The organism is Kitasatospora sp. GAS204B, assembly GCF_029892155.1.
In the GTDB taxonomy this organism is placed as follows: Bacteria; Actinomycetota; Actinomycetes; order Streptomycetales; family Streptomycetaceae; genus Kitasatospora.
On sequence record NZ_JARZAG010000018.1, the window covers coordinates 1 to 115,343 of the forward strand.

The following is a 115,343-nucleotide window of genomic DNA, read 5'->3' on the forward strand; positions in this document are numbered from 1 at the left end:
TCGTCCTCGTACTGGACGTACTTGGGCGATTCGGGCGTGCGTCCAGCCGGGATGCCCGGCGTCGCGGGCCCGGAAAGATCCGCCGTACAGGCCCTCGGGCCCACGGTGAGCCAAGCGCTCGCCGCGCGGGTCAGGCCGCCATCGCCAGGTGCCCGCGGCCGCGGCGCCGGTTGACCGCGGTCGGCTCGGCCTCGGCCGGGACGGCGATGACGGTGCAGTGGGCCCGGGCCAGGCAGTACCGGCTGACCCTGGCGAACAGCGGGCGCAGCAGGCCGCGGCGGCCGGTGCCGACCACCAGCAGGTCGTCGGCGCGGTCGGCGACCTGGAGCAGCGAGGGGCCGGCCTCGCCCTGGATCACCACGGGGGTGATGCGCAGATTCTCCGGGTAGCCGCCGAAGGCCTCGGCGAAGACCTGGTCCAGGCGGGTACGGGCGGCCTGCTCCCAGGCGGCGGCCAGCGGCGGGCAGGGGTGGGTGCGGTAGGCCGTCTCGCCGCCGACCGGGGTCCAGGCGATCACCGGCACGAGCTCGGCACCACGCCGGGCCGCCTCTGCCGCCGCACGCTGCAGGACCGCCGTGCTGCGCCGCGAGCCGCTGACGCCGACGATGACCCGGGTGGACTCGGCCATGATGAGCTGCACTTCCCTCAGTAGTGGACCGCGGTCGCCGCTGGTCCTTCGTTTATCAGGTGCACCGATCATATCGCCTTGAATTTGTAGGTCAAGTAGCGGGATCGTCGCAGATCCATAAGACATCACCAGGCGCCCGCCTTCGGTTCCTCTTGACGCTTCCCTGACGCCGCGCGCCCGCTCGCTGACACCGCTCTAACGCCCGGCCCGCCAGCGCGCACGGCACGTCACGATCGGTAAGGATCCGTCAGAGCGGTCGCCCCGGCCGACAGGGATTCGTCAGGGACGGATTCCGGTCGGCTCGGGCCGGATTCACTGGGCGGATGTCCAACCGCCCGCTGTCGAGTCCGCCGCTCAGGAGCACCACGACCCGCACCGCCGTCCCGCCGTCGGGCGCACCGCTGCCCGGCATCGGCCGTCTTCGCCGCCTGGCTCCCTGGTTCGTGCCGGAGCGGCCCGGCCCCGGCACGCTGGCCGCGCACGTGCTGCTCACCGGACACGGCTCGCTCTGGACCGACCACCCCGCCGCACCCCGGGTGGCCGTGGCCCGCTGCGGCTCCTTCCGGGTACTGCGGGGCGATCCGCGACTGCTGTCACCTGAGCTCCTCGCGCCGCTGCAGCGCGGGCAGTTCAGTGCCCCGGACGAGTTCCTGCCGCTGCTCGGCCGCACCTTCGGCACCGTCACCCCGTGGGTGCGGCTGATCTGCACCCAACAGCACCGCCCGCGCCGCCGCCCGGTCCCGGCGGGGGTGCGGCTGCGTCCGCTGACCCCGGCGGACGCGGCCCGGCTCGACGCGGCCGGCCCCGAGCTGCGCTGGGTCACCGAGACCTGGGGGTCGAGCCGGGCCGTCGTCGCGACCGGCGGGGCCTGGGGCGCCTTCGTCGAGGGGCGACTGGTCTCGCTCGCGGTCTGCCATCTGCGCGGGCTCGCGCACGAGGACCTGGCGGTGGCGACCGCCCCGGAGTTCCGCCGGGGCGGCCTGGGCCTGGCCTGCGTCCTGGCGACCGCGACGGCGGCCCGCCACCGCGGCAAACTGCCGACCTGGACCGCGCCCCGGTCCAACGGGCCCAGTCGAGCGCTGGCCGAGGCGGCCGGCTTCCGACCGGTGCGCGAGGAACTCGCCTACTGGGTCGGCGCAGCCCGCCTGACCGGTGCGGCGCTCAGACGGTCGAGCGGTCAAGCGGAGCAGAGCCCCCGGGTGTAGTCGACGGTCGCCGCGGCCTGCGAGTACTGCCACTCGGGGGTGAGCAGTTGGGCGTCCAGCTGGGCGGCGGCCGTCCGGTCCTCGGTCAGGTAGCCGAAGTCCTGGAGCCAGGCCGGGTAGAGGTTCTTCGAACCGAGGTAGAACGCGGCGCCGTCCACCGAGACCAGCTTGTGGTGCAGCGCGTACGGGTGGCCGTCCGCCCAGGTGTCGCCGGGGGCGGCGCGGAAGGCGGCGAGCTGGAGGTTCTGGCACATGGTCGCCTTCGCGCCGGCCCGGTCCTGGCCGGTGGCGGCGCTGATCCGGTCCAGCAGCACGTCACTGACCTCGGACAGCGACTTGATCTGCGAGTAGCCGCCGCTGCCGACCGCGCCCCGGTTGGCCGGGTCGCTGACCACGATCCGCACCTTCACGCCGGCGACCAGCTTGGCCGCGAGCGCGTCGTAGAGCCGGGCGTCGTAGCGGGGCAGCGGCGGGCAGGTGCCGTTGAGGTCCTGCTGGGATATCTCGAGGTGGCTGGTGGCACTGGCGACCAAGGCGCGCAGCGCGCTCTCCTCGGGGTTCACCGTGGCGTAGTCGCGGTCGGCGTTGGTGTGGTCGGGCAGCGGGAGCGGGCCGCAGGCGGTGGCGGGATTTCCGCTCACGTCGACCGGGCTCGGCACGAAGCTCGAGGTCGGGTCGACGCTCTGGACGCCGATGCCCAGCCCGCCGACCGCGATGACCGGCACGTCGCCGGCGGGAGCCGGGTCGGCCGGGGCAGCCGAGTCCTGTTCGAGGGTGGCCAGGCAGCCGGCGCCGTTCGAGGCGGCGAACCAGGCGGCCGAGAACGGGCCGCTGTTGCGACAGGTCCAGCCCCACAGGGTGTCCAGGTAGCGCCCCGCCGTCGCGGCCGCCGGGCCGGTCAGCGCGAGGTCGGCGTCGGTGACCGGGTGGCCGGTCTCCAGGTAGTCGGCCTTCCAGTCGTTGATCCCCCCGGTGATCACGCGCCGGCCGTCGACCACCAGCAGCTTGGTGTGGTTCCAGGAGAAGGCGGTCTTGGCGGTGGTCATCGAGGCCACGTTGAACGTGATGGAGCCGGCCGCGTCGCCCAGCCTGCCCACCAGTTCGTCCCGGTAGGAGGTGGGCAGCGCGGTGATGTTGTACAGCGGGGCGGCACCGACCAGGATCCGCACCTGGAGCCGGTGCCCTGACGCCACCGCGGACTTGAGCCCCGCCACGATCGCGTCCTCGAAGGCGCCGTTCGGCAGCGGGGCGAGCGAGGAGATGTCCACCGTGCGGGTCGCCCCGGCGATGTCGGCGGTCATCTTCGCCAGCAGCGCCCGACTGCCCGGACGGTCGGCACAGGACGGGTCGCCCCAGCACCCGGGGGTCTGCAGCAGCCAGCCACCCGGGTCATCGGCCGGCGCGTCCAGCGCGTTGCCGTCCGTACGCTGCCAGACCGTCCCCTCCAGCCCGGGCGAGACCTGGCGCAGCACCTGCTCGACGGCGTCCAGGTGCGGGGTGGGGGCGCTCGGGTTCGCGGCGGCCAGCGCCGGCACCGCCGGCACGGCCGGCGCGGCGGCCAGCGCGATGGCGAGCGTCAGTACGGATCGCGCGAGGCGACGACGCGAACGGTGGGAGGCCCTGAGCAGCGACATCTTGACGGTCCTTCACGAGATCTGAACAGATCTTCACCTGTTCACTGGCATGACATCACAAAGCTACTGGCCGGTCACCTGATGTTTCGACAAGTCCCGGACGGATCCAGTCGATCGGCGGGGCCACTCCCGCCGATCGACGGGTGTCGTCGTGGGAGACCTCCCGGCATGGCAGGCTCGAGGCCAGCACCGCCCCACCCCCGCACCGCACCGCACCGCACCGCACCGCACCGCACCAGGAGCCGACCTCAGATGGACCGCCCGCACGCCACGTTCCGCTTCGACGCCCCCGCCTCCGCGCACCCGGCAGGGATCCTGGCCGCCGCCGAACTGGCCGAACAGCGCGGCATGGACCGGCTGCTGGTCGCCGAGACCGCGTACGACCCGTTCCTCCAGTTGGCCCGCGCCGCCGACCGGACCAGCTCGATCGAGCTGGCCACCGGCGTCGCGATCGCCTTCGCCCGCACCCCGATGACCCTGGCCTACCAGGCCTGGGGTCTGCACGCGGCCAGCGGCGGACGGGCCGTCATCGGCCTGGGCTCGCAGGTCAAGACGCACATCGAGAAGCGCTTCGGCATGCCGTGGGACCGCCCGGCCGCGCGGATGCGCGAGTACGTCCACGCGGTGCGGGCGATCTGGCACAGCTGGCAGACCGGCGAGCGGCTGCGGTTCCGCGGCGACTTCTACACGCACACCGTGATGACCCCGGTCTTCGCGCCCGACCCGATCCCGGCCGGGATGCCCAGGATCCTGCTGGCCGGCGTCGGGCCGCTGATGACCAGGACGGCCGGCGCGGTCGCCGACGGCCTCGTCAGCCACCCCTTCACCTCGGTCGCCTACCTGACCGAGCAGGTGCTCCCCGGCGTCGCCGCCGCCCGCGCCCAGGCCGAGGCCGAGGGCGCCCCCTGGACCTCCCGGCCCTTCGAGATCGCGGGCAGCGTGCTCAGCGCGACCGGCCGCACCGAGGAGGAACTGCGCGCCAACCTGGCCGGCGTGCGCGAGCGCCTGGCCTTCTACGCCTCCACGCCCGCCTACCTCCCGGTGCTCGCCCAGCACGGCTGGGCGGACCTGCACGAGGAACTGCACCGCCTGTCGCTGCGCGGGCGCTGGCAGCAGATGGCCGACCTGATCGACGACGAGGTCCTCACCACCTTCGCCGTCACGGGAACGGTCGAGGAGGTCGCCCGGGAGATCCACCACCGCTACGCCGGCCTGGTCACCCGCCTGTCCGTCAGCCAGCCCGAGCAGGCCGACCCGGAGCTCGGCCTGGAGGTCCTGGCGGCGGTGCGGGCCCTGGGCTGAGCCACCCGGCGCTCGCCGGGCACCACGCCTACGGTCCGCCGGTGGTCCCGCCGGCCGAGGGGATCGCCCGGCCGGCGGAGACCATCATCAGTCTCTGACGGAGCATCAGAGACGTTGTCCACTACCCTGCTTCGACGTCCTGGACCAGGGCCGGGCCCGCCAGCGCCGGCTGGAGGGCGGCCACCACCGCCCGTACCGAGGCGAGCAGCGAGGCCGCCGAGCGCCAGCCGCCGGAGCGCCAGAGCAGCAGCGCGCTGCCCTCGACCCGCCAACTGCACGGCTCGGGGGCGGTGCGCAGCACGTCGACTCCCGCGGAGGTGAGGACGGCGAGGGCGAGCCGCGGGTCGGTGGCGTAGGCCTCGAACCGGCTGTCGAACCACCCGTCGCCGCTCTTCAGCCGGCCACCGGGACTCGGCTCGACGACCCGCACCGAGTGGAAGGCCGGCTCGTGCCGCACCTCGACCCGCGACTCGACGGCGGTGGGCAGCTTGACCAGCACCGCACCGTAGAAGTGAGTTGAACCGTTCTCCCGGCAGCGGTAGCCGACCGAGGTCAGCGGCAGGCCGTCGAGGCCGCCGGTCACTTCGGCGTCCAGCCGCCGCGCGCTGCCGAAGTGGAACGGCGGCCCGGCCAGGTCGGGGCCGTCCCCGCTGCTCGGCCGGAACCCGTGACGCGCGGTCAGCTCCGCGGCGATCGCCGCGGTCCGGCGCCGGTCGCGGAGCGGGCCGAACCTGGGCGCGGTCAGCACCAGCGTGACCAGCGCGACGAAGAGCACGATCGGGACGATGACGCCCATGGCGCCTCCCCTGATTGAGGGCCTGTCGGCAATGCCGCCGGGCACTCGCCGGGGCATGCTCGACCTTCACGCCGACCAGACTTCCCGGCACACCGCTACCGACAGTACCGGTCAGTGGACGAAGCGCAAGGGTGCCCGGGGTACCTGAACCACTCGGCATGGACAGTGCAAAGATCGCGTCAACAGCAGCGTGTGCCGCTTGCGCGGCGTGGCCGGCCTGCATACACCAGAGAGCAGGAGGTGCGCGATGCGCCGCAGTCCCAGTCTCCACAGTCCCGGTCCCCGCGGTCCCAGTTGGCTCTCCCGCTGGAAGCTCGACCGCCAGGTCAGCCAGAGCCGGCTCGCCCTGTTCGCCGCCGTGGTGGCCCCGATAGCGCTCTGCGCGATCCTGCTCCCGCTCCGGGGCCACCTGGCCAACACCAACGTGGCGCTGCTGCTGGTCGTGGTGGTGGTCGCGGTGGCCGCGCTCGGCCGGCGGGTGGCCGGGGCGCTCGCCGCGGTGGTGGCGGCGCTCGGCTTCGACTTCTTCTTCACCCGTCCCTACGAGCAGTTCGCGATCAGCAAGTCGGCCGACCTGACCACCGCCGTCCTGCTCCTGGCGGTCGGTCTGACGGTCTCCCAACTCGCAGCCCGGGCACGCCGGTTCCGGGTGCTGGCGATCACCGACGCCGGCTACCTGGCCCAGATCCGGGACACCGCGGTGCTGGCGCGCAGCGCGAACTCGGCACTGACCGTCGTCGACCAGGTCCGCGACCAGCTGGTCGGGCTGCTCCAACTGCGGGGCTGCCGCTTCGAGTACGGCTCGCTGCTCGGCCACCCGCCGCGCCTGGAGCACGACGGCTCGGTGCTGATCGGGCACCGGCTCTGGGACGCGGACCGGCTCGGGCTGCCGGCCGAGGACGTGGAGCTGCGGATGTTCGGCAACGGCAAGTACATCGGCCGCTTCATGCTCGAACCCACCCCGGGCACGGTGCCCTCCCTCCAGGCCCGGTTGGTCGCCGTCACCCTGGCCGACCAGGCGGGGGCCGCGCTGGACTCGCTGCACCGGCCGGTGAAGGCGGCCTGAGCCGACGTCAGGCCCGCCTACCGCAGTGGGCCTGACGTCCTGTCACCTGGAGCGCTCTGCCAAGCTTTGCTCGTGACCGAGATAGCCGAGCAACCACAGCAGCCACACCAGCGGGACGACCTGCCGCCGAAAGCGCGGCGGCAGGTCGTCCCGCTGGTGGTCAGCACCGCCGCGCTCGGCATCGCACTGGTCCACGTGCTGCGGCCCGACCTGAAGATCGACACCATCACCGTGGTGCTGCTGGTGGTCGCGCTGCTGCCCTGGCTGGGCACGCTGATCGAGAGCATCGAGTTCCCCGGCGGCGGCAAGGTGCAGTACCGCCAGCTGCGGGCGGAGACCGCCGAGGCGCGGCAGGAGGCGGACGAGGCCCGGCAGGAGGCCGGCGAGGCCGTACGGACCGCGCTGGCAGCGGTCAGCGCACAGGCCGCGATCGAGCAGGCGACGCCGGCGGACGTCGAGCGGCTGGCCGCCCGCTACACCGAGTTGCGGCAGTCGATGTCGAGCGGCGCGGCCCGCACGCGCCAGGTCGACCGGCTCGTCGGCACAATGATGGTGGTCACCCCGAGGGTGCCCGACTTCGACGTGCTGGCCGCGCTGCGCTCCGCCGACCCCGGTCTGCGCCTGGCCGGCTACGCCCGCGTGTTCGGCGAGCCCGAGACCGCCGTGGCCCAGGCCCCCGAGGTGCTGGCCGAGCTGCTCACCGCCGTGGCCGGGCGTGAGCCGCTGGGCAGCAGCCGGTACTGGGCGATTCGCGCGCTGGACGCGGGCACCGATGTGGTCGACCCCGGCTCGCTGCCGGGCGACCTGATCCGCCAACTCGCCACCGTGCTGACCGAGGTCCCCACGGGCAGTGCCCGCGCCGGGGCGCTGCGGCAGATCATCGCGAAGCTGGCCGGCTGACGGGCTGACGGGCTGACGGGCTGACGGGCTGACGAGTTCGCGGGCCGACCCACCGCTGGTGTGTCGGGGGCGCGCGACCCGTTTCCCCCGGACGCGCGCCCCCACCCCATCACCTGGCCGCCGATGGTGGTCACCGAAACCGGTGCAGCTTCATCGGCGTGGCCCCGCCTCGGTCCCCCACGGACGGGGCGGCGCCTTACCTCTCGACAAACGCTAGGCGCCCCTTGATCAGTTCCCGGACTTCCTGATGCGCCCTTGGCGCCGGGCAAGCCGATCTTGACGGTTCGCTAGCACTCCGCCGCTCGTCGGACGGCCGTGCGGGCTCATCGGGCCAGGTCACGGCGTTCCAGCAGCGCGAGCGCGTCGACCCCAGGCCGGGTCAGTGCGCCATCCGCCGGTGTCGCCCGCCCCCTTCGTGCTGCACGAACCAGCGGGCCACCCACCCCAGCATCGCCAGCACGGTCACGCCCCAGACGATCGAGAACAGCACCAGCACCCAGAGGGTCCCCACCTGCGCCCCCACCAGGCCGAGCCCCATCGACACCCCCACCAGCCACAGCACCGCCCAGGTGGGCGCCTGGGCGATCGACTGCAGCACGTCCCGTGCCGGATGCACCTTCGCCGAGCCCTGTTCGAGACGCTCCTCCATCACCGCCACCTCCGCTTCCACTGCCTTCGGCGGTCTCCGGCAGCTGCCGGGAGCGCCGTCTTCCATCGTCCCCCCGCCCACCGCGGCCCGCCGCCGGGAGCCTCAGCGGCTGCGAGCCGGAGATTGAAGGACAAGCTCATCCTCAACTCACGTGCTTCAAGCCGATCGCTCGCATCATGGAGGGAGGCAGAACTCGCTTCGTCTGGTGGGGCCGACATGAGCGGAAATCAGGGACCAGCAGAACCGACCGAACCTGGTGGCGGGGACGGTGCCGACCACGGTGCCCCGCCCCCTGGTGGCTGGGGTCCGCCGCCCGTACCCGGGACGGCGCGGCCAGGGCCGCCCCCGGCTCAGCCGCCGGCGCCATCTCACCCGTTCGGGCCAGCGCCGCCACCGCCGCCGTATCCACCCGGCCCGATGCCGCCGCCGTACGGCTCCTACCCGCCGCCACCACGGCGGCGGCACCGGGGGCGCACCTCGCTGGTGCTGCTGGCGGGCGTGGCCGTGGCCGTAGGGACCGGGATCGGCCTGGACCAGGCGTTCTGGCAGCAGTCAGCGTCACCCGGACCCACGCCGGCCAACCCGACGGCGCCGTACGTTCCACCGAATTCCGGCGGCGGGAACGGCGGAGCGAGCGGCGGGAACGGTTCCACCGGGGCGACCGGCATCGCGGCGCAGGTGGATCCGACGCTGGTGAACATCAACATCACGATCGGTTACCAGGGTGTGCAGGCGGCCGGCACCGGCATCGTGCTCAGCTCCACCGGCGAGGTGCTCACCAACAACCATGTGATCAACGGCGCCACCTCGATATCCGCGACCGACGTGGGCAACGGCCGCAGCTACACGGCGACGGTGGTCGGCTACGACCGCACCGGCGACCTGGCGGTGATCCAGCTGAAGGATGCCTCCGGGCTGGCGACCGCGAAGCTCGGCGACTCCTCGAAGGTGGCCGTGGGTGACACGGTGACGGCGATCGGCAACGCCGGTGGGACCGGCCAGACGCCGACGCCGGCGGCGGGCAGCGTGACCGCGCTCGACCAGGCGATAACGGCGAGTGACCAGGCGAGCGGGACGGCCGAGCAGCTCAGCGGGCTGATCCAGGTGGACGCGAATGTCCAGCCCGGTGACTCGGGCGGTTCGCTGGTCGACTCCTCCGGCGCGGTGATCGGCATCGACACCGCCGGTTCCGACACCTCCGACCCGCAGGCCGTCACCCAGGGCTTCGCGATCCCGATCAACACCGCGCTGCCGCTGGCCCAGCAGATCATGGCGGGCAAGCCGAGCACGGACGTGCACGTGGGGCCGACCGCTTTCCTCGGCGTGGAGGTCGCGACGGATTCGGGCTCGGGCAACAGCAGTTCGGGCAACAGCGGCTCCGGCAACGGCGGCTCGGGCAACGGCGTGCTGGTCGCCGGGGTGGTCGCGGGTTCCCCGGCCGCGAAGGCCGGTCTCGCCCAGGGAGACCAGATCACCGCGGTCGACGGGCAGACCGTCGCCGGCCCCGACGCGCTGACCAGCCTGATGGTGAACCAGAGCCCCGGCAGCCGGGTGACCGTCCAGTGGACCGACGCCGCCGGCGCGTCCCACAGCGGCACGGTCACCCTGGTCAGCGGCCCGGCCGACTGAGGACCGGCCGGCCCGGCGCGGGCGGCTACGCGGTCCGCGACCTCAGGTCGCCGACCGCGCCGCCAGGCTCGCCGCTTCGGCGAGCAGCCGGTAGGAGTCGAGCAGCGCCGTCCGGTCGTGGGCACTCGTGGTGACCAGGAACTCGTCGGCGCCGGTGAGCGCCAGGAGGGCGCGGAGTTCGGCGACGGCCTGATCCGGCGTCCCGACGATATGGCCGCCGAGCGCCTTGTCGTAGGCGGCGCGCTCGCGCGGGGTCATCGAGCGGGCCAGGATCTCCGAGACCGGGGCGAGCGGCGGGAACTCGCCGTGGGTGCGGGAGTAGGCGGCGGCCCAGGCTTCGGAGACCAGCAACTCCCGTGCCGCCTCGGTCGTCTCGGCGACCGCCACGGTGCCGGAGAGCACGACGTACGGCTGCGCGGCCTGCGCGGAGGGGCGGAACCGGGCGCGGTAGCGGTCGACGGCGGCCACCATCGCGTCCGCCCCGTGCGGTCCACCAATGACCAGCGGCAGGCCCGCCTCGGCGGCGATGTCGGCCCCCGCGCCCGTGGCCAGCACGAAGGCGGGCACCCGCAGGCCCTCGGCGGGCCGCACGTGCACCTCGGGGTGCACGCTGCGGGCGGTGTCGAAGTAGCCGAGCAGCTCGGCCAGTTGCTCGGCGAAGTGGTCGGCGGCGTCCTTGTCCCGGCCGAGCGCGCGCCGGATGCCGTCGGTGAACGCCACCGAGCGGCCGAGCCCCATGTCGATCCGGTCGGGGAAGAGCGCGGCGAGCACCCCGAACTGCTCGGCCACGATCATCGGCTGGTGGTTGGGCAGCATCACGCCACCGGTGCCGACCCGGATCCGGCTGGTCGCCGCCGCCACGGCCGCCGCCAGCACGGTGGGCGCCGAGCCCGCCACCCCCGGCACGCCGTGGTGCTCCGACACCCAGAACCGGTGGTAGCCGAGCCGCTCCGCCTGCCGCGCGAAGGCCACCGTGTCACGCAGCGCCTGCGGCGGGCCGTCGCCCTGCCGGATCCGGGAGCGGTCCAGGACGGAGAGGCGAAGGGGTGCCGTTGCGCTGATCACGTCGGCGGCAACGCCTTTCGGCGCGGGCGGCATTCCCGGACGGGCGCTGGTCGGTCCGGCTCGTCGGTCCAGGATCGTGAGCCCGCCTCGTCAGTCCTTCGCCGCCCGCGAGTCCGGCGAGTCCGGCGAGTCCTGCGAGTCGAGATCCGACCAGGCGAGCAGTTCGGCCGCCGAGGCGTGGTTGCCCGTGCGGGCGGCGGCGGCCAGGGCGGCGGCCGCGATCCGCGGTTCGGTGCAGGGCGGCACCACCAGGAGCAGCACATGGTCCTCGGCGTCGGTGGTCAGGCTGATCGTGTCGTCGCTGGTGGTGAGCCAACCGACCTTGACCAGCCGGCCGTTCGCCGCCACCTCGCGGGGGACGGCGCCCCAGGTGACGGTGTCCAGGCCGACCCGCAGGATCGGGCCCAGGTGCACGCTGAGCGCCGTGATCAGGTCGGGCAGTTCGGCACGCAGATTGGTCGAGCGGGGCCACCAGGCGCCGTCGAACATCCCGCCGTGCGACCGGGTCGGCTCCAGCGCCAGTCGTGGCAGCGAGGGCACGCCGAGCCCCGGCCAGGGGCCGTGGGAGTAGGGAGGAGGAAGGGGCACCTGTGTCATCGGGAGCCGCCTGCCCGGTCCGTGCAGGGGACCGATCATGACCCAGGGCGACACCGGTGCGATTACCGGTGTGCGACATGTCCTCGGTTACTGCAACGGTACTGCTCAGCGGCGGTCCGCGGGGTCGACGTGGCCCCGGGATCGACGCCGGCGAGGAGTAGCCTGGAGGTGTCCAGAGCATCTCGTATCCCGGTCACCGTTCCGGCCTCGTTCTGGGTGAACGCACGTTCCGGGCAGCGCGCAGCTCGCCCGGAGGCAGGCACCGGTGACACCGTGACCATTCACCAGACTCCACCGACCGCGCGCGCCCTCACGGTCGCCGACGCGATGGAACCGCTCGAGTACCAGATATCCGACGACAGCACGGTCGACCGGGCCAGCGACATCCTGGGTAGTGCCCATGTGGGCTACCTGCTGGTGCGCGACCACAACGGCCGCTGCGAGGGCGTGCTGACCTCGCGCGGCCTGCACGCCTTCCGCAGCCGCTCCTGGTACACCGAACTCACCCCGGTCAGCGCCACCACCCACCAGCGCGGCCCGTTCGCCTGGCCCGGCATGGGCTTGGCGCTGGCCCGACTCGCCATGCAGATCAAGGAGTTGACGGTCTGGCCGGTGGTCGACGAGGACGGCTACACGCTCGGCCTGCTCACCGCGGACCGTGTCACCGGCCTGCTGGCGGTGCCCACGGCGTGACCAGCGGCTCGACCGGCACGATACCGTCACGGCATGGCTGACACCCGGCTGACCACGCCCTCCTTCCTGGTCCTCGGCATCATCGACAAGCTCGGCGAGGCCAGCCCGTACGACGTGAAGGTCGAGGCCGCCCGCACGGTGGCGCTGTTCTGGTCGATGCCGCACGCGCAGGTGTACGCGCAGTGCGACCGTTTGGCGGCGGCCGGCCTGCTGTCGGAGGTCCGGCAGGAGGGCGGGCGCAACCGGCGGCAGATGAAGCTGACCGACGCGGGCCGGGCGGCGCTGGCCCAGTGGCTCGCCGACCCCACCTTCGTGCCGGTCGAGGCACGCGAGCGCGGCATCCTCAAGCTCTGGTTCGGGGCCCGGGCCGAGGTCCAGGCTCCCGAGCAACTCACCGAGCACGAGCGCACGTTGACCAGCTACGAGGAGGTCGCCGAGAGCGTCGGCGGGCTGCTGACCCGGGGGCAGCGCGAGGCGCTGGAGTTCGGGATCCGCTACGAGCGGATGATGGTCGACTTCTGGCAGTGGGCGGCCCAGCGCGGCGAGTCGTGACCCGTGGCGGCGGAGCACCGGGGCACCCCGCCGTCCGGCAACTAGCCCAGCAGCGCCTTGAGTTCGGCGGCCCCGATCAGGCCGACACCGTGCCCGTCGTGCACCACCACCGCGGTGTCGCAGCCGGCCGCGGTCAGTTCGGCGAGCGCCGCGTCCGCGCGCTCGCCGGTGCCGAATCGCGGCAGCGGCGCGGTGAGGTGGTCGGCGATCGGGTCGGTCGGTGCGGCCTTGCCCTGCGCGAGGGCGGCGGCCAGCTGCTCCAACGAGGCCGCGCCGAGCAGTTCGAGCGCGGTCGGCTGGCGGCCGGGCGCGACGGGGGCCGGTCCGGCCGGCAGGACGGGGTCGGCGCCGGCGGCCGCGCGAGCCCGCAGCGCGTCCAGCGCCTGGCCCACCGTGCTGCGGTGGTGCAGGTAGGGCAGCGGGCGCTCGCGCAGCTCGGCGGGGACGGCGTCGCCGACCAGCGGGTGGGCCGCATCGCCGTCCAGGAAGCCGTTGCGCAGCATCCAGTCGTCGTTGAAGTACTTGGACAGGTACTGCCGCCCCGAGTCCGGCAGCATCACCACCACCAGCTGCTCCGGGCCGAGTTCGGCGGCCACCCGCAGGGCCGCCGTGACCGCCGTGCCGGACGAGCCGCCGACCAGCAGGCCCTCCTGGCGGGCGAGTCGACGGATCGTCAGCAGCGCGTCCCGGTCGGCGATCGGCAGGAGCTCGTCCACCACCTCGCGGTGGAAGGAGACCGGCCAGCTGTCGTCGATCGTCTCGGGGTGGCGGAACCGGCCGGCGGCCTCGACGAAGTAGGGGCGTCCGTCGCCGCCGGAGTAGACCGAGGAGGCGGGGTCGGCGCCGATCACCCGGACCGCGCCGTCGCTGGCCTCCTTGAGGAAGCGCCCTGTACCGCTGATCGTGCCGCCGGTGCCCACGCAGGAGACCAGGTGGGTGACCCGGCCCTCGGTCTGCCGCCAGATCTCCGGCCCGGTGGTCCGGTAGTACGCGTCAGGGTTGGCCGGATTGTCGTACTGCTGGGCGAACCAACCGCCCGGGGTCTGCTCGGCGATCCGGCGGGCGAGGTTCACGATGTGCTCCGGGTCCTCCAGCGGCAGCCCGCCCGGGCGGACCACCACCTCGGCACCGTAGGCGCGCAGCGTGGCGATCTTCTCCGCACTGCTCTTGTCCGGCAGCACCACGACGGTCCGGTAGCCCTTGGCCGCCGCCACCATGGCGAGCCCGGCCCCGGTGTTGCCCGAGGTGGCCTCGACCACCGTGCCGCCGGGCCGCAGCGCCCCGGACCGCTCGGCCTCCTCGATCATGCGCAGGCCCGGCCGGTCCTTGACGCTGCCGCCCGCGCTCAGGTATTCGAGCTTGGCGTAGACGGGAGCGGTGCGGCCCGCACCGGGCGTGCGCAGGCGCACCAGCGGTGTGTTGCCGATGAGTTCGAGCAGCGATTCGTGAACGTCCATCCCGGCAGACTATCCGCAGCGCTTCGGGCCGCTCCGCGGATCCGGCCGGGGCCGGGAGGTGGCGAACGGACCGTCAGACCGGCTCCGGGGCCCCCGTCCCGAGGCCCTGGGCCAGCCGGCGCAGGTGCGGGCCGTAGGCGGGGTCGGCGAGCGCGGCGGCGAACTGCGCGGTCAGGTAGGCCAGCGGGTTGCCGGTGTCGTACCAGCTGCCCTGGATCACCTGCCCGTAGACGGCGCGGCTGCCCGCGTAGGCGTTGATCGCGTCGGTCAGGTAGACCTCGCCGGTGCGGTGCTCGTACCAGCGGTTGGTCTGCTCGCGCAGCTCGTCGACGATGCCCGGGGTGATCACGTAACCGCCGATCGCGGCGTAGTCGGAGGGCGCCTCCTCGGGCGTCGGCTTCTCGACCAGGCCGGTGATCCGCAGCAGGCCGCCGTCCAGGTCCTCCTTGACCACCGGGACGCCGTAGCGCGGTGCGTCCGCGCGGTCCATCGGCATCAGCGCGAGCACCGGGCAGTTGGTCGCCTCGTACGCGCGGACCAGCTGCTGGGCGCGCGGGACCTCCGCGACGAAGACGTCGTCGGGCCAGAGCACCAGGATCGGCTCGTCGCCGAAGTTGCGGGCCGCGTTGAGCACGGGGGTGCCGTTGCCGTACGGGCCGTGCTGGTCGAGGTAGGTGAGGTGGCCGGCCCGGGAGAGTTCGCCGACCTCCTCCACCGCGTCCGCGTACCCCGTCTTGCCGGCCTCGCGCAGCTGGGCGACCAGGGCGGGGTTGGGTCGGAAGTGGTCCTGGATCAGCCCCTTGCCACCGGAGACCACGATGGTGATGTCGGTGATCCCGGAGGCGATCAGCTCGCGGACCGTGTGCTCGATCACCGGCCGGTCGCCGACCGGCAGCATCTCCTTCGGCGTGGCCTTGGTCAGCGGCAGCAGGCGGGACCCGAGGCCGGCGGCGGGGATCACCGCGCGGCGGATGGTCTGGGGCATCGGACATCTCCCGTGATCTGGGTACGGGCGCACCGGAGGGCGCAACGACGTTCGACGCTACCAAGGTTGACGGGTGGTCAGGCACTGCCCCCGGGGCGGGCCCGGGTGCGGCCCGGGCCCGCGGGGGTGTGGTCCGACGGCGGGGAGTTGACCCGCGTGGCGCTGCACGCCGGCTGTCAGGCGAGCACCTTGCGCTTGGCGTTCTGGTACTCCTCCTCGGTGAGGTCACCGCTCTTCCTGAGCTCGGCCAGCCGGGCCAGGGCGTCGACGTGGTCGGCCGATCCGCCGCCCGTACTGCCGGCCGCCTCCTGGATGTACGTGCGCATCTCCTGTTCGGCATCCAGCGAGCGCTGGATCTCACGGGCGCCCATGCCCTTGCCGCGCACGATCAGGTAGACGAACACACCGACGAACGGCAGGCAGATCAGGAACACCGACCAGCCGGCCTTCCCCCAGCCACCGACCGAGTCGTCCCGGAACAGGTCCCCGAACACCCGGAAGAGCAGGAAGAACCAGAGGATCCAGAGGAAGATCCACATGGTGGTGAAGAAGACGTTGAGCAGCGGATAGGAATTCACGGGGATCCTCCCGGAGTCGCCTGGCGCCCGCCGCAGGTCGTTCGCAGCGGGCGGGCGCGGGTCGACGGCCGAGCAGCGGGTGCGCTGGCGAGCCGCCAGGAAGTGCTGAAGTCGCCGGTCGCGTCCAGGGCGCGTCTTCAAAGTCCCGCCGGGTCCGCGACGCCGGGCATCCCGCGCCGCGGACCGATCCGACGCGACTTTGAAGACGCGCCCTAGTTCGATACTCCTCTCCTGCGGTCGGTCGGCAAGACGGCGGACCGGGGACGGCCCGGCCGGACAAGCACGCTGTGCATCCGTCAGATCACCGACTGCTACGGTGCTGCTGTCGTCGGCACGAGCTGTGGAGGTGCGGTGTACCGCTGGAGAGCGCTGATCGTCCTGGGGACGGCCCAGTTCCTGATGGTGCTGGACGCCGCGGTGATGAACGTGTCGATCAGCCAGCTGGTCGAGGACTTCCACACCGAGGTGACGGCGATCCAGGCGGTGATCACGCTCTACACGCTGGTGATGGCCGCCTTCATGATCACCGGCGGCAAGCTCGGCGACATGTTCGGCCGCCGGCGGATGTTCATCACCGGACTGGTGATCTACGGCGTCGGCTCCGCGCTGACCGCCGTCGCGCCCACGCTCTGGGTGCTGACGCTCGGCTGGTCGGTGATCGAGGGGCTCGGCGCGGCTCTGGTGCTGCCGGCCCTCGCGGCCCTGGTGGCCGGCGCCTACCACGGCCGCGAGCGCGCGGTCGCGTACGGGGTGATCGGCGGGCTGGCCGGCGCCGGAATCGCGGTGGGACCGCTGCTCGGCGGCTGGCTGACCACCTACCTGACCTGGCGGCTGGTCTTCGCCGGCGAGGTGGTGCTGGTGGTGGCCATCGTGGCGCTGATGCGGTGGATCGCGCCGGAACCGGCGCCGGAGCGGCACGCGCCACTGGACCTGGTCGGCACCGTGCTGTCCGTGGTCGGGCTGGCACTCATGGTGCTGGCCGTCCTGCAGAGCGGCACCTGGGGCTGGCTGCAGCCGCGCAATCCGCCGTTCACCGTGCTCGGCTACTCCCCCACGCTGTTCGCCCTCGCGCTGGGTGCCGTGATCATGTGGGTGTTCTGCTGGTGGGAGCAGCGGCAGGAGTATCCGCTGGTGCGGCTCAGCCTGTTCGGCATCCCGGTGCTGCGCTCCGGGCTGCTGATGCTCTTCAGCCAGAACCTGGTCCTGCTGGGTCTGTTCTTCGTGATTCCGCTCTATCTGCAGGTGGTCCAGAGCCTCGACGCCTTCCAGACCGGGCTGCGCCTGCTGCCGGTCTCGATCACCATGCTGGTCGCCTCGCTCGGCGGCTCGCGCCTGGGCCGGTTCGCCGCACCGCGGACGGTGGTGCGGATCGGGCTGCTGGTGCTGCTGATCGCCACCGTCTGGCTGATCGGCACGATCAAGCCGTCGCTGGACGACGTGTCGTTCGCGCTGGCCATGGCGCTGCTGGGGCTCGGCATGGGCCTGCTCGCCTCGCAGCTGGGCAACGTGGTGCAGTCGAGCGTGGGCGGGGCGGATCGCAGCGAGGTGGGCGGGCTGCAGTACACCGCGCAGAACCTGGGCTCCTCGGTGGGAACCGCGCTGAGCGGGGCGATCCTGATCGGCGCGCTGGCCACCGCGTTCACCAACGACATCGCCGACAACCCGCAGATCTCGGCGGACGTGCGTCAGGAGGCCGGGATCCGGATGGAGGCGGGGATCAAGTTCATCCCCGCCGACCAGGTCGCCGCCGCGCTGGCGACCAGCACGGTCCCACCCGACCAGGCGGCCGCGTTGGTCGACTCCTACCGCAGGGCCCAACTGGACGGGCTGAAGGCGGCGCTGCTGGCCGTCGCCGTGATCACCGTGGCCGCCGCCGCGTTCACCGGCAAGCTGCCGGCGGAGCGGACGACGGAGCAGACCGCGGCCTGAGCGGACGGACCAGCGCGACAGCGGGCCCCGGCCGGACCTGCGGGTCTACAGTGGGCAGAAGATCACGCGGCCAGGCGGGGGTGACGGATGACCTCGGCACTCAACTTGACCAACGGCTCCTCACTGCTCGCCGCCTACGGCGCGCTCGCGGTGCTGCTGGTGACCTTCGTCGAGGCCGGATTCCTGGTGGTGGGGTTCTTCGTTCCAGGCGACACCCTGCTCTTCCCTGCCGGGGTGCTCTGTGCCTCCGCGCCCACGGCCGCCGAGCACCACGGCCCGTACCTCACGCTCTGGCAGGTGCTGCTCTGCGCGGCGGTCGGGGCGATCGCCGGGGCGCAGCTGGGCTTCATGATCGGGCGGCACGGCGGTCAGGCGCTGCTCTCCCGCAGCCGCAGCACCCGGCTGAAGCGCACGGCCGTGCGGTCGGAGGAACTGCTGGAACGTTACGGCCAGCGCAAGGCGATCGTGCTCGGCCGGTTCATCCCGCTGGTGCGCTCGGTGCTCGCACCGCTGGCCGGCGCCCTGCGCGTGCCGGTGCGGACCTTCACGCTCTGGCAGGTGGTCGGCGGGCTGCTCTGGACACAGACCACGATCCTGGCGGGTTACGCCCTGGGCAGTTCGGTGCCGGGGATCGACAACTACCTGCTGCCGGTGGTGCTGGGGCTGGTGGTGCTGTCGGCACTGCCACTGCTCTTCACCCGGCGCAAGAACGACGCGAGCACGCGCCCCGACCGGTGAGGAGGGGACGCGTGCTCGCGGGTGCTGCGGGGCGCTACCGGCTGATCAGCAGGTGATCAGAGCCTGATCAGTAGTTGTGGTGGATCTGCCAGTAGTCCCAGGCCTGGTTCGGGCTGCCGTAGCGGGCGTTCATGTAGTCGTACGCCCACTTGATCTGGGTGGTGGGGTTGGTCTGCCAGTCCGCGCCGGCCGAGGCCATCTTGTTGCCCGGCAGCGCCTGGGCCAGCCCGTAGGCGCCCGAGGACGGGTTGGTGGCGGTCACGTTCCAACCGCTCTCGTGGGTGATGATCTGGTCGAACGAGGCGAGCTGGTTGGCGGGCACGATGCTGGCGGCGATCGACTGCGGGGTCTCGGCGAACGCGGCGCTGGGGGCCACGGCCGCGCCGAGCACGGCGATACCGGCGGCGGAGACGAGCAGGGCGGCGGACTTGCGCATGCGGGTGGTGATCACGGGCATGGGGGAGTTCGACCTCAATCAGGTGGGGGCGCCACCATCCCCCGTAACGACCGCGGGCACGCCACAGCGTGGCCCGACGATCAGGGAATGCGGCACCAGGCGACCCCGCACAGTGCGGGGGCCGGACGGAATCCGCGTCACCCGGAGGACCCGGGCACCGCGGCTGGCGACTTAGCCATTGTTAGCGCGGCCCAAGACCCCCGCCAAGAGCCCTTGTTACGACGCCGCGTCGTAGCAAACCGGCCTCACTTGACCGTCCGAGCGCCACCGCTACCCCCCGCAAATCACCCCAAACCATCCTTTTTCAGACGTCCGCTCCCCCGCTTGACCAGGACAAACACCCACACCCCCGACAGCCGCCCCACCGACACCCCCACCCACCCCGCCAAACCTCGAAAACAGGCAACGATCGGGCGTAGTAGACGCGAAAGGCACGTGAGCACCGTCACCGAGCACCCGGGCGAAATGTCCCTTTTGAAGTGATCTGGGGCACTAGAAATGGCCTGCCCGGCCGCGCTCAGCCGGGCTCAGCCGGGCTCAGCCGCGCCGTCGGCCGGCCCGAACCGCAGCTCCACCCCGATGCCGAAGTGGTCCGAGAGGTACTCCTCCCGTCCGTCCGCCAGCCGCACCGCCTCCCGCAGCACCACCGCCGCCCGCGACCGCACCGCCTGCGCGGGCGGCACGGAGAGCAGTACCTGGTCGATGGCCGGGGGATCCGGCCAGCGCGCCGTCGGCCGGTAGGTCGGCTCGCGATGTCCCGCCAGCAGGTCGCGCAGCCCCGTGGCACGGACGAAGTCGCGGTACGTCGCGCAGTCGCGCGGGACGTTGAAGTCCCCGGCGACCACCAGCGGCCCGGCGGGCCCGGTGAGCTCCGCCGCCCGCACGACGCCGCCGAGCTGCCGCAGCTCCGCCGCCTCGACCCGGGTGTAGCGGTTCGCGGCGGACCAGTCGTCGTCGCGGTTGGCGCTCAGATGGGTGTTCACCACCGTCAGCGGCAGGTCGCCGACCCGATGGCGGGTCACCAGCACCCCCTTGAGCATCAGCCACTCGCGCCGGACCGGCCGGGCCGGCCGGAACAGGGTGAACTCCTGCCCGGTGAGCGGCAGTCGGGAGAGCGTGACCAGGCCGCCCCGGACGATCGGGAAGGCGGGCGCGTAGCCGACCTGGTGGTACGAGCGGGCCACCCGGCGCAGCGCGGCCAGGTTGCGCGCCGACGTCACCTCCTGCAGGCAGACGATGTCGTACTCCGAGCGCTCCAGCACCTCGCCGAGCGCGCGGAGTCTGGCCCGGGCGCTGCCGCGGAAGAGCGTGTTGAACGTCAACAGGCGTACCGTGCCGGTCACTCTGCCCTCGCCCCCAGACTGCGCCCCGATCGCGGCGACCTGGGCCGAGCGTAGGCCCTCCCGGCCCTCCCGGCGCTCCCGCCCCACCGCCGGGCGAAGTTCACCCAGTGGCCGTTCAACGCTCACCCGAGTCGGTAGGCGGCCACGGTCGCGGCCTCCTACCGTACGGGCACAAGGCGCGAGCGGACGGCCGGGATCGGCACCGCTCGGACGCCGCGCTCGGCCGTGCCCAGGCCGAGTCCCCTCGTCGAGCGGAAGATCGATCCAATGCGGGTACTTGAGCAGGCCTCCTCGCTGGGCAGCACTCCGGCCGCCCCGTCCGCAGGTGTCGGGGCCGGTCCGCTGCGCGCGCTGGTGATCACCGGCAGTGTCGGCGCCGGCCACAACGGCGCGGCGTTCGAGTTGGTCCGGCGGCTGGCCGCGCAGGGTGTCGAGGCCGACTGCCGCGACTACCTCGACGCGCTGCCCCGGCGCTACCAGCGCCTGCTGCGCGACGGCTACGAGTTCAGCGCCAGCCGGACGCCGTGGGCCTTCGAGTGGCTGTTCCGCAGCGAGGAGCGCGAGTCGCTGGTGCGCTCCCTCACGATGCACCTCTGCCGGCTGGCCGCACGGGAGTCGGCGCGCTGGGTCGCCGGGGACTACGACGTGGTGGTGACCACCTTCCCGTTCGCCGCGCAGACACTCGGCATGCTGAAGGAGGACGGCACGCTGACCGCGCCCACGGTCTGCTACCTCACCGACCCCGCGCCGCACCGGCTCTGGGTGCACCCCCGGCTCGACGCGCACCTGACGGTCACCCGGGCCACCGCCACCGAGGGCAGCCTGCGGTACGGCGTGCCGATGGCGGCGGCCGGGCCGCTCGCCCCCGCCGCCTTCGGTGAGCGCCCCGACCCGGCGGCCAGCGCGGCGCTGCGGGCCGAACTCGGCGTGCCGCCGCAGCGGCGGATGGCGCTGCTGGTGACCGGCTCGCTGGGGCTCGGTGACGTGATGTCCGCCGTCCAGGCGCTGCGCGCCGCCGAGGACACCGTGCCCGTGGTGCTGTGCGGGCGCAACGAGCGGCTGCGGCAGCGGATCGCGGCGCTGCCCGGTGTGGTGGCGCTGGGCTGGCGCACCGATGTGCCCGCGCTGATGGCGGCCGCCGATGTGCTGGTGCACAACGCGGGCGGGCTCTCGCTGACCGAGGCGCTGGTCGCGGGCCTGCCCGCGGTCAGTTACGAGGTGCTGTCCGGGCACGGTCGGGCGAACGCGGCCACCCTGGCCAAGGCCGGGCTGGCGCCCTGGCCGCGCGACCCCGCGCAGCTGTCCCAGGCGCTGGCCCGGCAGGCCGCCCGCGGCCGGGTCCACCTGCCGCCGCTGCCCGAGCGGCAGCAGGCCGCCGCCGTGGTGGCCGAGTTGGGCCGGGCGTGGCGCGAGCAGGGTCAGCGCCACCCCGAGCAGGCGCCGGAGGCACGCGAGGGGTCGCGCGAACGGAGCGTGCTGCGACTGCGCCGCAGGCGGTCGGCCGCCCGCGCGACGGTGGGCGCCGAGGCGCTCGCCGAGCCGGCCGCGAGTTCGGGCCGGATCTCCTGACCTTGTGTCAGGAGTGCGAGCCGGGACGCCGGACACGGTCTCAGGGTTCATGGAGCGTTAATCTGTGAAGGGCTGAACACGCGTACTATTCTCGCGACCATGTCAGCCATGGAACTCAGGGGACTCCGGCTCCGCCGGACGACGAATCGCCTCCGCCCGCGCCTCGCGGCCTCACTGGCCGCCGGGGCCCTGGCCGTCACCGGACTGGCCAGCGGCACCGGTGTGGGCACGGCGGCGGCCGATTCGCACGGCTTCAAGCCGCCGAAGATCAAGCACGTCTGGGTCATCATGCTGGAGAACAAGTCGTACGAGGCTTCGTTCACCGGCCTGAACCAGAACAGCTACCTGTGGAAGACGCTGCCGCAGTACGGCGAGCTGCTGCGGCAGTACTACGGCACCGGGCACTACAGCCTGGACAACTACGTCAGCGCGGTCAGCGGCCAGGCCCCGAACGCGCAGACCCAGAACGACTGCCCGCAGTACACCAACGTCGCCCCCGGCACCCCGGCGGCCGACGGCCAGGTGCACGCCACTTCCGGGTGCGTCTACCCCTCCTCGGTGTACACGCTCTTCAACCAGCTGGACGACAAGAACCTCAGCTGGAAGGCCTACATGCAGGAGATGGGCAACACGCCCGGCCGCGAGGACCCGTACAAGTGCGGCGTCCCCGGTGACCCGTCCGGCGGCGGCGTGGTGGACCCGGGCGGCGCCACCGCTCAGGACCAGTACGTGCCCAAGCACAACCCGACCGCCTGGTTCCACTCGCTGATCGACGACCCGCAGGAGTGCGCCCAGGTCGTGCCGCTGGACGGCCGCCCCGCCCAGACCGGGCACCCGGCGCTCAGCGGCCTCGCCCAGGACCTGCAGAGCGAGGACAGCACCCCGGCGTTCTCCTGGATCACCCCGGACAACTGCTCGGACGCGCACGACTCGACCTGCAAGGGCGACAACGGCTCCGGTGACCCGAACAACCACCAGGGCGGCCTGTACGCCTCGGACCTCTTCCTGCAGAAGTGGATCCCGCAGATCATGGCCTCGCCGGCCTTCCAGGACGGCGGCATGATCGACATCACCTTCGACGAGGCGTTCCCGCCCTACAAGCTCTACGGGAACTCCACCGCGGACTACACCGGCAACTCGGACCCCACGCTCAACACCCCGACCGACACCGCGCAGTCGGTGGTGGCGTGCTGCAACGAGCTGCCGGGCCCGAACGTCACCCAGCCCGGCGACCAGGCCTTCGGCCAGGACACCACCCCCGGTGGCGGCATCACCGGTTCGCTGCTGATCTCCCGCTACATCAAGCCGGGCACCATCAGCGACCAGCCGTACAACCACTACTCCTGGCTGCGCAGCATGGAGGACCTGTTCCGGGTCAACAAGGGCGGCACCGACGGCCACGGCCACCTCGGCTACGCCGCCATGCCGGGCCTGCGTCCGTTCGGCCCCGACGTGTACAACAACCCGAGCGGCAAGGCGATGCAGCCCGCCGCCATGGGCAGCAACGGCGTCTGGTCGGCCACCGGCCAGCAGCCGCAGGACCAGCCCCTCGTGCTGACGCCCGACTTCACCGGCGCCACCGCCACCGAGGACAGCCTGAAGCCGGGAGCCGGCAAGTGACCCACCGCTCCACCAGTCGAAGCCGCGCCCACCTCGGGCGCGGCTTCGGCCGCATCCTCGGCGCCGCGTCCGCCGGCCTGCTCGCGCTCACCCTGACCGCCGGCTGCGGCGGACCGCAGGACACCGTCAAGACACTCGGCAAGGTGCCGATCCCGACCCCGCCCGCGAGTCCGATCGTGCCCACCGCGGCCCCCGGTCACGCGCAGCTGGTCGCGATGGGCGATCCCGTCCAACTCGCCCTCGACGGCTGGCAGGGCCGGATCACCGCCACCGGCCCCGACCTCGTGAACGCCGCCCCCTCGCAGGGCGCCGCACCGAACTCCAGCTCGCCGGGCACGATCACCGTGGCGCTGAGCGTGCCGACGGGCAGTCAGCAGCTGAGCGCGGACTCGCTGGTCGCCACCGACGAGCTGAGCCACCCGATCGCCCTCACCCCCGACGCCGCGGCGGCGACGGCCACCCCGGGGCATGACGCGGTGCTGCACTTCTCGGGCACCTTCGCCGCCGGGCACGCGACGCTGACCTGGCGCCAGGCGGGAAAGCCGATCGCCACCTGGGACTTCGAGGTCGAGCTGGACTGAGGTCGACTCTGGATGAAGGACATTTGGCGAAGCCATGGGCGCCCTTTGGTGCACTCTTGGTATACCGGAGACCATCCCCGTGGCTTCCCGACTTACGGTCGGTGCAGACGGGTCGTGGACGCGACCCGACTGACATGGGAGGTCTCAGGCATGCGACGTACCATCACCAAGATCGGTAGTCTCGCGGCGGTCTCGATGTTCGCCCTGGCGCTGGCGCAGCCCGCCCAGGCGGCGCAGAGCAGCGGCGCGGGTGTGCGTCCGGCGGCCGATGCGGCGGCCTACTTCGAGTTCACCGACGGCACGGACACCTTCGTCTTCCAGCTCACCGACCCGGCCAGGATCCAGCAGGCCCGGGACATGCTGAGCGGCGTGGACACGGCGGACACCGGTGTGATGGGTACCGTCGTCAGCACCCCCGCCCCGTACAACCAGCCCTGGAAGTACCAGCTCGACCCGAGCTCGGTGAAGTTCTTCGGCATGGCCACCGAGGTGTGCGACGCGAGCGTCTCCTACGTCAACGACCATCTGAGCGAGGTGGGTGGCGCGTTCCTGCCCCGCGCCACCTGGTGCCCCTGGCACTCGAAGCTGACCCGCGAGGTCACCGCGCCGTAAGGCGCCCCGGCCCGGGTTCGCCGAACGGCTTGCGGACCAGGAGGGTGACGCTCGCCCGCTTCACCCCTTCGCCGGGCTGCTGGACCAGCTGTGCGGTGCGGACGAAACCCGCCTGGTCCAGCAGCTCCGCGATCCGCGGTGCCGGCAGCAGGTACCACGCGTAGGACACCGGGTGATCGCCGTAGGCCCGGGTCGGACTCAGCTGCTCGCCGTCCCCCACGTGACCGGCGAGCATCAGGTGACCGCCCGGCGCCAGCACGCGATAGCACTCCGCGAAGACCGCCGGCAGGGCTTCGGGCGGCGTGTGGTGGGTGGAGAAGTGAGCCAGGATGCCGCCGAGTTCGTCGTCCCCGAGCTCCAGCGCGGTCATCGAGCCCAGCTCGAAGCGCAGCTCCGGATAGGCCTGGCGAGCCAGCTCGATCATCCGCGGTGACAGGTCGACCCCGAACGCGGACAGTCCCGCCCTCGCCAGATGCGCCGTCAGATGGCCGGGCCCGCACCCCAGGTCCGCGACCGGCCCCGCGCCGGCGGCCAGCACCAACTCCGCGAACGCGGCCAGCATCGCGCGCGACAAGGGGGCGAACTCGGCGGGCTTCATGACGCCCCGTGCGTAGTCGACGGCGACCTCGTCGTACGAGTCCCGGACGGCGGCGAGGTAAGCAGGTTCGGTCATGCGCCTGAATCCAGCCAAAGCCGCCAGTCGTTGCTGCGCATCAGGGTGCCGCTGCCCGCCGGGTACTCGAAGTCGCACGGGCCGGCGAGGCTGAAGCCGAGACGGTTGCAGAGGGCGTTCGAGGAGGCGTTCTCGACCGACGGGAAAGCATACAGGTACCCGGGGGTGCCGGGCTGTCGCGCGGCCTCGCGCACGACGGCGATCAGCGCCGTGCCGGCCGCCGCCGCGATGCCGCGCCCCTGGTGGGGCGGCAGGACGTTCCAGCCGGTCTCGTAGATCTGCTCGCCCTGCCAGTCGCGCTGGTGATAGGCGATGCTGCCGACCATCTCCTCGCCGAGCAGGACGGCGAACATGCAGCCGCGGCCGGTCTGCGGCATGGCGAGGTAGCGGCGGTGCCGGGCGAGCAACTCCTCCTCCGGTTCGGGGCCGCCGACGTGGTGGCGCATCTGCGGGGTGTTGATCCGCCGCAGCAGGGCGAGCGCGGACTCCGACCAGGGTTCGAGATGGATCTCCATGCGGGGCAGCCTGCCATGCTCCGGGGTGCTCGGGCACCCCATTTCCGCGCCCGCTCGACCGCTCTGACCTGCGCGGCAGGCTCGCGGGCGACGGTGGCGCGCGCGAACTCCGTTGGTACCTCGATCATTCCGGCACTCCAGCCGCCTGACGATCCGTCAGCCGTACAGCCCCACACCTTCGCCGGCCGCTGCCCGGACCAGGATGGCGGCCAGCTCGACCGGGGCGGAGAGCATCGGGAAGTGGCCGGTGGCCAGCTCGAAGAAGGTGACCCCGGGCTCGGTCAGCTTGGCGAACCGGGGGTCCCCACTGCCGTGCAGGGCACGGGCCACCTCCAGGCTGAGGCCGTTGTCCAGGCAGAACACGCCGGTGGTGGGCAGCTTGCGCCAGGCGCCGGTCAGCTCGATCGGGTCGGTGAGGGTCGCGGCGGGATGCGGGGTGGCCAGGCGGTGGTACCGCTCCAACTCGGCGGCGGGGATGCCGGCCGGCTCGCTCGGCACCGGCAGCACACCGTCCTCGATCGGGCCCGAGATCCCGTTCCCCGCGAAGCTCGTCAGCACGGACTCGCCGTTCTCCGGCATCCCGGTGTCCACGAACACCACCCGCTCGACCTGGCCCGCCCGCTGGTCGGCAGCAGCCAGCGCGGGGAAGGCCGCGTAACTGTGGGCCACCAGCGCCACCCCCGGCCCCTCCGCATCGAGCAGTTCCCGCACGTGCGCGGTGTGCTCGGCGAGCCCGATGCTCCCGACCCCCTCCCCCGCGCGCTCGCCCAGACCGGGCAGCGTCACCGGCACCGCCCGGTGCCCGCCCGCCGTCAGTTCGGCGGCCACCGCCTCCCAGGCCCAACCACCCATGAAGAGACCGGGGACCAGCAGAAACGTCGTCATGGCTGACCTCTTTCGTAGCGTTGCCGTGCTGCTGGACGGACCCTAGGACCTCCCCCAGGGGGAGATTCCCAGCCAGCTCGTGGCGCGCCTGGATAAGGTCATCGGATGATCACCGATGACCTTGCCCGAGGCAGCCGCGTCGCCATCCGATCCCTGCGGCAGGAGGACCGCGCCGAGTTCACCCGGCTCGCCCGTGCGAACGCGGAACTCCACCGCCCCTGGCTCGCCCCGCCGACCACGGACGCCGAGTTCGATGCCTACCTCGCGCGGTTCGAGGACCCGGCCGCCCGTGCGTGCTTCGTCATCTGCCTGGCGGAGACCGGCGAGCTCGCCGGATACGTGGCCGTCAACAACATCGTGCACGGCGCCTTCCGCTGCGGCGCGCTGGGCTACGGTGCGTTCGTGGCGGGGCGCGGACTGGTGGCCGAGGGTGTCGACCTCGTCATCCGGCACGCGTTCACCGAGCTCGGGCTGCACCGCCTCGAAGTCAACGTCCAGCCGGAGAACCTCCGATCCATCGCGCTGGCCAAGCGGCTCGGGTTCCGACTCGAAGGCTTCTCGCCGGACTTCCTGTTCATCGACGGGGCCTGGCGAGGACATGAGCGCTGGGCGATCACGGCGGACATGGTCGACGGCCTCGCGCAAGGCCCGCTCCGGAGGGCGGCCACTGGCTGACACTCCGTCAGCTGTCCATCGCTTGCGCCATCGTGATCAGCGATCATGCTGCCAGCGGACGACCGGCGGCGGCTACCTGCCGAGTGCTTTTTTGGCGATGAGCGCGGTGGCGGTGTCGGTGATCGTCTGTTCGGTGGGGCGGGGCTGCCAGCCGAGTTGGGTGCGTGCTTTGCCGCTGTCGACGAGCCTGGTGCGGCCGAGCTCGGAACGCACCATCGCCATCTGCGGGTTGCGCCGCGCGAGCAGTTTGACGACGAGGTCGGGCATGGTGCGCGTGGGTACCTTGGCGGTTTCGTTCGGGAGCTTCTCGCGCAGGATGCGGGCGATGTCCCGGTACCACAGGAAGGTGCCCGAGCCGAGGTAGCGCTGGCCTGCGGCGGCCGGGCTGGTCATGGCGAGGATGTGGAGTTCGGCGATGTCGCGCACGTCGACGATGTTCCAGCCGATGTTCGGCAGGGCGGGAATCTCGCGGGCGAGCAGGCGGCGGATGATCTCGACCGTTCCTGGCCCGTTCGGTGTGCCCAGTGTGGGGCCCTGCATGAACGTCGGGAGGACGGCGGTCAGTTCGAGCCCGGTGGCGGCGGCGAGATCCCACGCGTCGCGCTCGGCGAGGATCTTGGAGTCGGGATAGGCGCGAAGTGGGGTGCCGGACGGCGCGGTCCAGGTCGTCTCGGTCGCGGGTGTGTCCGGGTCGCCGGTGTCGGCCGTGACGCCGGAGGAGGTGAACACGGCACGCCTGACCCCGGCGCGGGCGGCGGCGCCCAGGACGCGGCGGGTGCCCTCACGTGCGGTGGTGATGAGATCCACGCCCGAGCCGAAGGGCATCGGCGAGGCGGTGTGCAGCACGTGGTCGGCACCCGCGATCGCCTCGTCCCAGCCGTCGTCGCCGAGGAGGTCGGCGGCCGCGAACTCGATGGTCGCGGCTGCCTGCTCGCCTGCCTGCCCACTCACGGCGTCGCGTACCTGCTGCGCTCTGTCGAGGCTGCGCACGGTGGTGCGCACCCGGTAGCCGCGCTGGAGCAGGCCCGTGATCACCCAGCCGGCCAGGTAGCCGGTTCCGCCGGTGACGAGCACCGTCTCATTGACGTTACTGTCGGTCATCTAGCCCTCCAATGTCATTGAGTTTCTCATTGATATTTGGAAGGTACCATAGGTCCATGACCGCAAGCCATGACGCGAAGGCACCGACGACTCGTCCTGCGGACGTCGAGCGGAAAGCCGAGATCGTCCGTGTTCTCCTGGAGGTGGGAAACTCCGCGGACGCGGTCGTGGCCCAGGTGCTCGGCGAGTTCGGGGTCCCGACTTCCGTCGCCGGCACGCTGAGGGCACTCGCCCCGGGAACCGAACCGCCGACGATGCGGGAGGTGGCAGCCCGCCTGCGCTGCGACCCTTCCACGGTGAGTCTGGCCGCCGACAAACTCCAGAGCATGGGACTCGTCGCCCGTCAGCCCCATCCCGCCGACGGCCGCAAGCGCACCCTGGCCCTCACCGAACAGGGACACGAACTGTGGGAGGCGCTCAGGACACGACTGCACGCCTCCGGGCTGTTCGCCGGTCTCGACGCGCAGGAACAGGACACCCTGCTCGCGCTGCTGACGAAAATGCGAAACCCGCAACGTCCATAGCCGATGCTGCGTCAGCCCTCCGCGCCCCACGGTGGACCCGGAATGATGCAGGGCATGGACATGGGTGTGCACAGGGTGCTGTTCTTCCCGCGAGAGGCGGTGGCCCTCGATGTCGCTCGGGAGCTGTCGGACCTGGGATGCCGGTTCGTCGCGGTTCGTGCGGGCCAGGGCGAGAGGCTGTGGAGCGTCTCCTCCCTCGCCGTCTATCCGGTACCCGAGGACGGGCCGGAGCAGCTAGGGCCTTTCCTCCAGGACGAGAAGCGCAGGTTCGCAGCGTTGGCCCGCAGCCGGGGCGGCGCCCTGCTCACGCACGTCCACAGTTCGTCGGGCGGTGTACCCGCCTTCTCCCGCGACGGACTCGTACACGAGGACGCCACGGCCCGCATCGCGCTCCCCGCCCCGCTGCCGGGCCCGCGGTCGCTGCCGCCGGGCGCACCGCGGTGGGAAGGCCTGGACTTCGGGGACCCGGGGACCGAGATCCGTGAGGCGGTTGCCGTGGCGAAGCGGATGCACGGATCACCCGGGGCGGTGCCGCACCTTCTCGAGTTCCTCATGGACGACGCCATCCTCGACGAGATCGACGAACCCGGCGAGGGCACCCGGGAGTTCCTGGCGGACCTGGTGCGGATGGCACACCACATGCCCACCCGGGACGCCGGCGCGGTGTTGATCATCCCCTACCTGGCCGAACTCGCCCGCTCGCAGGCCATGTCGCCAGGTGCCCGGACGAGCCTGCTCCACGTGCTGCTCGGATACGCCTCAGAACTCGACGCCACGGCCGCCGCCTTCGCCGACTGGAGTGCGATGGGCGGCCGGGTCGACGTTCGGCACTTCACGCGTCTGCGCGACGCAGTCGTGACAGAGATTCCGAGTCTCGTCCCGGCCTGGGACCGGGAGACCGACGCCGCCCGCTTCGTACTCGTATCACTTGCCACCTTCTGCCCGGCGCAGACCGCATCCCTCGTGCGTCCCCGCCTGGCCGACATCCCGGCACCCCAGGGCACCGACCGCGCCGATGCACTCGCCCTGGCGACTGCCCTGCTCGGAGAGGACACCAACGCCCTGGACATGGCGTTGCATCAGATAGCCGCCTGGGACAGCACCCTCGCCGAACAACTCGACAGCCCGCATACCCCTCGCCCCCAAGCCGCCCGCGCGGCCCTGGCGGCCTGCGTCAGACGAGACGTGCCCGATGCATTGAGCTGATGACGTCCTGAAGACAGCGTCCGACGCCGTCCGGGAGCGTCCGGGACGGTGCTCGGCCAGTTGTTTTCCGTTCCACCGGGCGGTGAGCTTCGGGTGTGCCCCGGGCCGACTCCGGGGCGGAACCGACTCACTGGAGGAGCTCCATGCGATTCACCAAGACCAGGAAGCGCGCCACGGCTGCCGTGCTCGCCGCGGTGGCGATGGGCGTGATCGGGGTGGGCAGCGCGACCTCGGCCCAGGCCGCCGAGGGCACCTGGACGGTCCGCAGCGGCGGCTGCGTCGCGCTGGAGAAGATCGAACTCCAGGGCGGCCACGACCACATGGCGATCGATCCGATCGCCGACCCCAGCGGCTGCGAGTTCGGCATCTGGGACCGGAACGCCAACCAGTGGACTTACGGCCCGACCACCAGCGGCTCCGAGTCGCCGTGGTACTACGACGGCCCGAACATGAGCCTGGAGGCGTGTCTGTGGGGGCCGCGCAGCGCAGAGTCGTGCGGCCCGATCAACTGAGCACGGTGCGGTGAGCGAGGCAGGAGCGGGCCCTCGCGGGTCCGCTCCCGCCACTCGACTGCCGCGAGGGCATGACCCGAGGGCATGACGCGAACCCAACCATCCGGCTGCGCCCGGACGATGACGCCCTCGAAGGACGCCCGAGATTCGTTCCCCACCCCGGCGCCGAGTCCGGCTCCGGACCTCGTCACTGGAGGAGTTCCATGCGATTCACCACAACTGCCGGACGCGCAGCGGCCGTTGCGCTAGCGGCGGCCACGCTCGGCCTGGGCGCCACAGCCTCGGCCCAGGCCGTAACGATAGGCGGCGGCACGACCATCACCAACGGCGGCTGCTCCGTGCTGGTGGAAGTCATGAACGGCTCAGTGGTCGTCGAAGGGTCCGCCCACAACGGCGGTTGCTCCTTCAGCATCTTCGACTCAACCAGCGGGAGATGGCTCGTAGAAGGACCGGCTCCCCTCGCGGGGGCCTGGGTCTACACGGGCCCTTTCGGGAAGCTGACAGGCTGCCTGTCATCGACCCTGACCGGTACCAGGGTGTGCGACCCTCTCAACTGAGCATGGACCCGAACGCTCCGGGACGGCGTACGGCAGCAGTCGAGGCACCACGCGTTCGACCGGCTCCATACCCGGCTGCGGCTCCTGCTGGCCGCGTACCGCGGCCAGCAGGCGGTCGCGGTCGGCCGGGTCCAGGCCCAGGGCCATGGCCAGCCGCGTCACCGACGACAGGCGAGGCCGCCGCCGCCCCGACTCCAGCACGCTGATCGCATGCGTCGAGACACCTGACTGTTCCGCGAGCCCCTCCTGCGTCAACCCGGCCGACAACCGGTACTGTCGCAGCAGCGTTCCGAAATCCCCCGGCATGATCGCCTCCGAACAGTGGTCACTCCGCGGGAGTGACGACGCTCTGCGCGAGTGACGACGGCAGGAACGGCCCGGCGCCCCGGACGCGTACCCCCGTGGGCGACTCCCGGCCTGCAACCCTGGCGGTCCCTGACAACAAAGCATCATAGAACGCCAAGCAAACGCCATGGAACGCTCAGTCGGTGTTGGCCAGGATGGTCCCCAGCACACGCCGGATCGGCCGAGCGGGCCGATCCCTCAAGGGGGGACGTATGGCCGGGCAACACATTGGCGGGGTTCCGGACCGGTTATCGCAGCAGATTTCAGCCACGATGCCCGATACGGGCGAAGCGACCACACCACAGGAGTTCGTTCGCCGACTTCAGACGTTCAAAATTTGGTCGGGCAACCCATCGCTGCGCGAACTCGAGCGCCGCACCGGCCTTCCACGCAGCACCCTTTCGGGAGACCTGAGCCACCAGCGGAGCCGTCTCCCGCCCCTGGAACGGGTGTTGGCGCTGGTCACCGCCTTCGGCGCGTCCGCCGAGGAACTCGCGCGCTGGCAACTGTCCTGGCAGCGCATCCAGTTGCGGCAGCAGTCGGCCCAACCGCCGGTGCCCGCTTCGCGCTCCGCCGTCGAGCCGCCGGGCAACGCTCAGGACTCGTGGATCGGTGCGGGGAGGGACGCGGCGGGCGCACCTTCCCGAGTGATCCGTGACGGTCTGCGAGCAGGCCTGCGTTGCAGCACGGGTCGGGACGGTACGCCCGTGCTCAGCGTCGTCACCGATGACCGCTCCATCCGGTCCGGTGCCCCGATCGACGAGATCGTCCGCGAGGGCGCCCGCCGGCTGCTGGCTGCCGCGCTGGAGGCGGAAGTCAACCAGTACATAGCAGAGTTGGCGGCCGAGACCGACGAGCACGGACGGCGTCCGGTGGTCCGCAACGGTCAGCACCGGTCCCGCACGGTGGTCACCACCGCCGGCCCGGTCGAGGTCACCGCGCCCCGCGTGAACGACCGCCGCATCGACGACAGGACCGGCGAGCGCAAACGGTTCTCCTCGAAGATCCTCGCGCCGTGGTGCCGCAAGTCGCCGAAGATCTCGGAGGTCCTGCCGCTGCTCCACCTGCACGGACTGTCGTCAGGGGACTTCGGTCCCGCACTGGAACAGTTCCTCGGCGGCACGGCCGGCCTGTCCCCCGCGACCGTCACCCGGCTGACGAAGCAGTGGAGCGACGACCTCGCCGGCTTCCAGGAACGGGATCTGTCCGACCGCGACTTCGTCTACGTGTGGGCCGACGGGGTCCACCCGAAGGTCCGGCTCGGTCAGGCGCACTCGTGCGTCCTGGTCCTGCTCGGCGTCCGCCTGGACGGCACCAAGGAGCTGATCGCGCTGGCCGAGGGGCTGCGGGAGTCCACCGAGTCCTGGGCCGAGCTGCTGCACGACTGCCGCCGACGCGGCATGCGAGACCCCGAACTCGTCGTCGGCGACGGCGCGATGGGCCTGCGGAAGGCACTCGCCGAGGTCTTCCCGGCCGCCCGCCATCAGCACTGCTGGGTGCACGAGGCCCGGAATGTCACCACCTGCCTGCCGAAGTCCGCACAACCGGGCGCGGCGAAGGCGATGCAGGAGATCTACCACGCGGCGGACCGCGCGCACGCCGAGAAGGCGATCGAGGCGTTCGCCCGCAGTTACGGTGCCAAGTGGCCCGAGGCCGTCGCTAGGATCACCGACGACCAGGAGGAACTGCTGGCGTTCTACGACTTCCCGGCCGAGCACTGGGTTCACCTGCGGACCACGCATCCGATCGAGTCGACGTTCGCCACGGTCAAGCTCCGCACCAAGGTCACGGGCGGGGCCGGCGGCCCGGCCGCGGCCCTCACGATGGTGTTCAAGCTCGTCGAATCCGCCCAGGCACGATGGCGTGCGATCACCGGCGCCCACCTGGTGCCTCTCGTCCGTGCGGGAGCCCGGTTCGAGAACGGCATCCTGGTCGAGCGCACCAAGGCGGCCGCGTGACGGACATGTTCGCCGCGCCGGAAGCCCTGACCGACCGCGATCCGCTCACACCTCGGCACCGACGCTCGAGTGACCTTCGAAACATGTGACGATCCGTTGTCGAGAACCAGAAAGAGCGTCAGTGGGCCCGGGGGCCCAAGGGTCTGACATCGGGTCATTGACACTCAATCCAGCCCGGATGAGGGTGGCACCACAGGCGCACAAGTGTGCATCCCAAAAGGAATCCCGCATCCGTGCGCAGCGCTACTCCACGACCGTTACCGGCAGCACCCTCGGCCCATCACGGTCACGTCCAGGACATCTACCGCAGCCGAGCCCCCACTCGCTCAGCCGATTGCGACACCAGAGGACCGCCGCACATGACCGAGCTTCCCACCTATCTTGGCCGCCATCTCGGCCGCCCGCTGGCCGCGGATGAGATGGCCGCTTCCTCCGAGGCGACCATTCCCGCTGCCACGCATCTCCGGGAGGTCGTCTTCACCTCCACGGAACTGTCAGCGAACTGCCCGGTCACCGGACAGCCCGACCTGTACAGCACCACCATCTCCTACCGTCCGACCGGCGGGCTGTGCCTGGAGTCGAAGGCACTGAAGCACTACCTGTGGGGCTTCCGCGACAGAGGGATCTTCGCTGAGGACCTGGCGTCCCAAATTGCGGAGGACCTGCACACGACCCTGAACGCCGCGGTCGACGTCGAACTGATCCAGCAGGTCCGCGGCGGACTCACGCTGACGGTCCGTGCCACCGCGCCGACGGCTGGGGCGGTCGCGTGAACGTGCGAAAGAAGCTCGCCGTTCTGGCCTTCTCCGGCGGTATGGACTCCAGCACCCTGGCTGGACATTACCATCAGAGCGGCTACGAACTGATACTCCTGTCATTCGACTACGGCCAGCGGCACACGCGGGAACTCGCCTCCGCCCGGGCCGTCGCCGCGCACTACGCCGCCGAGCACCATGTCGTGGATCTCACGACCGTCGGGGCCCTCATGCCCGGGTCGGCTCTCACCGACCCCGACGTCGAAGTCCCGGACGGGCACTACGAGGACGAGACGATGCGCATCACGGTGGTGCCGAACCGTAACGCCATCATGGCGAACATCGCCGCGGGCATCGCCGCAGCCAGGGCCGCCGAGCTGGTCGCCCTCGGTATCCACGCCGGTGACCACACCGTCTACCCCGACTGCCGGTCGTCCTTCGTCGACGCGCTGCGGGTATCGGTGGACAGCGCACTGGAGGGATTGCACGTTCCCAGGGTCGAGGCCCCGTTCCTGCACCTTCGCAAGGTCGACATCGCCCTCCGGGCAGCCGAGCTCGGGGTTCCGCTCCAGTTGTCCTGGTCGTGCTATCGCGGTGGCGAACTGCACTGCGGCCGGTGCGGAACGTGCACCGAGCGGCGCGAGGCATTCGAGCTGGCGGGCCTCAGCGACCCCACTGAGTACGAGACACTGGCGGTCCGCTGATGGCACACGCCGTCGCGATCAGCCACAACTTCGAGTCCGCGCACCGTCTGCCCAGCCTTGCCGGCAAGTGCGTCTCCCTGCACGGGCATTCCTGGTGGGTCGAGATCACCGTGGAGGCGCCCGCCACCGAGGCAGGCATCGTGGTGGAGCTCGGAGCTCTCAAGAAGGCCCTGCGCCAATGGATCGACGAGCATCTCGACCACGGCACGCTACTGGGGCCGGACGACCCGCTGGTCCCGATCCTGCGGTCGCACCAGTCCAAGGTGTACGTCGTTCCCGGGGAGCCGACGGTGGAGAACGTCGCGGCGCTGCTCGCCGACGTCGCCGCCAAGGCACTCGTGGGGCTCGACAGCGCCCCCGGTGCCCGCGTCAGCAGGGTCCGGGTGGATGAGACCCGCGCCAACTCAGCCATCTGGCAGGCCGACTGATGGTGGAACTTCGCTCCTCCACCGCTGTGGGGACGGCGGGAGGTGAGGCCCGGCTCGACCCCTCCGCAACCCTGATCGTCGCGGAGGTTTTCGGGCCGACTTGACCGTGCAGGGCGAGGGACCGTCGCTCGGCCGCCGAGCCGGCTTCGTGCGGCTGGGCGGCTGCAACCTCCACTGCACCTGGTGCGACACTCCCTACACCTGGAACGCCGCACGCCACAACCTGCGGGCCGAGCTGACACGTACCGCCGTCGCGGAGATCGTCCCACGGGTCCTGCGCGGCAACCCGGAGCTGGTCGTCATCACCGGCGGCGAACCGCTGCTGCACCAACGGCAGCCGGGATGGACGAGCCTGCTGTCCGCACTCACAGCCGCAGGAGTGGAGGTCGAAGTGGAGACCAACGGCACGCTCGCCCCCACGCCCGGGACCACGGCGGCGGTCACCCGGTTCAACGTCTCACCGAAGCTCGCGCACGCGGGCGACCCGGAAGCGGCCCGCATCCGTCCGGCAGCCCTTCAGTCCCTGCTCAGCACGGGAAAAGCCGGGTTCAAGTTCGTCTGCGCCACCGCGGACGACGTCGCCGAGGTCTCCCGGATCGCCGGTCGACTGGGCATACCGCCCACCGCAGTGTGGGTGATGCCGGAGGGCACCACGGCCGGGCGGGTGACGGCCCGGCTGCCCGTGCTCGCGGAGGCGGCCATCGCCGCGGGCTTCAACCTGACCACCCGACTTCACGTACACGTGTGGGGTGACGAGCGGGCCCGCTGAAGGCCCCCGTCCGCTCGACTCAGGAGCTCGACCCGATGAGGAGGCTCGACTGAGGAGGCTCGACCGTGCTCACCGCTCACTGGGCCTCATCGGCCGCGCTCGCCGCGGTGCCGTTGGCGGCCGCGCTGTCGCTCTACGGCTCTGCCCGCTACTGCGTGGCCATCTGGCGCGGTGAGGCGAGCCCCAACAGCGTGACGTGGTTCCTGTGGGCACTCGCCCCCCTGATCGCCTCGCTCGTCGGCCTCGCCCACGGCGTAGGGCTCGCCGAGGTGACGACGCTGAGCGCGGCACTGGGCGCATTGCTGGTGTGCGTCAGCACAGTCGCGACGAGCCCTCGCAGCTCCATCGGACGGCTGTCCGCCGGGGACCTGGCCTGCGGCGCGCTGTCGCTGGCAGCACTGCTGGCCTGGTGGCGCACCAGTGACCCGCGCACTGCGATCGCGCTGAGCCTGGCCGCCGATCTGCTGGCGGGGCTGCCGACTCTCGCGAAGGCGTACCGCGATCCGCGCAGCGAGTCTGTTGACGCCTACGCGACGATGACGGTCGGGGCAGCGCTGACCTTTGTCACGCTGCGGCACTGGTCCTTCGTCGGCGCGGGCTTCCCCGTGTATCTCCTCCTGCTCAACCTGACGCTCACCTACCTGACCCGCGGCGGACGAGCGGCGCCGACGAACGTCCGCGTCCATCTCCATGACGCCACTACTGAACCAGAGGTCCAAGCATGACTCACCCGGTGGCTACCGAGAGCCGGAGCGGCGCCGTCCGCGGGTTCGACCACAAGAGGGTCGAGGACGCCGTGCGCGAACTCCTCATCGCCGTCGGAGAGAATCCGGACAGGGAGGGGCTGCGCGATACCCCGAGCCGGGTCGCCCGTTCCTACCAGGAGATATTCGCGGGTCTCCAGCAGGAGCCGGAGGATGTCCTGACCACCACGTTCGACCTGGCCCACGACGAGATGGTGCTGGTCAAGGACATCAGTCTGGTCTCCTGCTGCGAACACCACCTCCTGCCCTTCCACGGTGTCGCCCACGTCGGCTACATCCCCGCCCTGAACGGCAAGGTCACCGGATTGTCCAAGCTGGCCCGTCTGGTGGACGTCTACGCCCGGCGTCCGCAGGTGCAGGAGCGGCTCACCACGCAGGTGGCGGACTCGCTGATGCGGATTCTGGGAGCCCGCGGTGTGATCGTCGTCATCGAGGCTGAGCACATGTGCATGTCCGTACGCGGCATTCGCAAGCTCGGCTCCAGGACGCTGACATCCGCGGTGCGCGGGCAGCTGCGTGACGCGGTCACCCGTGCCGAGGCCATGAGTCTCATCATCGGGCGCTGAGCTCGTGCGGGGCGGGCTCGTCTGAGGCCGCCGCCGGCTGGCACCCCGTCAGCCGCCCATTGAATGTGGCGGCCTGATCGGCGATCATGCTGCTCAACGGACGATCCCGGCGCCACCCCTGCCGCGGTAGCCGCGACCTGGGGAGAGTGCAATGCCGGAGCAGCAGCAGGCCACCGCCGACTGGCAGCCCGCCAGTTTCGAGACTCCGGCGCCGAACATCGCCCGGGTGTACGACTACCTGTTGGGCGGCAAGGACAACTACGCCCCCGATCGTCAGCTCGCCCAGCGGATCGAGCAGACGCTGCCCGAGGTGCACCTGGGCGTGAAGGCGCAGCGGGCGGTGCTGCGGCGGGTGGTGCGGTACCTGGTCGGGGAGGCGGGGCTTCGGCAACTGCTGGACATCGGCTCGGGGTTGCCGACCGCCGACAACGTGCACCAGATCGCGCAGGCGCTCGACCCGGCCACCAAGGTGGTGTACGTCGACCACGACCCGGTGGTGCTGGCCCACGCCCGCGCGCTGCTGGCCGACAACCGGGAGACGGTGGTGGTCGCCGGGGACCTGCGGCGGCCCGCCGAGCTGCTGGCCGATCAGCGGCTGCGGGCGCACCTGGACTTCGGGCAGCCGGTCGGGCTGCTGCTCTGCGGGATCCTGCACTACGTGCTGGACGAGGAGGAGCCGGCCCGGATCGTGCGCGAGCTGGTCGACGCGCTGCCGTCCGGCAGTTACGTCTTCGTCCACCACCTGCTGGCCGCCGGTGACGACGCCGAGGCGGCCGCCACCGAGGCCATCCTGCGCCAGGGGGTGGGCCGCGCCCAGTTCCGCACCATGGCGCAGGTGACCGAGTTCTTCGACGGCCTGGCGCTGGTCGACCCCGGGGTGGTGACCGTCTCCGAGTGGCACCCGGAGGCCGATGCCCCGAAGCTCGGCGAGAACCCGGTGCTGCGGCTGGCAGCGGTCGGCGTGGCGCGCAAGCCCTGAGCGCACCTGTCAGGTGTCGCACAGGCTCGCCTATCGTGTCGTCGTGCCCACAGTCCAGGTCGGCGAGCTCGACGTCTACTACGAGGTCCACGGCAGCGGCCCGCCGCTGCTGCTGATCGGCGGGCTCGGGGCGGACCTGACGCTCTTCGCTCCGCTGACCGAGCGGCTCGTTCAGCGCTACCAGGTGATCGTCTTCGACAATCGGGGTGCCGGGCGCTCCGGGAAGCCCGATCAGCCGTACTCGATCCCGCTGATGGCCGACGACGCGATCGGGCTGCTGGACGCGCTCGGCATCGCGCGCGCCCACCTGCTGGGCGTGTCGATGGGTGGGCGGATCGCCCTGGAGATCGCGATCGGCCGTCCCGAGCGGGTCGACCGGCTGGTGCTGGTCGCCAGCTCGGCCGCCGGGCGCGGCCGGCTCACGGTGTCCTGGCCGATGCGGCTGCTGGGGATGGCCAAGCGGCTCGGGCTGGTCCGGCGTGAGCACGCGCAGCCCGATTACGCGTTCCGGCGCCAACTCGCCGCGAGCGTCGGGTACTCGGCCCTCGACCGGCTGGGCGGCGTGCGGGCGCCGACGCTGATCCTGCACGGTCGCCAGGACCGCTCGATGCCGCTCGATGCCGCCCGGGCGACCGGGGCCGGCATCGCCGGCGCGCGCCTCGAACTCTTCGACGGCGGGCACCTGTTCTTCCTGCTGGCGCAGCGCGCTGCGGTGCTGGACCGGGTGGAGCGCTTCCTGAGCGAGGCGCGGTAGTGCGGAAGGGCTCCAACGGCGCTCAGGGGTGGGCGAGTTCCAGCACCACGATCCCCGCCAGCACCGTGGCGCTCGCGCCGATCCGCCGGCGGCCGAGCGGCTCGTGGAAGACCAGGGCGCCGATCGCGGCGGCGATGACGATGCTGGTCTCGCGCAGCGCCGCGATGGTGGCCAGGTCGCCGCGGGCCTGTGCCCAGACCACCAGGCCGTAGGCGAGCAGCGAGAGCACCCCGCCGCCCAGCCCGCGCAGCAGGAACGGCCTGAGCTGGCCGAACAGGGCCGGGCCACGCAGCACGCAGGCGGCCACCGGCAGGACCACCCCCTGGCAGAGGTAGAGCCAGGCGAGATAGCCGGACACCGTGCCGGAGTGCCGGACCCCGACGCCGTCGGTGATCGTGTAGCCGGCGATCATCACCCCGGTGCCCACGGCGGCGGCCAGCGAGGGGAGTTGCTCGCGACGCGGCAGGCCGTCGGCGACCGCGAGGCCGGCCAGGCCCAGGCAGATCACCGCGACGCCGAGCACTCCCCCGCCGGTCAGCGGCTGACCCAGCGCGAGAGTGGCGACCACCGCGACCAGCAGCGGTGAGGTGCCGCGGGCTATCGGGTAGAGCTGGCCGAAGTCGCCGAGCCGGTAGGTCTGCAACAGCAGGACCTGGTAGACGACCTGCAGCGTGGCGGACCCGGCGATGAACGGCCAGGCCGCCGGCTGCGGCAGCGGGGTGAGGCAGACCGCGACGGCGGCGACGCCGGTGAACGCCAGGCCGATCAGCACGAAGCCGACCAGCTTGTCCTTGATCGCGTGGGCCAGCGCGTTCCAGGTCGCGTGCAGCACGGCGGCGGCCAGCACCACGTACGGCACGGCCCCGGCGCCGGGCAGCGCCGACGGGCCCGCCATCGAGAGAGCGGCCACGGACATGAGCACACCTTCCGGTCGTGGAACTTATTTCCGCGCTATCGTAGACCCATGGAATCCAGTTCCGTGAACGACGGTCAGCTCGCCGCCCACATCCGCGCCCATCTACCGGAGCTGCGCGACGCGGAGGCACGCGTCGCGCAGGTCGTCCTCGACCAAGGCGCCGAGCTGGCGAGCCTGACCATCGGTGATGTCGCCGCACTGGCCGGCACCGCACCGTCCTCGGTGGTCCGCGCCTGCCAGCGGCTCGGCTTCCGCGGCTTCCAGCAGCTGAAGCTCGCGGCCGCCCGTCAGGCGCCCCGCCCGGCCGCCGGCCAGCACCCCGCCTCCCAGGACCCGGCCGCCCGGGCGCTGGCCGACACGCTGCGCGCGGCCCGCGAGGCGCTGGACGGGCTGACCGCGACCCTGGACCCGACGGGCCTGCGCGCGGCCGCCGAACTGCTCGACGCGGCGAGCCGGGTGCTGGTGATCGGCGCCGGGCTCTCCGGCGCGGTGGCACTGGACGCGGCGTACCGCCTGCGCGCCCTGGGCTGCGCCGTCGACGCGCCGGCCGACCCCAGCACCGCCCAACTGGCCGCCGGGCTGCTGCCGCCCAGCGCCGTCTGCCTGGCCATCAGCCACACCGGCGCCACCCGCACCACGGTCGACGCCGCCCGCCTGGCCCGGGACGCGGGCGCCGACGTGATCGCCCTGACCAGCACCGCCCACTCCCCGCTGGGCGAGCTGAGCAGCCGCACCCTGGTGGCCGGCGGCCAGGACCTGATCCTCGGCCTGGAGACCGTCGCCAGCCGGCTGGCCCACCTCGCGGTGATCGACGCCCTCGCGCTGACCCTGCTGACGCTGCGCGGCGCGAGCGCGGAGCAGGCGCTCTTCCTGTCCGCCGGCATCACCGCGGACCACCTCTACTGACCTTCCGGGAGCAGCGAGGCCGGCCAGCAGGGCCGGTCGCCGGGGCCGGTCATCGGGGCCGGTCAGCACCCAGCCGGTGCCCGCCGAAGCCGTTGCCGCCGCCCGCGTTCTGCCACCACTCCTCGATCGCGCGCTGGTCCATCGCCGCCCAGTCGGGGGTCTCGGTGACCTGGGCCCGGCCCAGGCTGCGGCCGAGTTCGACGGTGGCCCGGCCGAGCGGGGCACGCTCGGCGCTGTAGGCGGCCAGCGCCTCGTCCAGGGTGGCCGCCGAGCCGAGCGCGTGCTCCAGGGCGGCGGCGTCCTGCAAGGCCTTGATCGCGCCGCTGCCGGTGTTGGGGCGGGCGATCGCGGCGGCGTCGCCGAGCAGCGCGAGGCGGCCGTCGGCGAAGCGCGGGGTGGCCATGTCGTACATGGGCTGGACGAACCGCTCGTCCGGCGGGGTCCGCGCGATCACCTCCTGCCAGTACGGCGGGAAGTGCTCGTCCACCAGCTCCTGCTGATGGCGCGCCAGGTCGGCGGGCACGGCGCGCGGGTGGGTGCTGGTCGGGTCGGCGAAGCGGGCCGCGGCGGCGGGCGGCGGGACCGCGTAGAAGACCCAGTTGACGGCGGTGCCGGTGCCCTCCCGCCCGGGGATCCGGTAGACGATCATGTGGCCGCCGGGCCAGACGACGGTCGCCGCGTCCGCCTCGCGGAAGGCCTCGGGCGGGTCGGGCAGCCGGTCGGCGGGCAGGGTGCCGCGCCAGGCCAGGTAGCCGCCGTAGCCTGCCACGGCGTCCGGGTCGATCGCCGCGCGCACCAGGGAGCGGTAGCCGTCCGCGCCGACGACCAGGTCGAACCGCTCCTCAGCGCCGTCCGCCAGGCGCAGCCGCACGCCGTCGGCCTGGGGCTCGACGCCGGCGACGGCGGTGCCCGTCCGGTACCGCACGCTCGCCGGGATCCGGCCGCGCAGCTCGCGCCAGAGCGAGCCCCAGCTGTACGAGCGGAACGGCATCGGCAGCGCGGCGATCTCCCGCCCGGCGTGCTCGGCCCCGTCGCGTACCACCCAGGGCCGCCGGGCCAGTTGGACCCACGGCATGGCGGCGTCGAGGTAGCCGGCCGCCGCCAGCTCGGCGTACCGGTCGTTGTGCAGCGCGAGGCCGACGCCCAGGTCCTGGAGCCGCCCGGTGGACCGTTCGAACACCACTACCTCGGCCGCACCCGCCCGCGTCGCGGCGAGCGCGCCGGCGCACCCCGCGATACTCCCGCCCACCACGGCCACCCGTGCCCCGCGTACCGCTGCCACCTGGTTCCCCCCTGCGTTCGCCCGTTGCCGACGGCGTACGGGACACGCTACCGACTCCCGACGATCAGGTCACCATGGTCCGGCCGCGGCCGGCCGGCGGCGGCGCGGTGATACCCGGATGCCCTCAGCCCACCTCCGCAAATTATGACATTCCGTCATTTACAGTACTTTCCGGCACAGCTGACGTGCCGTCCGGCCGGTCCGGGCCGGATCAGCAGAGCCCAAGGGAGCAGCCAGATCGTGCAGCGCCTCACCCGTCTCGCCGTCGCCGCGGCGACCGCACTCGCCGCGGCGGCCGTGTCCGCCCCCACCGCCTCCGCCACCCTGCCGGCGGCCGACTCGCAGCCGCACCCGCACGGCGGCCACCACGCCGTCTTCGTGCAGAACAACAGCCTGGCCGGCAACCAGATCTTCGCCTACCACCGCTCCGACGACGGCCAGTTGACGCCGGCCGGCAGTCACGACACCGGCGGCCTCGGCGGCATGCTGAACGGCTCGGCGGCCGACCACCTCGCCTCGCAGGGCTCGCTCACCTACGACGAGCAGCACGCGCTGCTCTACGCCGTGAACGCGGGCAGCGACACCGTCACCGTCTTCGCGGTCGACGGCGACCACCTGGAGCGGCGTCAGGTCGTCTCCTCCGGCGGCCGGTTCCCGGTCAGCGTCGCCGTGCACGGCGACGTGGTCTACGTCCTGAACGCGCTGGACGGCGGCTCGATCCAGGGCTACCGGGTGCACGACGGCCACCTCGACAAGAAGGACGACTGGCACCGCTGCCTGGGCCTGGACCCCAACGCCACGCCGCAGTTCACCAACACTCCGGGGCAGGTCGGCTTCACCGCCAACGGCAGCCAGCTGATCGTCACCACCAAGGCCAACGGCAACAACCTCGACGTCTTCAAGATCGACCGCGACGGCGCGCCCGCCGCCGACCCGGTGGTCACCAATGTCCCCGGCGCGGTGCCCTTCGGCTTCGTCCAGAACGGCCACGGCGGCATCTTCCTGACCCTGACCGGGCCGAACGCGCTGTCCACCTTCCAGATCCACGGCGACGGCAAGGCGACCCAGCAGGCCTTCGCCGCCACCGGGCAGTCGGCCACCTGCTGGGTGGTCAAGGTGGACGACCTGCTCTACACCTCCAACGCGGGCAGCGCGACGCTCAGCGGTTTCCGGGCCTCCGACCACGGCGGGACGCTCACCCCGCTCGGCAACACGCCGACCGACCCGGGCACCGTCGACGCCGCCGCCTCGATCACCCCGGCCGGGCGGTACCTGTACGTGCAGACCGGCGGCAACGGCATCGTCGACGAGTTCGCGGTCAACACCGACGGCTCGCTGACGCAGATCGGCGCGCAGACCGTGCCCGACGCGGTCGGCGGCGAGGGCATCGTCGCGTTCTGACGCGCCCGCACCGGCACGGCTCGGCCCCGGCCGCCATCCCGGCGGCCGGGGCCGTGGCCCGCGGTGCTACGGCCGGGTGAAGGTCAGGTGGGTGACGCCGCTGGGGGTGGTCACCGACTCGATCCGGAAGCGCTCCTCGAGCCCTTCGAGGCCGTCCCACAGCCGCTCGCCGCGGCCCAGCAGGATCGGCACCACCACGACGTGCAAGTGGTCGATCAGATCCGCCGCCAGGAAGTCGCGGACCGTGGCCGGCCCGCCGCCGATCCGCACGTCCAGGCCGCCCGCGGCCTCGCGCGCCTGGCGCAGCGCCTCCTCGGGCGTGGCGTCGATGAAGTGGAACGTGGTGCCCCCGGCCATCTCCACGGACGGGCGCGGGTGGTGGGTCAGCACGAACACCGGCGTGTGGAACGGCGGGTTGGGGCCCCACCAGCCGGTCCACTCGTGGTCCTCCCACGGGCCGCGCTGCGGACCGAACTTGTTGCGGCCCATGATCTCCGCGCCGATGCCCTCGGCCCAGGTGCGGGCCATGGCCTCGTCCACTCCGCTGCCGCCGCCGCTCTTCCCCTGCATCTCCTGGAAGGTCCGGGTCGGGAAGAACCAGTCGTGCAGCCGGTGGCCGGCGTGGCCGAACGGCATTTCGAGGGTCTGCCCCTCGCCGGTGCCGAAGCCGTCCAGCGAGACCGAGAAGTTGTGGACTCTCACACGGGACATGGCATGTCATCCTTCCTCTGGCGATGTGCTTTCACTTGCGCTTGCGCTTGCCGAGCACTCTGCCAGGCGACAGTGTCAGACCGGGTGATCTCAGCGGGTGGCATGTGACGTGATGTCGGCGGGTCGCGCCGATGAGCGGACACGCCGTTCTGCCGGCCCACCGAGAAAACCCATTGCGAGTGACCCGCATCGCATGTCTGACTGATCGGCCACCGATCAGTGAGGGAACATGACGACGTCGCTGCCCACCCCCTCGTTGCACACCGCTCGCCTTCGACTGCGTGCGTTCGAAGACGCGGATGCGAACAACCTCTTCGCACTGCACAGCAGCGCCTACGTGCTGCGCTACTGGGACTCGCCACCGTGGAGCGAACGCGGGCGCGCCGAGAAGTTCATCACCGCTTGCCGGCAGATGGCACAGGAGGGCACCGGGGCGCGGCTGGCCGTGGATCGTGTCTCCGACGGGGCGTTCATCGGCTGGTGCAGCCTGAACGCGTGGAATCCGGACTACCGCAGCGCGTCGCTCGGCTACTGCTTCGACGATGCGGCGTGGGGCCACGGCTACGCGACCGAGGCCGCGCGCGCCTTGCTGCGGTGGGCGTTCGACACGCTGGAGCTGAATCGCGTCCAAGCTGAGGCCGATACGCGCAACGTGGCCTCTGCCCGCGTGCTGGAGAAGCTCGGCTTCGTGCGTGAAGGGACGTTGCGGGAGGACTGCGTCGTCAACGGCGAGGTCTCCGACTCGTGGGTCTACGGGCTGATCAGGCGGGAGTGGCGCCCGTCGTCGGAGCCGGTTCCCGCCCGCTGAGTCACCTCGCTCGGCACCCGGTCTCGGTCCGGCTCCGAACCACTGATCACCGCGCCTCATCCACGCACGACGGCGAACCGGACGGCTCCCGCGTGTCGTGCACCGCCCGGCCGCCCAGCAGGGTGAGCTCGGGGAGCAGGGCGGCCAGTTGCTCGGCGGGGCAGTTGAGCGGGTCGGCCGGCCAGAGGGTGAGGTCGGCGAGGTGGCCGGGGGCGAGGGTGCCGCGCAGGTCGGTCTCGCCGAGCAGGCGGGCGGCGTTGGTGGTGTGCAGGGCGATCGCCTCGGGGCGGCTGATGGCGTGCCGGGCGCCTTGGACGCCGGCCAGGGTCTGCCGGGTGGTCATGCCCCAGACCGAGGTCATCGCGCCGAACGGGCCGACCGGGAAGTCGGAGCCGGCCGTGAGCAGCGCCCCCTCGTCCAGCCACTCGCGCAGCGGGAACAGGTCGGCGACCCGGTCGGCGCCCCACTCGCGGATCTGGGCACCGGCGGCGTCGTGCAGCAGCGGGTGCTGGACGGTGACCGGGATGCCCAGCTCGATCGCCCGCTCGCGCTGCTCGGGGCGGGCCAGGCCGCCGTGTTCGATCACCAGGGTGCCGGCGGGCAGGCCCGGGTGGCGGCGCAGCACCTCCTCGTAGACGTCGAGCAGGACCCGCAGGCCGCGGTCGCCCCAGGCGTGGCTGCCGACCCGCCAGCCACGCCGCACGACCGCGTCCACCGCGTCGGCCAGCGGCTCGGGCTCCCAGTGCAGGCTGCCGCAGTAGCAGTCGCGGCCGGCGTAGGGCTGCTCCAGGGCGCCGGCTTCGATGCCGCCGTCGATGCCGAACTTGACGCCCCAGACGCTGAGCCAGTCGTCCTCGTTCGCCCCGCTCTCCTGCCAGTCGGCCATCCCGTCCAGCAGGTGCTCGACCTGGGCGAGGCTGTTCAGGCCGATGGCCGAGACCAGGGCGCGGACCCGGACGCCGAGCGCGCCGGCCTGCCGGGCGGCGCGCAGCACCGGGAGGTCGGCGAGCGGGACCATGCAGTCGCGGACCGTGCCGATGCCGGTGGCGGCGTAGGCGTGCGAGGCGGCCCGCAGGCCCTCGATCCGGGCGGCCAGGTCGGGGCGCGGCAGCAGGCGCTCGGCCTGCGCGGCGGCGGCGCCGATCAGCCGGCCGGTGAGCCGGCCTTCGGCGTCGCGCTCCAGCTGGCCGCCGGCCGGGTCGGGGCTCTCGGGTCCGAAGCCGGTCAGGCGCAGCGCGGGCGAGTTGAGCACCACGTTGTAGGCGCCGCGCTTGACCAGCACGGGGTGCTCGGTGGTGACGGCGTCCAGCTCGGCGATGCTCGGGAAGCGCCGCTCCGCGAGGTTGAACTCCTGCCAGTTGATGGTGGTGCGGATCCACTCCCCCGGCGCCGTGGTGGCGGCGCGCCGCCGGATCAGGTCGAGGAACTCCGGGAGGTCGCGGGCCTGGTGGACCGGGACGTCGTGGACGCTGCTCGCGGCGAGGATCAGGTGGGTGTGGGTGTCGTCGAAGGCCGGCAGCACGGTGGCGTCCGGGCGATCCAGCACGAGGGTGGCGGGCGTGATCCAGTCGTCCAGCCCGTTCGGGTCGGGCGACAGGGCGGTGATCCGCTCACCCTGGACCGCCAGCGCCCGTTGCGGGGCCTGGCCGGGGACGAGGGTGTGGACGGCACCCGCGCGGAGCACCAGGTCGGCATCGGGCATGGTGGGCGGGCTCCCTGATCTCACGGGTGGGTGACGGATGCGGTCAGCAGGCCGGTGACCCGCTCGACGTGACGCAGGCTCGGTTCGGCGAGCAGCGCGTGCAGCTCGGCGAAGACCCGGCGGGCCGCGGCGGCGTTCCAGTCGGCGGGCAGCAGTTCGGGCGGCAGCCCCGGGTCCAGGTAGGGCAGCCGGCGCCACTGGGTCAGCATCGGCAGGTAGGCGCGGAAGGCGGCCGCCGGGTCCGGCACGGGCCCCAGCCGCGCGGCGAGCGGCCGGTGGGCCTCGTCGAACTCGGCGTACTGGGCCTCGATCGCCGGGAAGTCCCACCAGCCGCTGACCGCCTCACGCAGTTCGGCGAAGGCCGCGTACCCGCCGGTGAACAGGTGGACGTAGGCGCTCAGGCCGGTCCGGCGCAGCATCAGTTCGGCGTCCGGCAGCAGCCGGGCGGGCGCCAGCCAGACGCCCGGGGCGGCGTTGCCGAAGCCCAGCCAGCTGAGCCGGGAGCGCAGTTGGTGGCGGTGCGCCCGCTCGGACTCCGGCACCGAGAAGAGCGCGATCACCCAGCCGTCGGCCAGCCGGGCGGGCTCCAGGCTGCCGAAGATCCGGCGGTCGCCCTCGTCGAAGACCGGGCCCATCGCCGGGCTCAGCCGGTAGCCGGTGCCGGCCTCGCGGCGCTCCTGGACCAGCGTTCCGGCCTTCTTCAGCCGGGAGATCGCCGAGCGCACCGCCTGGCTGCCCACGTCCAGTTCGGCCATCAGCGCGATCAGGTCGGAGACCGGGATCCAGCCGCCCAGCCGCCGCACGAACGCACCGTAGACGGTGCTGATCAGGGCGCTGGGTCTGGTCTCCGACATGCTCGCCTCTCCTTGGGCCGTCCTGGTGATCATACGCAGTGCCAGTTGCTCAGCCGGACTCGGCGAAGGCTCCGGAGAGCAGGTGCCCGGCACCGGGGGCGACGGCGGGCAGGCCGAGCGCGCGCAGCAGTTGGTGGGCGGTGCAGATCGAGGCGGAGACCACCGGCTTGCCGAGCAGCTGTTCGGCGTCCGCCACGGCGGCCAGCGAGGGCAGTTGGACGCAGGCGGAGAGCACCACGGCGTCGGCGTCCGCGTGCGCCAGGGCGCTCGCGATGCCCGGCAGCGCGGCCGGGTCGTGGGCGGCGACCGCCAGGTTGTCGGGGATCTCCAGCGAGGTGTGGTCGAGCACCTCGATGCCCTCGGCGCCGAGGTACTCCACCACCAGCCGGGTCAGCGGGCGCAGGTAGGGGGCGACCAGGGCGATCTTCTTGGCGCCCAGCACCTGGAGCCCGTGCACCAGGGCGCCCGCGCTGGTGACCACGGGAGCCGGCGCGCCGTTCTCCACGGTGCGCCGGTGCAGCCGCTCCTCGGACACCCGGTGGTAGCCCTGACCCATGCTCATGATGGCCACCAGGCAGGCGTAGCCGAGCACGTCCACCCGCGCGTCGGAGAGCTCCAGCGCGCAGCGGTCGGAGTCGGCGTCCATCGCCCTGAGCTGCTCGGGGGTGACCTGGGTCATCCGCATCCGGCTGGAGTGGAAGGTGAAGCGCTCGGGAGCGATGGTCTCGCGGGCCCGCAGGATCGCCGGGACCTCGGTCTCCATGGTGACGTTGGAGCTGGGGACGATCTGGCCGATGCGGTAGCTGCGGGCGCTCATCGGGCGTCCACCACCGGGTTGGCCAGGGTGCCGATCAGCTGCACGGTGGCCTCCACCAGGTCGCCGGGGCACAGGAACTGAGGCGGCGTCATACCGGCGCCGACGCCCGAGGGCGAGCCGGTGGAGATGACGTCGCCGGGCTCCAGGGTCATGCCCGAGGAGATGTCGGCGATCAGGCGCGGGATGGCGAAGAGCATGTGGCGGGTGTTGGACTTCTGCTTGGTCTCGCCGTTGACCCGCAGCGAGAGGTCGAGCTGCTGCGGGTCGGGGATCTCGTCGGCGGTCACCACCGCCGGGCCGAAGGGGGCGTAGGAGTCCATGCCCTTGGAGAAGAACCACTGGCCCGCGCGGCGCTGGTCGCGGGCGCTGATGTCGTTCATGATGCTGTAGCCGAACACGTGGGCCCAGGCGTCCTGTTCGGCGACCCGGAAGGCCGGGCGGCCGATCACCACGGCCAGTTCGCACTCCCAGTCGAGCTGCCGGGTCAGGTCACCGTTGTGCAGGATCGGCTGTCCGGGTCCGGTGACGGCGGTGGCGGGCTTGCCGAAGAGCACCGGGCGGTCCGGCAGTTCGCTGGCGGTGTCCAGGCTGCGGCTGGACTCCTCGACGTGTTCGACGTAGTTGAGGCCGACACCGATGATCTTGCCGGGTCGCAGCGGGGCTTGCAGCGTCACCTCGGCCAGCGGCAGCGCGGTTTCGGCTTGGGCGGCCAACTCGCGGGCCAGCGCCATGGCTTGGCCACCGGAGCGGATCAACGAGATCAGGTCGGCCGGCAGTTCGACGCCGGCTGCGGCGGCCGCGGCGGCCAGGTCCACCACGCCCTCGCCGTGCTGGGCGCCGAGGCGGGGAGTCGAGCCCTGGTGGGTGTAGGTGATCAGGCGCATGGCGGTCCTAACGCTCCTCGGGCTGCGAGACGGGGTGTGCGACGGACTGTGCGACGGACTGTGCGACGGGCTGGTGCCCGTCGTGGTCGGGGTAGGCCTCTTCGCGGTGGAAGGCGAGCGAGCGCATCACCGGGAAGTCGTTGAAGGAGAAGAGGCAGGCGTCCTCGCCCTCGTCCAGGTTCGCGTGCTCGTGCCAGGCCCAGGACGGCACGCAGAAGATGTCGCCCTGCTGCCAGTCGAACCGTTGCCCCGCGATCACCGAACTGCCGCGCCCCTTGGCCACGGTGTAGACGACCGAGCCGGTGTGCCGGTGCGCCGCGGTGGCCTGCCCCGGGCGCAGCAGCTGGATGTGCGCACCCATGGTGGGCATCACCGAGCCGCCCGTGACGGGGTTGGTGTACTCCATGATCACGCCGTCGTACGGCGAGCCCTCGGCGGCCCTGGCCAGGTCGAGCAGCGCCTGGTAGGTGGGCTCCCAGGGCCAGGCGAGCAGCGGGGAGTACGGGCGGGTCCACTTCTCCGCTCCGTACGGCAGCAGGTTGCCGCCGTAGCTGAGCACCGAGGAGTTGACCACCTTCCCGGGCCGCTGGTAGAGCTCGGGGTGCACCTCGTAGAAGCCCGCGTCGAGCGCGTTGACCAGCGGGATGTCCAGGCCGTCCTGCCAGATCACCGGCGCCTCGGTGGACTCGTTGCCGTGCTCGTGCCAGCTGCCGTTGGGCGTGATGGCGAAGTCGCGCGGGCCGACCTCGAGCTTCTGGCCGTCCACGATGGTCCAGGCGCCGGTGCCCTCCTGGACGAAGCGCAGGGCGGCGGCCTGGTGGCGGTGCGCGGTCATCGACTCGCCGGGGCCCATGATCTGCAGGCCGGTGTAGAGCAGGCCGACGGCGGCGCTGAGCTCCCTGCGCTGCGGGTTGACCAGCATCACCACCCGGCGGCCCGCGTCGTCGGCCTGGACCAGCGGCAGCGCCTTGTGCACCAGCGGGCGCAGCTCCTGGTAGCGCCAGAGCACCGGGACCGACCTGGGCTGCGGGTACCAGGGCTCGATCTCGTTCGCCACGGTCCACAGGGCGCCGGCCTCATGGGCACCCAACTCCTGGTAGTAGGACTTGAGTTCGGGCGTGTCGTTGACCCGGGCGCGGCCCAGCCGGGTGTCGTCGTAGTCGGCGGTCACGAGTCCTCCTGGTCGGCCTGTGCGGCCCGGTCGGTGCTGAAGGTGATCGGCTGCTGCGGACGGTCGTCCACCAGCAGCCGGAAGACGTCGAAGCGGTTGTAGTGGCCGATGATGTCGTGCATCTGCTTGGGCTGGATGCACCTGGCCAGGTCGATCTCGGCGTAGACGATGCCCTCGTCGTCGATCAGCGGGTCGGTGACCGGGCGGCCGTCGGGGCCGAAGATCCCGGAGAGCGCGCTGCGCTTGCGGGACAGCTGCTTGCGCACCGCCTCGTCCTCGCCGGCCACGGCGTCGACGATCTCGGGCGAGATGGTGGAGCAGGCGACCACCGAGAAGAGCTTGCCCTCGAAGCAGTGGGCGGCGGTGCGCACCGCGATGGCGTCCGCCATGTCGTAGTCCTCGGGCGCCACCGGCAGCGCGATGTAGCTTGCGGCGTGCACGAGTTCGCCCTGCGCGAGCAGGGTGAAGCGGGCCAGCGTGTTGGTGTTCTCGCCGCAGGCCAGCGCGCCGAGCGGGCCGATCGCGGTGCGGTGCACGCGCAGGGTGCTGCCGTCGCCGCCGGTCCAGGTGAGCTTCTCGGCCCAGGTGGGGACGAGTTTGCGGTGCGCGGCGAGCAGTTCGCCGTCGGCGCCGATGATCAGCAGGGTGTTGTACAGCACGCCGAGGCTGTGGGCGCCGCGCTCGTTGACGCCGACCACCACGACCGTGCCGCACTCCCGGGCCACCGCGCGCAGCGCGTCCACCTGCGGGCCCGGCACGTCGACGGCGGCGCGGTAGAGCCGTTCGAACCAGGGCGAGCCCTGGACCGGGTTCATCGTCCAGTTCCAGTACGGGTAGCCGGGCACGAAGGCCTCGGGCAGCACCACCAGCGAGGCGCCGTGCCCGGCGGCCTCGCGGACCAGCGCGACGGCCTTGTCGGTGGTGGCGTCCGGGTCCAGGTAGACGGGTGCGGCCTGGACGGCGGCGGCGGTGAAGCGGGGCAGCGGAAAGTCCATCAGGTGCTCCGGTCGACGTCGGGCCGCGGGTCGCTCTTGGGCAGCCAGCGGCGGTGGACGGGGTCGGCGGGCGCGCGCAGCAGGTGCAGCCGGGGTGGCACCCGCTCGGCGCGCGGGCCCGGCGGTCGGCGGCTGCCGGCCTGCCAGGGCTGCGGCCAGGGCGCGCCCGGGCCGCGGTAGTCCTGCTCGGCGGCGGCGTGCAGGGTCCAGAGCGGGTCGTGCAACTGGGCCCGGCCGATCGCGACCAGGTCGGCCCGCCCGGCCAGCAGGATCGAGTTGGCGTCGTCGTGGCTGGAGATGGCACCGACCGCGATGGTCGGGATCCCGGTCGCGTTGCGCACCAGATCGGCGTACGGGGTCTGGTAGCTGCGCCCGTAGGCGGGCCGCTGGTGGGCGACCACCTCGCCGGTGGAGACGTCCACCGCGTCCGCGCCGCCGTCGGCCAGCGCACGGCAGATCCGCACCGCCTCGTGCGCGCTGGTGCCGCCCTCGGCCCAGTCGGTGGCGGAGATCCGCACCAGCAGCGGCTTGCCGGCCGGCCAGGCCGCCCGGACCGCCGCCAGCACCTGGAGCGGGAAGCGCAGCCGGCAGCCGAGGGTGCCGCCGTACTCGTCCTGGCGGTGGTTGGTCAGCGGGGAGAGGAACCCGGAGAGCAGGTGTCCGTGGCCCATCTGGAGCTCCAGCACGTCGAAGCCGGCCCGCGCGGCGCGTTCGGCGGCGGCGGCGAAGTCCCGGACGACGGCGTCCATTTCGACCCGGTTGAGCTGGCTCGGGCGCGGGCTGTCGGCGTCCCAGGGCAGCGCGGAGGCGGCCAGCGTCGGCCAGCCGCCCTCCCCCGGCGCCAGCGGCCGGCCGATGCCGTCCGGGCCCGGCCTGGCGGTCGAGGCCCGGCGGCCCGCGTGGGTGAGTTGGATGCCCAGGCGGGTGCCGGGCAGCAGGCGCGCGGCCTCGACGATCCGGCGCCAGGCCCGCTCCTGCTCGTCGTTCCAGAGCCCCGGGCAGTGCGGGGTGGCCCTCCCGCGCGCGCTGACGGCGGTCATGCCGGCCAGGACCAGCGCGGCCCCGCCGAGCGCGTGCGCGCTGAACTGGGCCGCCTCGAAGGCGCTCGGCACTCCGTCAATCGCCGTGTAGGCGGCCAGTGGTGGCACCACGATCCGGTTGCGCAGCGGCACCCGGCCGAGCTGGAAGGGCTGGAACATCGGCGGGACGCCCGGCTCGGCACCGAACCAGGAGTCGACGCCCGCCACGAAGTCCGGATCCCGCTCCCGCAGGTTCTGGTAGCCGACCCGGCGGCTGCGGGTGAGCAGGTTGAAGGCGAACTGCGGTGTCTGCTGGCCGGTGTAGCCGCCGATGCCCTCGAACCACTCCAGGCTGGCCTGGGCGGCGCGTTGGGTGGACTCCACCACCGGCTTGCGCTCGGCCTCGTAGGCGCTCAACGCCTCCGGCACGGTGGGGTGTTCGTGCAGGCAGGCGGCGAGCGTCAGGGCGTCCTCCATGGCCAGCTTGGTGCCCGAGCCGATCGAGAAGTGCGCGGTGTGCGCGGCGTCGCCGAGCAGCACCACGTTGCCGTGCCGCCAACTCGCGTTGCGCACCGTGGTGAAGGTGATCCACCGGGGGGCGGCGGGCGCGATCAGCCGGTGCCCGTCCAGGTGTTCGGCCAGCAGCCGCTCGACGCGCCGCACGCTCCGCTCGTCGTCGCCGAAGCCGGCCCGCTGCCAGGCCTGCTCCGCCAGCTCGACGATGAAGGTGCTGCGCCCCTCGTCGTAGGGGTAGGCGTGCACCTGGAGGACGCCGAAGTCGGTCTGCTCGACGATGAAGGTGAAGGCCTCGAAGACCCGGTCGGTGGCCAGCCACATGTAGCGGCAGCCGCGCTCGTCCAGGCTCGGGCGAAAGCTCGCGGCATGGGCCTGCCGAGTGGCCGAGCGGACCCCGTCGGCCGCCACCACCAGGTCGTACCCGGTGGCGAGTTCGGCCGCGGCGGGCGCCTGGGTGCGGTACCGCAGGTCGACCCCGAGCGCCTCGCAGCGCTGCCGCAGGATGGCCAGCAGCCGGCGGCGCTCCAGGGCCGCGAAGCCGTGGCCGCCGGAGGTCAGCCGCTGCCCCGCGTAGCGGATGTCGATGTCGCGCCAGCGGGCGAACTCCGCCGACATCGCCCGGAACACCTCCGGGTCGGCCTGGGCGATCCCGTCGAGCGTCTCGTCGGAGAAGACCACGCCGAAGCCGAAGGTGTCGTCGGGGGCGTTGCGCTCCCACAGGGTGATCTCCCGCTCCGGGGCCAACTGCTTGGCCAGGGCCGCGAAGTAGAGGCCACCGGGGCCGCCACCGATCACGGCCGTACGCATCGCGGCTGCGGGCATCACGGACGCGTCTCCTGTCGTCACCACTCCTCCCGCTGGTAGCGCTCGGCGTCCTGCGGACCGGACCGGGTGAGCGCGGCGCGCACCTCGTCCGGCCATGGCGCCGAGCCCTTGGCCCGGGCGGCGGCGTGCACCACGGTCATCCGCCCGACTGCGGCGGGGCCGCTGGGACCGCGTACCTCGAAGCCGTAGGTCAGCGAGGCACGGCCGACCCGCTCCACCCGCAGTTCGGTGTGCACCGGCTCGCCGAACCAGAGGCGCTCGCGGTAGTCCGCCTCGAAGTGGACCCGCGGGATGCTGCCGAACAGCCCGTCCAGCCCCAGCCGGCGCAGCAACACCGCCTCGGCCGCCTCCACCCAGCGCTGCACCGCGGAGAAGTGGTAGTGCCCGGCCGCGTCGGTGTCCGACCACTCGACCCGGCGCTCCACCAGCACGCTGGGCAGCCGGGTCGCCGCCCAGCGGTGCAGCTCGGCCCGGTGCAGCTTGCCGGTGGAGGTGCGCGGCAGGGCGGGCACGAACTCGATGACGCGCGGGTACTTGTAGGGCGCGATGGCCTGTTTCACGTGCTGCTGCAGCGCCGCCACCTCGGCCGGCGAGGCGTCGACTCCCTCGCGCAGCACGACGAACGCTTTGACGACCGTGCCGCGCCGCTCGTCCGGCGTGCCCGCCACCGCGCAGTCCAGCACGTCGGGGTGGGTGACCAGGGCCTGTTCGACCTCCGGGGCGGCGATGTTGTAGCCGGCCGAGACGATCATGTCGTCGCTGCGGGCCTGGTACCAGAAGTAGCCGTCCTGGTCCCGGAGATAGACGTCGCCGGTGAAGTTCCAACCGCCGCGCACGTAGTCGGCCTGCCGCTCGTCGTCCAGGTAGCGGCAGCCGGTCGGGCCCTTGACGGCGAGCAGGCCCGGCTGCCCGTCCGGCACCGGCTGCCCGTGCTCGTCCAGGATCGCCGCCCGGTAGCCGGGCACCGGCCGGCCGGTGGCGCCGGGGCGGATGTCCTGGTCAGCGGCGGAGATGAAGACGTGCAGCAGTTCGGTGGCGCCGATGCCGTCGATCAGGCGCAGCCCGGTGGCCCGCTGGAACTCGTGCCAGACGCCGGCCGGCAGCGCCTCGCCGGCCGAGATGCCGCGCCGCAGTCCGGCCAGCTTCCCCGCCAACCCGGCGGCCAGGATGGCCCGGTAGGCGGTCGGGGCGGTGAACAGCACGGTGGCGCGGTGCTCGGCGACCAGCTCGGCGAGCTCCTCCGGGGTGGCCCGCTCCAGCAGCAGGGTGGCCGCGCCGACCCGCAGCGGGAAGACCACCAGGCCGCCGAGCCCGAAGGTGAAGCCGAGCGGGGGCGTGCCGGTGAACAGGTCGTCCGGCTCGGGGCGCACGATGTGCCGGGAGAAGGTGTCGGCGTTGGCCAGCACGTCGCGGTGGAAGTGCAGGGTCGCCTTGGGGCGTCCGGTGGTGCCGGAGGTGAAGGCGATCAGCGCGACGTCGTCGGCGGCGGTGTCGACGGCGGCGAAGACGCCCGCCTTGCGGGCGCAGCGGGCGGCGAGGTCGGCGAGTTCCGTCGGCCCGAGCTCGGGCTCGGGTGCGCCGTAGGTCAGCACGGCCAGGCCGGGGATCTGCCGGGCGGCCAGGGTCAGTTCGGCGGTGTAGCGGTGGTCGCAGAGGGCGACCGCAGGTCGGCTGATCCCGGCCAGCTCGACCAGCTCACCGGCCCGCAGCAGCGGCATGGTGGTCACGGCGACCCCGCCGGCCTTCAGCACGCCGAGCCAACTGGCCACCAGCCACGGATTGTTGGGACCACGCAGCAGCACCCGGTTGCCGGGCAGCAGCCCCAGGTCCTCGGTCAGCACCTGGGCCACCTGGTTGGCGCGCAGCTGCAGCTCGCCGTAACTCCAGGACGCCTCGGGGGTGAGCAGGCAGCGCCGGTCCGGACCCCAGCGCGCAATGGCCTCGTCGAGCAGCTCACGGGCGCAGTTGAGCCGTTCCGGATAGCTCAACTCCGGCAGTTCGTTGATCAGTTCCGGCCACTGGTCGGCAGCCGGCAGGCGGTCACGACAGAACGTGTCGACGTGTCCTGAGGGGGAGAGCTCCATGGGCGGGCACCTCGGCGGGCTTGGCGAAGGCGGAGCGGGCGTGGGGGTGGGCGGAGCGGCGGAAGCGGTGGAGCGGCGGCGCAGGTATCGCGCTTTCCTGACGACAGTCAGTATCACGCGATATCTTGATCGCTAAACCACGCCTCCCGTCACCGCGTGCCTTCCAGGTGCTCCGGCGTGCCCCGCACCGGCTCCTTGCGCACGAAGGCGGCCCGCAGCGCGTGGTACGGCGCTCCAGGGTCCAGGAAGGTGCGGCGCATCAACGCCAACTCCTCGGTGCGGTAGGCCGCCAGCGGCTTGACCGCCTCGTCGCGCTCGCGCGCGGCCTTCTTCGCCGCGATCCGCTCCGCCAGCGCCGGCCGGTCGGCGAGCAGGCCGGCCAGCCGCGCGACCTCGGCGCCGAACTCCTGCGGCGCGGCCGCGACCGTGCGGTCCACCAGGCCCAGTCGCTGCGCGCTCTGCGCCGTCACCGGCAGCGCCTGCCCGGTGAGACGCTCCGCCGCCGCCCGGCCCACCCGGCGGGGCAGGGTGTACGTCCAGTACTCCGAGCCGTACAGCCCCATCAGGCGGTAGTGCGGGTTGAGCAGTACGCCTTCGCGGCACCAGACCTCGTCGGCGGCCAGCGCCAGCATCGCGCCGCCGGCCGCCGCGTTGCCGCCCAGCGCGGCGACCACCAACCGGTCGGTGCTGGTGAGGATCTCGGCGACCAGGTCGTCCATCGCGTTGATGTTCGCCCAGGACTCCAGCGCCGGATCGGCCGCGGCCTCGATCACGTTGAGGTGGATGCCGTTGGAGAAGAAGTCCCGGCCGCCGCCCAACACCAGCACCGAGGTCGGGCGGGAGCAGGCGAAGCGGTAGGCGTCCAGCAGTCGCCGGCAGTGCGTGGTGCTCATCGCCCCGCCAGCGAAGGAGAAGCGCAGCAGGCCGACCGGGCCCAGCTCCCGGTAGTCGAGGTCGGTCCAGGTGCGGCGGCCCTCGGGCAGCTGGAGCGGAGCGGGCACCTCCGGCAGTGCGGGCAGCCGCTCCCCCAGCGCGAGGGTGGCCGGCAGCTTGACCCCGGCCACTCCCGCCGGACCGCGCCCCGCCCGCAGCTCGGGGAGCCAGACCGCACCGTCCACCGTGGCCCGGCAGACGGCGCCGGCCCGGGTGGCCAGCAACTCGCCGGGGGTTCCGCACAGTTCGTCCTCCGGGTGACCGCCGTGCAGGTACCACCGCTCGCCCAGCAGCTCGTCCGACACGCCCGGCTGGGAGTCGGCGGCACGCAACTTGCGCAGCACCGTCGCGGTCGGGTCGGCCGCCCAGTCGATCCGGCGCTCGCTCTGCCGCAGGTACGGGCGGGTGCGGACCGGGACGTCCCAACCCGGGCCGTGCTGCGGGCGCGGGGTGTGGCTGTCACTGGGGCTGGGGCCTGGGCTGTCACTGGGGCTGGGGCTGGGGCTGGGGCCGGCGCTGGAGTTGCCCGCGGCGAAGCGCTCGACGGCGAGCAGCACGGCCCGCGACGCGGCATCGGAGACCTCGTTGCGGTACAGGTCGCTCTTGCCGACCGGCGGCACCGGGCACTCGACATGCGCCCAGACGTCGCCGCCGTCCATCACCTCGTTGGCCTGAAGCACCGTCACCCCCCAGCGCTCGGCGCCCTCCTGGATCGCCCGGTCGAGCGAGGAGGGTCCCCGATCGCCGAGCGGACCCGGATGGACGATCAGGGTGGTGTGCGCCGACCAGACGTCCTCGGGTACGGCGGCCTTCAGCATCGGGGCCACGATCAACTCCGGCGCGTGCCGGCGTACCGCCTCCCGCAGGGCCTGGTCGCCGGTCACCAGATGCACGGCCGGGTGGTGCCCCCGGTCGCGCAACTCGGCGAAGACGCGCTGGGTAAGGCTGTTGAATGCACTGGCGATCAGCAGGATTCGCATCCAAGCCTCCGGCTTAGGGGGGTGACCGGCAACGCCGCTCCGGCCGGTGACGATCGGTGACAATCCGGCGACGATCGTTTCGCAGCCCCCGGCCGCCCAGGTCGGCGAATCGCCGCCGGCTCACCCGTTCAGCGCCACGACCGGGAATCCACGCCGCCGGGTCGGGTGCGCGCCGCAGGGTCTGGACAGCGCGGACGTCTTGCCGCAGGCTTCGGGCTCATGACCGTGAGTACCAAGGTGATCGAGGCCAACCTCGCCACCGCCGAGGACATCGCCCAGCTGCTGCGCTCACGCCCCGAACCGGCGGCGCGGATACCAGGTGCCACCTGGTCGGTGGGCGAAGCGGCCGCGCACCTCGCGCTGGCGAACCAGCTGATGGCCGCTGTGGCCGGCGGGCAGCAGCACCCTTATGGCGACGGCACCCCGGGCGGCCTCGCCGCCGCCAACGAGGAGTCGCTGGCGGAGTACCCCGAACGCGACCCGGTCGCTCTCGCCGACGCGATCGTGGCGCACACCCGTACCTTCGCCGCCAACGTCGAGCAGCGCGGCGCCGCCGAGCCCGTGCTGACCCCGATGGGGCCGATGGACCTGGGCACGCTGGCCAGCTACCTGCTCACCCACCAGCTCGGCCACGGCTACGACCTGGCCCGCGCGCTGCGCCGCCCGCACATGATCGACCGCGAGCGCGCGGAGCTGTCGCTCCCGTTCCTGCTCACCGCGATGCCCCGGGTGGTGGACCCGCGCACCGCAGCCGGCCGCAGCGCCCGCTACACCGTCGGCCTGCGCGGCGGCCCGCGCTTCGGCGTCACGCTCGCCGACGGCACGGTGACGGTCAGCCGGTCGCCCGCAGCCGGTGCCGACTGCGTGATCGTCGCCGAGCCGGTCACCTTCCTGCTGCTGGCCCTCGGCCGCTGCAACCCGGCGGGGGCCATCGCGCGGGGCCGGATCCTGGCGTGGGGGCGCAAGCCGTGGCTGGCGCCCGCCTTTCCGACCTACTTCAAGGCGCCCTGACGCCCCGTGCGGCGCTCCCGGCCGCCGTGGGCCACGCGACCGGCCTGGGACGGGTCCCACGGCGCCCAAGCCGGCGGTCAGCTCCGGTCGCCACCTGGCGGCCGACCGGCGGGCCGCTGTCCCGGTTCCTGCCGTTGTCCCGGTTCCTGGAGGGCCCGGCGCAGGCCGGGCCCCAGGTGGCGGACGATTTCATCAGGCGTCATCGAAGCGATCGGCTCCAGCCGCAGCAGGTAGCGGGTGACGATCAGTCCCCCGATCTGCACGCCGAAGGCGGCCGCGCGCTTCCGGGCGGCGGCGCCGCCGAGCCAGGCGGCGACCCGGTCCACGATCTCCCGTTCGACGACCTCCTTGACCAGCGCGCCGAAGGCCGGCTCCTGGATCGCGTTGCGGAGCATGGCGATCAGCGTGGGGCCGGCCACCGGGTCCTCCCAGACGGCCAGCACACCGCGCAGCACGCGCTGCGGGAACGTCGCCGGGTCACCCTTCAGCGCCTCGGCGAGCACCTCGGCCGGGTTGACGGCGAGCGCGAGCGCCGCGCCGAACAGGCCCTTCTTGGAGCCGAAGAAGTAGCTGATCAGGGCCAGGTCGACGCCCGCCTCAGCGGCGATCGAGCGCAGCGTGACAGCGTGATAGCCCTCGGCCAGGAAGCGGCGCCGGGCGATGTCCAGGATCACCGCGCGGGTGTCCGGGCTGCCTGGCCGGCGTCCGCGCGGAGCGGATTTATTCATCACCGTTGAAATGCTACTCCCGGGATGGCGACGCTGAGCGAGTAGCCGAAACCGCCCTGCGGAGAGACCGGGAGAGCGAGAACCATGTCAGCCTCAGCCTCAGCCTCAGCCGTCCAGCCACCCACACCGCCCACACCATCCACGGCAGCCGTAGCGGCCGGCCGGCGACCCACGGTGCGCCACAACCTGGTGCTGGCGATCACCTGTCTGGCGCTGGCCACCGTGGTGGCCGCGATGTCCTCGCTGAACGTCGCACTGCCGGCCATCGCCCGCGAGACCCACGCGACGCAGACCCAACTCTCCTGGATCATCGACGCCTACAGTCTGGTCTTCGCCTCGCTGCTGCTGCCCGCCGGCGCGCTGGGCGACCGGTTCGGCCGGCGCCGGGCGCTGCTCACCGGCCTGGTGATCTTCGGCGGCGCCTCCGCCGGCGCGCTCGTCACCACCTCGCCCGGCACCCTGATCGGCCTGCGCGCGCTGCTCGGCGTGGGCGCCGCACTGGTCATGCCGGCCACCCTCTCCACCATCACGACCACCTTCCCCCGCGAGCAGCGCGCCCGGGCGGTCAGCGTCTGGGCGGCAGTGGCGGGCGCCAGCGCGGTGGTCGGGCTGCTCACCTCGGGCTCGCTGCTGCAGGCCTGGTCCTGGCGTTCGGTGTTCCTGCTGAACGTGCTGCTCGCGGCCGTCGCGCTGGTCGGCGCCCTGCTCTTCGTGCCCGAGTCGGCCGAAGCGGACCGCCCCGCGCTCGACCTGACCGGCGCGCTGCTGGTGGTGGTCGGCCTGGGCGCGCTGGTGTACAGCGTGATCGAGGCCCCGGTGAACGGCTGGGGCAGCGGGCGCACCCTCGGCGGCATCGGCGGCGGCCTGCTCGTGCTGGGCGGCTTCGTGGCCTGGGAACTGAGGCGTCGTCACCCGCTGCTGGACCCAAGGCTGTTCCGCAACAAGGAGTTCGCGGCCGGCTCGCTCTCGATCGCGCTGCAGTTCTTCGCCTTCTTCGGCTACATCTTCGTGATCATGCAGTACCTGCAACTGGTGCGCGGCGACAGCGCGTTGGCGGCTGCGGTCAGCGTGCTGCCGATGGCCGTCGCGATGGTGCCCTGCTCCCGGCTCAGCCCGAAGCTCTCCGCGCGCTTCGGCAGCCGGCGCCCGTGGCTGGCCGGCCTGCTGCTGGTCGCGGGCGGGCTGGCAACCTTCGCCCAGGTGGGCCGCGGCAGCTCGTACGGCCTGATCGCGGTGGCGCTGCTGCTGCTCGGGGCCGGCATGGGCCTGGCGATGACCCCGGCCACCACGGCGATCACCGACGCGCTGCCGCCGGCGCTGCAGAACGTCGGCTCGGCGATGAACGACCTGTCGCGTGAACTCGGCGGCGCCCTGGGGATCGCCGTGCTGGGCAGCATCCTCAGCGCCTCATACCGCAGTCACCTGCGGCTGCCCGGCACACCCGAGCACGTGGTGCAGGCGGCCAAGTCCTCGCTGGCGACCGCCGCCGCGTTGGGCGGACCGGTCCTCGACCGCGCGCGCACCGCCTTCGTCGCGGGCATGCACGACGCGCTGCTCGGCGGCGTGACGGCCGCCCTGCTGGCCGCCCTCGCGGCGGGCCTGCTGCTGCGCCGCACCGCCCCGGCCACCGGGGTCACCGACGACCACCCCGAGGTCGAGGTCGAGGTCGAGCCCAATCCCCCTTTCCAGCAGCATGTCTGACCAATCGTCACAGCCGCCCGGCGCACTCGGACCGCCGGGCGGACCACGTGCGCCGGACACGCTACCCTGGAGGCGTGGAGACGGAAGCGGGACGCGAGATCGCCGACGCGCTGGGGCTGCTGCTCAAGCGCACCACCCGGGCGCGGCTGTACCAGCAGCTGACCGAAGGCCTGGGCGAGGGCGTCGACGAGCTCACCTACCCGGTGCTCAGCGGCCTCGCCCGGACCGGCCCCCGCAGCGCCGCCGACCTCGCCCAGGAGGTCGGCCTGGACCGCTCGAACGTGACCCGCCGCGCCAGCCGCCTGGAGACGGCCGGCCTACTGCGCCGCGAGCCCGACCCCGCCGACCGCCGCGCCACCCTGCTGGTCCTCACCGAGCACGGCGAGCAGACGGTCCAGGCCACCCGCGACCGGCTGACCGACCGGATCACCGCCACCCTGAGCACCTGGCCCCCCACCGAGGCCACCACCTTCGCCCGCCAGCTGCACCGCTTCGTCACCGAAGGGCCGTTCACGGCCGACGAGGGCTGAGGCTGAACAGCGGCGCGCACTGAGCAGCAGCGAGCAGGGCCGCGTACGAGGCAGGCTGGTGCTGGTGCTGGTGATCGGCTGAGGGCGGCGGTGAGCCTGCCGTCACAGGCTCAGCACCAGGTCCCGGACCGCGGCGGGCTGGGACAGGAACGGGTGGTGGCCGGCGTCGAGTTCGACGACGCTGCCGGCCCGCCGGGCGAACTCGCACTGCAGCCGTGGCGGGGTGCCCCGGTCCTGGGCGCAGACGAGGTACGTCGAGGGCACCTGCTGCCAGGCGGCCGCCCCGACCGGCTGCCCGGTCACCTGCACGCTCTGCCGGGCGAGGTGGTCCGCCGCCTGCGCCTGGACCTCGGGGTCGCAGTCCTGCAAGAACGTGTCCACGAGCAGCTCGGGGCGGACCCCGAACGTGCCGGCGTCGGGGTCGACGTCGAGGAACGGGGCGGGGCCGCCGTCCCCGAACGCCGACAGGCTCTGCCCGACCTCGGGCAGGTAGCTGGAGATCAGCAGCAGGTGGCGCACCGACCCGATTCCCGCTGCGGCTTCCGCGGTGACGATGCCGCCGTAGCTGTGGGCGACCACGACGGTCGGCTCGTCGCCGGCCCGCAACACCTGCCGCACCGCCGCGACATCCTCGGGCAGCCCCGGACCGCCGACGCCGCCGGCCGGGCCCGCCTCACCGCAACTCGGCAGCGCCGGGGCCACGCTCGCCACCCCTCGCTCCCGCAGCAGCTCGGCGGTGCGGTGCCACCACCACGACCCGTCCCGCACGCACGCCCCGTGCACGAACACGACCCTCATCGCCACCTCCACGTCAGCCCCGCTATGTCAGCCCCTCCAGCCTGCCACCCATGCTCGCCGGGCCATCGAAGGCCCGTCTCGACTGATGGACGACGATGTGCTTCGGTTTCAGCCGCCGGGCGCCCTGTTCGGGCCAGTTACGCGGAATCGTGGCTCCTGGATTGCCCGCCGGGACGATTCTGTGACTGAGCCGTACCGACGGTCACCGAGATACGTCTGCCCCTGAACCTGTCGGCTGCCCGCCTGAACCCGTGTCAGCACACTGACCCAACACCTGCCAGCACCGAGCCTCCACTGCGCGTCTTCTGCCCGCATCGTGTGAAACGCCGAGGTAGGGAGTCCTTACCGTGCCGTCCTTGCTGAACTACGCCATCGTCACCGACCCGACCTCGCTCCAAGCGTCGCAGCCCGGGGCACCGTCCGTGGGGACGCTGTACGTGATCGTCTCCAACACTCACCAGTCCGAGGTGAAGTGGGAGTTCATCGATGTGGAGATACCGGTCGGCAGCGGCCCCAACGACCTGACGGGCAATCCGACGATGATCGGCGCGAGCGTCGAGAAGGACTACACGGTCTGGCTGGAGGAGGACCCGGTCTTCGGCTGGGACGGTACGCTCGGCCGCTTCCGGGCGAAGGCGCCCGTCGGGGGGAGGCTGACCCTGCCGGACGAGGAGTCGCTGGTCCTGAAACTGGAGAACATACCGGTTTCCGACGCAGCGGGACTGGTCCGCGTGAAGATCCACGAGCGGTCCGGCGGCGGCGACGACAACGTCCCCATCCGACAGGCGGACTTCACCACCACGCTCGGGCTGGTGAAGCAGGCGCCGAAGGTCCCGCGCAACTTCCGCCCGGAGAAGAACTCCTTGGTGGACGTGGACGCGAGCCAGAACGTCGTTCTGAAGTGGGAGGGGCCGGACAACCTCGACTACTGGATCCGCGATCCGCAGGGGACCGAGGTGCTCGTCCAGTCGGCGGCCCAGGGGCCGCAGGTGAACCAGCAGCCCTACACCTGGTCACCCCCCTCCGCGCCGAGGCGAGGCACCACCTACACCCTCATCGCCGGGACGACCACCGCCACGCAGCAGCACCACGGGTACTTCCTCACCACCACGGTGCACGCACTCGTCCCCGAGTTCGACAGCGGGACGCGCACCCCGTGGGTCGAGGGGACGCCGAGCAGGAGCCGTGTCACCTTCGCCGCGGCCGGGGTGGAGATCCACAACGGGGCCGGCGCCCGGGGAACCGTCACGGCCGACAGGGTCGACGTGGACCGCGTGAACACCACGTCGGTGCACGGCCGCAACTCCAGCGACGGATGGATCGACTTCCCGCAATCCGGCCTGAACGTCCATCAGGGCGGCTCGACGCAGTTGGGCACCCTCTCGGCCGACAGGGCCGAGGTGGACCGCGTGAACACCACGTCGGTGCACGGGCGCAATTCCGACGACGGATGGATCGGCTTCCCGAAGTCCGGACTGAACGTCTACCGGGACGGACGAACGCAGCCGGGCACCCTCGCGGCCGACAAGGCCGACGTGAACGGTGTGCAGACCGCGTGGGTGCAGGGGCGCGGCGACAGCGACGGGTGGATCGAGTTCCCGCAGTCCGGGCTGAACGTGTTCCACGGCCAGGGAAAGGCCTGGGGAACCGTCTCGGCCGACAGGGCCGACCTGAACAGCGTGACCACACACTGGGCAGAAGGGCCGGACGGGAAGAAGAGCCGCATCGCCTTCACCGAAACGGGCGTGAAGATCACCGACCCCGAGAAGAAGCGCGGCACCATAGTCGCCGGCGAGACCAACGTCCGCAGCGTGGTCACCCCCTGGGTGTCGGGGCCCCAGGCCGGCGCGGGATGGATCTCCTTCCCGAACGAGGGGGTGGACGTGCACCGGGATGGAGAGGTTTCCTTCGGAAGGATTCGATACGCCTCGTACAAGGAATCGCAAACGGTGAATGACCGCCCCGTGCACCGCAGGCTGCCCCCTTACGAGTGGCCGCCGAAGTCCGGGAACTAGTAGGGCTTGGTCAGGTTCTCGAACTCCGCACCCTCCTGGGCCCCGCCGTTCAGCCCGCCGTTGCGATGAGGCGTCGCAGCGTGGCGTGGGCGGGTGGGCCCCAGGTCGGCTTGCCGCCGGGGCGGCCGTGGACGCCGGCATCTCCGATGAGGATGCCGCCGAGGGCGCGCAGCACGGCCCAGCCGCGGGCACGGCGCAGGGTGGCGGTGTCTGCGGTCGGTTGGTAGGCCTCGTGGAAGCGGGTGGCGGCGCCGTCGGGCAGCAGGATCCAGGGGGCGGCGAGGTCGCAGGCGGGGTCGCCCGCGCAGAGGTCGCCGAAGTCGATCACGCCGCAGAAAGTGCCGTTCGCGGTGAGAACGTTGGCCGGATGGAGGTCGCCGTGCAGCCACAGTGCCGCGCCCTGCCAGTCGGGCGCGGCGGCGGCGTCCTCCCAGACCGCGCGGACGGCGTCCGGATCGGGGATCAGACCCAGCTCGGTAGCCGCGGCGAGCCCTTCGGCGAACCCCTCGGAGTGCTCGGCCAGTGGCCTCCCCCGGCCGAGACGGCTGGCTGGTGCTCCCTCTGGTGCGGGGTGGTGAAGAGCCGTCAGGAAGGCGGCCAGGGTGTCGGCCGCCTCCTCGGCGCGCGTGACCGGAGCACGGTCTGCGGGCTCGCCCGGCACCCAGGTGGTGACGATCCAGGGGCGCGGGAACCGCTCGGAGGGCTCGCCGAGGCGCTGCGGGACGGGGACCTGCAGCGGAAGGTGCGACGCGAGGGCGGGCAGCCAGGCGTACTCCTTGCGCAGCAGCGCGTCCGCGGACTGCGTCGCCCAGGGCAACCGGACGGCGAGGTCGTCACCGAGCCGCCACAGCTGGTTGTCCCAACCACGCGCGCCGAGCCGCACGGGATGGTCGGCCAGGTCGGGGTGCTGATCGCGCAACAGGTCCTGGACCAGCTCCGCGGTGAGCTCGATCTCTGTGTGGGTCATGCGGGGCAACGATAGCGTCGCCGACCGGCCCAGGGCGGAGCGGCTGTGGCTGATGTTCCCAACGCATGGTGCCTCGGGGCAGCGGTCGACCGCCGCTCACCCGGCCGGCGGAGTCGCCGGTCCAGCGTCCACGGCACCCTGCCTGCCAAGATCGATCCAGCCGATCGCGGCACCGGAGGCGAACGACGTGAAGTGGCCCGGCATCACCCTGCTACTGGCGGCGGCGCTGACCGTGACCAGCCCGCCCGCCCCCACCCGGGCCGCTTCGGCTCCCGCCTTCGACACCGCCCCCGCCACGGCGAGTCTCTCCCGCCTGCTACCCGGACACGCCGCGCAGTTCCGCCTGCTCCCGACGGCCCGGCCCGCCACCGGCGACGCGTTCTCGATCGACGGCACCCCGGGCGCCATCACCGTGCGCGGCACCTCGGGGGCCACCCTGCTCAGCGGCGTCGGCTGGTATCTGGAGCACGTCGCCGGGGTCGACCTCGGCTGGCCGGGTGACAGCCTCGACCGGCTCCCGGCGGTGCTGCCCGCCCCGGCCGGCCCGATCACCCGCGCGGCGGCGGTGCCGCACCGCTACGCGCTGAACGACACCGACGCCGGCTACTCCGGCCCCTACCGCGACTTCACCGCCTACCGGCACGAGATCGACCTGCTGGCGCTGCACGGCGTCAACGAGGTCTTCGTGCAGACCGGGGCCGAGTACCCCTATCTCCAGGCGCTGCGTCAGTTCGGTTACAGCGAAGCGGAGTTGCGCGCCTGGTTTCCCGCCCCGGGCCATCAGAGCTGGTGGCTGCTGCAGAACCTGGCGGGCTTCGGCGGGCCGGAGTCCGCGCAGCTCGTCGAGGCGCGCGCGGCGCTCGGGCGGCGGATCGCCGACCAGCTCCGCGGCCTGGGCATGACGCCGGTGCTGCCCGGCTTCTTCGGCACCGTGCCGCCGGGGTTCGCCGAACGCCGGCCGGGCGCCCGGGTGGTGGCGCAGGGCAGTTGGGTCGGCTTCCAGCGGCCGGACTGGCTCGACCCGACCGGCCCGGTCTTCGCCGACCTGGCGGCGGCCTACTACCGGGCGCAGCGCGAGCGGTTCGGCGACAGCACGATGTACAAGATGGACCTGTTGCACGAGGGCGGCGTGCTCGGCCCGGTCGACGCCGGCGCGGCGGCCCGAGCCGTGCAGCAGGCGCTGGACGCCGCGCACCCCGGCGCCACCTGGGCGATCCTCGGCTGGGAGCAGAACCCCTCGCCCGCCGTGCTCAGCGGCGTCGACAAGGCCAGGATGCTGATCCTGGACGGCCTGTCCGACCGCTACGCCGGGCTGGACCGGGAGAGCCGCTGGGCCGGGACGCCGTACGCCTTCGGCAGCATCGACAACTTCGGCGGCCACACCGGCATCGGCGCCAACACGGCGGTCTGGACGGATCGGTTCCGCCGGTGGCTCGGCAAGCCCGGCAGCGCGCTGCGCGGCCTCGCCTACCTGCCCGAGGGCACCGGCGGCAACCCGGCCGCCTTCGAGCTGTTCACCGAACTCGCCTGGCAGCCGGGGCCGGTCGACCAGCGCGCCTGGTTCGCCGGATACGCGGCCCGCCGCTACGGGGGGCCGGACCCGCACGCCGCCGCCGCGTGGGAGCTGCTGCGGGACGGCCCCTACAGCATGCCGTCCGACGGCTGGAGCGAGCCGCCGGACAGCCTGTTCGCCGCCCGGCCCGCGCTGACCGCCGGCACGGCCGCGGCCTGGAGTCCCAGTGCGATGCGCTACCCCGCCCGGACGGTCGAGGCGGCGCTCGGCGAGCTCCTCCAGGTCGCTCCGGAGCTGCGCGGCAGCGACGCCTACCGCTTCGACCTGCTCGACCTGGCCCGGCAGGTGCTCGCCGACCGCGCCCGGGCGCGGCTGCCCCGGATCGCCGCCGCCTACGCAGCGCGCGACCGGGCCGCCTTCGCCGCGCTGACAGCCGCCTGGAGCGCCGACGAGGCGCTGCTCGACCAGCTGCTCGCCACCGACTCCCGCTTCCTGCTGGGCCCCTGGCTCGCCGCCGCCCGATCCTGGGGCGCCTCCCCGGCCGAGCGCGACCAACTGGAGTACGACGCGCGCGCCTTGCTGACCACCTGGGGCGGTCGCGGGCCCAGCGAGGACGGGCGGTTGCACGACTACGCCAACCGCGAGTGGTCCGGCTTGGTCGCCGACGTCTACGCCCCGCGCTGGGCCGCGTACTTCGCGAGCCTGGACGCAGCCCTCGCAAGCGGCGGCGAGCCGGCCGCGATCGACTGGTTCGCCCGGGACGACGCCTGGGCGCACCGGACCACCCGCTACCCGAGTGCGCCGACCGGCGACTTGCTCACCTTGGCCCGGCAGGTCGGCGACTTGCTCACGCTGGCCCGGCAGGTCGCGGCGGCGAACGCGAACTGACAGCTCAGGGCGGACCCGGTCCCAAAACGGATGGCCGGCGCCCTGGGCCGTCGGGTAGCGTCAGGGTTTTGATGACCGACACCTGGGACACGATCGCCGACTGGTACGCCCAACTCCTCCGCAACGGCTCCGCCTTGAACGAGTTCAGCCGCGACATCCTGCTCGACCAACTGCCGGACGACCCCGCCGGACGACGCGTTCTCGACGTCGGCTGCGGCGAAGGGATCGCCACCCGGGCCCTGGCCGCCCGAGGCGCCCATGCCCTGGGCATCGACCCGTCCCCGCGCATGATCGAACACGCGCGGGCCGCCGAGCAGCGCACGCCGACCGGCGCCCGCTACCTGGTCGACGACGGCTGCACCCTGGCGACGGTGGCCGCCGGATCCGTCGACTGGGTGACGGCCGCGCTCTCCCTGAACAACGTCCCCGACCTCCCGGCGGCACTCCGCGCCGCCCGGCGGGTACTGGTCCCGGACGGGCTCCTGGTGTTCACCATCCCGCACCCGTGCTTCGAGGCGCCGCACGCCGGCTGGACGGATTCCACCGCCGAACCCGGCCGCCCCCGCCGCGTGGTGGGCGACTACCACGCCGAGGGCTTCTGGCGCTCGGCCGACCCGCACGGCGTGCGGCGGGCCGGCAACCAGCACCGCCGGCTGTCCGGCTACCTCAACGCCCTGATCGCACACGGGTTCGCGATCGAGGCGACTGCCGAGCCCGAGCCCGGCCCCGAGGTGGCCGCCGCGCAGCCGCGGCGCGCGGAGCTGCCCCCGTTCTTCGTCGTACGAGCGCGCAGCCGCGCCGAGCAGCTCGGCTGACCCCGCCTGCCGAGCGGCCGCACGCTCAGCCACCTGGGGCACCGTGGCCGGGCGCGCGGGCGGGTCACGAGGTCGCGGGCGGCCGGGGCGGCTAGCTTGCCGGTGAATCGGATCGATGCCACCGGGAGCCGCGTCATGACATCTCCGCAGCGCACCGCGCCGACACAGGTGCGCGCCGCGCAGGTGCTGCGCAACCCGAAGGCCTGGTACTTCCCCGGCGGCATCGTCGCCCTGCTGGCGCTGCTGCTGTCGCTCCTCTATCTGGGCGGCGTGGCCGACCCGAACGGGAACCTGCACCGGCTGCCGATCGGCCTGGTCAACGCCGACCGCGGCGCCACCGTGGCCGGGCACCCGACGAACCTCGGCGCGCAGCTCACCAGCGGGATCGCCGGCGCCCCCGACCCGAAGGAGCAGGTCTCCTGGCGGCTGCTGGACCAGGCGAGCGCTCAGGACGGTCTGGCCTCGGGGAAGCTGGACGGCGTCCTGGAGGTCCCCGACGGCTTCACCGCGGCGGTCGCCGCTCTCGGCAGCACCAGCGCCCAGTCGCCCGCGCGCCCCACCGTGAACGTGTTGACCAATCCCGGCGTGGGCAGCCTGGCCTCGTCGCTGGCCAGCTCGATCAACCAGGCGGCCGCCCACCAGGCCTCGCTGCAGCTCGGCGGCTCGCTGACGGCAGCCGCGGCACCCGCCCCGGGCGGCGCGCAGAGCAGTGCGGAGCGGCTGCTGCTCGCCGACCCGATCACGGTCGTGGTCCAGGTCGGCCACCCGATCGGCATGCACAGCGGCCTGGGGCTGACGGCGTTCTACTACACCCTGCTGCTGGTCCTCTCCGGCTTTCTGGGCGCCAACATCATCAGCAACGGCCTCGATGTGGGCCTCGGTTACGCCGACAGCGAGCTCGGCCCCTGGCACACCCGCCGCCCCGTGGTGCCGATCAACCGCACCCAGACCCTGCTCGCCAAGTGGGGCATGTCGGTGGTGCTCGCCGCGGTGACCTCGACGCTGGTCATGGTCGGCGGCATCGCGATCATCGGCATCGACGCCTCGCACCTTCCGCTGCTCTGGGTCTTCTCGTTCTGCGCGACCGCGGCGGTGGGCCTGGGTGTGCAGGCCATCAACGCGGCGTTCGGCGGCATCGGACAGCTCGTCAGCATGTTCATCTTCGTCGCCGTCGCCCTGCCGTCCTCCGGTGCGACGATCCCGCTGCAGGCGCTGCCCACCTTCTACCGCTGGCTGGCCGTCTTCGAGCCGATGCGGCAACTCAGCGACGGCACCCGCGCCATCCTCTACTTCGACGCCCGCGCCGACGCCGGACTCATCCGCGCCTGGATCATGATCGCCATCGCCGTGGTCCTGGCACTGGCCTTCGGCCTGGCCATCACCCGCTACTACGACCGCAAGGGCCTGCACCGGATGGTCCCCAAGATCGCCTGAGCACCACCGCGACCCGGGGACGCGGCGTGGTTCCGGTCAGCGGCCGTCATTGAGGAACAGCGCCGTCCCGGCGGCGCGCGCCCGCAGCAGCGCGGCGAACCAGGGGCGCTGCGCGGGCTGCAGGCAGGGCTGCCACTGCACGGGGTCGCGCCAGGCGTAGTCGTCGTGTTCGGCGCTGAGCAGCACCACGGCCTCGGGCCGCGCCGTGCCGCCGTCGAAGCAGAAGTCGATCACCGGGGGCCAACCGTCCACCGGGGCACGGTAGTCGACGGCGAGCAGGGGCAGCTCGGCGGGCAGCCGGAGGCCGGTCTCCTCCCGGGTCTCGCGCGTCGCGGTCTCGTGCGGGCGCTCGCCGGCGTCCGCCAGGCCGCCGGGCAGTTGCCACCAGGCGGGATGCCCCGGGTAAGCGCGCGCCTGATGGAGCATCAGGATCCGGCCCGCCCCGTCGGTGAGCAGGACGGCGGCGGAGACCACGTGCTTGGGCAGCATGGCAGTGAACTCGTCGGGCGGCAGGGCCAGGGTCATCGACGCGACCCCCTCTCGGTGCGGCGGGACGCTTGCCCTGGGCAACGAACGGCCGGGTCGGCGGGCACGGGTGCGGCGCTGATCGACCGGACGACTCGGCGGGACGACTCGGCGGGACAACTCGGTGGGACAACTCGGCGGGGAAACTCCACAGGAAGACTCAACAGTCAAGCTTGCAAGTTTCCCTGCCAGCTGCATAAGCTCGCTCCATGCCGCCCGCCGACCCCGATGCCGCCGCCAGTCCCGAGGACGCCGTCGACCCCGACGACCTGTCCGGGCTGGCCGGTGAGATCCACGCCGTCCTCGGGCAGCTCTTCCGCCGCGCCCGCGCCGCCTCCGCCGGCAGCGGGCTGACCGCCTCGCAGCGCTCGGCCGCCTCCCGGCTGCGGCGCGACGGTGCGGCGACCACGGCCGACCTCGCCCGGGCGGAGTTCGTGCGCCCGCAGTCGATGCGGATGACCGTGGCGGCGTTGGAGGAGCAGGGCTACGTCCGGCGCACCCCGCACCCCACCGACGGGCGACAAGTGCTCATCGAACTGACCGAGGAGGGCCGGGCCGCGATGGACTCGATCCTGCGCGCCAAGCGCGACTGGCTGACCACCGCGCTCGGCACCGAACTCGACCCGGCTCAGCGCGCCACCCTCGCCCGGGCACTGCCACTACTGCGCACCCTCGCCACCGGCGACGAGAGTTGAGCGCCCACAGATCGCAGGCGTCCCGCGGAGCTGACGTTCCATCAGACCGCCATCCCAGCAAGCAGACCCCTCGTTAGCAGCAAGGAAGAGATCACGATGACCGCCACCACCCTGGACCGCGACACCGCGCTGATCCTGATCGACCTGCAGAAGGGCATCACCGCCTTCGCCGCCGACTTCGGCATCGACAAGGTCCTGGCCAACGCCGAGCAGCTGGTCGCGGCGTTCCGCGAGCGCGGCCTGCCGATCGTCCAGGTGAACGTCACCGGCGGCGCCCCCGGCCGGACCGAGTTCCCCAGCCGCGGCGGCGAACTGCCGGCCGACTGGGCCGAACTGGTGCTGCCCGCCGAGGAGGGGGACATCACGGTCACCAAGCAGACCTGGGGTGCCTTCCACGGCACCGACCTGGACGCGGAGCTGCGCCGCCGGGGCGTCACCCAGGTCGTCATCGGCGGGGTCGCCACCAGCATGGGCGTCGAGTCCACCGCCCGTGCAGCACACGAGCACGGTTACCACGTCACCATCGCCACCGACGCGGTGACCGACCTCGACCCGGTCTCGCACGAGCACAGCCTGACCCGGGTCTTCCCCAAGCTCGGAGAGACGGGCAGCACGGCGGAGCTGATCGCACTGCTGGACCAGCGGGGCTGAGCGACCGACCTGGCATGGCGCCGCTGGGGACGGTCCGCCCCCAGCGGCGCCATGCCAGGTCCTCAGCGCACCGGCTGCGCAGCAGGCCCGCCGACGCCGAGCGCCAGCCCCGCCTCGATCGCCATCGCGGCGAACTCGGTGGTGTCCCGCCCTCTGCGGGCCAGCTCACCGGCGTACCCGGACGGGGTGTCCTGCTCCGCCTCCTCGGCGGCTTTCTCCAAGGCCGCCAGGGCGTCGGGGTCCGGGGCATCCCGGCGGCGTCGTGACGGGCCCGGACCGTGGTGGAGTCCACGCTGACCAGAGACAAGTCCACCTCGCCCCGCTTGGCTGCCTCCGCGATCGCGCCCTCCAGCAGGGCCTCGAAGACGCCAGCGTCCCTCCACTGCCGGAAGCGGTTGTGGACGGTCGACCAGGCACCGAACTCCCTGGGCGTCTCAGGCCACTGGCTGCCGCTCTTGAAGTGCCAGATCACGCCCTCGAACTGCTGGCGCAGCCGTTCGGGGTACGGGCCGTACTCGCCGACAGGCAGGTACGGCTCGATGAACTGCCACTCCGCATCGGATAGTTGCACTCGCGTCACGGAACACGGCCTACCGGATCAGACCGCACCGTGAGAGCAACTTCCCAGAATGATCACAACCACATAGGCACTAGGTGCGCGGTCCCACTCCAGGCAGTCCTACTCCATGTCCCACTCTTCCAGCAGGTCGAAGAGGTGCCGGTCGCCTTCGAGCTTCAGGGAGTCCAGCGGGATGCGACCGTAGAAGGCCAGGACCAGGTCGCTCGCCGTACCCCGGACGGAGACGTCGACCGACTCCGAGTCCTCGCCGGCGGCGGGGCCGGATTCGGGCAGACGGAAGGCCCGCGAACCATCGGCGGAGAGCGATTGGCGCCAGGAGCCGCCCGCGGTGACGTGATAGTCGACGACGGCGGGCTTGTGCGGCCAAGCGACCGTCGTGGTGCAGCAGGTGAACAGGAAGTCCTCGACACCATCAAGCGCCACCTCCTCCGGCAGCGGCTCCGGGGCGCCCACGGTGAGCTGGGCGTCATAGGTGTGCATCGCGATCTCCTGGAGCTGGTGCCGGGCGACGGCGCCGCAGGTCCGCGGCGATTGCGACGAGCCCCACCACGTCCAGCAACCGCGCTCCGGGCCGGCCTCCCGCAACGCGTCCAGCATCTGCTGCGTCGACTCGGCCAGCCAGGCGAGCAAGGCCTCGCGCTCCTGCGGTGCGGCCAGGCCCTCGCCCGCCAACTTGCCCGAGGCGTCCGGCCCAGCCGCGACCGTGGCGGCCCAGGCGCGACGCCCCCCGCCCAGATGGTGCACCAGGTCGAGCAGCGTCCACTCGGGGCAGGTCGGCACCTGCACATCGAGGCTGGGCGCGGAGGCGATCGCGGCCCGGAAGGCGGCCGACCGCTCGTCGATCAGGCGCAGCAGCTCAGGGAAGTCCAAGGTCTTGGTCACCCGGGCTTTCTATCACTGTGCGCCGGCGACGTCACAGCGATTTTCGCGGGCCGGCCTCCACCTTCGCGGCGCGATGATCCGGATCAAGGACCTCACCAGAGCTGCCGCCTGATCACGACCAAATACGCGCCCCAGGCGCCCGGGCGCCCGCAGCCTCCCGCAGCCGCCCGCAGCCGCCCGCAGCCGCCAGCGCGGGATGTCCCCCGGCACTGGAACCTCCCGCAGGGGGAGTTCCTACCGTTCCCCGCAGCGCGGACGGCCGGTGCGCGGTGCGGCCGACCCGCGGGCCATGACGTGCGAGGAGGCGATGAGATGACGGCATTCGTGCTGGTGCCCGGTCCCTGGGCCGGCGACTGGATCTGGCAGCAAGTGACCGCCCGGCTGCGGGAGTCGGGGGCCGAGGTGTTCCCGACGGCGCTCACGGGCACGTTCGCGGGCAGCACCGACGGTGGCGAGGCGGCGGGTCCTGGCACCGACCTCGAGACGCAGATCGCGGCTCTGCTGCGGTTGATCGACCGGATCGCCGCCCCGCAACTGGTGCTGGTCGGACACGGCAACGGCATGCACCCGGTGCTGGGCGCCGCCGACCGGCGGCCGGAGCGGATCGCCCGGGTCGTCTACCTGGACGCCGGCCTCCCCCAGGACGGGGAGTCGGTGCTGGACCTGGTGCCCGACCCGGCGGTCCGGGACCGGCTGGTGCGGCAGGCCGCGGCGGTCGGGGAGGGCTGGCGGGTCCCCGCGCCGTCGGCCGAGGAGTGGCCGCTCTGGGGCAGCCTGGCCGGCGTCCCCGAGGAAGCGCTGGCGCAGCTGGTCGAGCGCGGCACGCCGCAGCCGTTGGGCACGCTCTCCCGGCCGCTGCGACTGTCGGGCGCCGCCGCCGAGTTGCCGACGACCGGCATCCTGTGCACGGCCAACGGGGCCAGCGTCGCGATGGTCGAGACCGTGGTGGGGATGGGGGATCCGCGCTTCCAGGTGCTCACCGAGCCCCGGGTGCGCTTCATCGAGATCGACACCGGGCACTGGCCGATGCTCTCCGCTCCCGACGAACTGGCCGCGGTGCTGCTCCGGGCCGCCGCGGGCGAGGGGCAACGGGTGAGCGCGAAGGCGGGTGGGCTGCTCGCGGAGCCCCGGCGCTTCCTCCTGGACGTGCCGGAGCGTGCTCGCGAGCGGGTGGGGCGGGTCGATCTCCATCTGCCGGATCCGGCCTGCGCCCTGCGGCCTTGGCCCGCGGTGGTGTTCGTCCATGGCGGCCCGGTCCCCCGGGACGCGCCGACCACGCCACGGGACTCGGCGACCTTCCTCGGCTACGGACGGTACGCGGCAAGCCTGGGCGTCGTCGGCGTGACGGTGGATCACCGGCTGCACGGGCTCGGCGACTTCGCGCAGGCCGCCGCCGACGTCGCCGACGCGGTCGAGCTGGTGCGGGCCGATCCGCGGGTCGACGGGGAACGCGTCGCGCTCTGGTTCTTCTCCGGCGGCGGGTTGCTGTCAGCGGACTGGCTCGCGGCGCCGCCGCCCTGGCTGCGCTGCGTGGCGGCGACCTATCCGGTGCTGGCTCCGCTGCCGAACTGGGGGCTCACGGAGTCCCGGTTCCGTCCTGCGGTCGCGCTGGCCGGCGCGGGCCACCTGCCGATCGTGCTGACCCGGGTCGAGCTGGAGAGCACGGAGATCGCGGCGACCGTCCAGGAGTTCCTGACCGCCGCCGAGGCATGCCGAGCCGAGGTCGAGGTGGTCGAAGTGCCGGGTGGGCATCACGGGTTCGAGACGGTCGACCACACCGAGCAGGCGCGCCAGGCCGTGGCACACGCGGTCCGCGCCGTGCTGCGGCACCTGAACGGCTGAGGCGGCCGCCCGGAGCCCTGGAGCATCTCAAAGATCCCGGGGCGCCGGGCGTCCGCCCGCCCCGCAGTGCGCGGAATCAGCCAACCACCCGCTGCTGGTGGCCGAGTTCACGCCACCGTCCGTAGCGGCAACACGCGACGCCCGAGCCCTGCGGCCGTCCGCCGAAAGTGCACCAGGGGTGGCCGAAACACGTCGCTGAAGTAGTAAATATGCCAACGGCATTGTCATACGGCATGCCGAACTCAGTAACCTTCCGTGGCAGATCGGCGACGCGTCGTGGCGATCCACCGCGCCCGCGCTCCAGCCGCCGGGCGACGGACGCCGGACACCCGACGCCGGACGCCCGACGCCCGACGCCGGGCGACGCGGTTCGCCGACTTCTGATACTCCCGCGACTTCTACCAGCCCGAAGGAGCCCAGGTGCCCGGGATCGAGGACTGCCTGTCGGCGGCGATGCGGATCGCCGGCGCGCGCGGCGCGGGGTTACTCGACTGGGGCAGCGGCCTGGCCCTGGGCACGGCGGGAGACAGCCCGGCCGACGACCACGAGGCGACCGCCGCCGAGGCCACCGACCTGATCAGGCTGGCCGCCGAGAGCCTCAGCTTCGCCGAGCCGAGCGACCCGCGGCTTCCGCTGCAGGACCTGATCCTCACCACCGAGCGCAGCTACCACCTGTTCCGGCTGATCGGCACGGTCTTCGACAGCCGGCTGCTGCTGCACCTCTGGCTCGACCGCGAGGACGCCAACCTGGCCGGCGCCCGGATGCGGCTGCAGGCACTCGCGGAGGAACTGGTGCTCGGCTGATGGCACCTCGATCCAGCGGAGCCGAGGGCGTGAGCGCGGCCGCACCCCGCCGCCGGCAGCCGCCCGGTCCGGCCGTCGAGCAACTGGCCGACTTGCAGGCCACCGGGGCCCTGCACACCGAGACCGGCACCCTCTACCTGGACCACGGCGCCGTCGTCCACGCGGACAGCCCGCACTCCCTCGACCTCGGCTCCCTGCTGACCCGCTGCGGCCGGGTCACACCGGACTACTGGCAGCACACCCTGGACCAGTTCGCCGAGCACTGCCTGGTGGGCCGCATGCTGGTGGCCCAGGGCGCCCTGACCCGGGGCGAGTTGGAGGTCTGCCACCTCGCCACCCTCTACGACGCCGGGTACTTCGCCCTCGGTGCGTTCTCCCTGGCCACCCGCTTCGAACCCGGCGTCCGGCACTGGCTCGGCCCGGTCAGCGGGGTGGACCCGCGACTGCTGCGGCGCGAGGCGGTCCGGCGCCGGGACCTGCTGGAGCGGATCTGGCCGTGGCCCCAGGTGGACACCGCGCCGGTCCGCCACACGGTGACCACGGACCAGGACGGAACCGCGGCCCGCGGCCTCTCCCCCAGCCCGCGACGGCGCGAGCTGCTCGGCCTCGCCGACGGCCGGCGCACGCCCGTCGAGCTGGCCCGACTGCTCGGACGCTCGACCTACGCCACGATCGTCGAGGTCCGGCGCCTGGCGGCGGCTGGCCTGATCGCGACGCCGCCCGACGCGCCGACCCACCCGATCCCGGCCGACGCGATGGCCCGCCGGGTCCCGGGTGCCACCCTGCGCCGCGGCAGAGCGCCCGACCCACCGCCCCACCCCGCACCCACCGAACCGGACATCGCCCTGCTGATCCGCGTCCGCACCGCACTGGAGGCCCGACTGTGATCCTCGCCCCGCCCGCTGTCCCGGACACCCGGTCATGAGGCGGATGCTGAAGCCGCGGCCCGACCGGCACCAACTCGCGCTGCTGGAGAGCACCTTGCTCGCCGAGCTGCGCGTGCTGCGCCTGCGCGTGCCGCACCTGGCAGGCGGCCTGGTGGCCGGCGTGAACGGCCTGCTGCTCGCCCACGACACCCACGGCACCGACCCCGAAGGGCTGGCCGCGCTGACCGCGACCGCGCTCGGGGTGGCCCAGCGGCTCTCCGACGCCACCGGCCAGGGCGGGTTCCGCGAGTCGCTGTTCCGTGGCGAGCACGGCTACATCGCGACCTACGCGGCGGGTCCGAGCTGCGTCCTGACCCTGCTCTCGCACCCCGATGTGAGCATCGGCCGCCTGCACCTGGAGGCGCGCCGATCGGCCCAGCGGCTGGGCGAGGTGCTGCGCGGCGGGGACCAGCAGCCCTCCGCCGGCTAGACCGACCTCCCCTGCTCACCGTTGTCCAGCTAGACCACTCACCCCATTCACCCGATGACCAACTCACCACACCTTCAGGAGATCACCATGGCAGACGCCGACAACTCGCTGCGCCAGGCAATCGCTTCCATCGAGGGCGCCATCGGCGCCGCGCTGGTCGACTACGGCAGCGGGATGGCCCTCGGCACCCTGGACGGCGGCGGCGGCCTGGACCTGACGGTGGCGGCCGCCGGCAACACCGATGTGGTGCGGGCCAAGTTCCGCACCATGGAGATGCTGGGGCTGAACGACTCGATCGAGGACATCCTGATCTCGCTCAGCAGCCAGTACCACCTGATCCGGCCGCTGACCAGCCGCAGCGGCAAGGGCCTCTTCCTCTACCTCGCGCTCGACAAGCGCCGCGCCAACCTCGCGATGGCACGGCATCAGCTGGCCAAGATCGAGGCCGAGCTGGAGGTCTGACGCACCGTCACCTCAGGACTCATACGACGCGCTGCCCCGGCTCACAGGCCGGGCAGCGCGTCCTGCTCCACCACGTGCTGCCGCACCGGCTCGGCGCTGTGGCGGCAGCCCGGGCCCAGCCGGAGCATCCGCGACTCGGGATCGTGCAGCAACCGCCCACACTCGCGACAGGTCACCCGCGCAGCCAGCCGCTCCTCCGCCGCCAGGCCGGGCAACAGCGGCTCGGCGCGCTCCGGCTCCACCAGTTCCTCAGGCATCGGCGCAGCGTATCGCGCCACTGACCGCAGCCGCCGACCGCAGCCGCCTGCCCGGCGGACACCTCGAAGCGCAAGCGGTACTTGGGCGCCGCGACCGCCCGTGCAAGCTGCTCGACCGCCGCACCGGCCCAGTGGCCACCGAGGCGGCCAGCACCGACGCCAGGCGGGCCATCGGCGCGTTGTGCTGGAGACAGGCGAACGTCCACGGCCCCGGGTGCTGTTGGAACAGCAGGCGGGCCGCGGCTCTGGCCACGCCGCTGTTGCGGTGCGCCCGACCGACGAAGAACTCGCTGACGTTCCAGGCCCCCTCGTCCCCCGCAACGTCGCACCGCGGCAGCGCGAACCCGGCCGGGTGGCCGCCGACGCGGATCAGGTACGCCTCGCGGTCCGCGCCGGTGAAGTAGCTGTCCAGCCAGGGGAAGTCGAAGGTGCCGGCTGCGGACAGCTCCCGGGGTTCTGGCTCGGAGTAGTCGTGCAGGTACAGCTGCAGCAGATTCGCCAGCACCGGCTTCTCCTCGGCGGCGACGGCGACGAGTTCGACATCCACGAGATCCACCCGGCCCACCCTGCCGCGTCGACTCCGTGGCGGCCACCGAATTCAGGAGCTCAGGGCTCCCACCGACCCGACCACTGGTCCGACCCGGTGAAACGCCCGGCCGGGCGTGACCCTGCGGCTCGCCGGCCGTTGAGCAGGCCGGCCACACCCCACCCCCGGAGGACCAGATGCGTACCGCGATCCGATTCACCGTCACCGGCGCCCTGCTCGCCGCGGCCGGCCTGGCGGGCGCCGCCTCCGCCTGGGCGGCCGGTAACCCGGCCTACCCGGCCCCCTCGAAGCAGGAGCACACCTACAGCATTCCGGTCGGCGGGATCACCGACCTGGGCGACCTGACCAAGGTCGCGAACCTGGGCACCGACTTCGCGGGCGTGCTCGGTCACTGAGCCACGGCCCGTCGGTCAGCCGGCGGTCAGCACCGGCTGGTCGTAGGTCCGACGGATGCTGGTACCGCTGAGGCTGACGTCGACGCCGTAGACGTGGATGGAGACGGTCTTCTCGGTCGTGGCGTTGCGGACCCGGTGGATGTCGCCGGGTGGGGTGACGTAGGTGACGGCGCCGGCGGGGTGGACCGTGGTGCCGACCGGGACCAGGACGGTGCGGTCGGCCTCCACCGCCAGGCGGTAGACGGTCTCTTCCTCGGCTCCCAGGTAGGTGCCGACCACGCACCAGGAGGTGTGGTCGTGGACGCTGGTCGTCTGGCCGGGCAGCCAGACCAGGGCGACCACCGAGAAGGAGCCGTCCGGTTCGGCGTGCAGCAGGTGCTGGCGGTAGCGGAGCGGATCGGGCTCCAGCTGGGCGGACGGCAGCAGGTCGGCGTGGCGCAGAAAGGGGGCCAGCGCGGCGGCGACCCGCTGGGCGCGCTCCTCGGCGTTCGAGGCGGCGCCCAGCTCGGTGCGGATGGCGGCCGTGAGCTCGGTCAGGACCGCGGTCATGAGGGTGGTCATGAAAGTGAGTGCTCTCTTCGTCCTGAACTGATCGCGAACTGATCCGACGTCAGACCGTCAAAGCCGTCAGGGCCGGCACGGCCGTCAGCCGCGGCGCCGCGACCCGGGCCGCGAGCTCGGCGATGCTCGCGGGGTCGTGGACGGCCGAGCGCGGCACCACCAGGTCGGGCTGATGCGCGGTCAGTACGTGGTCCCGGGCCAGCCGGGCCCGCCCGCCCCCGGTGATGTTCAGCAGCACGGGCGCTTCGGTGTCGATCCGCCCGGCCAGCACGGCCTCGCGCAGCGCGGCTAGCGCGACGCCGGCGGCCGGCTCGATGTCGATCCCCTCCAGTTCGCGGAAGGTGTCCATCGCCGCCAGGGCCGCCTGGGCGCTTGCGGTGAAGACCTGACCCGAGCTCTGGGTCAGCGCGTCGTACAGGCCGCCGCGCACGTCGTAGGGCGGTCGACGGTTGGTCAGTTCCGGGGCGAACGCCCGCTCGGTGGCGAGCCGTTGGTCCTGCTCGGAGCCGCTCTCCCAGAGTCGTTCGCCGGTCTGCCAGGCCTGGTGGACCGGGGCGTACGCGTCGTTCTGCGCCAGCAGCAGCTGCGGCAGCGGTCCGGGCCGGCAACATCGCAACCGCAGCGCCGCCTCGTGCGCGGCGATCGCTCCGGCGCCGCTGCCGATGGCCTGGACGTAGTACGTGGGCAGCGTGCCCATCGCCTCCACGGCGGCGAGCAGCACGGTGGCCAGGCCGTCCCGCCGGCCGACGTTCTTGGTGCCGCCCTCGGGCGTGAAGCCGGGCAGCCTGGCGAGCGCGTCGCCCAGCGCGATGGCGTCGGCGTAGTCCGCGCCGTCGACCGCGATGACGCGCACCAGCTCGGAGCCGGGCGTGCGGGTGCGCAGCCGGGGCAGGGCGGAGGACGGCACGATGATGACGACCGGGACCTGCTGGCGCGCGCAGAGTTCGGCGAAGGCGGCGGCGGTGTTGCCCGCGGAGGTGACCACCAGCGTGCCGGCCTCCTCGGGGATGCGGCCGAGCACGGTGGCGGCTTCGAGTTCCTTGAAGGTCCCCGTCATCAGGTCGCCGCCGCGCTCGGGCCAGTAGCCGTTGAAGGCGATCCACAGCTCGCTCAGCCCGAGCGAGGCGGCCAGCCGCTCGCTGCGGTAGACGGCGGTGCGGCCGGTGTCGGCCAGGGTGCGGCGGACCGGCAGCCAGTCGCGGTACCGGAAGACCCCGCTCTGGGCCTGGTCCGGCGTCAACTCGGTGGCCTGGTAGTCGGTCTGCCACAGCCCGGGCCCGTGCGGGCCGGAGCAGCCGAGCGTCAGGCCGTCGTCGACCCGCCGGTGCCCGCAGACGGAGCACACGAGGCGGTAGTGGGACGCGTCGGTCGAATCACCGTGCATGGGGCTGGTTCACTCTCGGTGTGGTCGGTGCGTCGGGGATCGCGCCGTGCGGATCCGGCCGCGGGTCGGGCCGGGCCGTGGTGCGCGCGGCCGGCCCGAACGGGCCCGCCGCACGCGGACGGCGATGCTCAGGCCGTCGCCCGCACGAGACTGGCGGGCCGCATGTCGGTCCACTGCGCCACCACGTGGTCCAGGCAGTCCTGGCGGTCGGCCGGGCCGTGCGAGAGGGCCCAGCCCACGGGCACCTCGGCGAAGGCGGGCCAGAGGGAGTACTGGCCCTCGTCGTTCACCAGGACCAGGAAGGTGCCCTCGGTGTCCTCGAACGGGTTCGTCATCGACGTGTCCTCTCATCGGAGCAGCCGGAGAGTACTGAACAGCGGTCAGCAGTCGGCCGGTCGTGCTCAGTTGGAAACCCCGGGCCGGGATCGGGCGGGCCACGCGCAGTCGGATTCGTCTGCGGGGCAGCTGAGTTGGCGCTCGGCCGGCCCCGACCGGGGCGGAACGGCCCGGCGTGGTGGGGTGCACTCGCGAGTCAGAGCCTGCGGGGCAGGATGTAACGGAAGATCGCGATCACGTAAACGCGAGATGAATTCACCACTCATAGTCCTGCCGTATTAGGGGCCGACCGACTTTGAGCCGACGTCAGTTGTCATCGGCTGACAACTGTGGTTAGCCTGCAGCCGGCGAAGTACCAAGCGCGACAGCGTGCCTGACCTCGTCAAGGCAGCGTTGACCACGAACAGCCAAGAAGGACAACCGTGCTGAACGGCCCACCCGCCCAAAACGCGCTTGCGGAACTAGAACTGTCAGGTCTTCACGATTCGCTGGCATCGCCGGTCAGCGAATCGATGAACTTCCTCAACGAGATCGCGCACCGGTTCCCGGATGCCATATCCCTGGCCGCCGGGCGTCCGTTCGAGGGTTTCTTCGATCTGGACGACGTGCACCGGTACTTCGACACCTATCGCCGGCACCTCACCACCCGCCTGGGCGGTGACCAGGACGCGGTGCGCCGCACGCTGCTGCAGTACGGGCGCACCAAGGGCATCATCCACGAGCTGATCGCCGAACACCTGCGGGTGGACGAGGGCATCACCGCGGACCCGCAGGCCCTGGTCGTCACGGTCGGCTGCCAGGAGGCGCTCTTCCTGACGCTGCGCGCGCTGCGCCGCAGCGACCGGGACGCGGTGCTCGCCGTGACGCCCAGCTACGTCGGGGTGCACGGCGCCGCCAGCCTGGTGGACATGCCGGTGCTGCCGGTCCGGGAGTCGTCCGAGGGCATCGACCTGGACGACCTGGTGGCCCAGCTGGCGCGCGCCCGTGCGGCCGGCCTCAACCCCCGGGCCTGCTACGTGATCCCCGACTTCGCCAACCCGAGCGGGATCAGGCTGAGCCTCGACGTACGGCGGCGGCTGCTGCGCATCGCCGCCGAGCAGGACATCCTCCTCCTGGAGGACAACCCGTACGGCCTGTTCGGCGACCCGGCGGCCGCCGGTCCCCCGACCATCAAGTCCCTGGACGACGCCGCCCGGGTCGTCTACCTGGGCTCGTTCGCCAAGACCGGCCTGCCCGGCGCCCGGGTCGGCTACGTGCTGGCCGACCAGCTGGTGCCCGGGACGGACGGCCCGCTGGCCGACCAGCTGGCCAAGATCAAGAGCATGCTGACGGTCAACACCTCGCCGATCGCGCAGGCGGTCATCGGCGGCAAGCTGCTGGCCCACGGGTGCAGCCTGCGGGCCGCCAACACCCGCGAGATCGAGCACTACCGGAGCAACCTCGAGCGGGTACTGGCCGGTCTGGAAGCGCGTTTCGGCGACACTCCGGGCGTCTCCTAGAACACGCCCGCCGGCGGGTTCTTCCTGCTGCTGACCGTCCCGTTCCCGGTCGGCGACGAGTTGCTCGAGCTCAGCGCCGAGAAGTTCCGGGTGCTGTGGACGCCGGTGCACCACTTCTACGCCGACGCACAAGCACGCGATGTCATGCGGCTCTCCTTCAGTCATCTGCGACCGGAGGAGATCGAAGAAGGATTGAACCGGCTGGCGGACTTCATCCGTTATCGGTCGCGCACCTGATGGACAAGAAGAAGACACGGAGGCCGCGAAGTCGATGGACACTTATACGCCGCTCCTGAGGAGCAAACCGCGAAGTTGGGGGTGGACCTACCGATGACCACGCTCACAACGACCACCGCCACGGCCCGGATCGTCGGAGTCGGCACCGCCGTTCCGGAGAATTCCTATTCCCAGCAGGAAATCCTGGACATCTTCGAGGTCCAGGACCCGCGAGTGCGCTCGATCTTCCTCAACAGCGCGATCGAGCGCCGATTCCTGACCCTGCCGCCCGAGGGCCCCGACGGCACCCGGGTCCTGGAGGTGCAGGGCGAGCTGCTCGCCAAGCACAAGGCCCAGGCCGTCGACATGGGGGTGCGCGCCGTCCAGGACTGCCTCAAGGAGACCGGCGCGGACCTGTCCGACATCGGCTACCTCTGCTGCGTCACCACCACCGGGTTCCTCACCCCGGGCCTGAGCGCCCTGATCATCCGCGAGTTGGGCATCGACCCGCACACCAGCCGACTCGACGTGGTCGGCATGGGCTGCAACGCGGGGCTCAACGCGCTCAACGCCGTCAACGGCTGGGCACGCGCCAACCCCGGCCGGCTGGCCGTCATGGTCTGCGCCGAAGCCTGCTCCGCCGCCTACGTCTTCGACGGCACCATGCGCACCTCAGTGGTCAACAGTCTCTTCGGCGACGGTGCCGCCGCCGTCGCGCTGCTCGCCGGCGAGCCCGAACTGCCGCTGCCCCAGGCGAAGGGACCGCGCCTGCTGAAGTTCGCCAGCTACATCATCACCGACGCCATCGACGCGATGCGCTACGACTGGGACGGCGGCCAGGACCGGTTCAGCTTCTTCCTCGACCCGCACGTACCCTACGTGGTCGGCGCGCACGCCGAACTCGTCGTCGACCGCCTGCTCGCGGGTACCGGGCTGCGCCGCAGCGACATCAGCCAGTGGCTGGTGCACTCCGGCGGCAAGAAGGTCATCGACGCCGTCGGCGTCAACCTCGGCCTGACCCGGCACGACGTGCGCCACACCACCAGCGTGCTGCGGGACTTCGGCAACCTCTCCAGCGGCTCGTTCCTCTTCTCCTACCAGCGGCTGCTGGAGGAGCGGGCGGCGCAGCCGGGGGACCACTGCGTGCTGATGACCATGGGTCCGGGATCCACCATCGAGACCGCGCTGGTCCGTTGGTGACCACCCGCACCGAGCAGCCAGTCCGCACCGAGCACGAAGGCCACGCCACCATGAACCACACCCTCCAGCCGCTGCTCATCGACGGCGCCCAGCCGCTGTCCGCCGAGACCGTGCAGGCCCTGAACGCGCTCTGCTCCCAGGCCGAGGACGGTGTCCTGGGCACCGCGCTCGTCCTGCGGGTCGGCGGCGTGCCCGCGACCGGGCCCACCGAGCCGCCGGCGCTGGCGCTGGTCAACAAGTGGGAGCGGGCGCTGCGCCGCCTGGAGCGCCTCGACCTGCCCACCATCGCGCTGGCCACCGGCGACTGCGGCGGCACGGCGCTGGAGGCCCTGCTGGCCACCGACCACCGGATCGCCGACCCGGCGACCCGCCTGCTGCCGGCCGGTGCGGACGGCGTCTGGCCCGGCATGGCCCTCTACCGCCTCGTCCACCAGGCCGGCGTCGCCCCGGCCCGTCGCAGCGTCCTGTTCGGCACCGCGATACCGGCCGAGCGGGCGCTGGCCCTGCACCTGCTGGACCAGCTCGCCGACGACCCGTCAGCCGCCCTCGCCGCCACCGTCGACAGCCTCACCACCGCGGCCGGGGCCGGGCTCGGCATCCGCCGGCAGCTGATGCACGATGCCGCCACCACCAGCTTCGAAGAGGCCCTCGGCCGCCACCTGGCCGCCTGCGAGCGGCTGCTGCGCCGGACGGCCACCGGGGTGGCCTCATGACCGCGCCGATGATCGACGCCGACCCGACCGCACTGCCGATCCACGCCGCCCTCACCCCGCCGGCGATCGGCAGCGACCTGACCACGGCCCGGCGCACCCTGGCCGATGCCGCCGACCGGGCCGACACGCTGCTGGCCACGCTGCCCGAGCCGGCCGGCCGCACCTCCGAGCAGCAGGCGCTCGCCACCGACGCGAAGAACGCCGCCCGCACCGTGCGCAGCCACTTCATGCGGCTGCACGGCGAGGCCGTCTACCAGCACCTGACCGACGGTCACACCCTCGACCTGCGGCTGCCCGAACTCGTCGCGGGCGCCGCCGCCGGCTGGCCCGGGCTGCTGCCGGGTGCCGAGGCGATGGCGGCCGAACAGGCCAGGCCGCAGGCCGCGAAGGAGGGCCTGGAAATCGACCAGGGCATCTTCCTGCGCGAGGTGCTCCGCTCCCCCGCCTCGGGCCGCCACCTGATCGACGCGATGGCTCTGCCCACCGCCCGCGCCCTCCACCTGCTGCCCGACTTCCGCCGCACCGGCGAGCTCGACCTCGGCTCGGTGCGACTGGAGCGGCGCGGCGGCGCGGCCCACCTGACCATGTGCCGCACCGACTGCCTCAACGCCGAGGACAACCGCCAGGTCGAGGACATGGAGACCGCCGTCGACCTCGCGCTGCTCGATCCGCAGGTGCGGGTCGGCCTGCTGCGCGGCGGCGAGATGACCCACTCCCGCTACCGCGGCCGACGCGTCTTCAGCGCGGGCATCAACCTCAAGAGCCTGCACACCGGCCAGATCTCCCTGGTCGACTTCCTGCTGCGCCGCGAACTCGGCTACATCAACAAGCTCTTCCGCGGTCTGCGGGTCGAGCACGCTGGCTCCTGGCACACCCCCGTGATCGAGAAGCCCTGGGTGGCGGCCGTCGACAGCTTCGCGATCGGCGGCGGCGCCCAGCTGCTGATGGTCTTCGACCGGGTGCTCGCCGCGGCCGACTCCTACGTCAGCCTGCCCGCGGCCCAGGAGGGCATCGTGCCCGGCGCGGGCAACCTACGGCTCGGCCGGCTGGCCGGCGGCCGCGTCTCCCGTCAGGTGGTGCTCTGGGGCCGCCGGATCCACGCCACCGAACCCGACGCCGGTCTGCTGCTCGACGAGGTCGTCGAACCGGACCGGATGGACCGGGCGGTGGCCGAGTCGCTGGAGCGCCTCGACAGCCCGGCGGTGGTCACCAACCGCCGGATGCTCAACCTCGCCGAGGAGCCGCCGGAGCATTTCCGGCAGTACATGGCGGAGTTCGCCGTGCAGCAGGCGCTGCGCCTCTACAGCCAGGACGTGATCGGCAAGGTCGGCCGCTTCTCGGCGGCCGCCGCTGCCGCCCACACCTGACCGCGCGCCGGGTCCCGGCCGGCCGATCCTGTCGGGCAGGATCGGCCGGACCGGACCAGCGCCGCACCATCCACCAGAAGAGCCGGAGAGCCGATGGACCTGGCAGACCTCACCCGCGTCCGCTACGAGAAGCGCGACCGCGTCGCCCATGTGACGCTGGCGCGGCCCGAGTGCCTGAACGCCATGGACCTGCGGATGCACGAGGAACTGGCGTGCGTCTGGGACGACTTCGAGGCGGACGACGAGGTGTGGCTGGCCGTCCTCACCGGTGCCGGTGACCGCGCCTTCTCGGCCGGCCAGGACCTCAAGGAGCTCGCCGCCCGGATCGCCCAGGGCACCAACACCCCGGCCACCTTCGGCAGCCGCGGCAAGCCCGGCTGGCCCCGGCTCACCGAGCGCTTCGAGCTGGCCAAGCCGGTGATCGCCCGGGTCAACGGCCATGCCTTCGGCGGTGGCTTCGAACTGGCGCTGGCCTGCGACGTGATCGTCACCGCCGACCGCGCCACCTTCGCGCTGCCCGAGGCCAAGCTCGGCCTGATGGCCGGCGCCGGCGGCGTCTTCCGGCTCACCCGGCAGGCACCGCACCGGATCGCCCTCGGCCACCTGATCAGCGGCCGCCCGATGACCGCCGCCCGCGCCTACGAACTCGGCCTGGTCAACGAGGTGGTGCCGGCCGAGGAGTTGGACGCCTGCGTGGACGCCTGGGTCGCGGACATCCTGCGCTGCGCCCCGCTGTCGGTGCGCGCGATCAAACAGGCCGCGGCGGCCGCGGCAACCATGCCCCTGGAGCAGGCGTTCCGGACCCGCTTCCCGTGGGAGGAGCGGCGGATGCACAGCGAGGATGCCGAGGAAGGGCCGCTCGCCTTCGTCGAGAAGCGGACGCCGCAGTGGAGAGCCCGCTGACCGTCAGGCAACCTGGCAAGTTGTTCCAGAGTTTGACTCTGATTCACCGAACGGGCTCTCGACATGACTCTGCCTCAGGCACCGTGACGCTGGAGCAAGATCCGCAGATCCACCGGATCGACGCCCCACCCTGATCCGCCTACCCGCCGGATCCACCCCCACCCGAAGAGACCACCCGCGGAGCCTGCCCGGCCGAGGGTGGCTCCCTCTTTGCCACTGCCCGTTGCCGCTGCCCGTCGCACGGCCACTGCTAGACGAACCGGAGCACCGAAGATGTCGGACACCCAATCCGTCACCTGGCCGCTGATGGCTGGACAGTCCGGAGTGTGGTTCGCCCAGCATCTGGACCCGTCGAATCCGTCGTACCAGATCGCCGAGTGCCTGGAGATCCACGGCCCGATCGACCCGGTCCTCTTCCAGAGCGCGCTGCGGCAGATCGTCGTGGAGGCGGAGATCCTGCGGCTGCGCTTCGTGTCGAACGGCGCGCAGGTGCGCCAGGTGGTCGAGCCGGTGCCGCAGTGGCCCGTGCTGGTGCGGGACGTGAGCACCGAGCCGGACCCCTGGGCGGCGGTGCAGGCATGGATGCGGGCGGACCTGGCGCAGCCGGTCGACCTGGAGCGCGGTCCTGCCAACTCCATGGCCATCTTCCCGGCGGGTCCGGAGCGGTTCTACTGGTACCAGCGCGGTCACCACGTGGCCGCCGACGGCTACAGCGGCTCGCTGGTCGCCGGCCGCGTCGCCGAGATCTACACCGCCCTGGTCGAGGGACGGCCCACCGGTGACCCCCTGCCGCCGTTCCGGAACCTGGTCGAGGAGGACGCGGCCTACCGCACCTCCGAGCAGTTCGCCGAGGACCGCCGGTACTGGACGGAGCGCTTCGCCGATCACCCGGAGGCGGTCAGCCTCGGCGGCCGCTTCGCGCCGGCCTCGCACACCTGCATCCGCCACATCGAGGACCTCGCCCCCGAGACGGCCGAGCGGGTGCGCACGGCCGCCCGCCGCCTGAAGACCAGCCTGCCCGTCTTCATCATGGCCGCGGCCTCCCTCTACACCCAGCGCCTGACCGGGACCGAGGACATCGTCCTGGGCCTGCCGGTGGCCGGCCGCACCAGCCGGCTCCAGCGCACCACCCCTGGCATGCTCGCCAACCTGCTGCCGATCCGCCTGACGGTGCGTCCGGAAGCGGGCCTGGCCGAGCTGACCCGCCAGGCCAGCAGCACCATGCGCGAGGCGCTGCGCCACCAGCGCTACCGCTACGAGGACCTCCGGCGCGACCTGAACCTGGTCGGCAGCGGCAGCGCCCGCCTGTTCGGCTCGCAGGTCAACGTGATGGCCTTCGACTACGACCTGCGGTTCGCCGGCCACCCCAGCACCGCGCACAGCCTCACCAACGGCTCCGTCGACGACCTGTCCTTCGTCCTGTACGACCGCCAGGGCGGCCGGACCATGCAGCTGGTCGTCAACGCGAACCCGGCGGTGTACGACGCGGCGGCCACGGCCGAGCACGCCCGGCGGTTCGCCCGGCTGCTGGAGACGCTGGCCGCCCCGGACGCCCTGGACCTGCCGCTCACCCAGGTCGACCTGCTCGCCGCGCAGGAGCGGCGGCAGGTGCTGACCGAGTGGAACGACACGGCGGTCGAGGTTCCGGCGGGGACGCTGCCGGAGCTGTTCGAGGCACAGGCCGCGCGGACGCCGGAGGCGGTCGCGGTGGTGTTCGAGGGCGTCCAGGTCGGCTACGGCGAGCTGAACGCGCGGGCGAACCGGCTGGCGCGGCTGCTGGTGGAGCGCGGGGTGGGGCCGGAGTCGGTGGTGCCGGTGCTGATGGAGCGTTCGGTCGAGTTGGTCGTCGCGCTGCTCGCGGTGCTGAAGGCCGGTGGCGCCTACCTGCCCGTCGACCCGGACTACCCGGCCGAGCGCATCGACTACCTGCTCAGCGAGGCGAACAGCCCGGTGACCGTGACGCGAGAGATGGTTGACGAAGCGTCAGACCGCGATGGCGACAATCTTGTTGACCGTGGTCTGCGGCCGGAGCACCCGGCGTACGTCATCTTCACCTCCGGTTCGACGGGTCGGCCCAAGGGCGTCGTGGTCCCGCACGCCGGGATCGTCAACCGCCTGGCCTGGATGCAGGGTGAGTACGGGCTGGAGTCCTCGGACCGGGTGCTGCAGAAGACCCCGTTCGGATTCGACGTGTCCGTCTGGGAGTTCTTCTGGCCGCTGCTGGAAGGCGCTACCCTCGTTGTCGCCCGCCCGGGCGGCCACCGCGAGCCGGGGTACCTGGCCGAGCTGATCCAGGGCGAGCAGGTGACGGTCACCCACTTCGTCCCCGCCATGCTCCAGGTCTTCCTCGCCGATCCGGGCGCGACCTCCTGCACCGGGCTGCGGGCCGTGCTGTGCAGCGGCGAAGCACTGCCCGCCGAACTGCGCGACAGAGCAGCCCACTTGCTGCCGGATGTGGCGCTGCACAACCTCTACGGCCCCACCGAGGCATCGGTCGACGTCACCGCCTGGGCCTGCGCCGACGACAGCACCGGCGCGTCCGTGCCGATCGGCCGCCCGGTCTGGAACACCCGGGTATACGTGCTCGACGGTGCGTTGCAGCCAGTGCCCGCCGGTGTCCAGGGTGAGCTGTACCTGGCGGGCGTCCAACTCGCCCGCGGCTACCTCGACCGCCCGAACCTCACCGCCGAACGCTTCGTCGCCGACCCCCACGGCGAGCCCGGCGCGCGCATGTACCGCACCGGCGACCTCGCCCGCTGGCGCACCGACGGCAACCTCGAATACCTCGGCCGCACCGACGACCAGGTCAAACTCCGCGGCTTCCGCATCGAGTTGGGCGAGATCGAGGCCGCCCTGACCGCCCACCCCGCCATCGCCCACGCCGCCGTCATCGTCCGCGAGGACACCCCCGGCGACAAGCGACTTGTCGGCTACGCCGTCCCCACAGGCGAGTTGGACACCACCGAGGTACGCACCCAGCTCGCCGCGACGCTGCCCGAATACATGGTCCCCGCCGCCATCGTCGTCCTCGACAAGCTCCCGGTCACCGTCAACGGCAAACTCGACCGACGCGCCCTGCCCACCCCCGACTTCGCCGCGTCCGCCACGCACCGCGCGCCGTCCACGCCGCGTGAGGAGATCCTCTGCGAGGTCTTCGCCGAGGTCCTCGGCCTGCCCCAGGTCGGCATCGACGACGACTTCTTCGAGCTCGGCGGCCACTCCCTGCTCGCGGTCTCGCTGGTGGAGCGGTTGCGCGCCCGCGGTGTGCAGGTGAACGTCCGCGCGCTGTTCGCCACGCCGACCGCCGCCGGCCTCGCCCTGGCCTCCGCCACCAGTGAGGTGGCGGCGCCGCCGAACCGGATCCCGGCCGGGGCCCGGGCGATCACGCCGGAGATGCTGCCCCTGGTGGACCTGACGGCCGAGGAGATCGACCGGATCTCGGCCGCGTTCCCCGGCGGCGCGGCCGGCATCGCCGACATCTACCCCCTCGCCCCGCTCCAGGAGGGCATCTTCTTCCACCACCTGCTGGCCACCGGCGACGGCGGAGACGACGCCTACGTGCTGCCGACCGCGCTGACCTTCGACTCGCGCGACCGCCTCGACAGCTTCCTGGCCGCGTTGCAGCACGTGGTGGACCGCCACGACATCCTGCGCACCGCCTTCCTCTGGCAAGGCCTGTCCGCGCCTGTCCAGGTCGTCGCCCGCCACGCCGAGCTGCCCGTCGAGCAGGTCGACCTCGACGCGGCGCTCGCTGCTGACTCAGGCATGGACGCCGGCACCGACTCCGGCACGGACCCGATGGCGCGGCTCAGCGCCGCGTGCCGTCCGTCCATGGACGTCACGCGAGCGCCGCTGCTGCACGCGTACATCGCCGCCGAGCCCGGTACCGAGCGGTGGCTGCTGCTGCTCCAGCGCCACCACCTGATCACCGACCACACCACCCTGGAGGTGCTGCTCGCGGAGATCCGGGCCGTCGTGACGGGGCAGCAGGAGAGCCTGCCGACCCCGCTGCCGTTCCGCGACTTCGTCGCCCAGGCCCGGTTGGGCGTCTCCGCCGAGGACCACGAGAAGTTCTTCGCCGGCCTGCTCGGCGACATCAGCGAGCCAACCGCCCCGTTCGGCCTGGTGGACGTGCACCGGGAGGCCGGCGGGCTCGCCGAGGCCACCCACTGGCTGGACGCCGGGCTCGCCGCCCGGGTGCGCGAGCAGGCCCGCCGGCTGGGCGTCAGCGCGGCCGCCGTCTTCCACGTCGCCTGGGCCCGGGTGGTCGCCGCCACCGCCAACCGCGACGACGTCGTCTTCGGCACCGTCCTCTTCGGGCGGATGAACGCCGGCAGCGGCGCGGACCGGGTGCCCGGGCTGTTCATCAACACCTTGCCGGTCCGCGTCCCCACCGCCGGCGTCAGCACGACCGACGCGATCCTCGCGATGCGCGGACAGCTCGCCGACCTGCTGATCCACGAGCACGCCCCGCTCGCCGTCGCACAGCAGGCCAGCTCCGTCGCCGCGGCGGCACCGCTGTTCACCGCACTGCTCAACTACCGCCACAGTCAGGGCCCCACCCCCGAGGCGATCCCCGAGACCGGCCTGCCCGGCGTCGAGATCCTGCACAGCCACGAACGCACCAACTACCCGGTGACGATGAACGTGGACGACACCGGCACCGGCTTCATCCTCAACGCCCAGTCCGCAGCGCCCGTCGACCCCGACCTGCTCCTCGCCCTGACCCGCACCGCCGTCGACAGCCTGGTCACCATCCTGGAGACCGCGCCGCACAGCCCCCTGGACCAGGTCGCGGTCCTGGACCAGGTGGAGCGGCAGCGGGTGCTGCACGCGTGGAACGACACGGCGCTTGAGGTTCCGGCGAGCACCTTGCCACAGATGTTCGAGGCGCAGGTCGCGCGGACGCCGGACGCGGTCGCGGTGGTGTTCGAGGGCGTCGAGGTGACGTACGGCGAGCTGAACGCGCGGGCGAACCGGCTGGCCCGGCTGCTGGTGGAGCGCGGGGTCGCGCCCGAGTCGGTGGTGCCGGTGCTGATGGAGCGCTCCACCGAGCTGGTCGTCGCACTCCTCGCGGTACTGAAGGCCGGTGGCGCCTACCTGCCCGTCGACCCCAACTACCCGGCCGAGCGCATCGCCTACGTGCTCGACGAGGCGAACAGCCCGGTGACCGTGACGCGAGAGATGGTTGACGAAGCGTCAGATCACGATGGTGACAACCTCGTTGACCGTGCTCTGCGGCCGGAGCACCCGGCGTACGTCATCTTCACCTCAGGTTCGACGGGGCGTCCCAAGGGCGTCGTGGTCCGGCACGGAGCGCTGGCCACCTTCCTGGCCGACATGGGCCGCCGCTTCCCGCTCACCGACCAGGACCGCTGGGCGGCGGTGACCACGATCGCGTTCGACATCGCCGCCCTGGAGCTCTACCTTCCGCTGATCAGCGGCGCCCGGGTCGAGCTCATACCGCGAGACACCGTCATCGACACCCCCGCCCTGACCGAGCTGCTCCAGAGCTCCGGCACCACCATCATGCAGGCCACCCCCTCGCTCTGGCGCGCCCTCACCGAGGAGCTGAGCAGCGGGACGGCCGAACTCCCGCACCTGCGCGTGCTCGTGGGTGGCGAAGCCCTGCCCAGCTCCCTCGCCGACGAGCTCAGCTCGCTCGGCCAGGTCACCAACCTCTACGGCCCGACCGAGACCACCATCTGGTCCACCACCGCACAGGTAGTCCCCACCGAGGCGCCGACGATCGGCCGGCCGATCGCCAACACCCGCACCTACGTCTTGGACGCGAGCCTGCGCCCGACCCCGGCCGGAGTGGCCGGCGAGCTGTACATCGCCGGCGACGGCCTGGCCCGCGGCTACCTCAACCGACCCGCCCTGACCGCCGAACGCTTCACGGCCGACCCCCACGGCGAGCCCGGTACCCGCATGTACCGCACCGGCGACCTCGCCCGCTGGCGCGCCGACGGCACCCTGGAGTACCTCGGCCGCGCCGACGACCAGATCAAACTCCGCGGCCACCGCATCGAACTCGGCGAGATCGAAGCCGCCCTCGCCACCCACCCCGCCATCGCCCACGCCGCCGCCCTCGTGCGCGAGGACGTCCCCGGCGACCGCAGGCTGGTCGGCTACGCCGTCCCCGTAAGCGAGTTGGACGTCGCCGACGTACGCACCCGGCTCGCCGCGACGCTGCCCGAGTACATGGTCCCCACCGTCATCGTCGTCCTCGACAAGCTCCCGCTGACGCTCAACGGCAAGCTCGACCGACGCGCCCTGCCCGCCCCGGACTTCGCACCGGCCTCGAACCGCGCCCCGCGCACCCCGCGCGAAGAGGTCCTGGCAGCGCTCTTCGCCGAGGTCCTCGGTCTGCCCCAGGTCGGGGTGGACGACAGCTTCTTCGAGTTGGGCGGCCACTCGCTGCTGGCCACCCGCCTGATCAGCCGCATCCGCACCACCCTCGACGTCGAACTTCCCATCCGCGCACTCTTCGAGGCGCCCACCGTCACCGCACTGGCCGAGCGGCTGCACATCGCCGGTGACCAGCGGCGCCCGGCGCTGGTGGCCGGTACCCGCCCCGAGGCGCTGCCGGTCTCGTTCGCGCAGCAGCGACTTTGGTTCCTCAACGAGCTCGAGGGACCGAACGCCACCTACAACCTCCCCATGGCCCTTCGCCTCTCCGGCACACTGGACGCCGAGGCTCTGCGCCAGGCGCTGCGCGATGTGGCAGACCGGCACGAGGTGCTGCGCACCGTCTTCCCGGCCGTCGACGGCCGGCCCCACCAACGCGTGCTGAACACCGAGACGCTCGACTCGCTGCTCACCGTGTCCGCCTTCGACGAGCAGGCCATCGCCCGGGCCGCCGCCCGCCCCTTCGACCTGGCATCCGAAGTACCCTTGCATGCCTGGCTGTTCTCGCGGAGCACCGATGAGCACGTGCTACTCGTCGTCGTGCACCACATCGCTGGTGACGGCTGGTCGATGGGGCCGCTGGCCCGGGACATCGCCACCGCCTACAGCGCCCGTCGCGCCGGTGAGGCTCCTGGGTGGCAGCCGCTGCCGGTGCAGTACGCCGACTACGCCCTGTGGCAGCGTGACCTGCTCGGCTCGCCGGAGCAGCCGGACAGCCTGCTCTCCCGGCAACTCGCCTACTGGCGCGCCACGCTGAGCGACCTGCCGGAAGAGCTCGCGCTGCCGACCGCCCGGCCCCGCCCGCTGGTGGCCAGCCACGACGGCGGCACCGTCGACCTTGCCGTGCCCGCCGAGCTGCACCAGCGCCTGACCGAACTCGCGCGCGCCAAGGGCGTGACGGTGTTCATGGTCCTACAAGCGGCCCTGGCCGTCCTGCTGTCGCGCCTCGGCGCCGGGACGGACATCCCCGTCGGCACGCCCGTCGCCGGTCGCACCGACGAGGCCCTGGACGAGCTGGCCGGATTCTTCGTCAACACCCTGGTCCTGCGCACCGATCTCTCCGGCGACCCGACCTTCAGCGAGTTGCTGGGTCGCGTGCGCGAGGCCGGCCTGGGGGCCTTCGCCCACCAGGACGTGCCCTTCGAGCGCCTGGTCGAGGACCTCGCGCCGACCCGGTCGATGGGCCGCCACCCGCTCTTCCAGGTCATGCTGACCCTCCAGAACACCACGCTGCCCGCTCTCAACCTGCCTGGCGTGGACGTCTCCCTGCTGCCCGCAGGACAGTTGGCGGCGAGGTTCGACCTGGACCTCACCCTGAACGAGGCCTTCGGCACCGACGGCGCGCCGGCCGGACTGCGCGGAGCCCTGACCTTCGCCCTCGACCTGTTCGACCACGCCACCGCGCAGCAGCTCGCCGAACGCTTCGTGCGGGTCCTGGACGCCGTGCTCGCCGAGCCGCAGCGGCCGGTCCATCGGATCGACATCCTGGACCCGGTGGAGCGGCAGCGGGTGCTGTGCGAGTGGAACGACACGGCGCTCGAGGTTCCGGCGGGGACACTGCCGGAGCTGTTCGAGGCTCAGGTCGCGCGGACGCCGGACGCGGTCGCGGTGGTCTTCGAGGGCGTCGAGGTGACGTACGGCGAGCTGAACGCGCGGGCGAACCGGCTGGCCCGGCTGCTGGTGGAGCGCGGGGTCGCGCCCGAGTCGGTGGTGCCGGTGCTGATGGAGCGCTCCACCGAGCTGGTCGTCGCGCTCCTCGCGGTCCTGAAGGCCGGTGGCGCCTACCTGCCCGTCGACCCCAACTACCCGGCCGAGCGCATCACCTACGTGCTCGGCGAGGCGAACGCCCCGGTGGTCGTGACTCGGGAGCTCATTGACGAAACGTCAAACTATGACTCGGCTGACCTGACGCAACGTCAGCTCCGGCCGGAGCACCCGGCGTACGTCATCTTCACCTCAGGTTCGACCGGACGGCCCAAGGGCGTCGTGGTCCGGCACGGAGCGCTGGCCACCTTCCTGGCCGACATGGGCCGCCGCTTCCCGCTCACCGGCCAGGACCGCTGGGCGGCGGTGACCACGATCGCGTTCGACATCGCCGCCCTGGAGCTCTACCTTCCGCTGATCAGCGGCGCCCGGGTCGAGCTCATACCGCGAGACACCGTCATCGACACCCCCGCCCTCGCCGAGCTGCTCCAGACTTCCGGCACCACCATCATGCAGGCCACCCCCTCGCTCTGGCGCGCCCTCACCGAGGAGCTGAGCAGCGGGACGGCCGAACTCCCGCACCTGCGCGTGCTCGTGGGTGGCGAAGCCCTGCCCGGGCCGCTGGCGACCACCCTCGGCAGGCTCGGAGAGGTCACCAACCTCTACGGCCCGACCGAGACCACCATCTGGTCCACCACCGCACAGGTAGTCCCCACCGAGGCCCCCACCATCGGCCGGCCAATCGCCAACACCCGCACCTACGTGCTCGACTCGGCCCTGTGCCCGACTCCGGCCGGAGTGGCCGGCGAGCTCTACATCGCCGGCGACGGCCTGGCCCGCGGCTACCTCAACCGACCCGCCCTGACCGCCGAACGCTTCACGGCCGACCCGCACGGCGAGCCCGGCACCCGCATGTACCGCACCGGCGACCTCGCCCGCTGGCGCGCTGACGGCACCCTGGAGTACCTCGGCCGCGCCGACGACCAGATCAAACTCCGCGGCCACCGCATCGAACTCGGCGAGATCGAGGCCGCCCTCGCCACCCACCCCGCCATCGCCCACGCAACCGTGATCCTCCGCGAGGACAGCCCGGGCGGCCTTCGGCTGGTCGGCTACCTGCTCCCGGCACGTGAGATCGACACCGCAGCGGTGCGCGCCCACCTCGCCACGCTGCTGCCCGCGTACATGGTCCCCGCCGCACTGGTCGTGCTCGACGCGCTGCCGCTCACGGCGAACGGCAAGCTCGACCGACGCGCCCTGCCAGCCCCCGACTTCACCGCCGGAGCCACCACCCACCGGGCACCCGCGACGCCGCGGGAGCAGTTCCTCTGCGAGGTCTTCGCCCAGGTTCTGGGCGTGCCCGCCGTCGGCCCCGACGACAACTTCTTCGAGCTCGGCGGCCACTCCCTGCTCGCCACCCGCCTGATCAGCCGGATCCGCGCCACTCTCGGCGTCGAACTGCCCATCCGGGCCCTGTTCGAGGCGCCGACGGTCGCCGCCCTCGCCCAGCGGCTGGACGGTGCGGGCCAGCGCCGCCCGGCCCTGACGGCCGGTACGCGGCCGGAGGTCTTGCCGGTCTCGTTCGCGCAGCAGCGACTCTGGTTCCTCAACGAGTTGGAGGGGCCGAACGCCACCTACAACATCCCGCTGGCGCTGCAGCTCACCGGCGACCTCGACGTCACCGCGCTCGACGCAGCGCTGCGCGACGTCGTGGGCCGGCACGAGGTGCTGCGCACCGTCTTCCCCTCCGCCGACGGCCAGCCCCACCAGCAGGTGCTGAACGCCGACGCCCTCGGCGAGCTCCTCACCGTGACCACCTTCGACGAGCAGGCGATCACCCGGGCCACCGCCCACGCCTTCGACCTGGCAGCCGAACTGCCTTTGCGAGCCTGGCTGTTCTCCCAGAGCGCCGACAAGCACGTGCTGCTCGTCGTGATCCACCACATCGCCGGCGACGGCTGGTCCACCGTCCCACTCGCCCGCGACCTCTCCACCGCCTACACCGCCCGCCTCACCGGCCAGACCCCCGCCTGGGAGGCGCTGCCCGTCCAGTACGCCGACTACGCACTCTGGCAACGCGACCTCCTCGGCGCACCCGAGGACCCGACGAGCCTGCTCACCCAGCAACTCGCCTACTGGCGCTCGGCCCTGGCCGAACTGCCCGAGGAACTGACCCTCCCCACCGACCGACCGCGCCCCGCCATCGCCAGCCACCAGGGCGAGTCCGTCGAACTGGTTGTTCCCGCCGAACTTCACCAGCGCTTGCAGGAATTGGCGCAGGCCGAGGGCGTCACCCTGTTCATGGTGCTGCAGGCGGCACTCGCCGTCCTGCTCTCCCGGCTCGGCGCCGGCACCGACATCCCGATCGGCACCCCGATCGCCGGCCGCACCGATGAGGGTCTGGACGACCTGGTCGGGTTCTTCGTCAACACCCTGGTGCTGCGCACCGACCTGACCGGCGACCCCAGCTTCGCGCAGGTGCTGCACCGGGTCCGGGAGGCCGGTCTTGCGGCGTTCGCCCGCCAGGACGTGCCGTTCGAGCGCCTGGTCGAAGAGCTGGCGCCGGCCCGCTCGTTGGCGCGCCACCCGCTCTTCCAGGTCATGCTCACCCTGCAGAACACCACCCAGGCGGTGGTGGACCTCCCGGGTCTGGACGCGTCCGTGCTGCCCAGCGGGCAGGAAGCCGCCAAGTTCGACCTGGCCCTCACGCTGAGCGAGGGTTCCGGCACCGCCGGGCTGCAGGGCGATCTCACGTTCGCGCGCGACCTCTTCGACCGCAAGACCGCTGAGCAGATCGCCGAACGCTTCCTGCGCGTCCTGCACTCCGTGGCCGCCGAGCCGCACGGGCCGCTCCACCGCGTCGAGGTGCTCGATGCGGCGGAGCGGCGGCGGGTGCTGGTGGAGTGGAACGACACGGCGGTCGAGGTTCCGGCGGGGACGCTGCCGGAGCTGTTCGAGGCTCAGGTCGCGCGGACGCCGGAGGCGGTCGCGGTGGTCTTCGAGGGCGTCCAGGTCGGCTACGGCGAACTGAACGCGCGGGCGAACCGGCTGGCCCGGCTGCTGGTCGAGCGCGGGGTCGCGCCCGAGTCGGTGGTGCCGGTGCTGATGGAGCGCTCCACCGAACTGGTCGTCGCACTCCTCGCGGTCCTGAAGGCCGGCGGCGCCTACCTGCCCGTCGACCCGGACTACCCGGCCGAGCGCATCGCCTACGTGCTCAGCGAGGCGAACAGCCCGGTGACCGTGACGCGAGAGCTGATTGACGAAGCGTCAGACCGCGATGGCGACAATCTTTTTGACCGTGGTCTGCGGCCGGAGCACCCGGCGTACGTCATCTTCACCTCCGGTTCGACGGGTCGGCCCAAGGGCGTCGTGGTCCCGCACACCGGAATCGTCAACCGCCTGGCCTGGATGCAGGGTGAGTACGGGCTGGACTCCTCGGACCGGGTGCTGCAGAAGACCCCGTTCGGATTCGACGTGTCCGTCTGGGAGTTCTTCTGGCCGCTGCTGGAAGGCGCTACCCTCGTCGTCGCCCGCCCGGGCGGCCACCGCGAACCCGCTTACCTTGCCGAGCTGATTCAGCGCGAGCGGGTCACCATCACGCACTTCGTTCCGTCGATGCTCCAGGCCTTCCTGACCGAACCCACCGCGGCGAACTGCGACGGACTGCGCGCCGTCCTGTGCAGCGGCGAAGCACTGCCCACCGAACTGCGCGACCGAGTCGCCCACTTGCTGCCGGGCGTGCCGCTGCACAACCTCTACGGCCCCACCGAGGCATCGGTCGACGTCACCGCCTGGGCCTGCGCCGACGACAGCACCGGCGCGTCCGTGCCGATCGGCCGCCCGGTCTGGAACACCCGTGTCTACGTGCTCGACGGTGCGTTGCAGCCAGTGCCCGCCGGTGTCCAGGGTGAGCTGTACCTGGCGGGCGTCCAGCTCGCCCGCGGCTACCTCAGCCGCCCGAACCTCACCGCCGAACGCTTCGTCGCCGACCCCCACGGCGAGCCCGGCGCGCGCATGTACCGCACCGGCGACCTCGCCCGCTGGCGCACCGACGGCACCCTGGAGTACCTCGGCCGCACCGACGACCAGGTCAAACTCCGAGGCTTCCGCATCGAGTTGGGCGAGATCGAGGCCGCCCTGACCGCCCACCCCGCCATCGCCCACGCCGCCGTCATCGTCCGCGAGGACACCCCCGGCGACAAGCGACTTGTCGGCTACGCCATCCCCACAGGCGAGTTGGACACCACCGAGGTACGCACCCAGCTCGCCGCGACGCTGCCCGAATACATGGTCCCCGCCGCCATCGTCATCCTCGACAAGCTCCCGGTCACCGTCAACGGCAAACTCGACCGACGCGCCCTCCCCACCCCCGACTTCAGCACGGCACCGGGCCGCGCCCCTCGCACCCCGCAGGAGGAACTGCTCTGCGAGGTCTTCGCCCAGGTGCTCGGCCTGCCCCAGGTCGGCATCGACGACGACTTCTTCGAGCTCGGCGGCCACTCCCTGCTCGCCACCCGCCTGATCAGCCGCGTCCGCACCGCCCTCGACGTCGAACTGCCCATCCGCGCACTCTTCGAGGCGCCGACGGTCGCCGCCCTCGCCCGGCGACTGAACGACACCACCGACCGGCGCCCGGCGCTGACGGCAGGCGCACGGCCGGAGGTGTTGCCGCTCGCGTTCACCCAGCAGCGGCTCTGGTTCCTCAACGAGCTGGAGGGGCCGAACGCCACCTACAACATCCCGCTGGCGCTGCAGCTCACCGGCGACCTCGACGTCACCGCGCTCGACGCAGCGCTGCGCGACGTCGTGGGCCGGCACGAGGTGCTGCGCACCGTCTTCCCCTCCGCCGACGGCCAGCCCCACCAGCAGGTCCTGAACGCCGAGACCCTCGGCGAGCTCCTCACCGTGACCACCTTCGACGAGCAGGCCATCACCCGGGCCACCGCCCACGCCTTCGACCTGGCAGCCGAACTGCCTTTGCGAGCCTGGCTGTTCTCCCAGAGCGCCGACAAGCACGTGCTGCTCGTCGTGATCCACCACATCGCCGGCGACGGCTGGTCCACCGTCCCACTCGCCCGCGACCTCTCCACCGCCTACACCACCCGCCTCACCGGCCAGACCCCCGCCTGGGAGGCGCTGCCCGTCCAATACGCCGACTACGCACTCTGGCAACGCAACCTGCTCGGCTCGCCCGAAGACCCGACGAGCCTGCTCACCCAGCAACTCGCCTACTGGCGCTCGGCCCTGGCCGAACTGCCCGAGGAACTGACCCTCCCCACCGACCGACCGCGCCCCACCATCGCCAGCCACCGCGGCGGCGACGTCGAGCTCGACGTCCCGGCTGGACTTCACCAGCGCTTGCAGGAATTGGCGCAGGCCGAGGGTGTCACCCTGTTCATGGTGCTGCAGGCGGCACTCGCCGTCCTGCTCTCCCGGCTCGGCGCCGGCACCGACATCCCGATCGGCACCCCGATCGCCGGCCGCACCGACGACGCCCTGGACGACCTGGTCGGGTTCTTCGTCAACACCCTCGTCATCCGCACCGACCTCACCGGCGACCCCACCTTCGCCGAACTGCTCGGCCGGGTGCGCGAGACCGGGCTGAGCGCCTTCGCCCACCAGGACGTGCCCTTCGAGCGCCTCGTCGAGGAACTCGCCCCGGCGCGCTCCATGGCCCGGCACCCGCTCTTCCAGGTCATGCTCACCCTGCAGAACACCGCTCAGGCCGTGGTGGACCTGCCCGGGCTGGACGCCGCGGTGATACCGGCCGGCCAGCCGACCGCGAAGTTCGACCTGACCTTCGCGCTGGACGAGGAGCCCGGCGCGTCCGGCCTACGCGGCAGCCTGACCTTCGCGCGCGATCTCTTCGACGCTGGAACCGCGCAGCAGATCGCCGACCGCTTCCTCCGCGTCCTGCACTCCGTGACCGCCGAGCCGCAGCGGCCGGTCGACCAGATCGACATCCTCGACAGCGTCGAGCGGTACCGGATCCTGACCGAGTGGAACGACACCGATCGCCCGGTCCCCGTAGGGACGCTGCCGGAGCTGTTCGCGGCGCAGGTGGCGCGGACGCCGGACGCGGTCGCCGTGGTGGCCGACGGTGTCGAGTTGACGTACGCCGAGCTGGACGCGCGGGCAAACGGGCTCGCCCGGCGCCTGATCGCCGAGGGTGTGGGCGCCGAGCGCGGCGTGGCTGTTCTGATGGAACGCTCGGCCGAGCTCGTGATCGCGCTGCTGGCCGTGGTGAAGGCCGGCGGCTGCTACGTCCCGCTCGATGCCCGCTACCCGCTCGCGCACCGTCAGGCGATCCTCGCGGAGACCGGAGCGACGGTGATCCTCACCGACACGGCGCTGCGCGAACAGGCCACGGACCTGGGCCTCACCGTCCTGGAGGTCGGCGCGGACACTGGTGACGCCGTCGACGTCCGCTGCGATGCACGGCAGTTGGCGTACGTGATGTACACCTCAGGCTCGACCGGCCGCCCCAAGGGCGTCGCCGTCACCCACCGTGACGTGGTGGCGCTGGCGATGGAGAGCCGGTTCGCGTCCGAGAGCCTGGCGCGGGTGCTGATGCACTCGCCGCACTCCTTCGACGCCGCCACCTTCGAGCCGTGGGCACCGCTGCTGACGGGCCGTCAGGTGGTGGTGGCGCCGGCGGGCGACCTGACCGCGGCCTCGCTGGCCCGGGTGGTCACCGAGCACCGGGTGACCTGGCTGTTCCTGACCATCGGCCTGTTCACGCTCTTCGCGGACGAGGACGCCGGCTGCTTCGCCGGTCTGCGCGAGGTGTGGACCGGTGGCGACGTGGTCTCCCCCGTCGCGGTGGCCCAGGTGCTGACCCGCTGCCCGGGCACGGTCGTGACCAATGTCTACGGCCCGACCGAGACCACCACCTTCGCCACCGCCCACCCGGTGGCGGACACCGGCATGGCGCTGCCGATCGGTCGCCCGCTGGACAACATGCGCGCCTACATCCTGGACGCGCACCTGCACCCGGTCCCGGCGGGCAGCATCGGCGAGCTCTACCTGGCCGGTGCGGGCCTGGCCCGTGGCTACCTGGACCGACCCGGTCTGACCGCCGAGCGGTTCGTGGCGGCACCCTTCGGCGCTCCCGGCGAGCGCATGTACCGCACCGGTGACCTCGCTCGCTGGAACCACGACGGCCAGATCGAATACGCCGGCCGCGCCGACCAGCAAGTCAAACTACGCGGCTTCCGCATCGAGCCCGGCGAAATCGAGGCCGCCCTGGCCGCACACCCGGCCGTCGCGCAGGCCGCCGTGCTGGTCCGCGAGGACCTCCCCGGCGACAAGCGTCTGGTCGGCTACGTGGTGCCCGTGGGCGAGCTCGACATCACGGCGATCCGGAGCCACCTGGCCACCACCCTGCCCGAGTACATGGTCCCCAGCGCGATCATGCCGCTCGACACCCTCCCCCTCACCATCAACGGCAAGCTCGACCGCCGCGCCCTGCCCGCCCCCGACCTCACCGCGACAGCGGGTCGCAGCCCCCGCACCCCGCGCGAAGAGCTCCTCTGCGAGCTGTTCGCACAGGTGCTGGGCCTGCCGCAGGTCAACATCGACGACAGCTTCTTCGACCTCGGCGGCCACTCCCTGCTCGCCACCCGCCTGGTCAGCCGCATCCGCACCACCCTCGACGTCGAACTGCCCATCCGCGCCCTGTTCGAGGCATCAAGTGTCGCCGCGCTCGCCGACCGGCTGGAGGGAGCGGGCCAAGGGCGCCCGGCGCTGATGGCGAGCCCGCGCCCCGAGGCCGTCCCGGTCTCCTTCGCCCAGCAACGCCTGTGGTTCCTCGGCGAGTTGGAGGGCCCCAGCGCCACCTACAACATTCCGTTGGCGCTGCGCCTGTCCGGCGCGCTGGACACGGCGGTCCTGCACCAGGCGCTGCGCGACGTGACGGAGCGGCACGAGGTGCTGCGCACGGTCTTCCCGGCCGTCGACGGCCACCCGCGCCAGCAGGTGCTGCCGATCGACGCGGTGGGCTCGCTCCTCACCGTGGCCGCCTTCGACGAGCAGGCGATCAGCCAGGCCGCCGCCCACACCTTCGACCTGCGAGCCGACGTTCCGCTGCATGCCTGGCAGTTCTCGCAGAGCGCGACCGAGCACGTGCTGCTGGTGGTGGTGCATCACATCGCTGGTGACGGCTGGTCGTTGGACCCGCTCGCCCGCGACATCTCCACCGCGTACGCGGCCCGACTGGCGGGGGCGGCCCCGCTGTGGGAGCCACTGCCGGTGCAGTACGCGGACTACGCGCTCTGGCAGCGCGAGCTGCTCGGCTCGCCCGAGGACCCGGCCAGCGTGCTCGCGCAGCAACTCGCCTACTGGCGAGCAGCATTGGCCGAGCTGCCGGAAGAACTCGCGCTGCCCACCGACCGGCCGCGCCCGGCGATCGCCGGCCACCAGGGCGGTTTCGTCGACCTGGCCGTGCCCGCCGAGGTGCACCAGCAACTGCAGGAGCTCGCGCGCGCTGAGGGGGTGACGGTGTTCATGGTGCTACAGGCAGCACTCGCCGTCCTGCTCTCGCGACTGGGCGCCGGCACCGACATCCCGATCGGCACCCCGATCGCCGGCCGCACCGACGACGCGCTCGACGACCTGGTCGGCTTCTTCGTCAACACCCTCGTGCTGCGCACCGACCTCTCCGGCGAGCCGTCCTTCACCGAACTCCTGCACCGCGTCCGGGAGACCGGCCTGAGCGCCTTCGCCCACCAAGACGTCCCCTTCGAGCGCCTCGTCGAGGAACTCGCCCCAACGCGGTCCATGGCCCGGCACCCGCTCTTCCAGGTCATGCTCTCCCTCCAGAACAACGCCCAAGCGGTCATCGACCTGCCCGGCCTCACGGCCGCGCCCATGCCGACCGGTCCGGCCGCGGCCAGGTTCGACCTGGGCCTCAGCCTCGGCGAGGCCTTCGACCCGGACGGGGTACCGGCCGGGCTCAGCGGCACGCTGACCTTCGCCGTGGACCTGTTCGACGCCACGACGGCCGAGCAACTGGCCCAGCGCTTCGTGCGGGTCCTGACGGGGGTGCTGGCCGAGCCGCAGTTGCCGGTCGACCGGGTGGAGGTGCTGGATGACGCTGAGCGGCACCGGATCCTGACCGAGTGGAACGACACCGCCCGCGAGGTCCCGGCGACCACGCTGCCCGAGCTCTTCGAGGCGCAGGTGGCGCGCACGCCCGAGGCGATCGCGGTGGCCTTCGAGGCCACCGAGCTGAGCTACGCCGAGGTCAACGCACGCGCCAACCGCCTGGCCCGGCTACTGGTCGAGCGCGGGGTCGGACCGGAGTCGCTGGTCGCGGTGCTCATGGAGCGCTCGGCCGAGCTGGTGGTCGCGCTGCTGGCCGTCCTCAAGGCCGGCGGCGCCTACGTGCCGATCGGCCCCGAGTACCCGGTGGACCGGATCGCCTACCTGCTGGACGACTCCCGCCCGCAGGTCCTGCTGACCACCAGTAGCTGCGTGGACCGGGTAGGCGAGCTGACAGACACTCAGATCCTGCCGCTGGAAAGCCTTTCACTGTCCGAGCACAGCGGCGCGAACCTCGGCACAGCCGCGGCCCCGCAGCACCCGGCCTACGTCATCTACACCTCCGGCTCCACCGGCCGCCCCAAGGGCGTCCTCATCCCCCACGCCGCAGTCGTCAACTACATCGCCCGCAGCCAGGAGGCCTACCCCGAACTGCGCGGCACCACCCTGCTCCACGCCTCCATCTCCTTCGACGCCGGCGTCACCGCCCTCTACGGCGCCCTCACCACCGGCGGCCGCGTCCGCATAGCCGCCCTGGACGAACACCTCCCCCAGGTCCTGGCCGACGAGCACCTGAGCTTCCTCAAAGCCACCCCCAGCGGCCTGGCCTACCTGGACGCGCTCTCCGACACCCACATCCCCACCGGACGCCTGATGGTCGGCGGCGAAGCGGTGCAGGCCACCCAGTTGGAGCAGTGGCGACAGCACCACCCGGACGTCGCGATCGTCAACCACTACGGCCCCACCGAAACCACCGTCGGCTGCACCGACTACCCCCTCGGCACCGACGAACTCGGCACCGTCGTCCCCATCGGACGCCCCATGTGGAACACTCGCGCCTACGTCCTGGACGCCACCCTGCGCCCCGTCCCCACCGGCGTGGCCGGCGAACTCTACATCGCCGGCACCCAACTCGCCCGCGGCTACCTCAACCGCCCGAACCTCACCGCCGAACGCTTCATCGCCGACCCCCACGGCCCGTCCGGCTCGCGCATGTACCGCACCGGCGACCTCGCCCGCTGGCGCACCGACGGCAACCTCGAATACCTCGGCCGCACCGACGACCAGGTCAAGATCCGCGGCTTCCGCATCGAACTCGGCGAAATCGAAGCCGCCCTGGCCACCCAACCCGGCGTCACGCAGGCAAGCGTCATCGTCCGCGAAGACACCCCCGGCGACCGCCGACTGGTCGGATACGTCACCGCCACGGGCGAGTTGGATGTCACCGCGCTCCGGACACAACTCGCCGCCCAACTCCCCGACTACATGGTCCCCGCCGCGATCGTGCTCCTCGACGCGCTGCCCCTGACCGTCAACGGCAAGCTCGACCGACGCGCCCTCCCCACGCCCGACTTCACCACCGCCACCGCGAACTACCGCGCACCCTCCACCCCCCAGGAAGAGGTGCTCTGCGAGGTCTTCGCCGAGACGCTCGGCCTGCCCCAAGTCGGCCTCGACGACAACTTCTTCGAACTCGGCGGCCACTCCCTCCTCGCCGTCACCCTCGTCGAACGCCTGCGCAGCCGCGACATCCACATCAGCGTTCGCACCCTCTTCACCACCCCCACCGTCGCCGGCCTGACCACCGCCACCACCGGAGCCGGCACGGCCGAGGTCATCGTCCCGCCCAACCTGATCCCCACCGACGCCCAGCACATCACCCCCCAGATGCTCCCCCTCGTCGACCTAACACCCCAGGAGATCGACCGCATCACCACCACCATCCCCGGCGGCGCACCCAACATCGCCGACATCTACCCCCTCGCCCCCCTCCAAGAGGGCATCTTCTTCCACCACCTGATGGCCACCGGCGAGGGCGGCGAGGACATCTACGTCATGCCGACCATGCTGACCTTCGACTCGCGTGAGCGCCTGGACTCGTTCCTGGACGCACTCCAGCGCGTGATCGACCGGCACGACATCCTGCGCACCGCCGTGCTCTGGCAGGACCTCGCCGAGCCGGTCCAGGTCGTCGCCCGTCAGGCCGCCCTCCCTGTCGAGCAGCACCAGCTCCGCGGCGCGGATCCGGTGGCCGAGCTCTACGCCGCCGCTCCCGCGTCGATGGACGTGACCCGGGCACCGCTGCTGCGCACCCACATCGCCGCCGAAGCGGACACCGAACCGGGCAGCGCGCGCTGGCTGCTGCTGCTCCAGCGCCACCACCTGGTCACCGACCACACCGCGCTGGACGTGTTGCTGGCCGAGATCCAGGCGATCCTGGCCGATGAGGAGGACCGGCTGCCCGCCCCGCTGCCGTTCCGCGACTTCGTCGCCCAGGCCCGCCTCGGCGTCTCCCGCGAGGAGCACGAGGAGTTCTTCACCGAACTGCTCGGCGACGTCACCGAACCCACCGCACCGTTCGGCTTGCTGGACGTGCGCGGCGACGGCAGCCGGGTCACGGAGGCCGAACTCCCGCTGAGCGCCGAGCTCGCCGCGCGGGTGCGCGAGCACGCCAGGGTGCTGGGCGTCAGCCCGGCCACCCTCTTCCACGTCGCCTGGGCCCGGGTCGTCGCCGCCACCGCCAACCGTGAGGACGTGGTCTTCGGCACCCTGCTCTTCGGCCGGATGAACGCCGGCAGCGGCGCCGACCGGGTACCGGGCCTGTTCATCAACACCCTGCCGGTGCGCCTCGCCACCGCGGGGATCAGTGCCCTGGCGGCAGTGCACGCCATGCGCGGCCGGCTCGCCGACCTGCTGGTGCACGAGCACGCCCCGCTGGCCCTCGCCCAGCGGGCCGGCGGGATCGGCGGCTCGGCACCGCTCTTCACCGCGCTGCTCAACTACCGCCACAGCCACGCCCCCGAGGACGGCGCGGACGCCGGTCTGGCGGGCGTCGAGGCCGAGCACGGGCAGGACCGCACCAACTACCCGCTCACCATGGCGATCGACGATCTCGGCAGCGGGTTCCTGCTCTCCGCCCAGACGATCGCACCCATCGACCCCGAGCTGGTCTGCAGCCTGGCGCACACCGCCCTCCAGGGCCTGATCAGCGCCCTGGAGAGCGCACCCGACACCCCGCTGACCGAGATCGAGGTCCTCACCGAGGCGCAGCGGCACACGCTGCTGACCGAGTGGAACGACACCGCCGTCGACACTCCCGCCGTGAGCCTGACCGAGCTGTTCGAGGCACAGGCGGCGCGGACGCCGGACGCGGTGGCGCTGGTCCAGGACGACACCGAGCTGAGCTATGCCGAACTCAACGCCCGCGCCAACCGCCTGGCCCGCCTGCTCGCCGAGCGCGGGGTGGGACCGGAGTCGCTGGTGCCCGTGCTGATGCGGCGTTCGGCGCACCTGGTGGTCACGCTGCTGGCCGTGCTCAAGGCGGGCGGCGCGTACGTGCCGATCGACGCGCGGGCGCCCGAGGCGCGGATGGCGGTGGTGTACCAGGACGCCGGCGCCGGGCTGCTGCTGGTGGACGAGGTGACGCGCGAGCACGGGTTCGTCCGGGGCCTCGCGGCCGGGGGCGCCGACGTCCTGGTGGTCGACGCGGCCACCGGGGCCGGTGACGCGGCGAACCTGGCGGCGCAGAACCTGGCCGTACACAGCCTGCCCGACCAGCCGATGTACGTGATGTACACCTCCGGCTCCACGGGCGTGCCGAAGGGCATCGCCAACACCCATCGCGGCGTCGTGGAGCTGGTCTCGGACCGGTGCTGGCGGGAGACGGTGCCGCAGCGCGTGCTCTTCCAGTCCCCGCACGCCTTCGACGCCTCGACCTACGAGTTGTGGGTGCCGCTGACGGCGGGCGGCACGGTGGTGGTGGCCCCGGAGGGCCGGCTGGACGCGGCGGCGATCCGCTCGCTGAAGACCCGCCACCGGCTGACGCACCTGCACCTGACGGCGGGCCTGTTCCGGGTGCTCGCGGAGGACGACCCGGCCGCGTTCGCCGACATCCACGAGGTGGGCACCGGCGGCGACATCGTCCCCGCGACGGCGGTCCGTCGGGTGCTGGAGGCCTGCCCCGGCATCGTGGTCCGCAACACCTACGGGCCGACGGAGACCACGCTCTGCGCCACCCAGGTCCCGGTGCTGGCCAGCGAGCAGGTGCCGCCGGTGCTCCCGATCGGGCGGCCGATGGACAACACCCGTTCCTACGTGCTGAATTCCGCGCTGCGCCCGGTGCCGGTGGGAACCGCCGGCGAGCTGTACCTGGCGGGGACCGGCCTGGCGCGCGGCTACCTGGGCCGGGCCGACCTGACCGCGCAGCGGTTCGTGGCGGACCCGTTCGGTCCGGCCGGCGCGCGCATGTACCGCACCGGAGACCTGGTGCGGTGGACGGCCGAGGGCCAGCTGGAGTTCGTCGGGCGGGCCGACGACCAGGTGAAGATCCGTGGCTTCCGGATCGAACTCGGCGAGGTCGAGGCCGTGTTGAGCGCCCATCCGGCGCTCGCCGACGCGGCCGTGATCGCCCGCGAGGACCGCCCGGGCGACAAGCGCCTGGTCGCCTACGCCGTGCTGGCCGACCCGGCTGACACCACGGTCACCGTCGACGACCTGCGCCGGTACCTGGCCGGGTCGCTGCCGGACTACATGGTCCCGTCGGCGGCCGTGCTGCTGCCGTCGCTGCCGCTGACCACCAACAACAAGCTCGACCGCAAGGCCCTGCCGGCCCCCGAGCTCAGCTCGCTGGTCGCTCACCGGGCCCCGACCACGCCTCGCGAGGAGCAACTCTGCGAGGCCTTCGCCCAGGTCCTGGGTGTGTCCGAGGTCGGGTTGGACGACAACTTCTTCGAGCTGGGCGGGCATTCGCTGCTGGCCACCCGGCTGGTCAGCCGGATCCGCACCGTGCTGAACGTGGAACTGCCGATCCAGGCCCTCTTCGAGGCACCGACGGTGGCCGGCGTGGCCGAGCGGCTCGATGCACTGAACAAGCTCAACAAGAAGGCACGGCCCGCGTTCCGGGCAATGCGCGGGCAGAAGGAGTCCTGATGATCCCGGTATCATTCGCACAGCAGCGCCTGTGGTTCCTGAGCGAGTTGGAGGGGCCGAACGCCACCTACAACATCCCGCTCTGCCTGCGGCTGACCGGCACGCTGGACCCGGTGGTGCTGGATGCCGCGCTGCGCGACGTGGTGGGCCGGCACGAGGTGCTGCGCACGGTCTTCCCTGCGGTCGACGGGCAGCCCTGGCAGGACATCAAGGCGGCGGACTCGGTCGGCCCGCTGCTGACCACGGTCGACGCGGCCACCTTCGACGAGACCGAGCTCAGCGCGGCGGTGGCCGGAGCCGCGCGCTGCGTCTTCGATCTCTCGGACGAACTGCCGCTGCGGGTCTGGCTCTTCTCGCGGGATGCGACCGAGTACGTGCTGCTGCTGGTGGTGCATCACATCGCCGGTGACGGCTGGTCGATGGGTCCGCTGGCCCGGGACGTCTCCACCGCCTACCAGGCCCGGCTGGCGGGTCGCGCCCCGCAGTGGGAGGAACTGCCCGGCCAGTACGCGGACTACGCGCTCTGGCAGCGCGAGCTGCTGGGCGAGGAAGACGACCCGGAGAGCCTGCTCACCGAGCAACTTGCCTACTGGCGCGGCGCGCTGGCGGAGCTTCCGGAGGAACTGGCACTGCCCACCGACCGCCCGCGCCCGGCGGTCGCCGGCCACCGGGGCGGCACGGTCGAGTTCGCCGTTCCCGCCGAACTGCATGGCGGTGTCGTGGAGCTGGCTCGGGCAAAGGGTTGCACCGTGTTCATGGTGCTGCAGGCGGCGCTCGCCGTGCTGCTGTCGCGCCTGGGCGCCGGGACGGACATCCCGATCGGCACGGCGGTCGCCGGACGGATGGACGAGGGGCTCAACGACCTGGTCGGCTTCTTCGTCAACACGCTGGTGCTGCGCACCGACCTGTCCGGCGACCCGTCCTTCACCCAACTGCTGGACCGGGTGCGGCAGACCGGCCTCGGCGCGTTCGCGCACCAGGACGTGCCCTTCGAGCGCCTGGTCGAGGAACTGGCCCCAGCGCGCTCGATGGCCCGCCACCCGCTCTTCCAGGTCATGCTCTCGCTGCAGAACAACGCCCAGCCTGCACTCGATCTGCCCGGTCTGACCGCCGAGCCGCTGGCCGCCGCGCAGGCCCCGGCCAAGTTCGATCTGGCCTTCACCTTCGGTGAGGAGTCCGGCGCGGGCGGCGTGGCGGCGGGGCTGTACGCGAGCGTGACCTTCGCTCTCGACCTCTTCGACCTCGAAACGGCCGAGCAGATCGGCGCGCGTTTCGTCCGGGTGCTGCGGGCCGTCTTGGCACAGCCGGACCGGCCGGTTTCGGCCGTCGAGGTGCTGGATGAGCAGGAGCGGCGGCGGATCCTGACGGAGTGGAACGACACGGCGGTCGAGCCGGTGACCGGGACACTGCCGGAACTGTTCGCCGCGCAGGTCACGCGGACGCCGGATGCGGTGGCGCTGGTCTGCGGCGACGTCGAGTTGACATTCGCGGAGCTGGACGCCCGGGCCAACGGACTCGCCCGGCGCCTGATCGCGGAAGGCGTGGGCGCCGAGGCCGGGGTCGCGGTGCTGATGGAACGCTCCGCCGAGCTGGTGATCGCGCTGCTAGCCGTGGTGAAGGCCGGCGGCTGCTACGTCCCGCTCGATGCCCGCTACCCGCTCGCGCACCGTCAGGCCATCGTCACGGAGACCGGGGCGAAGGTGATCCTCACCGACACCGCACTACGCGAGCAGGCCGGGGAACTCGGGCTCACCGTCCTGGAGGTCGGCGACCACACCGGTGATACCGTCGATGTCCCTTGCGATGCACGGCAGTTGGCGTACGTGATGTACACCTCCGGCTCGACCGGCCGCCCCAAGGGCGTCGCCGTCACCCACCAGGATGTGACCGCACTCGCCACCGACCGCCGCTTCGCCGGCCCCGCGATGGAACGCGTGCTGTTGCACTCCCCGCACTCCTTCGACGCCTCCACCTTCGAACTGTGGGTACCACTCCTGACTGGTCGTCAGACCATCGTCGCCCCCGCCGGCGACATCACAGCAGCCTCACTCGGCCGCCTGATCACCCACCACAATGTCACCGGACTCTGGCTCACCGCAGGCCTCTTCGCCCTCGTGACGGAGGAGGACCCCCACTGCCTGCACGGCGTCCGCGAACTATGGACCGGCGGCGACGTCGTCTCCCCCACCGCCGCCACCCGCCTCCAGACCACCTGCCCCGACACCACTGTCGTCAACGGCTACGGCCCCACCGAAACCACCACCTTCGCCACCACCCACCCGGTGGCGGACACCGGCATGGCGCTGCCGATCGGCCGACCGCTGGACAACACGCGCGCCTACATCCTCGACGCGCACCTCCACCCGGTCCCTGTAGGCAGCACCGGCGAACTCTACCTGGCCGGCGCCGGCCTCGCCCGCGGCTACCTCAACCGACCCGGACTCACCGCCGAACGCTTCATCGCGGCACCCTTCGGCGCTCCCGGCGAGCGCATGTACCGCACCGGCGACCTCGCTCGCTGGAACCACCACGGCCAGATCGAATACGCCGGCCGCGCCGACCAGCAAGTCAAACTACGCGGCTTCCGCATCGAACTCGGCGAACTCGAAGCCACGTTGACCACCCATCCGACCATCGCGCAGGCCGCCGCCATCATCCGCGAAGGCACCCCCGGCGACAAGCGACTCACCGCCTACGTGGTGCCCACCGGCGAACTCGACATCACGGCAGTACGGACCCACCTCGCCACCACCCTGCCCGACTACCTGGTCCCCAGCGCGATCATCCCGCTCGACACCCTCCCCCTCACCATCAACGGCAAGCTCGACCGCCGCACCCTCCCCGCCCCCGACCTCACCACGGCGCCCGGCCGCGAACCCCGCACCCCGCACGAAGAGCTCCTCTGCGAGCTGTTCGCACAGGTGCTGGGCCTGCCGCAGGTCGGCGTCGACGACAGCTTCTTCGACCTCGGCGGCCACTCCCTGCTCGCCACCCGCCTGATCAGCCGCATCCGCACCACCCTCGACGTCGAACTGCCGATCCGCGCCCTGTTCGAGGCGTCGACTGTCGCCGCGCTGGCCGACCGGCTGGAGGGCGCCGGACAGGGGCGTCCGGCACTCGTGGCGAGCCCGCGCCCCGAGGCGGTGCCGGTCTCCTTCGCCCAGCAACGCCTCTGGTTCCTCGGCCAGCTGGAGGGCCCCAGCGCCACCTACAACATCCCGCTCTGCCTGCACCTGACGGGCCCGCTGGAGACTGCGGCGCTCGATGCCGCGCTACGGGATGTCGTGGACCGGCACGAGGTCCTGCGGACCGTCTTCACCACGGTCGACGGTCAGCCCTGCCAGCAGGTGCGGGCGGCCGACACGGTCGGTTCGCTGCTGACGGTGGGCACGTTCGACGAGCAGGCGGTGGCACGGGCAGCCGGCCACGCTTTCGCCCTGGCTGCCGACATACCGCTACGGGCCTGGCTGTTCTCCCAGAGCGCGACCGAGCACGTGCTGCTGGTGGTGGTGCATCACATCGCCGGTGACGGCTGGTCGATGGGCCCGCTGGCCCGCGACATCTCCACCGCCTACGCGGCCCGACTGGCGGGGGCGGCCCCGCTGTGGGAGCCGCTGCCGGTGCAGTACGCGGACTACGCGCTCTGGCAGCGCGAGCTGCTCGGCTCGCCCGAGGACCCGGCCAGCGTGCTCGCACAGCAACTCGCCTACTGGCGAGCAGCATTGGCCGAGCTACCGGAAGAACTCGCACTGCCCACCGACCGGCCGCGCCCGGCGATCGCCGGCCACCGAGGCGGCACGGTTGAGCTGACGGTTCCCGCACAACTTCACGAGCGTCTGGCCAAGTTGGCCGGCGCCGAGGGAGTGACGGTCTTCATGGTGCTACAGGCAGCACTCGCCGTCCTGCTCTCGCGCCTGGGCGCCGGCACCGACATCCCGATCGGCACCCCGATCGCCGGACGCACCGACGACGCGCTCGACGACCTGGTCGGCTTCTTCGTCAACACCCTCGTGCTGCGCACCGACCTCACCGGCGACCCCACCTTCACCGAACTCCTGCACCGCGTCCGGGAAACCGGCCTCAGCGCCTTCGCCCACCAAGACGTCCCCTTCGAGCGCCTCGTCGAGGAACTCGCCCCAACGCGGTCCATGGCCCGCCACCCGCTCTTCCAGGTCATGCTCTCCCTCCAGAACAACGCCCAAGCGGTCATCGACCTGCCCGGCCTGCAGGCCGAACTCGTGCCCTCCGGCGAGTTGGCGGCCCGTTTCGACCTGGCGTTCACGCTCAGCGAGTCCTTCGCCGTCGATGGCGCGCCGGCCGGGCTGCGCGGCACGGTCACCTTCGCCGTGGACCTGTTCGACGCGACGACCGTCGAGCAGATCGCCGAGCGGCTGCTGCGCGTGCTGCACGCGGTGGCAGCCGAGCCGGAGCGACCGGTCACGCACGTAGAGATCCTGGATGATGCTGAGCGACACCGGATCCTGACCGAGTGGAACGACACCGCCCGCGAGGTCCCGGCGACCACGCTGCCCGAGCTCTTCGAGGCGCAGGCCGCCCGGACGCCCGAGGCCGAGGCCGTCGTCCACGGCAGTGCCGTCCTGAGCTACGCCGAGCTGAACGCACGCGCCAACCGTCTGGCCTGGCTACTGGTCGAGCGCGGGGTCGGACCGGAGTCGCTGGTCGCGGTGCTCATGGAGCGCTCGGCCGACGTGATCGTGGCCATGCTCGCGGTCCTCAAGGCCGGTGGCGCCTACGTGCCGATCGACCCCGAGTATCCGGTGGAGCGGATCGCCTACCTGCTGGACGATTCCCACCCGCAGGTAGTGCTGACCACCAGTAGCTGCGTGGACCGGGCAAATGAGCTGACGCAGCGTCAGTTTCTGCTGATCGACGAGGTATCGGCCTCCTCCTACAGCGACGAGAACCTCGGTACGACCGTGGCCCCGCAGCACCCGGCCTACGTCATCTACACCTCCGGCTCCACCGGCCGCCCCAAGGGCGTCCTGATTCCCCACGCCGCAGTGGTCAACTACATCGCCCGCAGCCAGGAGGCCTACCCCGAACTGCGCGGCACCACCCTGCTGCACGCCTCCATCTCCTTCGACGCCGGCGTCACCGCCCTCTACGGCGCCCTCACCACCGGCGGTCGAGTCCGCGTAGCCCCCCTGGACGAACACCTGCCCCAGGTCCTGGCCGACGAGCGGCTGAGTTTCCTCAAGACCACCCCCAGCGGCCTGGCCTACCTCGACGCGCTCTCCGACACCCACATCCCCACCGGACGCCTCATGGTCGGCGGCGAAGCCTCCCAGAGCGCACAGCTCGAACAGTGGCGACAGCGTCACCCCGGCGTCGCGATCGTCAACCACTACGGCCCCACCGAAACCACCGTCGGCTGCACCGACTA

89 protein-coding genes and 2 pseudogenes (1 of these 91 running past the window's edge) are annotated in these 115,343 nt (G+C 72.3%); 52 read left to right on the forward strand and 39 right to left on the reverse strand.

The features are described 5' to 3' along the window. Window positions 1-130 precede the first annotated feature (130 nt). Window positions 131-628, reverse strand: a complete 498-nt coding sequence (locus P3T41_RS23315; protein WP_280691953.1) for a universal stress protein — start codon at window positions 626-628, stop codon at window positions 131-133. Between the two features lie 323 nt (window positions 629-951). Between P3T41_RS23315 and P3T41_RS23320 the strand changes: the two genes are divergently transcribed. Next, window positions 952-1,833: a GNAT family N-acetyltransferase gene (locus tag P3T41_RS23320; RefSeq protein WP_280691954.1), complete on the forward strand. Its 882-nt coding sequence runs from the start codon at window positions 952-954 to the stop codon at window positions 1,831-1,833. Here P3T41_RS23320 and P3T41_RS23325 read toward each other — a convergent pair. Continuing rightward, window positions 1,806-3,467, reverse strand: coding sequence for a phospholipase D-like domain-containing protein (locus tag P3T41_RS23325; protein ID WP_280691955.1), 1,662 nt, complete (start codon window positions 3,465-3,467; stop codon window positions 1,806-1,808). The genes P3T41_RS23320 and P3T41_RS23325 overlap by 28 nt on opposite strands. A gap of 252 nt (window positions 3,468-3,719) precedes the next feature. On the opposite strand from P3T41_RS23325, the gene P3T41_RS23330 reads away from it, so the two are divergent. After that, window positions 3,720-4,769, forward strand: a complete 1,050-nt coding sequence (locus P3T41_RS23330) for a TIGR03617 family F420-dependent LLM class oxidoreductase (RefSeq protein WP_280691956.1) — start codon at window positions 3,720-3,722, stop codon at window positions 4,767-4,769. 121 nt (window positions 4,770-4,890) lie between these two features. On the opposite strand, the gene P3T41_RS23335 is transcribed toward P3T41_RS23330, so the two are convergent. Next, the gene (locus P3T41_RS23335; RefSeq protein ID WP_280691957.1) at window positions 4,891-5,565 is read right to left on the reverse strand and encodes a hypothetical protein; all 675 of its coding nucleotides are present in this window, start codon (window positions 5,563-5,565) and stop codon (window positions 4,891-4,893) included. A 247-nt stretch (window positions 5,566-5,812) separates the two neighbouring features. Here P3T41_RS23335 and P3T41_RS23340 point away from each other — a divergent pair, with 247 nt between their 5' ends. Further along, window positions 5,813-6,631 carry a DUF4118 domain-containing protein gene (locus P3T41_RS23340; protein ID WP_280691958.1) on the forward strand — a complete coding sequence of 273 codons (819 nt, stop codon included), beginning with the start codon at window positions 5,813-5,815 and terminating at the stop codon, window positions 6,629-6,631. A gap of 72 nt (window positions 6,632-6,703) precedes the next feature. Continuing rightward, window positions 6,704-7,531, forward strand: coding sequence for a hypothetical protein (locus tag P3T41_RS23345; protein ID WP_280691959.1), 828 nt, complete (start codon window positions 6,704-6,706; stop codon window positions 7,529-7,531). 379 nt (window positions 7,532-7,910) lie between these two features. On the opposite strand, the gene P3T41_RS23350 is transcribed toward P3T41_RS23345, so the two are convergent. Continuing rightward, window positions 7,911-8,180, reverse strand: a complete 270-nt coding sequence (locus tag P3T41_RS23350) for a hypothetical protein (RefSeq protein ID WP_280691960.1) — start codon at window positions 8,178-8,180, stop codon at window positions 7,911-7,913. 417 nt (window positions 8,181-8,597) lie between these two features. Here P3T41_RS23350 and P3T41_RS23355 point away from each other — a divergent pair, with 417 nt between their 5' ends. Then, a complete protein-coding gene (locus P3T41_RS23355; RefSeq protein WP_280691961.1) occupies window positions 8,598-9,809 on the forward strand; it encodes a trypsin-like peptidase domain-containing protein in 1,212 nt (403 codons plus the stop codon). A gap of 42 nt (window positions 9,810-9,851) precedes the next feature. On the opposite strand, the gene P3T41_RS23360 is transcribed toward P3T41_RS23355, so the two are convergent. Both P3T41_RS23360 and P3T41_RS23365 read right to left on the reverse strand, forming a co-directional pair. Next, window positions 9,852-10,874 (reverse strand): LLM class flavin-dependent oxidoreductase, encoded by a 1,023-nt coding sequence (locus P3T41_RS23360; RefSeq protein WP_280691962.1) that lies wholly within the window; start codon window positions 10,872-10,874, stop codon window positions 9,852-9,854. Window positions 10,875-10,964: 90 nt separating this feature from the next. Beyond that, on the reverse strand, window positions 10,965-11,471 hold the full coding sequence (locus P3T41_RS23365; protein ID WP_280691963.1) for a DUF5994 family protein: 507 nt from the start codon (window positions 11,469-11,471) through the stop codon (window positions 10,965-10,967). Between the two features lie 273 nt (window positions 11,472-11,744). Here P3T41_RS23365 and P3T41_RS23370 point away from each other — a divergent pair, with 273 nt between their 5' ends. Continuing rightward, the gene (locus P3T41_RS23370) at window positions 11,745-12,164 is read left to right on the forward strand and encodes a CBS domain-containing protein (RefSeq protein WP_280691964.1); all 420 of its coding nucleotides are present in this window, start codon (window positions 11,745-11,747) and stop codon (window positions 12,162-12,164) included. A 33-nt stretch (window positions 12,165-12,197) separates the two neighbouring features. After that, window positions 12,198-12,716, forward strand: a complete 519-nt coding sequence (locus P3T41_RS23375) for a helix-turn-helix transcriptional regulator (protein WP_280691965.1) — start codon at window positions 12,198-12,200, stop codon at window positions 12,714-12,716. A 41-nt stretch (window positions 12,717-12,757) separates the two neighbouring features. Here the strand turns inward: P3T41_RS23375 and P3T41_RS23380 are convergent, their stop codons facing one another. The 3 genes from P3T41_RS23380 to P3T41_RS23390 form a co-directional block, all read right to left on the reverse strand. Continuing rightward, window positions 12,758-14,173, reverse strand: coding sequence for a pyridoxal-phosphate dependent enzyme (locus P3T41_RS23380; RefSeq protein WP_280691966.1), 1,416 nt, complete (start codon window positions 14,171-14,173; stop codon window positions 12,758-12,760). A gap of 73 nt (window positions 14,174-14,246) precedes the next feature. Further along, a complete protein-coding gene (locus P3T41_RS23385; protein ID WP_280691967.1) occupies window positions 14,247-15,158 on the reverse strand; it encodes a UTP--glucose-1-phosphate uridylyltransferase in 912 nt (303 codons plus the stop codon). 176 nt (window positions 15,159-15,334) lie between these two features. Then, a complete protein-coding gene (locus P3T41_RS23390; protein WP_280691968.1) occupies window positions 15,335-15,736 on the reverse strand; it encodes an SHOCT domain-containing protein in 402 nt (133 codons plus the stop codon). 351 nt (window positions 15,737-16,087) lie between these two features. Between P3T41_RS23390 and P3T41_RS23395 the strand changes: the two genes are divergently transcribed. Next, complete coding sequence (locus P3T41_RS23395; protein WP_280691969.1) at window positions 16,088-17,665, forward strand: MFS transporter; 1,578 nt, start codon at window positions 16,088-16,090, stop codon at window positions 17,663-17,665. An 87-nt stretch (window positions 17,666-17,752) separates the two neighbouring features. Beyond that, window positions 17,753-18,403 (forward strand): DedA family protein, encoded by a 651-nt coding sequence (locus tag P3T41_RS23400; protein ID WP_280691970.1) that lies wholly within the window; start codon window positions 17,753-17,755, stop codon window positions 18,401-18,403. A gap of 67 nt (window positions 18,404-18,470) precedes the next feature. Here the strand turns inward: P3T41_RS23400 and P3T41_RS23405 are convergent, their stop codons facing one another. Together P3T41_RS23405 and P3T41_RS23410 are read right to left on the reverse strand one after the other, a co-directional pair. Continuing rightward, a complete protein-coding gene (locus P3T41_RS23405) occupies window positions 18,471-18,860 on the reverse strand; it encodes a transglycosylase SLT domain-containing protein (protein WP_280691971.1) in 390 nt (129 codons plus the stop codon). Window positions 18,861-19,387: 527 nt separating this feature from the next. Further along, entirely contained in the window at window positions 19,388-20,182 is a 795-nt protein-coding gene (locus P3T41_RS23410; RefSeq protein ID WP_280691972.1) for an endonuclease/exonuclease/phosphatase family protein, read from the reverse strand. Window positions 20,183-20,470: 288 nt separating this feature from the next. Here P3T41_RS23410 and P3T41_RS23415 point away from each other — a divergent pair, with 288 nt between their 5' ends. The 4 genes from P3T41_RS23415 (at window position 20,471) to P3T41_RS23430 (ending at window position 24,585) form a co-directional block, all read left to right on the forward strand. Beyond that, a complete protein-coding gene (locus tag P3T41_RS23415) occupies window positions 20,471-21,772 on the forward strand; it encodes a glycosyltransferase (protein WP_280691973.1) in 1,302 nt (433 codons plus the stop codon). Window positions 21,773-21,871: 99 nt separating this feature from the next. Next, complete coding sequence (locus tag P3T41_RS23420) at window positions 21,872-23,392, forward strand: alkaline phosphatase family protein (RefSeq protein ID WP_280691974.1); 1,521 nt, start codon at window positions 21,872-21,874, stop codon at window positions 23,390-23,392. Then, window positions 23,389-23,973 (forward strand): hypothetical protein, encoded by a 585-nt coding sequence (locus tag P3T41_RS23425; RefSeq protein WP_280691975.1) that lies wholly within the window; start codon window positions 23,389-23,391, stop codon window positions 23,971-23,973. Before P3T41_RS23420 ends, P3T41_RS23425 begins: the two co-directional genes overlap by 4 nt. Window positions 23,974-24,123: 150 nt before the next feature. Continuing rightward, entirely contained in the window at window positions 24,124-24,585 is a 462-nt protein-coding gene (locus P3T41_RS23430; protein ID WP_280691976.1) for a calmodulin-binding protein, read from the forward strand. Here P3T41_RS23430 and P3T41_RS23435 read toward each other — a convergent pair. From P3T41_RS23435 to P3T41_RS23445, 3 genes are all read right to left on the reverse strand, one after another. Next, on the reverse strand, window positions 24,572-25,258 hold the full coding sequence (locus tag P3T41_RS23435; RefSeq protein ID WP_280691977.1) for a class I SAM-dependent methyltransferase: 687 nt from the start codon (window positions 25,256-25,258) through the stop codon (window positions 24,572-24,574). The two genes, P3T41_RS23430 and P3T41_RS23435, sit on opposite strands and share 14 nt — an antisense overlap. Next, window positions 25,255-25,773, reverse strand: coding sequence for a GNAT family N-acetyltransferase (locus tag P3T41_RS23440; protein WP_280691978.1), 519 nt, complete (start codon window positions 25,771-25,773; stop codon window positions 25,255-25,257). Before P3T41_RS23440 ends, P3T41_RS23435 begins: the two co-directional genes overlap by 4 nt. Before the next feature lie 156 nt (window positions 25,774-25,929). After that, a complete protein-coding gene (locus P3T41_RS23445; protein ID WP_280691979.1) occupies window positions 25,930-26,658 on the reverse strand; it encodes an alpha/beta hydrolase in 729 nt (242 codons plus the stop codon). A gap of 105 nt (window positions 26,659-26,763) precedes the next feature. Between P3T41_RS23445 and P3T41_RS23450 the strand changes: the two genes are divergently transcribed. Next, window positions 26,764-27,333: a GNAT family protein gene (locus P3T41_RS23450; protein ID WP_280691980.1), complete on the forward strand. Its 570-nt coding sequence runs from the start codon at window positions 26,764-26,766 to the stop codon at window positions 27,331-27,333. Window positions 27,334-27,405: 72 nt separating this feature from the next. Here P3T41_RS23450 and P3T41_RS23455 read toward each other — a convergent pair whose 3' ends face one another. Beyond that, the gene (locus P3T41_RS23455; RefSeq protein ID WP_280691981.1) at window positions 27,406-28,434 is read right to left on the reverse strand and encodes an NAD-dependent epimerase/dehydratase family protein; all 1,029 of its coding nucleotides are present in this window, start codon (window positions 28,432-28,434) and stop codon (window positions 27,406-27,408) included. Between the two features lie 56 nt (window positions 28,435-28,490). Between P3T41_RS23455 and P3T41_RS23460 the strand changes: the two genes are divergently transcribed. From P3T41_RS23460 to P3T41_RS23515, 12 genes are all read left to right on the forward strand, one after another. After that, window positions 28,491-28,958, forward strand: a complete 468-nt coding sequence (locus P3T41_RS23460; RefSeq protein WP_280691982.1) for a MarR family transcriptional regulator — start codon at window positions 28,491-28,493, stop codon at window positions 28,956-28,958. Between the two features lie 54 nt (window positions 28,959-29,012). Continuing rightward, window positions 29,013-30,164 carry a hypothetical protein gene (locus P3T41_RS23465; protein WP_280691983.1) on the forward strand — a complete coding sequence of 384 codons (1,152 nt, stop codon included), beginning with the start codon at window positions 29,013-29,015 and terminating at the stop codon, window positions 30,162-30,164. A 143-nt stretch (window positions 30,165-30,307) separates the two neighbouring features. Next, window positions 30,308-30,676, forward strand: a complete 369-nt coding sequence (locus P3T41_RS23470; protein ID WP_280691984.1) for a hypothetical protein — start codon at window positions 30,308-30,310, stop codon at window positions 30,674-30,676. Window positions 30,677-32,285: 1,609 nt separating this feature from the next. After that, window positions 32,286-33,536 (forward strand): IS256 family transposase, encoded by a 1,251-nt coding sequence (locus P3T41_RS23475; protein WP_280692146.1) that lies wholly within the window; start codon window positions 32,286-32,288, stop codon window positions 33,534-33,536. Window positions 33,537-33,895: 359 nt separating this feature from the next. Next, entirely contained in the window at window positions 33,896-34,309 is a 414-nt protein-coding gene (locus P3T41_RS23480) for a hypothetical protein (RefSeq protein WP_280691985.1), read from the forward strand. Continuing rightward, entirely contained in the window at window positions 34,306-34,995 is a 690-nt protein-coding gene (queC, locus tag P3T41_RS23485; protein WP_280691986.1) for a 7-cyano-7-deazaguanine synthase QueC, read from the forward strand. The genes P3T41_RS23480 and queC overlap by 4 nt, the downstream gene beginning before the upstream one ends. Beyond that, window positions 34,995-35,423: a 6-carboxytetrahydropterin synthase gene (locus P3T41_RS23490; protein WP_280691987.1), complete on the forward strand. Its 429-nt coding sequence runs from the start codon at window positions 34,995-34,997 to the stop codon at window positions 35,421-35,423. The genes queC and P3T41_RS23490 overlap by 1 nt, the downstream gene beginning before the upstream one ends. Window positions 35,424-35,529: 106 nt before the next feature. Beyond that, entirely contained in the window at window positions 35,530-36,192 is a 663-nt protein-coding gene (locus tag P3T41_RS23495) for a 7-carboxy-7-deazaguanine synthase QueE (protein ID WP_348533692.1), read from the forward strand. Window positions 36,193-36,257: 65 nt separating this feature from the next. Further along, a complete protein-coding gene (locus P3T41_RS23500; RefSeq protein WP_280691988.1) occupies window positions 36,258-36,917 on the forward strand; it encodes a hypothetical protein in 660 nt (219 codons plus the stop codon). An 8-nt stretch (window positions 36,918-36,925) separates the two neighbouring features. Beyond that, window positions 36,926-37,522: a GTP cyclohydrolase I FolE gene (gene folE / locus P3T41_RS23505; protein ID WP_280691989.1), complete on the forward strand. Its 597-nt coding sequence runs from the start codon at window positions 36,926-36,928 to the stop codon at window positions 37,520-37,522. 151 nt (window positions 37,523-37,673) lie between these two features. Then, on the forward strand, window positions 37,674-38,501 hold the full coding sequence (locus P3T41_RS23510; RefSeq protein WP_280691990.1) for an SAM-dependent methyltransferase: 828 nt from the start codon (window positions 37,674-37,676) through the stop codon (window positions 38,499-38,501). Window positions 38,502-38,544: 43 nt separating this feature from the next. Beyond that, window positions 38,545-39,255, forward strand: coding sequence for an alpha/beta fold hydrolase (locus tag P3T41_RS23515; protein WP_280691991.1), 711 nt, complete (start codon window positions 38,545-38,547; stop codon window positions 39,253-39,255). Window positions 39,256-39,277: 22 nt separating this feature from the next. On the opposite strand, the gene P3T41_RS23520 is transcribed toward P3T41_RS23515, so the two are convergent. Then, window positions 39,278-40,171 carry an EamA family transporter gene (locus tag P3T41_RS23520; RefSeq protein ID WP_280691992.1) on the reverse strand — a complete coding sequence of 298 codons (894 nt, stop codon included), beginning with the start codon at window positions 40,169-40,171 and terminating at the stop codon, window positions 39,278-39,280. A 48-nt stretch (window positions 40,172-40,219) separates the two neighbouring features. On the opposite strand from P3T41_RS23520, the gene P3T41_RS23525 reads away from it, so the two are divergent. Beyond that, window positions 40,220-41,077, forward strand: coding sequence for a MurR/RpiR family transcriptional regulator (locus P3T41_RS23525; protein ID WP_280691993.1), 858 nt, complete (start codon window positions 40,220-40,222; stop codon window positions 41,075-41,077). Between the two features lie 49 nt (window positions 41,078-41,126). On the opposite strand, the gene P3T41_RS23530 is transcribed toward P3T41_RS23525, so the two are convergent. After that, window positions 41,127-42,359, reverse strand: coding sequence for an FAD-dependent monooxygenase (locus P3T41_RS23530; protein ID WP_280691994.1), 1,233 nt, complete (start codon window positions 42,357-42,359; stop codon window positions 41,127-41,129). A 240-nt stretch (window positions 42,360-42,599) separates the two neighbouring features. On the opposite strand from P3T41_RS23530, the gene P3T41_RS23535 reads away from it, so the two are divergent. Continuing rightward, entirely contained in the window at window positions 42,600-43,760 is a 1,161-nt protein-coding gene (locus P3T41_RS23535; protein ID WP_280691995.1) for a beta-propeller fold lactonase family protein, read from the forward strand. A gap of 66 nt (window positions 43,761-43,826) precedes the next feature. Here P3T41_RS23535 and P3T41_RS23540 read toward each other — a convergent pair whose 3' ends face one another. Beyond that, window positions 43,827-44,471: a dihydrofolate reductase family protein gene (locus P3T41_RS23540; protein ID WP_280691997.1), complete on the reverse strand. Its 645-nt coding sequence runs from the start codon at window positions 44,469-44,471 to the stop codon at window positions 43,827-43,829. A gap of 229 nt (window positions 44,472-44,700) precedes the next feature. On the opposite strand from P3T41_RS23540, the gene P3T41_RS23545 reads away from it, so the two are divergent. Next, window positions 44,701-45,279: a GNAT family N-acetyltransferase gene (locus P3T41_RS23545; protein WP_280691999.1), complete on the forward strand. Its 579-nt coding sequence runs from the start codon at window positions 44,701-44,703 to the stop codon at window positions 45,277-45,279. Between the two features lie 46 nt (window positions 45,280-45,325). On the opposite strand, the gene P3T41_RS23550 is transcribed toward P3T41_RS23545, so the two are convergent. From P3T41_RS23550 to P3T41_RS23595, 10 genes and pseudogenes are all read right to left on the reverse strand, one after another. Further along, entirely contained in the window at window positions 45,326-46,981 is a 1,656-nt protein-coding gene (locus P3T41_RS23550; protein ID WP_280692000.1) for an amidohydrolase, read from the reverse strand. Between the two features lie 20 nt (window positions 46,982-47,001). After that, on the reverse strand, window positions 47,002-47,835 hold the full coding sequence (locus tag P3T41_RS23555) for a PaaX family transcriptional regulator C-terminal domain-containing protein (protein WP_280692002.1): 834 nt from the start codon (window positions 47,833-47,835) through the stop codon (window positions 47,002-47,004). 49 nt (window positions 47,836-47,884) lie between these two features. After that, window positions 47,885-48,652 carry an Asp/Glu racemase gene (locus P3T41_RS23560; protein ID WP_280692004.1) on the reverse strand — a complete coding sequence of 256 codons (768 nt, stop codon included), beginning with the start codon at window positions 48,650-48,652 and terminating at the stop codon, window positions 47,885-47,887. Next, window positions 48,649-49,536, reverse strand: coding sequence for a fumarylacetoacetate hydrolase family protein (locus tag P3T41_RS23565; protein WP_280692006.1), 888 nt, complete (start codon window positions 49,534-49,536; stop codon window positions 48,649-48,651). The genes P3T41_RS23560 and P3T41_RS23565 overlap by 4 nt, the downstream gene beginning before the upstream one ends. 7 nt (window positions 49,537-49,543) lie before the next feature. Continuing rightward, entirely contained in the window at window positions 49,544-50,707 is a 1,164-nt protein-coding gene (locus tag P3T41_RS23570) for a cupin domain-containing protein (protein ID WP_280692007.1), read from the reverse strand. Beyond that, complete coding sequence (locus P3T41_RS23575) at window positions 50,704-51,702, reverse strand: carbon-nitrogen hydrolase family protein (RefSeq protein WP_280692009.1); 999 nt, start codon at window positions 51,700-51,702, stop codon at window positions 50,704-50,706. Before P3T41_RS23575 ends, P3T41_RS23570 begins: the two co-directional genes overlap by 4 nt. Beyond that, window positions 51,702-54,044, reverse strand: coding sequence for an FAD-dependent monooxygenase (locus P3T41_RS23580; protein ID WP_280692147.1), 2,343 nt, complete (start codon window positions 54,042-54,044; stop codon window positions 51,702-51,704). Before P3T41_RS23580 ends, P3T41_RS23575 begins: the two co-directional genes overlap by 1 nt. A 35-nt stretch (window positions 54,045-54,079) precedes the next feature. Beyond that, a complete protein-coding gene (locus P3T41_RS23585; RefSeq protein ID WP_280692148.1) occupies window positions 54,080-54,493 on the reverse strand; it encodes a thioesterase family protein in 414 nt (137 codons plus the stop codon). A 39-nt stretch (window positions 54,494-54,532) separates the two neighbouring features. After that, window positions 54,533-56,146, reverse strand: a pseudogene (locus P3T41_RS23590) (AMP-binding protein); the annotation flags it as partial. A 149-nt stretch (window positions 56,147-56,295) separates the two neighbouring features. Then, complete coding sequence (locus P3T41_RS23595; RefSeq protein ID WP_280692010.1) at window positions 56,296-58,059, reverse strand: enoyl-CoA hydratase-related protein; 1,764 nt, start codon at window positions 58,057-58,059, stop codon at window positions 56,296-56,298. A gap of 219 nt (window positions 58,060-58,278) precedes the next feature. Here P3T41_RS23595 and P3T41_RS23600 point away from each other — a divergent pair, with 219 nt between their 5' ends. After that, window positions 58,279-59,070 carry a maleylpyruvate isomerase family mycothiol-dependent enzyme gene (locus P3T41_RS23600; RefSeq protein ID WP_280692012.1) on the forward strand — a complete coding sequence of 264 codons (792 nt, stop codon included), beginning with the start codon at window positions 58,279-58,281 and terminating at the stop codon, window positions 59,068-59,070. Between the two features lie 77 nt (window positions 59,071-59,147). Here P3T41_RS23600 and P3T41_RS23605 read toward each other — a convergent pair whose 3' ends face one another. Further along, window positions 59,148-59,798 carry a TetR family transcriptional regulator gene (locus P3T41_RS23605; protein ID WP_280692150.1) on the reverse strand — a complete coding sequence of 217 codons (651 nt, stop codon included), beginning with the start codon at window positions 59,796-59,798 and terminating at the stop codon, window positions 59,148-59,150. A 174-nt stretch (window positions 59,799-59,972) separates the two neighbouring features. On the opposite strand from P3T41_RS23605, the gene P3T41_RS23610 reads away from it, so the two are divergent. Continuing rightward, window positions 59,973-61,499 carry an MFS transporter gene (locus tag P3T41_RS23610; protein WP_280692014.1) on the forward strand — a complete coding sequence of 509 codons (1,527 nt, stop codon included), beginning with the start codon at window positions 59,973-59,975 and terminating at the stop codon, window positions 61,497-61,499. Window positions 61,500-61,573: 74 nt separating this feature from the next. Next, window positions 61,574-62,029: a MarR family transcriptional regulator gene (locus P3T41_RS23615; protein ID WP_280692016.1), complete on the forward strand. Its 456-nt coding sequence runs from the start codon at window positions 61,574-61,576 to the stop codon at window positions 62,027-62,029. Window positions 62,030-62,131: 102 nt separating this feature from the next. Here the strand turns inward: P3T41_RS23615 and P3T41_RS23620 are convergent, their stop codons facing one another. Continuing rightward, window positions 62,132-62,827, reverse strand: a complete 696-nt coding sequence (locus P3T41_RS23620; RefSeq protein WP_280692018.1) for an alpha/beta hydrolase — start codon at window positions 62,825-62,827, stop codon at window positions 62,132-62,134. 347 nt (window positions 62,828-63,174) lie between these two features. Here P3T41_RS23620 and P3T41_RS23625 point away from each other — a divergent pair, with 347 nt between their 5' ends. After that, complete coding sequence (locus P3T41_RS23625) at window positions 63,175-64,842, forward strand: hypothetical protein (RefSeq protein WP_280692019.1); 1,668 nt, start codon at window positions 63,175-63,177, stop codon at window positions 64,840-64,842. Window positions 64,843-64,891: 49 nt separating this feature from the next. On the opposite strand, the gene P3T41_RS23630 is transcribed toward P3T41_RS23625, so the two are convergent. Further along, window positions 64,892-65,809, reverse strand: a complete 918-nt coding sequence (locus P3T41_RS23630) for an aminoglycoside phosphotransferase family protein (protein WP_280692020.1) — start codon at window positions 65,807-65,809, stop codon at window positions 64,892-64,894. Between the two features lie 187 nt (window positions 65,810-65,996). On the opposite strand from P3T41_RS23630, the gene P3T41_RS23635 reads away from it, so the two are divergent. The 3 genes from P3T41_RS23635 (at window position 65,997) to P3T41_RS23645 (ending at window position 70,459) form a co-directional block, all read left to right on the forward strand. Next, complete coding sequence (locus P3T41_RS23635) at window positions 65,997-68,210, forward strand: alpha-N-acetylglucosaminidase (protein ID WP_280692022.1); 2,214 nt, start codon at window positions 65,997-65,999, stop codon at window positions 68,208-68,210. 71 nt (window positions 68,211-68,281) lie between these two features. Continuing rightward, on the forward strand, window positions 68,282-69,025 hold the full coding sequence (locus P3T41_RS23640; protein WP_280692024.1) for a class I SAM-dependent methyltransferase: 744 nt from the start codon (window positions 68,282-68,284) through the stop codon (window positions 69,023-69,025). Window positions 69,026-69,160: 135 nt separating this feature from the next. Beyond that, window positions 69,161-70,459 (forward strand): DUF3533 domain-containing protein, encoded by a 1,299-nt coding sequence (locus P3T41_RS23645; protein WP_280692026.1) that lies wholly within the window; start codon window positions 69,161-69,163, stop codon window positions 70,457-70,459. Window positions 70,460-70,495: 36 nt separating this feature from the next. Here P3T41_RS23645 and P3T41_RS23650 read toward each other — a convergent pair whose 3' ends face one another. Then, window positions 70,496-70,984, reverse strand: coding sequence for an NUDIX hydrolase (locus P3T41_RS23650; protein WP_280692028.1), 489 nt, complete (start codon window positions 70,982-70,984; stop codon window positions 70,496-70,498). 209 nt (window positions 70,985-71,193) lie between these two features. Between P3T41_RS23650 and P3T41_RS23655 the strand changes: the two genes are divergently transcribed. Together P3T41_RS23655 and P3T41_RS23660 are read left to right on the forward strand one after the other, a co-directional pair. Beyond that, on the forward strand, window positions 71,194-71,679 hold the full coding sequence (locus P3T41_RS23655; RefSeq protein WP_280692030.1) for a MarR family transcriptional regulator: 486 nt from the start codon (window positions 71,194-71,196) through the stop codon (window positions 71,677-71,679). A gap of 96 nt (window positions 71,680-71,775) precedes the next feature. Then, window positions 71,776-72,330: an isochorismatase family protein gene (locus P3T41_RS23660; RefSeq protein WP_280692032.1), complete on the forward strand. Its 555-nt coding sequence runs from the start codon at window positions 71,776-71,778 to the stop codon at window positions 72,328-72,330. A 191-nt stretch (window positions 72,331-72,521) separates the two neighbouring features. Here P3T41_RS23660 and P3T41_RS23665 read toward each other — a convergent pair. Continuing rightward, a pseudogene (locus P3T41_RS23665) lies at window positions 72,522-72,910 on the reverse strand (transposase); the annotation flags it as partial. A gap of 99 nt (window positions 72,911-73,009) precedes the next feature. Further along, complete coding sequence (locus P3T41_RS23670) at window positions 73,010-73,792, reverse strand: maleylpyruvate isomerase family mycothiol-dependent enzyme (protein ID WP_280692034.1); 783 nt, start codon at window positions 73,790-73,792, stop codon at window positions 73,010-73,012. Between the two features lie 312 nt (window positions 73,793-74,104). Between P3T41_RS23670 and P3T41_RS23675 the strand changes: the two genes are divergently transcribed. The 5 genes from P3T41_RS23675 (at window position 74,105) to P3T41_RS23695 (ending at window position 78,256) form a co-directional block, all read left to right on the forward strand. Then, a complete protein-coding gene (locus P3T41_RS23675) occupies window positions 74,105-75,634 on the forward strand; it encodes a dienelactone hydrolase family protein (RefSeq protein WP_280692035.1) in 1,530 nt (509 codons plus the stop codon). A 420-nt stretch (window positions 75,635-76,054) separates the two neighbouring features. Continuing rightward, window positions 76,055-76,438, forward strand: coding sequence for a hypothetical protein (locus P3T41_RS23680; RefSeq protein WP_280692037.1), 384 nt, complete (start codon window positions 76,055-76,057; stop codon window positions 76,436-76,438). Further along, a complete protein-coding gene (locus tag P3T41_RS23685; protein WP_280692039.1) occupies window positions 76,438-77,325 on the forward strand; it encodes a transcriptional regulator in 888 nt (295 codons plus the stop codon). Before P3T41_RS23680 ends, P3T41_RS23685 begins: the two co-directional genes overlap by 1 nt. A gap of 43 nt (window positions 77,326-77,368) precedes the next feature. Beyond that, window positions 77,369-77,794: a roadblock/LC7 domain-containing protein gene (locus P3T41_RS23690; RefSeq protein WP_348533686.1), complete on the forward strand. Its 426-nt coding sequence runs from the start codon at window positions 77,369-77,371 to the stop codon at window positions 77,792-77,794. A gap of 87 nt (window positions 77,795-77,881) precedes the next feature. Then, a complete protein-coding gene (locus P3T41_RS23695; protein WP_280692043.1) occupies window positions 77,882-78,256 on the forward strand; it encodes a hypothetical protein in 375 nt (124 codons plus the stop codon). A gap of 41 nt (window positions 78,257-78,297) precedes the next feature. On the opposite strand, the gene P3T41_RS23700 is transcribed toward P3T41_RS23695, so the two are convergent. Both P3T41_RS23700 and P3T41_RS23705 read right to left on the reverse strand, forming a co-directional pair. Next, entirely contained in the window at window positions 78,298-78,513 is a 216-nt protein-coding gene (locus P3T41_RS23700; protein ID WP_280692045.1) for a DUF6011 domain-containing protein, read from the reverse strand. Then, a complete protein-coding gene (locus P3T41_RS23705; RefSeq protein ID WP_280692046.1) occupies window positions 78,506-79,069 on the reverse strand; it encodes a GNAT family N-acetyltransferase in 564 nt (187 codons plus the stop codon). Before P3T41_RS23705 ends, P3T41_RS23700 begins: the two co-directional genes overlap by 8 nt. 167 nt (window positions 79,070-79,236) lie before the next feature. On the opposite strand from P3T41_RS23705, the gene P3T41_RS23710 reads away from it, so the two are divergent. Next, window positions 79,237-79,455: a hypothetical protein gene (locus P3T41_RS23710; protein WP_280692047.1), complete on the forward strand. Its 219-nt coding sequence runs from the start codon at window positions 79,237-79,239 to the stop codon at window positions 79,453-79,455. Between the two features lie 15 nt (window positions 79,456-79,470). On the opposite strand, the gene P3T41_RS23715 is transcribed toward P3T41_RS23710, so the two are convergent. From P3T41_RS23715 to P3T41_RS23725, 3 genes are all read right to left on the reverse strand, one after another. Next, the gene (locus tag P3T41_RS23715) at window positions 79,471-80,016 is read right to left on the reverse strand and encodes a cysteine dioxygenase family protein (protein ID WP_280692048.1); all 546 of its coding nucleotides are present in this window, start codon (window positions 80,014-80,016) and stop codon (window positions 79,471-79,473) included. Between the two features lie 49 nt (window positions 80,017-80,065). Next, window positions 80,066-81,400 (reverse strand): cysteate synthase, encoded by a 1,335-nt coding sequence (locus tag P3T41_RS23720; protein ID WP_280692050.1) that lies wholly within the window; start codon window positions 81,398-81,400, stop codon window positions 80,066-80,068. 128 nt (window positions 81,401-81,528) lie between these two features. Continuing rightward, window positions 81,529-81,735, reverse strand: coding sequence for an MbtH family protein (locus tag P3T41_RS23725; RefSeq protein WP_280692052.1), 207 nt, complete (start codon window positions 81,733-81,735; stop codon window positions 81,529-81,531). A 513-nt stretch (window positions 81,736-82,248) separates the two neighbouring features. Here P3T41_RS23725 and P3T41_RS23730 point away from each other — a divergent pair. The 8 genes from P3T41_RS23730 to P3T41_RS23760 form a co-directional block, all read left to right on the forward strand. Then, window positions 82,249-83,235, forward strand: coding sequence for a PLP-dependent aminotransferase family protein (locus P3T41_RS23730; RefSeq protein ID WP_348533687.1), 987 nt, complete (start codon window positions 82,249-82,251; stop codon window positions 83,233-83,235). A 60-nt stretch (window positions 83,236-83,295) separates the two neighbouring features. Beyond that, window positions 83,296-83,472: a hypothetical protein gene (locus P3T41_RS36960; RefSeq protein ID WP_348533688.1), complete on the forward strand. Its 177-nt coding sequence runs from the start codon at window positions 83,296-83,298 to the stop codon at window positions 83,470-83,472. 93 nt (window positions 83,473-83,565) lie between these two features. Further along, window positions 83,566-84,651: a 3,5-dihydroxyphenylacetyl-CoA synthase DpgA gene (gene dpgA, locus P3T41_RS23735; RefSeq protein ID WP_280692054.1), complete on the forward strand. Its 1,086-nt coding sequence runs from the start codon at window positions 83,566-83,568 to the stop codon at window positions 84,649-84,651. Next, window positions 84,648-85,364, forward strand: coding sequence for an enoyl-CoA-hydratase DpgB (dpgB, locus tag P3T41_RS23740; protein WP_348533689.1), 717 nt, complete (start codon window positions 84,648-84,650; stop codon window positions 85,362-85,364). Before dpgA ends, dpgB begins: the two co-directional genes overlap by 4 nt. Next, a complete protein-coding gene (dpgC, locus tag P3T41_RS23745; RefSeq protein ID WP_280692056.1) occupies window positions 85,361-86,731 on the forward strand; it encodes a (3,5-dihydroxyphenyl)acetyl-CoA 1,2-dioxygenase DpgC in 1,371 nt (456 codons plus the stop codon). Before dpgB ends, dpgC begins: the two co-directional genes overlap by 4 nt. 93 nt (window positions 86,732-86,824) lie before the next feature. Continuing rightward, a complete protein-coding gene (dpgD, locus tag P3T41_RS23750; protein WP_280692058.1) occupies window positions 86,825-87,634 on the forward strand; it encodes an enoyl-CoA-hydratase DpgD in 810 nt (269 codons plus the stop codon). A 273-nt stretch (window positions 87,635-87,907) separates the two neighbouring features. Next, window positions 87,908-109,939, forward strand: a complete 22,032-nt coding sequence (locus P3T41_RS23755; RefSeq protein ID WP_280692060.1) for a non-ribosomal peptide synthase/polyketide synthase — start codon at window positions 87,908-87,910, stop codon at window positions 109,937-109,939. After that, on the forward strand, window positions 109,939-115,343 hold the beginning of the coding sequence (locus P3T41_RS23760) for a non-ribosomal peptide synthetase (RefSeq protein WP_280692062.1). It continues 8,002 nt past the right edge of the window; only the first 5,405 of its 13,407 coding nucleotides appear in the window; the start codon lies at window positions 109,939-109,941; its stop codon lies beyond the right edge, outside the window. The genes P3T41_RS23755 and P3T41_RS23760 overlap by 1 nt, the downstream gene beginning before the upstream one ends.

Excerpts from the sequence above, each read along its gene's own strand:
- P3T41_RS23480 (WP_280691985.1), top strand. The coding sequence starts at position 33,896 with ATGACCGAGCTTCCCACCTATCTTGGCCGCCATCTCGGCCGCCCGCTG.
- P3T41_RS23335 (WP_280691957.1), bottom strand. The coding sequence starts at position 5,565 with ATGGGCGTCATCGTCCCGATCGTGCTCTTCGTCGCGCTGGTCACGCTG.
- P3T41_RS23355 (WP_280691961.1), top strand. The coding sequence starts at position 8,598 with ATGCCGCCGCCGTACGGCTCCTACCCGCCGCCACCACGGCGGCGGCAC.
- P3T41_RS23445 (WP_280691979.1), bottom strand. The coding sequence starts at position 26,658 with ATGACGACGTTTCTGCTGGTCCCCGGTCTCTTCATGGGTGGTTGGGCC.
- P3T41_RS23350 (WP_280691960.1), bottom strand. The coding sequence starts at position 8,180 with ATGGAGGAGCGTCTCGAACAGGGCTCGGCGAAGGTGCATCCGGCACGG.
- P3T41_RS23450 (WP_280691980.1), top strand. The coding sequence starts at position 26,764 with ATGATCACCGATGACCTTGCCCGAGGCAGCCGCGTCGCCATCCGATCC.
- P3T41_RS23365 (WP_280691963.1), bottom strand. The coding sequence starts at position 11,471 with ATGACACAGGTGCCCCTTCCTCCTCCCTACTCCCACGGCCCCTGGCCG.
- P3T41_RS23730 (WP_348533687.1), top strand. The coding sequence starts at position 82,249 with ATGAACTTCCTCAACGAGATCGCGCACCGGTTCCCGGATGCCATATCC.
- P3T41_RS23755 (WP_280692060.1), top strand. The coding sequence starts at position 87,908 with ATGTCGGACACCCAATCCGTCACCTGGCCGCTGATGGCTGGACAGTCC.
- P3T41_RS23325 (WP_280691955.1), bottom strand. The coding sequence starts at position 3,467 with ATGTCGCTGCTCAGGGCCTCCCACCGTTCGCGTCGTCGCCTCGCGCGA.
- P3T41_RS23465 (WP_280691983.1), top strand. The coding sequence starts at position 29,013 with ATGGACATGGGTGTGCACAGGGTGCTGTTCTTCCCGCGAGAGGCGGTG.
- P3T41_RS23315 (WP_280691953.1), bottom strand. The coding sequence starts at position 628 with ATGGCCGAGTCCACCCGGGTCATCGTCGGCGTCAGCGGCTCGCGGCGC.
- dpgA (WP_280692054.1), top strand. The coding sequence starts at position 83,566 with ATGACCACGCTCACAACGACCACCGCCACGGCCCGGATCGTCGGAGTC.
- P3T41_RS23655 (WP_280692030.1), top strand. The coding sequence starts at position 71,194 with ATGCCGCCCGCCGACCCCGATGCCGCCGCCAGTCCCGAGGACGCCGTC.
- P3T41_RS23600 (WP_280692012.1), top strand. The coding sequence starts at position 58,279 with ATGACCGTGAGTACCAAGGTGATCGAGGCCAACCTCGCCACCGCCGAG.
- P3T41_RS23565 (WP_280692006.1), bottom strand. The coding sequence starts at position 49,536 with ATGCGCCTGATCACCTACACCCACCAGGGCTCGACTCCCCGCCTCGGC.
- P3T41_RS23675 (WP_280692035.1), top strand. The coding sequence starts at position 74,105 with ATGACGGCATTCGTGCTGGTGCCCGGTCCCTGGGCCGGCGACTGGATC.
- P3T41_RS23640 (WP_280692024.1), top strand. The coding sequence starts at position 68,282 with ATGACCGACACCTGGGACACGATCGCCGACTGGTACGCCCAACTCCTC.
- P3T41_RS23435 (WP_280691977.1), bottom strand. The coding sequence starts at position 25,258 with ATGACCGAACCTGCTTACCTCGCCGCCGTCCGGGACTCGTACGACGAG.
- P3T41_RS23575 (WP_280692009.1), bottom strand. The coding sequence starts at position 51,702 with ATGGACTTTCCGCTGCCCCGCTTCACCGCCGCCGCCGTCCAGGCCGCA.
- P3T41_RS23400 (WP_280691970.1), top strand. The coding sequence starts at position 17,753 with ATGACCTCGGCACTCAACTTGACCAACGGCTCCTCACTGCTCGCCGCC.
- P3T41_RS23430 (WP_280691976.1), top strand. The coding sequence starts at position 24,124 with ATGCGACGTACCATCACCAAGATCGGTAGTCTCGCGGCGGTCTCGATG.
- P3T41_RS23405 (WP_280691971.1), bottom strand. The coding sequence starts at position 18,860 with ATGCCCGTGATCACCACCCGCATGCGCAAGTCCGCCGCCCTGCTCGTC.
- P3T41_RS23330 (WP_280691956.1), top strand. The coding sequence starts at position 3,720 with ATGGACCGCCCGCACGCCACGTTCCGCTTCGACGCCCCCGCCTCCGCG.
- P3T41_RS23520 (WP_280691992.1), bottom strand. The coding sequence starts at position 40,171 with ATGTCCGTGGCCGCTCTCTCGATGGCGGGCCCGTCGGCGCTGCCCGGC.
- P3T41_RS23510 (WP_280691990.1), top strand. The coding sequence starts at position 37,674 with ATGCCGGAGCAGCAGCAGGCCACCGCCGACTGGCAGCCCGCCAGTTTC.
- P3T41_RS23375 (WP_280691965.1), top strand. The coding sequence starts at position 12,198 with ATGGCTGACACCCGGCTGACCACGCCCTCCTTCCTGGTCCTCGGCATC.
- P3T41_RS23460 (WP_280691982.1), top strand. The coding sequence starts at position 28,491 with ATGACCGCAAGCCATGACGCGAAGGCACCGACGACTCGTCCTGCGGAC.
- P3T41_RS23630 (WP_280692020.1), bottom strand. The coding sequence starts at position 65,809 with ATGACCCACACAGAGATCGAGCTCACCGCGGAGCTGGTCCAGGACCTG.
- P3T41_RS23605 (WP_280692150.1), bottom strand. The coding sequence starts at position 59,798 with ATGAATAAATCCGCTCCGCGCGGACGCCGGCCAGGCAGCCCGGACACC.
- P3T41_RS23340 (WP_280691958.1), top strand. The coding sequence starts at position 5,813 with ATGCGCCGCAGTCCCAGTCTCCACAGTCCCGGTCCCCGCGGTCCCAGT.
- P3T41_RS23685 (WP_280692039.1), top strand. The coding sequence starts at position 76,438 with ATGGCACCTCGATCCAGCGGAGCCGAGGGCGTGAGCGCGGCCGCACCC.
- P3T41_RS23690 (WP_348533686.1), top strand. The coding sequence starts at position 77,369 with ATGCTGAAGCCGCGGCCCGACCGGCACCAACTCGCGCTGCTGGAGAGC.
- P3T41_RS23320 (WP_280691954.1), top strand. The coding sequence starts at position 952 with ATGTCCAACCGCCCGCTGTCGAGTCCGCCGCTCAGGAGCACCACGACC.
- P3T41_RS23620 (WP_280692018.1), bottom strand. The coding sequence starts at position 62,827 with ATGAGGGTCGTGTTCGTGCACGGGGCGTGCGTGCGGGACGGGTCGTGG.
- P3T41_RS23550 (WP_280692000.1), bottom strand. The coding sequence starts at position 46,981 with ATGCCCGATGCCGACCTGGTGCTCCGCGCGGGTGCCGTCCACACCCTC.
- P3T41_RS23540 (WP_280691997.1), bottom strand. The coding sequence starts at position 44,471 with ATGTCCCGTGTGAGAGTCCACAACTTCTCGGTCTCGCTGGACGGCTTC.
- P3T41_RS23555 (WP_280692002.1), bottom strand. The coding sequence starts at position 47,835 with ATGTCGGAGACCAGACCCAGCGCCCTGATCAGCACCGTCTACGGTGCG.
- P3T41_RS23650 (WP_280692028.1), bottom strand. The coding sequence starts at position 70,984 with ATGACCCTGGCCCTGCCGCCCGACGAGTTCACTGCCATGCTGCCCAAG.
- P3T41_RS23490 (WP_280691987.1), top strand. The coding sequence starts at position 34,995 with ATGGCACACGCCGTCGCGATCAGCCACAACTTCGAGTCCGCGCACCGT.
- P3T41_RS23420 (WP_280691974.1), top strand. The coding sequence starts at position 21,872 with ATGTCAGCCATGGAACTCAGGGGACTCCGGCTCCGCCGGACGACGAAT.
- P3T41_RS23560 (WP_280692004.1), bottom strand. The coding sequence starts at position 48,652 with ATGAGCGCCCGCAGCTACCGCATCGGCCAGATCGTCCCCAGCTCCAAC.
- P3T41_RS23710 (WP_280692047.1), top strand. The coding sequence starts at position 79,237 with ATGCGTACCGCGATCCGATTCACCGTCACCGGCGCCCTGCTCGCCGCG.
- P3T41_RS23385 (WP_280691967.1), bottom strand. The coding sequence starts at position 15,158 with ATGCCCCAGACCATCCGCCGCGCGGTGATCCCCGCCGCCGGCCTCGGG.
- P3T41_RS23470 (WP_280691984.1), top strand. The coding sequence starts at position 30,308 with ATGCGATTCACCAAGACCAGGAAGCGCGCCACGGCTGCCGTGCTCGCC.
- P3T41_RS23415 (WP_280691973.1), top strand. The coding sequence starts at position 20,471 with ATGCGGGTACTTGAGCAGGCCTCCTCGCTGGGCAGCACTCCGGCCGCC.
- P3T41_RS23455 (WP_280691981.1), bottom strand. The coding sequence starts at position 28,434 with ATGACCGACAGTAACGTCAATGAGACGGTGCTCGTCACCGGCGGAACC.
- dpgC (WP_280692056.1), top strand. The coding sequence starts at position 85,361 with ATGACCGCGCCGATGATCGACGCCGACCCGACCGCACTGCCGATCCAC.
- P3T41_RS23720 (WP_280692050.1), bottom strand. The coding sequence starts at position 81,400 with ATGCACGGTGATTCGACCGACGCGTCCCACTACCGCCTCGTGTGCTCC.
- P3T41_RS23525 (WP_280691993.1), top strand. The coding sequence starts at position 40,220 with ATGGAATCCAGTTCCGTGAACGACGGTCAGCTCGCCGCCCACATCCGC.
- P3T41_RS23595 (WP_280692010.1), bottom strand. The coding sequence starts at position 58,059 with ATGCGAATCCTGCTGATCGCCAGTGCATTCAACAGCCTTACCCAGCGC.
- P3T41_RS23725 (WP_280692052.1), bottom strand. The coding sequence starts at position 81,735 with ATGACGAACCCGTTCGAGGACACCGAGGGCACCTTCCTGGTCCTGGTG.
- P3T41_RS23580 (WP_280692147.1), bottom strand. The coding sequence starts at position 54,044 with ATGCGTACGGCCGTGATCGGTGGCGGCCCCGGTGGCCTCTACTTCGCG.
- P3T41_RS23660 (WP_280692032.1), top strand. The coding sequence starts at position 71,776 with ATGACCGCCACCACCCTGGACCGCGACACCGCGCTGATCCTGATCGAC.
- P3T41_RS23645 (WP_280692026.1), top strand. The coding sequence starts at position 69,161 with ATGACATCTCCGCAGCGCACCGCGCCGACACAGGTGCGCGCCGCGCAG.
- P3T41_RS23700 (WP_280692045.1), bottom strand. The coding sequence starts at position 78,513 with ATGCCTGAGGAACTGGTGGAGCCGGAGCGCGCCGAGCCGCTGTTGCCC.
- P3T41_RS23440 (WP_280691978.1), bottom strand. The coding sequence starts at position 25,773 with ATGGAGATCCATCTCGAACCCTGGTCGGAGTCCGCGCTCGCCCTGCTG.
- P3T41_RS23545 (WP_280691999.1), top strand. The coding sequence starts at position 44,701 with ATGACGACGTCGCTGCCCACCCCCTCGTTGCACACCGCTCGCCTTCGA.
- P3T41_RS23695 (WP_280692043.1), top strand. The coding sequence starts at position 77,882 with ATGGCAGACGCCGACAACTCGCTGCGCCAGGCAATCGCTTCCATCGAG.
- P3T41_RS23715 (WP_280692048.1), bottom strand. The coding sequence starts at position 80,016 with ATGACCACCCTCATGACCGCGGTCCTGACCGAGCTCACGGCCGCCATC.
- dpgD (WP_280692058.1), top strand. The coding sequence starts at position 86,825 with ATGGACCTGGCAGACCTCACCCGCGTCCGCTACGAGAAGCGCGACCGC.
- P3T41_RS23380 (WP_280691966.1), bottom strand. The coding sequence starts at position 14,173 with ATGGACGTTCACGAATCGCTGCTCGAACTCATCGGCAACACACCGCTG.